Source organism: Achromobacter sp., assembly GCF_050285565.1.
Classification (GTDB): Bacteria; Pseudomonadota; Gammaproteobacteria; order Burkholderiales; family Burkholderiaceae_B; genus Achromobacter.
In genome coordinates, this window is sequence record NZ_JBLZXG010000005.1 from 112,670 (window position 1) to 224,986 (window position 112,317).

Below are 112,317 nucleotides of genomic sequence, written 5' to 3' on the forward strand. Positions count from 1 at the left end.
GCTGAGTCGCGATCGATCTCCCGCGATTGCGCCCGGCGCGCTGCCGGTGTGACGCCCGCCGCCCACGCGGCGCCCGTTGCATCGAACCCGGCGCCCCGGGTTCTCCCCTCTCACCGGGCGCCATCGCGCCGCGCCGGCCCCCCTTGTGGGGCCCCCGCGACGCCCTCCACGACGCAATCTCCATCGCCCCAGTGCGAAGCCGTCCCGAAGCGGGACCGCCTCGAACTGGGGCGATTGGCATTTTTCGGACGGCGCGACAGGCTTTTCTCCCTCTCGGCGTTTACCCTGACGCCAGCCCGGCGCGCATTGACAGCGCGCGAAGCCCCTATCGATAATCGGCCCCTTGCCGTCGTGCCTGGCGCAAAAACACCGCAAGCCCCCCGGCCGACGTTGCGTTTCCCGGTTGGCCCCTGCGCTGTTGCCCACCGCCAGCACGATCCGGTTCGTTCCCCATCCGGAGTTGTCACCATGAAGTTGCGCACCACCCTGGCCCTCGCGGCCGCCGCCATTCCCTTGGCCGCTGCCCAGGCCCAGACGCTGAAGATCGGCCTGTCCGCCGAACCCACCTCGGCCGACCCCCATTACCACAAGATGACGCAGAACGACGCGTTCTCCGCGCACGTCTATAGCTCGCTGGTGGGCCGCAGCGCCGACATGAAGCTGGTGCCGGCGCTGGCCACGTCCTGGAAGAACCTGGACGACCTGACCTGGGAATTCAAGCTGCGCGACGACGTCAAGTTCTCCAACGGCAAGCCGTTCACGTCCGAGGACGTGCTGTTCACGATCTGCCGCACGCTGAACAACGAGACCAACGTGTCGCAGTCCTACATGGACACGACCAAGCTGATCACCGACGTGCAGACGCCGGACGCGCACACCGTCATCATCAAGACCGGCGCCCCCTTCCCGCTGATGCCCGCCGAAATGGCGCGCTCGCTGCCGATCATCTGGAACGGCATCGTCGAGCACGGCAAGCTGACCTTCGACCCGAAAAAGGGTTGCGGCGTGACCGGCCCGTGGCCCACCGTGGCCGACTTCAACAACGGCAAGGACGCCATCGGCACCGGCCCGTACACCCTGAAGTCGTACGTCAAGGGCACCGGCATCGAGCTGGTGCGCAACGAGAACTACTGGGGCCCGAAGCCCTACTGGAAGGAAGTGAAGTTCGTGCCGGTGCCGGCCGCCGGCCCGCGCCTGACCGGCCTGCTGTCGGGCGACTTCGACATGATCGAAAACCCCGCCGCGCGTGACCTGCAACGCCTGAAGGACAACCCCAAGTTCGGTTTCGTGGCCACGCCCTCGACCCGCCTGGTGTTCTTCCAGCCCGACGTGGCGCGCAATCCGAGCCCGTTCGTCAAGAGCGCCGACGGCAAGAACCCGCTGCAGGACCTGCGTGTGCGTAAGGCGATTTCGATGGCCATCGACCGCAAGACCATCACCGCCCGCATCATGGACGGCATGGCCACCCCGGCCTACCAGTACATGCCCGACGGCATGTTCGGCGCGCTGCCCAAGGCCCCGGAAATCAAGTACGACCCGGAAGGCGCCAAGAAACTGCTGGCCGAAGCCGGCTACCCCAATGGCTTCGAGCTGACGCTGTCCTCGACCAACGACCGCTACGTCAATGACGGCCAGGTGGCGCAGGCCGTGGCCCAGTATCTGGCCCGCGTCGGCATCAAGACCAACGTCGACGCCATGACCGCCTCGATCTACTTCCCCAAGCGCGCCAAGCGTGAATTCAGCTTCTCGATGGGCGGCTGGCCGGCGGAAACGGGTGAAGCGTCGGCGCTGTTCCAACTGTGGGTCGCCTCGCTCGATTCGCCCAAGAGCCTGGGCACCAGCAACTACGGCGGTTTCAGCAACGCCGACTTCGACAAGGTCTACACGCAGGCCATCGTCACGGTCGACGCGCCCAAGCGCGAGAAGCTGCTGCAGGAAGCCACCCAGATCGCGCTGGACAACGTGCCGCTGATCCCGCTGCACTTCGAAAGCAGCATCTGGGCCTTCCGCAAGGGCATTACCTACGAAGGCCGCCGCGACCAGTTCACGCTGGCCACCTCGGTCAAGCCCGACGCCAAGTAACCCGGCGCGCGCGACATGAAAACGGCTGCCCTCGGGCAGCCGTTTTTCTTTGGGCGCATGCGGCGCCCCCCCCCCACGAAAAGCCTGGTGGCCCAGCGGCCGCCTCAGGCGCCCGGCCCTTCCTCCAGCAACACGTCCAGCTCGCGCGACAGCAGATCGATGAAGGCCTCCGTCTTGGACGGCAGCCGGCGGCCCTGCATGACGTGCAGTTGCAAGGTGCGCGACTGCAACTGCGCATTGGCGATCGGCACAGCCACCAGTTCGTCGCGCTTCAGGCTCCAGGCCACCGAGATGTAGCCGCTGAGCATGATGGCGTCGGAACCGAACACGAAGCCGTGCAGGGGCGAAGAGTCATTGCAGGTGAAGGTCGGTTCGAGCTGCACCGATTCCAGCAGGCAACCCATTTCGAACAGATGGCGGGTGGTGGTGCCCGGGCCGGTCAGCGCCAGCGGATAACGGCCCAGGTCCTGCAGGGTGACGTGCTTGCGGCCGGCCAGCGGATGGCCCGCGGCCATGACCGCGTGCACCGGCGCGCGCCGCGAGTAGCGCACACTGACGCCGCTGAGCCGCTCGACGTTGAAGGTCATGCCCAGTTCGACGGCGCCTTCGGCGACCCGGCGCGCGACATCGGCCGGCGTGCCCACGTGCAGGTCGAAGCGCACCTCGGGCCAGTCGCGGCGGAACCGCGCCATGGCCGACGGCAGGAAAATGCGCGCCACGCCCTCGACCGCGGCCATGCGGATCTCGTTGCGCGCCATGCCCTTGAGCGCGGCGATCTCCTGCAATACCGAATCCGATTCGAGCAGGGTGCGGCGCGCATGGGCCAGCAGCAATTGGCCGGCTTCGCTCAGCACCATGCCGCGCGCGGCGCGTTCGAACAACGCCGCGCCGGCCTCTTCCTCCAGTTTGGCAATCTGGCGGCTGATGGCCGACACCGCCACATGCAGGCGTTCGGACGCCGCGCTCAGGCTGCCCGCCTGGGCCACCTCGACAAAGTACCGCAGGGCGATGCCGTGCATGTTCGAGCCTCTTTGGGGCATGAAACCATGAAGACAAGCTTTGCCTTTTCTGCAAAGCTTTTGATAAATATTCTAATTGTAGAGAAAGCTCACCTGATCCTAGAATTTGCGCAACGATCCAGCCGGGCGCCTCCTGACGCACCCGGCCAGAAAAGGGGAAGTCCGTGTCAGCAGCAATCCCGAGCGCCACCCGCGCCGCGGCGGTCGCCCGCGCGGCCGCCTGTGCCGAGAGCGGCGCCTTGCAGCGCGACCTGGCCGCGCTGGTCGCCCACCGCACCGAAAGCCAGAATCCCGACCAGCGCCAGGCGCTCTACGACTACCTGCGCACGGCGGTCGCGCCGCGCCTGGCGGCGCTGGGTTGCGCCTGGCGCATCGAAGACAATCCGGTCGCTGGCGCCCCCCCGTTCCTGCTGGCCGAACGCATCGAGGACCCGGCCCTGCCCACCGCGCTGATGTATGCCCATGGCGATGTGGTGCGCGGCTACGACGAGCAGTGGCGCGCCGGCCTGGCGCCGTGGCGGCTGACGGCCGAGGGCGATCGCTGGTATGGCCGCGGCACCGCTGACAACAAAGGACAGTACTGCATCAACATGACCGCGCTGGAACAGGTGCGGGCCGAACGCGGCGGGCGCCTGGGCTTCAACTTGCGCATGCTGGTCGAATGCGGTGAAGAGGTCGGCTCGCCCGGCCTGCACCAGGCCTGCGCCGCCTGGCGCGAGGCGCTGGCGGCCGACGTCTTCATCGCCTCCGACGGGCCGCGGCTGGCGGCCGGCCTGCCGACACTGTTCCTGGGATCGCGCGGCACGTTGCTGTTCGACCTGACGGTCGACCTGCGCGGCCATGCTCACCATTCCGGCAATTGGGGCGGCGTGCTGCCCAACCCCGGCATCATTCTGGCGAACGCGCTGGCCAGCCTGGTGGACGCGCGCGGCCGGCTGCTGGTTGACGGCCTGCGCCCGCCCCCCATCCCGCCGGCCGTGCGCCAGGCGCTGGCGGACATCCAGGTCGGGCAGGACGACGACGCGCCCGACATCGACCCGGACTGGGGCGAGCCCGGCCTGTCGCTGGCCGAACGCCTGTTCGGCTGGAACACGCTGGAAGTGCTGGCCTATAAGACCGGCAATCCCGACAACCCGGTGGGCGCGATTCCGCCGCGCGCCAGCGCCACCTGCAACCTGCGCTTCGTGGTCGGCACCGACTGGCGCCAGACCGAGGCCATCCTGCGCCGGCACCTGGACGCGCGGGGCCTGTCGCAGGTCGCCATCCGCGTGCGGCGCGGCACCCCGGCCACCCGGCTGGATCCGGACGATCCATGGGCGCGCTGGGCCGTGGCCTCGCTGGCCACCACCACCGGCAAGCCCCCGGCGCTGCTGCCCAACCTGGGCGGCACGGTGCCCAACGACGCCTTCTCCGAAGTGCTGGGACTGCCCACGATCTGGGTGCCGCATTCCTATCCCGCCTGTTGCCAGCATGGCCCGGACGAACATCTGCTCGCCTCCGTGGCGCGCGAGGCCGCGGCGGTGATGGCCGGCCTGTTCTGGGACCTTGGCGAACAGGGCGCGGCCGTGGCCGCGCAGCGCCGGCGAACGGCCGCCCGTTGAACGCCGCCAGACCGTCGTCCCGCGCCATCCCCTATACAATCCCCTTCGCTTGATCGGAGTTCCCATGTCCTCGTCCCCTACCGCGTCCCGTCCGCGTCCCTTTTTGCTCGCCTGTCCGGATCTGGCGGCCGAGCGCGTGGGCAACACGGATACCCCCGGCGTCTGGCATTTCGACTCCGGCATGCCGGGCAAGCGCGTGATGCTCAGCGCCCTGATCCACGGCAATGAGCTGTGCGGCGCCTGGGCCCTGAAGGACGCGCTGGCCGCCGGCCTGCGACCGCGTCGCGGCTCGCTGACGCTGGCGTTCTGCAACCTGGCCGCGTTCGACCGCTTCGATCCGGCCAACTACGCGCCAGCGCGCTTTGTCGACGAAGACATGAACCGGGTCTGGAGCGACGACAAGCTGACCCAGCCCATCAGCCAGGAGCGCCGCCGCGCCGCCGCCCTGCGTCCGTGGGTGGCGCAGGCCGACTGGCTGCTGGACTTCCACTCGATGAGCAATTCCGACGTGCCGCTGCAATTGACCGGCATGGAACAGCGCAACATCGACCTGGCCCTGTCGCTGGGTAACCCCGCCACCATCATCGCCGACGCCGGCCACGCCGCCGGCGTGCGCATGCGCGACTACGGCCGCTTCGGCGAAGCCGGCGACAATGGCACCCGTTCGCTGCTGATCGAATGCGGCTTCCATGGCGCGCCCGAGGCGCGCGGCGTGGCGGCCGACCAGATGGCGCGTTTCCTGGTGGCCGCCGGCACGGTCGACCAGGCCGACCTGCCCGCCGCCTGGTTCGCGCCGCGGGCCGGCGCGCAGCGCGCGCTGCGCGTGACCCATGCCATCGCCGCCAAGAGCGCCGACTTCCGTTTCGCCGAGCCCTGGAAGGGCCTGGAAACGCTGGCGCGCGCCGGCACCGTCATCGGCTGGTCCGAGGGCGAAGCCGTGACCACCCCCTACGATGACTGCGTGCTGATCATGCCCTCGACCGCCAACCTGCGGGCCGGCGTCACCGTGGTGCGGCTGGCGCAACCCATCGTCTGAGGCACCGCGCGGCGCGCCCCCGATGGCGCGCCGCCTCATAAAAAACCACCAAGGGAAGCAGCATGTCCGCAAACGTTTTCATTCGCCGCGCGTTATCGACCTGTACGCTGGCGGCCGCCATGGCCGCCGGCGCGTCCGCCGTCATGGCCCAGTCGGCCCCGCAGACGCTGCGGATCGGCCTGTCGTCCGAACCCACGGCGATGGACCCGCACTACCATCAGGTCACGCCCAACGACGCGATGACCTCGCACGTCTTCGAGACGCTGGTCGGCCAGGACGCCAAGATGAACCTGGTGCCGCGGCTGGCGACCGCCTGGAAGGCGGTGGACGACACCACCTGGGAATTCACCCTGCGCGAGGGCGTGAAGTTCTCCAACGGCCAGCCGTTCACGCCCGAGGACGTGATCTTCACGCTGTGCCGCGCGCTGCACAATGAACAATCGATCGGCGGTTCGTACGCCGGCGTGGTGCAGAAGCTCGCCGCTATCGACGTGCGCGATGGCAACGTGCTGGTCATCAAGACCCACCAGCCCTATCCGCTGCTGCCCAACGACCTGACCCGCAACGCCATGCTGTGGAGCGGCATCGTCGAGCACGGCCCGATCCGCTTCGAGCCCAAGACCGGCTGCGGCGTGACCGGCCCCTGGCCGACCATCAGCGATTTCAACAGCGGCAAGTCCGCCATCGGCACCGGCCCATACACGCTCAAGTCGTACGTCAAGGGCAGCGCCATCGAGCTGGCGCGCAACGACGCCTATTGGGGCGACAAGCCGGCCTGGCCGAACGTGCGGCTGATTCCGGTGCCGGCCGCCGGCCCGCGCCTGACGGGTCTCTTGGCCGGCGATTTCGACCTGATCGAGAACCCCGCCGCGCGCGACGTCAAGCGCATCTCGGAAACGCCGGGCTTCGGCTACGTCATCACGCCGTCGGTGCGGGTGGTGTACTTCCAGTTCGACGTGGCGCGCAGCCCCAGCCCGATGGTGCGCGCCGCCGACGGCAAGAACCCGCTGCAGGATGTGCGCGTGCGCCGCGCGATCTCGATGGCGATCGACCGCAAGGCCATCACCGCCCGCATCATGGACGGCGCCGCCACCCCGGCCAACCAGTTCCTGCCCGACGGCATGTTCGGCACCCTGCAGCCGCCGCCCGAGCTCAAGTACGACCCGGCCGCCGCCAGGAAGCTGCTGGCCGAGGCCGGCTACCCCGACGGCTTCGAGCTGACCATCTCGTCCACCAACGACCGCTACATCAACGACGCGCAGATCTCGCAGGCGGTGGCCCAGTACCTGTCGCGCGTGGGCATCAAGACGACCGTGGACGCCATGACGCGCTCGGTCTACTTCCCCAAGCGCGCCAAACGCGAGTTCAGCTTCGCCATGGGCGGCTGGTCGTCGGAGACCGGCGAGGCCTCGTCGTTCCTGCAATATTGGGTCAGCGCCTTCGACAAGGAGCACGGCCTGGGCACCAGCAACTACGGCGGCTATGACAATCCGGCCTTCGACAAGGTCTTCAAGCGCGCCCTGACCACCGTCGATCCGGCGGTGCGCGAAAAGCTGCTGCAAGAATCCCTGACCCTGGCGCTGGCCGACCTGCCCAGCATTCCGCTGCACTTCGAAAGCAGCATCTGGGCGTTCCGCAAGGGCCTGACCTACGAAGGCCGCGCCGACCAATACACCCTGGCCATGTCGGCCAGGCCCGCCAATTAAGATCGCCGTTTGCGGCGCCTGCAACCCCGAGCCCACCAAGGAAATATCACGTGGCCCTTTTCATCCTACGCAGACTGATTCAGAGTCTGTTCGTGCTGCTGGCCGTCTCGGTCGTGGTCTTCTTCGCGGTGTATGCCGTGGGCGACCCGATCGAGCTGCTGGTCAGCCCCGAAGCCAGCCAGGCGGCGCGCGAGGCGATGATCGCCCGCCTCGGCCTGGATCTGCCCGTGTGGCAGCAATACACCGGGTTCCTGTGGCGCGCGCTGCACGGCGACCTGGGCACCTCGTTCGTGCACGGCATCCCGGCCATCGAGCTGATCGTGCAGCGCATCCCCGCCACCTTCGAACTGGTGATCGTGGCCATCGGCCTGACCTGTGTGATCGGCATTCCGCTCGGCCTGGTCGCGGGCCTGTACCGCGATGAACCGCTGGGCCGCGGCATCATGGCGTCGTCGGTGCTGGGCTTTTCGCTGCCCAACTTCTGGCAGGGCATGATGCTGATCCTGCTGTTCGCGGTGTGGCTCGGCTGGCTGCCCGCCACCGGGCGCGGCGAGACCGTGACGGTGCTGGGCGTGCGCCTGTCGATCCTGACGGCCAACGGCTGGTCGCACCTGATCATGCCGGCCATCAACCTGGCGCTGGCCAATATCGCGCTGGTGCTGCGCCTGACCGCCTCCGGCGTGGTCGAGGCCCGCAGCCAGGACTACGTGAAATTCGCGCGCGCCAAGGGCATCAAGCCCGGCCGCATCGTGCGCCGCCACATCCTGCGCAACATCCTGATCCCGGTGGTCACCGTCATCGGCATGGAATTCGGCAGCCTGATCGCCTATTCCACCATCACCGAGACCGTGTTCGCCTGGCCCGGCATGGGCAAGCTGCTGATCGACAGCGTCTACCAGCTCGACCGGCCCGTGGTGGTCGCGTACGTGATGCTGGTCACCCTGATCTTCGTGGTCATCAACCTGGTCGTGGACATCCTGTACGCCGCGCTCGACCCGCGCGTGCAACTCGTGACCCCCGCTCAATAATCGCCATGGCTCAATCTCCCAATACCGGCCGCACCCGTACCGTCCAGCCCCTGGCCGATACGCCCAAGCGCGCCTCGATCCTGAAGAAACTGCGGGCCCGCCCGACCGTGCGCGGCTCGGTCATCGCGCTGGCCATCCTGGTGGTGCTGGTGGTGTTCGCGCCCTACTTCGCGCCGCAGAACCCCTACGACCTGGCCAACCTGTCGCTGCTGGACGGCCGGCTGGCGCCGCGCCAGGCGCTGATGGACGGCAGCATCGCCTGGCTCGGCACCGACGACCAGGGTCGCGACATGCTCAGCGCCATTCTCTACGGCCTGCGCATCAGCCTGATGGTGGGCCTGTCGGCCGTGATGCTGGCCACCGCCGTGGGCGGCGCGGTCGGCCTGGTGGCGGCCTATGTCGGCGGCCTGGTCGACACGGTGCTGATGCGCATCGTCGACTTCATCCTGGGCTTTCCGACCATTCTGGTGGCGCTGGTGCTGCTGGTGGTGCTGGGGCGCGGGGTGGACAAGGTGATCCTGGCGCTGGTGCTGGTGCAGTGGGGCCACTATGCCCGCATCATGCGCAGCCGCGCGCTGCAGGAGCGGCGCAAGGAATACGTCGAAGCCGCCGCCAACCTGGGCTTTCCGGCCTGGCGCATCATGGTGTTCCACCTGCTGCCCAACTGCCTGGGCCCCGTCATGGTGTTCGCCACCATCCAGATCGCCACCGCCATCGCGCTGGAAGCGACGCTGTCGTTCCTGGGCGTCGGCGTGCCGATCACCGAACCGTCGCTGGGCCTGCTGATCTCGAACGGCTTCCAGTACCTGCTGTCGGGCGATTACTGGATCAGCCTGTTCCCGGGCATTGCGCTGTTGTTGCTCATTCTTTCAATCAATATCGTCGGCGACCGCCTCCGCGAAAGCCTGGACCCCAAGCGATGAGTGAAGTCCTTCTTGATGTGCGCGGCCTGCGCACCGCATTCCATACCGAGGCCGGCGCCTGGCTGGCGGTCGACGGCGTCGACCTGACCGTGCGCCGCGGCGAAATCGTGGGCCTGGTCGGCGAATCCGGCTCGGGCAAGTCGGTCACCGGATTTTCGCTGCTGGGGTTGATCGATCCGCCCGGGGAAGTCGTCGACGGCGAAGTGAAGTTCAAGGGCTCCGACCTGCGCAAGCTGTCCGAAGAACAGATGCGCCAGTTGCGCGGCAACCGCATCGCCATGATCTTCCAGGACCCGCTGATGACGCTGAACCCGGTGCTGCGCATCGGCGAGCAGATGATGGAAGCGATCCTGACGCACGAGGACGTGCCGCGCGCCCAGGCCGAGGAGCGCTGCCGCGAGGCGCTGGCCATGGTCGGCATCCCCTCGCCGGAAAAGCGCCTGAAGAGCTACCCGCACGAGTTCTCGGGCGGCATGCGCCAGCGCGTGGCGATCGCCATCGCCATGCTCAACAAGCCCGACCTGATCATCTGCGACGAACCGACCACGGCGCTGGACGTGACCATCCAGGGCCAGATCCTGTACCGCATGCAGGAGATCTGCCGCGAGCACAACACGGCGCTGATCTGGATCACCCACGACCTGGGCGTGGTAGCCGAGCTGGCCGACCGCGTCGCGGTCATGTACGCCGGCCGCATCGTCGAGAGCGGCCCGGTCGAACAGGTGCTGGACGCGCCGCGCCACCCCTACACCCGCGGCCTGCTGGACTCGATGCCCGGCGCCACCACGCCGGGCGCGCGCCTGCACCAGATCAACGGCATGGCGCCCAGCCTGGCCGGCCGCCCGTCGGGCTGTGCCTTCCGGCCGCGCTGCACCCACGCGGTCACGCGCTGCACCGAGCAAGCCCCCACTGTCACCACCGAAGGTTCGCGCAGCTATCGCTGTTACGTCCCGATCGCCCGCGAGGCCGAACAAGCATGAGTCAAGCCGATACCCCTGTCATCGAGCTCAGGAACGTCCACAAGCGCTTTGAACAGCGTCCCGACCTGGCCCAGCGCATCCTGGCCCTGGGCGGCCGCCCGATCGACCGTCGCACCGTGTATGCCGTCAACGGCGTCGACCTGCGCATCGGCCGCGGCGAAGTCGTCGGCCTGGTGGGCGAGTCCGGCTGCGGCAAATCCACGCTAGGCCGCGTCGTCGCCGGTCTGCACCGTCAGACCGAAGGCGACCTGCTCTATCAGGGCCAGGACGCCCGCCGCCTGCGCGGCGCCGACAAGCTGGCCTACACGCTGGGCGTGCAGATGATCTTCCAGGATCCGCAGGCCTCGCTCAATCCGCGCCAGCGGCTGCGCCAGATCCTGGGCGAATCGCTCAAGGTGCACAAGCTGGCGCCGCCGGCCGAGATTCCCGCGCGCATCGACCAGGCGCTGAAGGAAGTGGGCCTGGACACCGAGTACCGCGACCGCTTTCCGCACCAGATCTCGGGCGGCCAGCGTCAGCGCATCGGCATCGCCCGCGCGCTGATGGTGGCGCCCAAGTTCCTGGTGTGCGACGAGCCGGTGGCGGCGCTGGACGTGTCGATCCAGGCCCAGGTCATCAACCTGTTCATGGATCTGCGCGAACAGCACGGCTTCACTTACCTGTTCATCAGCCACGACCTGGGCGTGGTGCGCCACATCTCCGATCGCGTGGCCATCATGTACCTGGGCAAGATCGTCGAGATCTCGACCTCGACCGAGATTTTCGCGCGCGCCAACCATCCGTACACTCAGGCCCTGATGGCCGAGGTGCCGGACGTGGCGCGCCGCGGCCGCAAGTTCACGCCGATCAAGGGCGAAATCCCGTCGCCGCTGAACCCGCCGTCGGGCTGTACCTTCAACCCGCGCTGCCCGCACGCCATGCCGCGCTGCCGCGAGCAGGCGCCGGCGTTGAAAGAAATCTCTCCAGGCCACTGGTCGGCCTGCCATCTGAACGAAGCCAACGCCTGAACGCCATGAAACCCTCTGACATGTCCAACGTGGACCGCATCGCCATCGAACTGGGCCATGCCGGCCGCAACGCCATCGCCTATATCGACGAGGATCGCAATTCCGATCGCCCATTCAAGCTGCAGACCTACCGCCCCTACGGCTACACCCCGGACCGCCCGGTGGTGATCGTGCAGCATGGCGTGCTGCGCAACGGCGACGAATACCGCGACTTCTGGGTCGAGGCCGCCGACAAGCACAAGCTGCTGATCGTGGCGCCGACCTTCTCCAACGAAATCTGGCCGGGCGTCGAAAGCTACAACAACGGCCGCGTGTTCTCGGCCGGCGGCAATCCGCGCCACATCGACGGCTGGACCTACGCGCTGGTGGGCAACGTGATCCGCGACCTGATCGCCGGCGAGATCACCGACGGCCAGAACGTCTATCTGTTCGGCCACTCGGCTGGCGGCCAGTTCGTGCACCGGCTGATGAGCAGCCAGTCGCACGCGCCGTTCAAGGCGGTGGCGGCCGGCAACCCGGGCTGGTACACCCTGCCGACCTTCGACCACCCGTTCCCCGAAGGCATGGACGGCGTCGGCCTGACCGAGGATCACCTGGTCAAGCTGTTGGCCTACCCCATGATGATCCTGGCCGGCGACCAGGACATCGCCACCGACGACCCCAACCTGCCGTCGGAACCGGCCGCCATGCGCCAGGGGCCGCACCGCTTCGCCCGCGCCCACAACTACTTCGAGGCCGGCCGCAAGGAGGCCGAGCGCCGCGGCGTGCCGTTCAACTGGACGCTGCAAGTGGTGCCCGGCATCGGCCACGACGGCCGCGCCATGTCCGCGGTCTGCGCCAGCCTGTGGTTCGAGGGCGGCATGCCGAGCGACGCCGAGCTGGCCCGCCTGGCCGGCCAGCAGGTCGCCTGAACCTCCCCTTTCCTTCCCGATAGCTGAATCGCCATGTCCTCCCCTTCCCGCACTGAACAACTCGTCGCCGGCATCCAGAGCTGGCTGCAATGCGAATCGCCCTCGAACTTCCCCGAGGGCATCGCCGCCATGGCCCGCATCATCGCCGACTACGCGGCCGCGGCCGGCCTGACGGTGGAACTGTCGTCGCTCGGCCCCGCCACCGGCCCGCTGCTGTACGCCACCAACCGCGCCCCCGGCGACACCCGCCCCGGCATCCTGATCCTGGCGCACATGGACACGGTGCACCCGGTGGGCACGCTGCTGGAGAACCCGGTGCGCATCGAGGGCGACCGCCTCTACGGCCCCGGCAGCTATGACATGAAGGCGGGCATCTACCTGGCGCTGACGGCGCTGACGGGCGTGGCCCGCCCCGGCGCGACGCAACTGCCGGTGGACTTCCTGGTGGTGCCGGACGAGGAAACCGGCAGCCACGCCTCGCGCGCGCACATCGAGCGCTTCGCCGCCAACGCCAAGTACGCGCTGGTGTGCGAACCGGCCCGCCCCAACGGCGGCAAGTGCGTGACGGCGCGCAAGGGCACCGGCATGCTGAACCTGAACGTCAAGGGCCGGCCGGCCCACGCCGGCATGCAGCACGAGAAAGGCCGCAGCGCCATCCGCGAGATGGCGCACCAGGTGCTGGCGCTGGAGGCGATGACGGACTACGAGCGCGGCATCACCGTGAGCGTGGGCACCATCGCCGGCGGCACCGTGACCAACACCGTGCCGGCGCTGTGCCGCTGCGTGGTGGACTTCCGCGTGCCCGACATGGGCGCGGCCGAGGACGTGCTGCGCCGCATGCGCGAATTGTGCGCGGTGGGCCCGGACGTGGAGCTGGACATCGACGTCGAACTGAACCGCCCGCCGATGGTGAAGACCGAGGAAGCCGCCGCGTTGCTGGCGCTGGTGCAGGGCTATGCCGAACGCGCCGGCTTCCTGCTGGAAGACGCGCCGATGACCGGCGGCGGCAGCGATGCCAACTTCACTTCGGCCATGGGGATTCCGACGCTGGACGGCCTTGGGGCGGATGGGGATGGGGCGCATACGTTGAATGAGTACATATTGGTTTCTACGTTGGAGCAGCGGTTGAAGTTTTGGGAGTTGTTGTTGAAGGAACTTGCTTAAGGTAATTTTTGCGGCGGGTTGGGTTCTTTAGGCGCGGGTGACGGGGCAATCGTGGGCGCCCGCCGCCAGGGCCGCCTGCCCGAGGGGCGACCTACGAAAGCTCCCCGGCCTCACGGCAGAAACCCACCATCGCCTAGAATATTCCCAAGAGAAGCCCCACAAAAAAAAGCCCATGCAAGAAGCCTCCTCCCGCAGCGCCATCGCCTACGGCCTGGCCACGATCGCCGTCGATGGCACCATCCTCGATACCTGGTATCCGCGCCCGTCCCTGACGGACACGACGCCCGCGGGCGGCACCCGGCACCTCACGCCGGAAGAAGCCCGCGCCGCCCTGGGCGAGCACGTTTCCACTTCGCTGGGACGCGACACCCGCCGCAAGGTCGACATCGTCGCCGTGCGCACCGCCATCGCCTCGCTCGACGCCCCGCCCGCGGACGCGCATGACGCCTACCTGCGGCTGCACCTGCTCAGCCATCGTCTGATCCGGCCGCACGGCGCCAACCTGGACGGACTGTTCAACGTGCTGGCCAATGTCGCCTGGACCTCCGCCGGCCCCTGCGCCGTCGATCAGGTCGAGGCGCTGCGCTGGCAACTGCGCGCCACCGGGCAGATCCTCGAAATCCGCGGCGTCGACAAGATCCCGCGCATGACCGACTACGTCGTGCCCGCCGGCGTGCGCATCGCCGACACCGCCCGCGTGCGGCTCGGCGCGCACCTGGCGGCCGGCACCACCGTGCTGCACGAAGGCTTCTGCAACTTCAACGCCGGCACCCTGGGCGCGTCGATGGTCGAAGGCCGCATCAGCGCCGGCGTCATCGTCGATGACGGCACCGACGTCGGCGGTGGCGCCTCCATCATGGGCACCATGTCCGGCGGTGGCAAGCAGGTGGTGGCGATCGGCAAGCGCTGCCTGCTGGGCGCCAATTCCGGCATCGGCATCTCGCTGGGCGATGACTGCGTGGTGGAGGCAGGCTGCTACATCACCGCCGGCACGCGCGTGCTGACGCCGGAGGGCGCGGTGGTCAAGGCCGTGGAACTGGCCGGCCAGCACGGCCTGCTGTTCCGCCGCAACTCGCAGACCGGCGCGGTCGAGACGCTGGTGCGCACGGCCGCCTGGGGCACCTTGAACCCGGCGCTGCATACCGGGCACTGACGCCGCGGCAACGCGCGGGGCTTCAGGCGCCCGGCGGCACCGGCGCGAACGGATAATGCTCGACCCGGCCACGGCCGGCGATGATGGCCGTGGCTTCGGGCACTTCTTCCCACGCGCCCGGCATCTCGCTCAGCGGCTCGGACAGCAGCAAGAAGGCATCGTCATCGAGCGCCGCGACCTTCGGGTCGTCGGGATAGAGTTCGCGCAAGTGGCGCACGCAGGTGTTGTGGAACAGCGTGCGCGAATCGCGCTCGCTGGAATAGCGCACCGCGATCAGGCGCTCGCCGTCCAGGGCGCAGACCGTCATGTTGATCGGCCGCGCCACGCCATGGCGCCGGCCGGTTTCCTCGACCACGCCGACCATGCGCGCCAACGCCGGCAGCGGGTCTGCCTCCAGGCCGAAGGTCAGGGCCAGCAGAAACATCACCTCGGAATCCGTCGACCCTTCCAGCGAGCCGAAGTACGCCGGCGCGATCATCAGCATCAGGTCGCGCCGCAGCAGGGGATAGTCGCGGATGACGCCGTTGTGCACGAACAGCCAGTTGCCGTGGCGAAACGGATGGCAATTGGTTTCCTGGGCCGGCGTGTCGGTGGCGGCGCGGATGTGGGCCACGAACAGCGGCGAATGGATGGCGCGCGCGGCCTCGCGCAGGTTGCGGTCGTTCCAGGCCGGATGCACGCTGCGGTAGCGGAACGGCGGCTCGCATGGCGGGCCGTACCAGCCCAGGCCGAAACCGTCGCCGTTGGTGGTGGTGGCGCCCATGCGCGCATGCAGGCTCTGGTCGATCAGCGAGTGCGTGGCCTTGAACAGCACGCTCTCCATTTGCAGGGGACTGCCGGTGTAAGCCAGCCAGCGGCACATGATGGGCTCCTTGAAAGCCGGCCCGGCGCGGGACACGCGGACCGCCCCCAGTGTAGGAGCGCGGCGCAATTTTCTACAAGTGCGCGCCAGCGCCGCCGGGCATAGTGCAGGCCTGTCAGTCGACTCTGGAGTCTTACCCTTGGACACACCCGTCTCCTCTTCGCCCCAATTGGGTTTCGCCAGCGACAACACCGCCGGCGCCAGCCCGCAGATCCTGACCGCGCTGCTGCGAGCCAATGAGGGGCAGGCCGCCGCCTATGGCGCCGATGCCCTCACCCTGCGGGTCGAACGGCGCCTGGCCGAGATCTTCGAGCGCGAGGTCGACGTATTGCTGGTGCCCACCGGCACCGCCGCCAACTCGCTGGCGCTGGCGGCATTGACGCCGCCGTGGGGCAGCGTGCTGTGTCACGCGCACAGCCACATCGCCAACGACGAATGCGGCGCGCCCCAGTTCTACAGCGGCGGCGCGCGCCTGGCGCTGCTCGATGGCGCCGCGTCCAAGCTCGACCCGGCCCGGCTTGCGGCGCAGGCGCGCGGCAGGGCCGGCGACGTGCATTCGATGCCGCCCGCCTGCGTCAGCATCACCCAGGCCACCGAGACCGGCAGCCTATACACCCTGGACGAGATCGGCGCCATCGGCGCCGTCTGCCGCGATGCCGGGCTGCCCCTGCACATGGATGGCGCGCGCTTCGCCAATGCCCTGGTCAGCCTGGGCTGCACTCCGGCCGAAATGACCTGGAAGGCCGGGGTCGCGGCGCTGTCTTTCGGCGCCACCAAGAACGGCGCGCTGGGCGCGGAAGCCATCGTGCTGTTCGAACCCGGGCACGCCACCGAGTTGGCCTACCGGCGCAAGCGCGGCGGCCACCTGTTCTCGAAGATGCGGCTGCTGTCGGCACAGATGGACGCCTATCTGGCCGACGACCTGTGGCTGCGCAACGCGCGCCAGGCCAACGCCATGGCGGCGCGGCTGGCCGCCGGCATGGCGAGCCTGCCAGGGGTCGAACTGCAGGGGCCGGCCGAGGCCAATATCCTGTTCTGCCGCTTGCCCGCCGCCGCCATCGATGGCCTGCTGGCGCAGGGCTTCCGCTTCTATCACGACCGCTGGGAGCCGGGCGTGGCGCGGCTGGTCACGGCGTTCACCACCCGCGAACAGGACGTCGATCACTTCCTGGCGGCGTTGCGGGCGCTGCTGCGCCAAGCCCGCTAGCGGCGCAGTTGCGATGGGGCGGCGCGGGTGGCGCGGCGGGGCCTGCGCGCTCAGGCCGCGCGCCGGTAGGCCGACGGCGCCACGCCGTAGGCCGAGCGAAAAGCGCGGTTGAAATGGCTCTGATCGTAGAAGCCGACCTCGGCGGCGACCTGCGCGATCGAGGCCGGCGCCCGCGCCAGGGTGGCGCAGGCCCGCTCCAGCCGCAGCCGCGTCAGCCAGGCGTGGGGCGTCAGGCCCACCGACAGCGCGAAGCGGCGCAGGAACTGATAGCGGCTCAGCCCGCACAGGCGCGCCAGATCCGCCAACCCGATCTTCTCGCCCAAGTGCGCCTGGCAATAGTCCAGCACCCCCCGCAGATGGGACGCCGACAGGCCTCCGCGCACCTGCTGCGGCTTCACCACGCCGGTACGGGCGAACAACGCGCCCATCAAGGCCAGCGACGCAGCCTCGTGCGCCAGCGGCCCGGCGGCGCCGTCCGCCATCCATGACGCGTGCAGGGCCACGAAGCGGGCGGCCAGGCCGGCGTCTTCGATCAGGGTGCCCAGGAAACGTTCGCCGGGCGCGCCGTCCGCGACCTCGGCGATGAAGCCGCGCATCAGTTCTGGCGCGATGCGGAACGTCTTGAGGGTATGGGAATGACCATAGTCGGCCACGCCGGCGCCGTCATGCACCTCGCCCGGCGGCATCAGGGCGACGCCACCCGGGCCCAGCAGCGTGCTGCGACCGCGGAAGGTCTGGCGCTGCACGCCCTGGGTCACCAGGCCGATGTGGTAGTCGACGTGGTAATGCCGCTCGAAGCGGAAATCGACCAGCCGCGCCACGCCCAGCACCAGGCCCGGCGTGCCGGGCACCGGTCGATAACGCACGTCGTCTTTCATCGTCAGCGCCATGGTGCAAAACGGCAGGTATAGCCCCGCGCGCGCCTGCCGGTCTTGTAATTTATTGCGGCATCACTTCTTCAGCAAGGCCTTGAGCATGGCCATGCGCTCCTTGGGATTCATGGCGGCGGTGGTCTCGTCTTCCTGGATGCCCGGGGCGTCCAGGCCCATTTCCTCAATGAAGCGCGAGGGCTCGCGCACCAGGTCCTCGCGCGCCCGGCGGCGGCGCTTGCACCAGCTCAAATGCAGGCTGCGCTGGGCGCGGGTGATGCCCACATACATCAGCCGCCGTTCTTCCTGGATGCGCGTGGCCAGGTTCTCGGCGGCGCGCGCGGGGTCGCCAACCTCGTCGTCCTTGCCCAGGTGCGGCAGCAGGCCTTCCTCGACACCGGCCAGGTAGACGTGCGGATACTCCAGGCCCTTGGAAGCGTGCAGCGTCGACATCTTGACCGCGTCCGGCTCCTCTTCCTCGCCGCGTTCGAGCATGGTCACCAGCGCCACGTGCTGCACCAGCTCGAACAGGGACATGTTGTCCTCCTCGGCCTTGCGCTTGAGCCAGCCGGTCAGCTCCAGCACGTTCTGCCAGCGGGTCTGCGCCGGGCGTTCGTCGAACAGCTCGAACAGGTGGCGCTCGTACTGGATCGCCTGCACCAGGTCGTCCAGGATGACGCCGGCCGGCTCGGCCGGCGCGCCATCGGTGCCGGCGGTGGCGCCACGGCCGGCGCGCCACTGCATGCGGCGGATGAACTCGGTGAAGGTGCGCAGCGGCTCGAGCTGGCGCGGCGCCAGCAGGCTTTCCAGTCCGGTTTCGGCGACCGCGGCCAACAGCGACAGCTCGCGGCTGGCCGCGTACTGGCCCAGCGTCTGCAAGGTGGACTGGCCGATGCCGCGCTTGGGCGTGGTGGCGGCGCGGATGAAGGCCGGATCATCGTCATCGTTGGCCAGCAGCCGCAGATAGGCCAGGATGTCGCGCACCTCGGCCTTGTCGAAGAAGCTCTGGCCGCCCGCGATCGTGTACGGGATCTTCAGGTTGCGCAGCGCCTGCTCCAGGATGCGCGACTGGTGGTTGCCGCGATACAGGATGGCGAAGTCCTTCCACTGCGCCTGGCGCTCGAAGCGCGCGGCGGAGATCTTCATGGCGATGGATTCGGCCTCGTGTTCCTCGCCATCCATGGCGCACACCACGATCGGCTCGCCCACGCCCAGGTCCGACCACAGCTTCTTTTCGAACAGCTTGGGGTTCTTCTCGATCACCTGGTTGGCCGCCGCCAGGATACGCTGCACCGACCGGTAGTTCTGCTCCAGCTTGATGAGCTTGAGATTGGGGTAGTCGGTGGTGAGCTTGGCCAGGTTCTCGATGGTCGCGCCACGCCAGGCGTAGATGGCCTGGTCGTCGTCGCCCACGGCGGTGAACATGGCGCGCGAGCCGGTCAGCAACTGCACCAGGCGGTACTGACAGACGTTGGTGTCCTGGTACTCATCGACCAACAGGTAGCGCACGCGGTTCTGCCAGCGCGTGCGCACTTCTTCGTTGTTGGCCAGCAGGATCGCCGGAATGCGGATCAGGTCGTCGAAGTCCACCGCCTGGTACGCGGCCAGCGTGGCGGCGTAGCTGCGATAGACATTGGCCGCCTCGACGTCGCCCGGCGTGATGGCCTCGCGCGCGGCGTCGTCGGGCTCCATCAGCGCGTTCTTCCACAACGAGATGATGCCCTGCACGTGGCGCAGGCGGGCCTTGTCGGTGGTGGCCAGCAGTTCCTGGATGATGGCCATGGCGTCATCGGCATCGAGGATCGAGAAGGTCGGCTTGAGGCCGGCATTGCGCGCCTCTTCGCGCAGCAGCTTCACGCCCAGCGAATGGAACGTGCTGATGGTCAATCCCTTGCCCAGCTTGCGGTCCACCAGCGTCTTGACGCGCTCGTCCATTTCGCGCGCGGCCTTGTTGGTGAAGGTCAGCGCCACCACGTTGCGGCCCATGTAGCCGCATTCGCGCAGCAGGTAGGCGATCTTCTGCGTGATGACGCGCGTCTTGCCGCTGCCGGCGCCGGCCAGCACCAGGCAGGGACCGTCCAGGTACAACACCGCCTCTTTCTGCGCGGGGTTCAGGCCGTGGCCGATGGGTTCGTGTGCGGACATGGGATTCGGGAAAAGGGGAACGACATAGAGTAATCGGACGGGCGCCGAACCCGGCTCAGATTTCCAGCGGGTCGACCTCCAACTGCCAGCGTACCCGCGCGTCGTTGGCCAGGTACGGCAGGTGGTGCGACCAGGACGCCAGGAAGGCTTGCAACGCCGGCCGGCTGGTGCTTTCCACCAGCAGTTGGGCGCGCTCGATATTGGCCACCCGCACCACGCGCAGCGGCACCGGGTCGTACAGCATGATCGCGTCCAGCCCCGGGAAATCGGCGGCCCACTCGCCCTCGGGCAGGGCGCGCGCCCGTTGCAGGAAGGCTTGGGCCACCGCCAGCTCGCGCGCCTCGGCCGTCAGCAGCGCCTGGTAGGCGAACGGCGGCAAGCCAGTGCTTTCGCGCTCCCGCAAGGCATGGCGCGCGAAGCCCGCGTAGTCGTGGCGCAGCAAGGCCTGGTACACCGGCTGTTCGGGATAACCGGTCTGGATGATGACCTGGCCGTTGCCCTGGTGGCGGCCGGCGCGGCCGGCCACCTGCATCAGTTGCGCGAACAGGCGCTCGGGCGCGCGAAAGTCGTGCGCGAACAGCGCCGAATCGGGATTGAGCACGCCCACCAGTCCGAGCCGCGCGAAGTCATGGCCCTTGGCCACCATCTGTGTGCCCACCAGGATGTCGACCTCGCCCGCGTGCACCGAGGCGAACAGCGCCTCGGCGCTGCCCTTCTTGCGGGTGCTGTCGGCGTCGATGCGCAGGATGCGCGCGTCGGGAAACAGCTCGGCCAGATGCTCCTCGACCCGCTGCGTGCCGCGCCCCATGGGCGCGAGATCCTGGTCGCCGCATTCGGGGCAGGCATGCGGCACCGGCGCCTGGTAGCCGCAATGGTGGCACTGCAGCCGGTGGCCACGGCCGGGCGTGCGGTGCAGCACGGTGAAAGCGGTGCAGCGCGGGCAATTGCTGACCCAGCCGCAAGACTGGCAGTGCAGCACCGGCGCGAAGCCGCGCCGGTTCAGGAAGATCAATGACTGTTCCTTGCGCGCGAGCCGCTCGCCGACGGCCTCCAGCAGCTGCGGCGACATGCCGTGCTTCATCGGCAGGCGGCGCGTGTCCACCAGTTTCATGGTCGGCAGCGAACTGGCGCGGGCGCGCGCCGGCAGGGCCAGCCGCAGGTAGCGGCCGCGCTCGGCGTGCAGCCAGGTTTCCAGCGACGGCGTGGCCGAGCCCAGCACCACCGGGATATCCAGATCGTGGGCGCGCCATACCGCCAGATCGCGCGCGGAATAGCGCAGGCCGTCCTGCTGCTTGTACGACGCGTCGTGTTCTTCGTCGACCACGATCAGGCCCAGTTCGCTCATGGGCGCAAAGATCGCCATGCGCGTGCCCAGCAGCATGCGCGCCTGGCCGCGCTGCGCGCGCGCCCAGGCCTGCAACCGCTCGCCGTCGGACAGGCCGCTGTGCATCACCGCCAGACCGTCCGGCCCCAGCAAGCCTTCCAGCCGCGCGCGCAGGGCGCCTTCCAGCTGCGGCGTCAGGTTGATTTCCGGCACCATCAGCAGCACCTGGCGGCCGGCCGCCAGCACTTTCTCGGCGGCGCGCAGGTAGACCTCGGTCTTGCCGCTGCCGGTCACGCCGTACAGCAGCACCGGCTTGAACGCAGTGAGCGCGGCGATGGTGTCCACCGCCTCGCGCTGGGCGTCGTTCAATGCGGGCGGCTGGTCGGCCGCGACAGGATTGCGGGCGGTCTTGCGCTTGCGCCCGTCCAGCCGCGCCACCGGACCGCCCGCCGAGCGCTTGCCCTGATAGGCGGTCGGCTTGCGCAGCGGCGGCGGCAGCGTCGGCAGCATCACCTCGCCCAAGGGCCGCTGGTAGTACTCGGCGGCAAAGCGTGCCAGGCGCAGCCAGCCCTCATCGAACGGCGGCAGGTCATGCAGCACCTGCTCGATCGGCTTGATCTGCTTCGGCTCGTAGGACGGCTCGGCCGGATTGTCCACCACCACCCCGATCAGCTTGCGGCGGCCGAACGGCACGATCACCCGCAGGCCGGCGGCGATCGGCTCGTGATGACGGTAATCGAACGGGCCAGGCAGCGGCACGTCCAGCGCGACGCGCACCCAGCAGACTGCAGCGGGCGCGGCCGGCGTGGATTCGACCAGCGCGAAGACTTCAGACATGGATCGGGGAACACAACATGGACAGGGCGGGGCCAGGCCGGGGATCGGCAAACGGGATCAGAATGGACAGGCCGGGCCGATGCCCGGGCCAGGCAGGATTGTCGCCGCAACGCGGTCCTCAACACCAGGCCCAGCCTGTGGATAACTTTGGGGAAAAGGCGAGAGCAACGTCAGGATTTGGAATAAGGCAAGATTGCATCAACTCTTGCAACCTTGTTGAAAACCCATTTAATTCCAACAAAAACAATAGCTTAAACAAACTTCCAAGATTGTAAACCAGCTTCTAAAGGGTTTTCCCCGAGCGCAATCTTGCTGTGCACAACTGCGCTCGCGGGCCCTCGACACCCGGCCCTCGGGGCCGAAGCGTTCACTCACTTACCCCCTGAGCGAGCGGCTGTGACGGTGGACTTCATCGACCAATTCGGCTACCGCCTCGGGGGGGGTGAAGCGCGAAATGCCATGGCCCAGGTTGAACACATGGCCGCCCTTGCCCACCGGGCCGAACGCATCCAGCACCCGCCGCGCCTCGGCGCGGATGGCCGGCCCACCGCCGAACAGGGCCATCGGATCGAGGTTACCCTGGAACGCCACCGAATCGCCGGTACGGCGCCGCGCCGCCGCCAGATCGACGGTCCAGTCCAGTCCGACGGCGTCGCAGCCGCAGGCGGCAATCTCTTCCAGCCATTGGCCCCCGCCCTTGGTGAAGACGATGGCCGGCACGCGGCGGCCTTCGTGTTCGCGCGTCAGGCCGGCCACCACCTTGCGGGTGTAGGCCAGCGAGAACTGCTGGAACAGGCCGTCGGCCAGCACCCCGCCCCAGCTGTCGAACAGCATGACGGCCTGGGCCCCGGCGGCGATCTGCGCGTTCAGGTATTGCAGCGTGGCCTCGGCGTTGATCTCGAGGATGCGATGCAGCAGGTCCGGGCGCGAATACAGCATGGTCTTGACCAGGCGGTAGTCGTCGCTGCCCTTGCCTTCGACCATGTAGCAGGCGATGGTCCACGGACTGCCGGCGAAGCCGATCAGCGGCACCTTGCCATCCAGGTTGCGGCGGATGGTGCTGACGGCGTCGAACACATAGCGCAGCTTGTCCATGTCGGGCACGGCCAGACGCGCCACGTCTTCCTCGTGGCGTACCGGGTGGGCGAAGCGCGGCCCCTCGCCCTCGGCGAAGTCCAGTCCCAGGCCCATGGCATGCGGCACGGTCAGGATGTCGGAGAAGAGGATGGCCGCATCGAGATCGTAGCGCTCGAGCGGCTGCAAGGTGACTTCCGAGGCGTAGTCCGGGTTCTGAGCCAGGCCCATGAAGGAACCGGCCCGGGCCCGCGTCTCGCGGTATTCGGGCAGGTAGCGGCCCGCCTGGCGCATCAGCCAGATCGGGGTGTAAGGCACGGGCTCGCGCAGCAGCGCGCGCAAGAACACGTCGTTCTTCAAGACGGAAGCGGACACGGCTATCCTCGATGATCGGAAGCCGTGATTTTACTGCCCCAAGCTGACAGGGCGCGGCGCGCATCCGATGCGGGCTTGCCACGCCGCAAACCGCGCGGCTTTTACCGCGCCGCGACTCGTGGCGCCACGGGTCGCGTACCCCGCTCATGGCCGCGCCCCGCCAACGCGCCCGCCCCGCCGCTAGGGCCGCTCCTGCTCGGCCTGCCGCCGGTACGGCGACGCGTCAATGCCGTGTTTGCGCATCAGCGCCCAGAACGCCCGCCGATGTTTGCAGGAGGCACGCGCGGCCCGCGCCACGTTGCCCTGGTGACGGGACAACGCCAGGCGGATGTAGTCGGATTCGAAGCCATCGACCACGCGCGCCTTGGCCTGCCGGAAAGGTTCCGGCATGTCGCGGGCCGGCTGGTAGCGCAAACCCGCCAGCCCCTGTTGCAGGACTTGCCGCGGCACCCGCGGCCGGGCGCCCGCCCCGCCCGCGGGCCGCGCCGCGGCGGCGTATACGGCGCCGGGCTCTTCCAGCCGTTCGCCCAGCAACGGCGCGCGCCGCGCCAACCGCTCCAGGCGCACGCGCAGGCTTTCGAGGCAATACGGCGCGGCAATGAAATCGGCGGCGCCCAGCCGCAACAGGTCTTCGATGGCGGGCGCCGTCATGTCGTGCACCAGCAGCAGGACCGGCGTGGCCAGCGCGGCGCGCGCCTGCTGCAAGGACATGCGGGTCCAGGCCAGCGATGCCGGCGCGACCGGCAGGACGCAGTGATCGTATCGGCGCAGGCCTACCGCCAGGCCCGCCAGCGCATGGGTATCCGGGCCGCCCGGACCAGTGCCCGGCTGGCGCAAGGGCACCAGATGCAGCCGTACCCGCGCCAGCCGCGGCTGGTCGCGCGCCACCCAGTCGCCCATGGCGGCTTCGTGGCCCGGGGTCAGCAGCACCGCGCAATCCATGGTTTCTCGCACGCTATTCCTCCAGGTTCGAATTGCAATCCCTGAAGACTACCGGCGTCCCGTCCCCCTCGCTATTCGTAGTGCACGCAAGCCGGCCCGCGGTTAACCGAGGGGAGCCGCGCGCGCCAATGAAAAAAGCGGCCAGGGGCCGCTTTTTCCGGATCCGGGGCGAACCCCGGCGGGTGACGCGCTCAGTGCGAGCGGCCGCCTTGACGCAGCTTGCGCGCGGCGATGGCTTGCGCCGCCAGCATCGCCAGCTCGGCTTCGACAACCGCGATGTCGGCCTTGTCCTTGGCGTTGGCCAGGGCCTCTTCGGCGCGCTTGCGCGCTTCCAGGGCACGGGCCTCGTCCAGGTCGGCGGCACGGATGGCGGTGTCGGCCAGGACCGTCACGCTGCCCGGCTGCACTTCCAGAATGCCCCCGGCGACGAAGATGTTTTCCTCGCCTTGGTCGGCACGGACGATCTTGACCGTCCCGGGGCGTATGCGCGAGATCAGCGGGGTGTGACCGGGCAGAATGCCCAGCTCACCCGCTTCGCCAGGCAGCACCACGAACTTCGCCTCACCGGAGAAGATCGCTTCCTCTGCGCTGACGACATCCACATGCAGGGTAGCCATATCGGTTCCTTATTGCAGTTTCTTGGCCTTCTCGAAGGCCTCGTCGATCGAGCCGACCATGTAGAAGGCCTGTTCCGGCAGCGCATCGCACTCGCCGTTCACGATCATCTTGAAACCACGGATGGTTTCGGCCAGCGGCACGTACTTGCCGGGCGAACCGGTGAACACTTCGGCCACGTGGAACGGCTGCGACAGGAAACGCTGGATCTTACGGGCGCGGGCCACGGCCTGCTTGTCTTCCGGCGACAGTTCGTCCATGCCCAGAATCGCGATGATGTCGCGCAGTTCCTTGTAGCGCTGCAGCGTCTGCTGCACGCCACGGGCCACGGCGTAGTGCTCTTCGCCGACGACTTGCGGGTCGAGCTGGCGGCTGGACGAGTCCAGCGGGTCCACGGCCGGGTAGATACCCAGGGCGGCGATGTCACGCGACAGCACGACGGTCGAGTCCAAGTGCTGGAAGGTGGTGGCGGGCGACGGGTCGGTCAAGTCGTCAGCGGGCACGTACACGGCCTGGATCGAGGTGATCGAGCCGGTCTTGGTGGACGTGATGCGCTCTTGCAGCTTGCCCATTTCCTCGGCCAGCGTGGGCTGGTAGCCCACCGCCGACGGCATACGGCCCAGCAGCGCCGACACTTCGGTACCGGCCAGGGTGTAGCGGTAGATGTTGTCGACGAAGAACAGAATGTCGCGGCCTTCGTCGCGGAACTTCTCGGCCATGGTCAGGCCGGTCAGCGCCACGCGCAGACGGTTACCGGGGGGTTCGTTCATCTGACCGAACACCATGGCGACCTTGTCCAGAACGTTCGACTCTTCCATTTCGTGGTAGAAGTCGTTGCCTTCGCGGGTACGCTCACCCACGCCGGCGAACACCGACAAGCCGCTGTGCTGCTTGGCGATGTTGTTGATCAGTTCCATCATGTTGACGGTCTTGCCCACGCCGGCGCCGCCGAACAGGCCGACCTTGCCGCCCTTGGCGAACGGGCACACCAGGTCGATAACCTTGATGCCGGTTTCCAGCAGTTCCACCGACGGCGACAGCTCGTCGAAACGGGGGGCCGGTTGGTGGATGCCACGCTTTTCTTCGTGCTGGATCGGGCCGGCTTCGTCGATGGGACGACCCAGCACGTCCATGATGCGGCCGAGCGTGCCGGTGCCGACGGGCACCGAGATCGGGGCGCCGGTGCCGGCGACCTTCATGCCGCGGCGCAGGCCGTCGCTGGAGCCCAGGGCGATGGTACGCACCACGCCGTCACCCAGCTGTTGCTGCACTTCCAGCGTCAGACCCTTTTCGGCGAACGAGGAACCCTCGTCGACCAGAGTAAGCGCTTCGTAGATCTTGGGCATGTGATCGCGGGGGAACTGAATATCCACCACGGCGCCGATGCACTGAACGATGGTTCCGTTGCTCATGTCGATTCCTTGATATTTTGACGGGATACTGCCCGGTTTACACCGCGGCAGCGCCCCCTACGATTTCCGAAATTTCCTTGGTGATCGCGGCCTGACGGGTCTTGTTGTAGACCAGCTGCAGATCGCCGATGACCTTCTTGGCGTTGTCCGACGCCGCCTTCATGGCGACCATCCGGGCCGACTGCTCCGAAGCCATGTTCTCGGCCACGGCTTGGTACAGCAGGCCTTCAACGTAACGCTGCAGCAGGTCGTCGATCACGCTACGGGCGTCGGGTTCGTAGATGTAATCCCAGCTGTATTCCGACTTCACTTCCGAGGTCTTGGCCAGGCTTTCGGCGCCCGTCTGGTACGGATCTTCCAAACCGCTGGCCAGCGGCAGCAGACGCAGGAACAGGGGCTCTTGCTTCATCGTGTTGACGAAGCGGGTCGAGGCCACGTACAGCGCGTCGATACGGCCTTCCAGGTAGGCGTCCAGCTGCACCTTGATCGCGCCCAGCAGGCGGTCCAGTTGCGGCTTGTCGCCCAGTTGCACTTCCTGGGAAACCAGTTTGGCGCCGATACGGGTCAGCACACCCACGCCCTTGTTGCCGAAAGCGGTCGCTTGCACGGCGATGCCGTTTTTCTCGAACTCTTTCAGCTTGGCCAACGTCACGCGGGTGATGTTGGTGTTCAAGCCGCCGCACAAACCCTTGTCGGTCGTCACCATGACCACGCCGACCGCCTTGATTTCGCGTTCGACCAGGTACGGGTGGCTGTACTCGGGATTGGCCTGCATCAGGTGCGCAGCAATCTCGCGCACCTTGGTGGCGTACGGACGGCCAGCACGCATCCGTTCCTGCGCCTTGCGCATCTTGGATGCGGCGACCATTTCCATCGCCTTGGTGATCTTGCGCGTGTTTTGCACGCTCTTGATCTTGGTTCGGATTTCCTTAATTCCGGGCATTGCGCTTTCCTGTGAAGACTGGCCGATGGGTTGGCGCTTGCGCCTCAACCATCCGATAAGGATGGGTGAGGCGCCGCTGACGCCTAACCCATCACTTTCTTAAAAAGCACCGTGCTTCTTGAATTCCTGGATGGCGGCGGCGAGTTCGCTTTCGTCGTCCTTGGACAGTTCCTTGGTGTCTTCGACGCGCTGGATCAGGGCGGCGTGCTTGGCCTTGAGCTGGTCCTTGAGCGACTTCTCGAACGACAGCACCTGGGCCACGTCCACGTCGTCGAGGTAGCCGTTGTTGACCGTGTACAGCGTGACGGCCAGTTCCCACACTTGCAGCGGCTGGTATTGCGGCTGCTTGAGCAGTTCGACCACGCGCTTGCCGCGCTCGAGCTGGCGACGGGTGGCGTCGTCCAGGTCGGAGGCGAACTGCGCGAAGGCGGCCAGTTCACGGTACTGCGCCAGGTCGGTACGGATACCGCCGGACAGCTTCTTGACGACCTTGGTCTGGGCGGCGCCGCCCACGCGCGACACCGAGATACCGGCGTTGATGGCGGGACGCACACCGGCGTTGAACAGGTCGGTTTCCAGGAAGATCTGGCCGTCCGTGATCGAGATCACGTTGGTCGGAACGAAGGCCGACACGTCGCCCGCCTGGGTTTCGATGATCGGCAGCGCGGTCAGCGAGCCGGTCTTGCCCTTGACGGCGCCACCGGTGAACTTCTCGACGTAGTCTTCGTTCACGCGGGCGGCACGTTCCAGCAGGCGCGAGTGCAGGTAGAACACGTCGCCCGGGTAGGCTTCGCGGCCCGGCGGACGGCGCAGCAGCAGCGAGACCTGGCGGTAGGCCCAGGCTTGCTTGGTCAGGTCGTCATAGACGATCAGGGCGTCTTCGCCGCGATCGCGGAAGTATTCGCCCATCGTGCAGCCGGCGTAGGCGGCCAGGTACTGCATGGCGGCGGAGTCGGAAGCCGAGGCGGCCACGACGATGGTGTATTCCATCGCGCCGTGCTCTTCGAGCTTGCGGACCACGTTGTTGATCGTCGACGCCTTCTGGCCGATAGCGACGTACACGCAGGTGACGCCCTTGCCCTTCTGGCTGATGATCGTGTCGACGGCCACGGCGGTCTTGCCGGTCTGGCGGTCGCCAATGATCAGTTCGCGCTGGCCACGGCCGATGGGAACCATCGAGTCGATAGCCTTGATGCCGGTTTGCAGCGGCTGCGACACCGAGCGGCGGGCGATAACGCCGGGGGCCACTTTTTCGATGATGTCGGTGGCCTTGGCGTTGACCGGGCCCTTGCCGTCGATCGGCTCGCCCAGCGTGTTGACCACGCGGCCTTTCAGTTCCGGACCGACCGGAACTTCCAGAATGCGGCCGGTCGTCTTGACCTGGTCGCCTTCGGAAACGCCGGTGTAGTCGCCGAGAATAACGGCGCCGACGGAATCACGCTCGAGGTTGAGCGCCAGACCGAAAACGTTGTTGGGGAATTCGAGCATTTCGCCCTGCATCACGTCCGACAGGCCGTGGATGCGGGTAATACCGTCGGTCACGGACACGACGGTGCCCTGAGTACGGACATCAGCCGAAGCGCCCAGGCCCTCGATGCGGCTCTTGAGCAGTTCGCTGATCTCGGAGGGATTGAGTTGCATATTGACTCCTGGAATCCTGTTAGTGCTGCCTTTAAGCGGCGAGCGTATCGCGCATGCGGGCCAATTGGGCTTGTACGGAAGTATCGAGCACCTGGTCCCCGACGGCCACGCGCACGCCGCCGATCAACGACTGGTCGACGGTGACGACGGGCTTGAGCTTCAGGCCGAATTTCTTTTCGAGGGCAACGACCAGTTCTTGAACCTGGGCGTCGCTCAGCTCGAACGCGCTGGTGATTTCCGCCTGCGCCGTGCCGTCGTGACGGTTCCGCAGCACCACGAATTGCGTGGCGATTTCGGGCAGCAGCAGCAACCGGTCGTTTTCGACCAGCAGCTCGATGAAATTGCGGGCGGCCTGGGGCAGTTCGGCCTTCACCAGGCCGGAAAACAGCTCGACGCGCTGCTTGTCGCCCAGACGCGGATCGGCCATGGCCTCGCGCACGTCGGGGTTGGAGGCGACCTGCGACAGCTCGCTGACCAGGTCGGCCCAAGCCTGCAGGCCGGCCTTGTCGTCACACGCGGCGGCGAACAAGGCTTCGGCGTAGGGCCTGGCAACAGTGGAAAGTTCAGCCATGACGGTCCCGGATTAAAGCTGCGCGCGGAGCTGGTTCAGCAGCTCGGCGTGGGCGCGGGCGTCAACCTCGCGCTTGAGGATCTGTTCAGCACCCTTGACGGCCAGCGCGGCGACATCGTCGCGCAGCGAGTCACGGGCGCGCTGGACTTCCTGCGCGGCATCCTGTGCAGCTTGCGCCACGATGCGGGCACGCTCGGCTTCCGCTTCACGGCGGGCCTGCTCGATCAGGGAGGCGGCTTGCTTTTCGGCCTCGATGATGCGGGCGTGGTTTTCGGACTTGGCAGAAGCCTCGATCAGACTGACACGCGCCTGGGCCTGGGCCAGATCGGCCTTGCCCTTCTCCGCGGCGGCAAGGCCGTCGGCGATTTTTTGGCGGCGCTCGTCCATCGCCTTCGTCAGAGGAGGCCACACGAATTTCATCGTGAACCAGCCCAGAACGAAGAACACGAGCATCTGGAAAATGATCGTCGCGTTCAGATTCACGGTCGTTCCTTTAACACCTTGCGGCTCCGACGGCGCCCGGGACGGGCAACGCGGAGCACTCGATACTTTGCCGGCCGGCGACGGGGCTCAGGCCCACATCGCCGCCAGCGTCATGACCCGCCTTTTCGCCGGCGGGCGTGCCTTAGCCGACGAACGGGTTGGCGAAGGCGAACAGCATGGCGATACCCACGCCGATCAGGAATGCCGCGTCGATCAGGCCAGCCAGCAGGAACATCTTGGTTTGCAGAGCGTTCATCAGTTCAGGCTGACGAGCCGAAGCTTCCAGGTATTTGCCGCCCATCAGTGCGATGCCGATGCAAGCGCCGATAGCGCCCAGACCGATGATAAGACCGCAAGCGAGAGCAACGAAAGCGACGTTGGTCATGACAACTCCTTGGTTAGAAATCTGAAGTCAAAAAATAAAAAGATTGGGGTACTGCTCAATGCAAGAGGATCTTGCTATCCAGCGCCGGCCGGGTGGCCGGCGCCGGAAATTCGGGGGATCAGTGGCCTTCGTGCGCCTGGCCGAGATACACCAGGGTCAGCATCATGAAGATGAAGGCCTGGAGCAACACGATCAGGATGTGGAAGATGGCCCAGATCGAGCCGGCCAGCACGTGGCCGATTCCCAAGCCGATGCTGGCGCCGTTCAAGCCGGTCCAGGCTCCGCCCAGGAGGGCGATCAGCATGAAAATCAATTCGCCGGCGAACATGTTGCCGAACAACCGCATGCCCAGGGAGACGGACTTGGCGGCGTATTCGATCAGGTTCAGCAGCAGATTGAACGGAGCCAGGACGACGGCGCCCAGGCCATGCGCATGGAACGGCGCGGTGAACAGTTCCTTGACGAAGCCGCCCGGGTGCTTGATCTTGATGCCGTAGTAGAACATCAGCAGCAGCACGCCCAGCGACATGCCCATCGGCACGTTCAGGTCGGCGGTCGGCAGCACGCGGTGGTAGTAGAGGGGGTCGCCATGGTGCACGCCCAGGCCGGTCCAGCGCCAGATCGACGGCAACAGGTCGACGGGCAGCAGATCCAGCGCGTTCATCAGGATGATCCAGAGGAACACGGTGAGGGCGAGCGGAGCGATGAAGAGGCGGCTCTTGGCATTGTGGACGATGCCCTTGGCCTGATCGTCGACCATGTCGACGATCATTTCCACGAAGGCCTGGAAGCGGCCCGGGACGCCGGCGGTCGCGCGGCGGGCGGCGCGCCACAGGAAGAAGATGACGATCAGACCCGTCAGGCCGGACCAGAACAACGAGTCGTAATTGATGATGTCGAACTGAGCAATTGCGCTCTGTTTCTCACCCGTATTGTTCAGATGCACCAGGTGGTGCTGAATATACGCGGACTGAGGCGACACGTCGCTGGCAGCAGCCATTTGAATCCTACCCTATTTGCTGTATGCCCGAGCCCTTGCGAGCCGGACGATTCCACGATTCCGTTTGCCGTTAACCTACCCGGCGCGCTATGACAACTTGCGGAACATCAAAAGCAGGAGATATCCCTTCAGGGTGAGTATCAGACCCAGCAGCGCGGCAGGCCAGACCAGAGTGTCCTGCGCCGCACGCGAAAGCAGCCACAACAGCAACGCCGTTGCAAACAGCTTGATCAACTCACCAGAGAGAAAGGTAAAGGGACTGGCCTTACCGGCCCGCACGCTGACAGCCAGGCGCAATGCGAACAACGCATTGGGTATGAAATACGCTCCTGCCCCCGCCAGCGCCGACCAACCTGCCGCCGCCCCTCCGACAACCCCCGCTATCACTGCTGCTGCGAGCCCCATGGCGCCTTGCGCCACCAGTGCCAACAGGAGACCGCGGCCAGCCTGTGCATTCAGCGCCGCGCGATCCGCGTCGCTCAGAACCAGCACCCGGTCCACCGGATCCTGGCCCGCCAGAACCTGGCGTGCCGCGCCCTGTTGCGCCAAGCGAAGCCCCTGATTCAACAGGTTCCCCGACCTATCCTGGCGCGCAGGTTCGTGCCGCACTATGTTCTGCTGCATCAAACTTCCCCGCTTAAAGCCAACACCTAGCCTTAGCCTTCTAGCCAACTTTCAGCCACGTTCCGGCCACAACTCCTGGCTACGCACTGGCTATGCCCCGTCAGAACCGGCGAAAACATCGCCCTGTGTTCTTATCCCGCAAGCGTCAAACCCGCAGAGTATAGCGTGATTCTTTTTACCCGAGCAAATGAACTTTCGGCCGTTTGTAAGGCGGCAACAAGCCTCGCCAGCGGGGCGCGCCGGGATGGAAATTGGGGACGCGAATGGCGCCGGCAGGCGCGGCGAACGCCACGCGTCCGGGACAAAAAAGCGGCTCCCGCAGGAGCCGCGCCAAGCCTGCCGGCCGCTGGCGCCCACGCGCCCCGGCCGTGCGTCAGTCTTCCTGCACCGGCGGCGGTGCCCACAGTCCGTCCAGCGCCACGTCCTGCGGCCAATACAGGCGCATGCTGAGCAGGAACCGGCCGTCGGCGGCCGGCGTGGCCAGCCAGTTGGGCCGCTTGCGTTCACCCGGATCGCGGCGCTGGATGTAGATATCGAGCGAGCCGTCGGCGTTGTACTTCAGGCCGTCGGTGCTGCGCAGCACGTAGCGGTTGGCGGGATTGTCGGGAAAGCCGTGCTTGTCGTTATAGACATGCAACGACCAGAACGCGTTGGCCGGCGGCAACTGGCCCTTGTCGAAGTGCAGCACGTAGTCTTCGTTCGCGTTGAGCGGGCGGCCCTTGCTGTCGGCCACCGTGACCGGATAGAGCACGTCTTCCGGCGTCGGCGCGCCCAGGCCGGCATAGGCGATGGCGGCGCGACGGGTGTAGTCGGTGCCATACGTGCCGATGCCGGTAAGCACGGTGTTCCAGCCGTTGATCGGCGTGGCCAGGCGCGACACGCTGTCGGCAATGCGGCGGCCGGCCAGGGGCTGCGCCTGGGCCAGGGCCTGCTGCACGGCCGGGCTCAGGCGGCCGTACGAGAACGGCTGGCGGCCGTCCAGGCCGATGCGGCGCATGCGGTCGAGCATCGGTGTGTCATTGGCATGCGGGGGGTTGTTGCGCAGCACGTCGAAGAACAGCGTGAAGAACGCGGCGGCGTCCATGCTGGCGGCCTGCTCGGCCGGCGTGCCGTCGGGCACGGTCACGGGCATCGGCATGGGCACATCGCTGCCGATCGGCGCGGCCCCCACGCCCGGGCCGGTCTGCGGATACGGCGTAGTGCTGCCGGCGCCCCGGTGGCGGCCCGGCACCGGCGCCACCGGCGGCACCATCGGGCTGGCCGACATGTTGGCCTGGATCTGGTTGACCGCGGCATAGTCCTGCGGGCCGCCGGTCTGGGTCCAGCCGATCAGCCAACCGGTCGAGGTCGGGCTGTGGATCACGTCCATGCCCGGCGGCAACGCGCCCTGCCAGTTCGGGCCGACGATGGCGAACGACTGGGCGCCCGGGCCGTTGGTGCGCGTGCCACGCGAGGCGAACACATCGCTCCACATGTCCAGCGCCGACAACACGCTGTAGCGGTTGCCGGTATCCGGCAGGCGCACGATCAGGGGCGCGCGCGACACATCGAACCACAGGCTGGAATACAGCGCGTCGGCGCTGGGCCAGGGGGTGTCGGTGGCGCGCGGGTCGGGGAAGGCGGCCTTGTGGCCGAACTGGTTGACCGGCGCCTTGCCGTCCAGCGGCGACTGCACCGCGGTGGCCTGGCGGCGCGCCAACTCCATCAGCACCATGGGATAGGCATAGACATAGGCGTCGATGGCGATCTCGCGCATTTCCTGCGCGCTCACCTGCGGCGCGGGCGCGGCGGCGCCGGGATACGGCGTTTCGGACACCAGCCGCAGCGTCGGCCGCGGCGATTGGGCTTGCGTAGCGGTCATGAAGCAGACGCTCAGCGCGCCCGCGAGCGCGGCGGCGGACCACCGGCGATTAAAAGGGGAAGTACGCATGCAAGGCTCCTTGTTGCTATTGTTTGCATACGAGCCGCCGCGCGGGGGACTTACCAGTTCGGGCAAGCCTCTCTGGCGCGGCACCTCGTTTTCAGAGTGACGCCTTTTCAGGATAGGGCCGATCACTGCAACAAGGTGCTGTCCAGACGTTTCAAGGCGCAACGCGGGCGGCGGGCCGCCGGCGCATGAAAAAACGCGCCCAGGCGGGCGCGTGATGCGAAAACCGCGTCCGCCCGGGCGATCGCGAGTGGGGCGCACGACGCGCCCCGCCAGGCGGGACGAACGTAACAGGGCTTAACGGTGTTTGAAGTCCGGTTTGCGCTTTTCGGTGAAGGCGGCCATGCCTTCCTTCTGGTCCTCGGTGGCGAACAGCGAATGGAACACGCGGCGCTCGAACAGCAGGCCTTCGTTGAGCGAACCTTCAAAGGCGCGGTTGACGCATTCCTTGGCCATCATGACCGACGGCAGCGACATCGAGGCGATCACGGTGGCGGCTTCCATGGCTTCGTCCATGAGCTTGTCGGCCGGCACCACGCGCGACACCAGGCCGGCGCGCTCGGCTTCCTCGGCGCCCATCATGCGGGCGGTCAGGGCCATGTCCATGGCCTTGGCCTTGCCGACCGCGCGCGGCAGGCGCTGCGTGCCGCCAGCGCCGGGGATGACGCCCAGCTTGATCTCGGGCTGGCCGAACTTGGCCGTATCGGCGGCGATGATGATGTCGCACATCATGGCCAGTTCGCAGCCGCCGCCGAGCGCGTAGCCGGCGACCGCGGCGATCACGGGCTTGCGGATGCGCTTGAGCGTTTCCCAGTTGCGCGTGATGTATTCGCTGCCATACACATCCATGTACGACCAGTCTTTCATGGCGCCGATGTCGGCGCCCGCGGCAAAGGCTTTTTCGCTGCCGGTGATGACCACGGCGCCGATGTCCGCGTCCGCCTCGAAAGCCAGCAGCGCCGCCCCGAGTTCGTTCATCAGTTGATCGTTGAGCGCATTGAGCGCCTTGGGGCGGTTCAGCGTCAGCAGACCAACGCGGCCGCGGGTTTCGACCAGCACAAACGACTCGCTCATTACCTGTCTCCAGAGGATGGGATGAAATAAGATATACGCATGGAAAAAACCAATGCTTTCCCCATACTTTACCGCCTCGCGCCCCACGACCCCGCGGGACACCGCTACCGGATAACCCTAACCATCCAGACCCCCGCGCCCGACGGCCAGCGGCTGTCGCTGCCGGCCTGGATTCCGGGCAGCTACCTGATCCGGGATTTCTCGCGCCAGATCGAATCGCTGACGGCCCATTCGGGCGCGCGCCGCGTGGCTGTCGACAAAATAGACAATCACACTTGGCAGGCCGCGCCCTGCGACGGCCCGCTGCGGGTCGAATATACGGTGTACGCCTGGGACCTGTCGGTGCGCGGCGCGCATCTGGATGAAACCCACGGTTTCTTCAACGGCACCAGCGTGTTCCTGCGGGTGCATGGCGGGGATCATCTGCCCTGCCTGGTGGATTTGGCGCCGCCGCGCGGCATCGACGGCTGGAAGGTCTACACCAGCCTGCCCGAGGCCCGCGGCCACCAGGGCGCGGCCCGCCGGCACGGCTTCGGCCTGTATCTGGCGCCGGACTACGACGCGCTGATCGACCATCCGGTCGAGATGGGCACGCCGCAGGTGGCCCGCTTCACGGCCCATGGCGCCGAGCACGAACTGGTGTTCACGGGCGTGGCGCCCAACCTGGACCTGGCCCGCATCACCGCCGACGTGCGCAGGATCTGCGAAACCCAGATCGCTTTCTTCGAGCCGCGCGGCAAGCGCGCGCCGTTCCTGGACAGCAGTGACCGTTATGTCTTCATGACGATGGTGACGGGCGACGGCTACGGCGGCCTGGAGCACCGCGCCAGCACCGCGCTGATGACGGCGCGCAAGGACCTGCCGGTGCTGGGCCAGCAGGGCCAGGGCGAAGGCTATCGCGGTTTCCTGGGGCTGGTGAGCCACGAGTATTTCCACACCTGGAACGTCAAGCGCATCAAGCCGCAGGCGTTCGTGCCGTACGACCTGGCGCAGCCGGATCTGACGCGGTTGCTGTGGGTGTTCGAGGGGTTCACGTCCTACTACGACGATCTGCTGCTGCTACGTTCCAACGTCATCACGCAGAACGATTACCTGCGCCTGCTGGCCAAGACCATCACCAGCGTGGCGCGCACCCCGGGGCGGCACAAGCAGTCGGTGGCGGAAAGCTCGTTCGATGCCTGGACGCGTTATTACAAGCAGGACGAGAACTCACCCAATGCGCTGGTCAGCTATTACACCAAGGGCGCGCTGGTGGCGTTGGGGCTGGACCTGCTGATCCGCCAGGCGTCGGCGGGCGCGCATTCGCTGGATGATGTGATGCGCTTGTTGTGGCAGCGCCATGGGCGTGATTTCTATCGCGGCAAGGCCCAGGGCCTGCCGGAGGATGGGCTGCCGGCGCTGATCAAGGAAGCGACCGGGGTGGATGCGCGGCGCTTCATTGCGCGGTATGCCTATGGCACGGCGGATGTGCCGCTGGCGGAGCTGCTGGCGCCGCAGGGCGTCAAGCTGCAATGGAAGGCTTCGGTCAATATTCCTTCGCTGGACGTGCGCACGCGCAAGCAGGGCGAGTCGCTGGTGTTGGCGACGGTGCTGGAGGGCGGCGCGGGGCACAAGGGCGGGTTGTCGGCGGGCGACGTGCTGGTGGCGATCGATGGGTTGAAGGTCGAGGGGGCTGCCGGCGTGGAGGTGCTGCTGGGGCAGTACCGAGCGGGGGATCGCGTCGACGTGCATGTGTTCAGGCGGGATGAGTTGCGGGTGTTCCAGGTGCGTTTGAGTGAGCCTGAGGCGTTGGATTGTTTGTTGTCGTTTGGGTGAGTTCTTTTTGTAGGGCCTTCTCTCGTTGGAAGGCCCTTTTTGTATTGAGGCGGTGGGGTTCTTTAGACGCGTGTGGCGGGGCAGGCGGGGGAGGGCGGGGCTACGATTGCGGTCCGGAGCGTTCGCTCCGGACTGCCCCGTCCTCAACCTCGTACGCCTTCGGCTCCCTACGGTTTCCGTCGGGCGCATCTACACGCCCCGCCCTCCCCCGCCTGCCCCGCCACACGCTCACGATGAGACTTGGCCTCGGACTTTGGGGCGGACTGTGTGCTTGGCATGTTGGCGCACATCGGAGCTGGGTGGGGAGGGTCTTGCGGGGCCCGCCGCAAGGCGGCCGCGCGGGCGGCCTTTTCGCGACTTACGCGGTGTCTTGCGATTTGGGATGACGCGGTCGCGTGTGCGTCAGTTCAGTTTGGCGCCGGAGACGTCGACGGCTTGTTTCCAGGTGTCGAGTTCCTTGTTGATGTGGTCGGCGAAGGCGGCGGGGGTGGAGCCTACGGTTTCGTAGCCGTAGCTGTTCAGTTGGGCCTTCAGGTCGGGGGTGCTGATGGCGGCGGCGATGGCGGTGCTCAGGGCGTCGAGAATGGCGGGTGGCGTGGCGGCGGGAGCCAGGATGCCGTACCAGCCGTTGACGATGAAGCCGGGGACGGCTTCGGCGACGGTGGGGACGTTGGGCAGCAGGGGCGAGCGCTGATCGCCGGTGACGGCCAGGGCCTTGAGTTTGCCGGACTGCACCTGGGGCAGCGAGGTGGAGATGCTGTCGAACATGAGGGAGACTTCGCCACCCAGCAGCGCGACGACGGCGGGGCCGCTGCCTTTGTAGGGGACGTGCAGCATGTCGGTGCCGGTGCGGTGCTTGAACATTTCGGCGGCCAGGTGGCTGGTGTTGCCGTTGCCGGCGGAGGCGAAGCTGAGCTTGCCTGGATGGTTTCTGGCGTAGGCGATGAGTTCGGGGATGTTGTTCGCCGGCGTGGACAGCGGGGCCGAGACCAGCATGGGCAGGGTCGCGACCAGCGAGACCGGGGCGAAGTCGCGGCGCGTGTCGTAGGGCAGCGAGGGGTAGAGGCTGGGGTTGATGGCGTGAGCCGCCAGAACCATCAACAGGGTGTAGCCGTCGGGCCGGGCGCGGGCCAGTTGGGCGGAGGCGATGGCGCCGCCGGCGCCCGGCTTGTATTCCAGCACCACCGGCTGGTTCCACTTCTTCTGCAGGGCCGCGCCGAGCGGGCGCGCCAGCATGTCGGCGCTGCCGCCGGGCGGGTACGGGATCAGCAGCGTGATGGGCTTGTCGGGGTAGCCGCCGGCGGCGGGGCCGCCCGTCTTCGATGGCTCGGCGGCCTGGGTCGGCGTGGCGCACAGCAGGCCGGCGGTGGCGGCGAACGCGGCCAGGAAGAGACGGTGCATGGAGGGCTCCCGGAAGGTCAGGCGTAGCGCGGCACGCCGGCGGCGTCCAGCGTGATGAGGCGCGGCGCGGCGTCGAACCGCAAGGGCGCTTCGGTGGCGGCCTGCAGGGCTTCGGCGCTGACGCCTTGCAACAAGGCGTGCACGCGCAGGCCGTCGGGCGTGACGTCGATCACGGCCAGGTCGCTGTAGATGCGTGTGACCACGCCGGCGCCGGTGAGCGGGTAGCGGCATTGGCGCAGGATCTTGGGCGCGCCGTCGCGGCCGCGGTGTTCCATCATGACCAGCACCTGGCGCGCGCCGACCGCCAGGTCCATGGCGCCGCCCACGGCGGGGATGGCGTCGGCGGCGTCTGTCTTCCAGTTGGCCAGGTCGCCGCGCTCCGAGACCTGGAAGGCGCCGAGCACGGCGTAGTCGAGGTGCCCGCCGCGCATCATGGCGAACGACACGGTGTGCTCGGTGATGGACGCGCCCGGCAGCAGCGTGATGGGCTGGCGGCTGGCGTTGATGAGATCGGGATCGACCGCGTCGCCCGCCGCCGCGGGGCCCATGCCGGTGATGCCGTTCTCGCTGTGCAGCAGAATGTCCTTGTCCGGCGGCAGGTAGTCGCCGACCAGGGTCGGCATGCCGATGCCGAGATTGACCACCGAACCATCCGGGATGTCGCCGGCCAGCAATTGCGCGACCTGCTGGCGGGTCATGGGCGTGATCGTCGGCATCTCAGGTCTCCAGCCGCACTACGGTTTTGACGAACAGGCCGGGCGTCATGATGTGTTCGGGCACGAAGGCGCCCAGCGGCACGACCTCGTCGACCTGGGCGATGGCGTGGCCGGCGGCCATGCACATCACGGGGTTGAAATTGCGCGCGGCGTGGCGGTACATCAGGTTGCCCCAGCGGTCGCCCTGGTGCGCGCGGATCAGCGCGTAGTCGCCGCGCAGCGGCTGTTCGAGCACGTAGCCGACGCCGTCGATGACCTCCTGGCGGCGGCCCTGCGCCAACTCGGTGCCGTAGCCGGTGGGCGTGTAGAACGGCCCCAGGCCGGCGCCGGCCGCGCGCAGGCGTTCGGCCAGGGTGCCTTGCGGCACGCATTCCAGCTCCACCTCGCCGGCGCGGAAGGCGCGGGCAAAGGCCTCCGAATTGGGCGGGCGCGGATGCGAGCAGATGATCTTGCGCACCTGGCGGCGATCGAGCAGCGCGGCGATGCCGCGGTCGTGGGTGCCGGCGTTGTTGGCGATGATGGTCAGGTCGCGCCGGCCCAGCTCGGCCAGGCAGTGCAGCAGCTCGTACGGCACGCCGGCTTCGCCGAAGCCGCCCACCAGCACGCTGGCGCCGTCGGGGATGATGGCCACGGCATCCCGCATGCAGGCCTGTATCTTGTCGATCACTTATTGCTCCTGTGCGAGGCCGGCGGCATCCACGATCCGCTTCCAGCGAGCGCGTTCCTGGTCGATGAAGGCGGCGAACTCGGCGGGCGTGTCGCCGCCGGCCTGTCCGCCCATGGCGCGAAAGCGCGCGGCGATGTCGGGGCTGCGCACCACGTCGCGGGTGGCGGCGTGGAGCGTGTCGATGACGGTGGCGGGCGTGCCCGCCGGCGCCATCAGGCCGAACCAGGCGGTGACCACCATGTCGGGCACGCCGGCCTCGGCCATGGTGGGCACATCGGGCAACTCCGCCAGGCGCCGCGCGCTGGTGACGGCCAGCGCGCGCAGCTTGCCCGACTGGATGTACGGCATGGAACTGGGCAGGTTGTCGATCATGAAGGTGAACTGCTGGCCAAGCAGCGCGGCGACGGCGGGGCCCGCGCCCTTGTAGGGCACGTGGGTGCCGCCGATGCCGGCGCGCTGCTTGAACAGCTCGGCCGACAGATGCGGCGACTGTCCGCTGCCCGAACTGCCGAACGACACCTTGGCCGGGTCTTTGCGGGCCAGCGCCAGCAGATCCGCCACGCTGCGCGCGGGCGAGGCCTCGTTGACCACCAGCACGTTAGGCACGGAAATCACCCGCGTCACGGGCGCGAAGTCGGCCGGCGCATAGGGCAGCGTCTTGTACAGCGCATAGTTGATGGCGTTGGGGCCGATGTTGCCCATCAGCACCGTATAGCCGTCAGGCTTGGCGCGCGCCAGGGTCTGCGCGCCGATGATGCCGGCGGCGCCGGCGCGGTTCTCGACGATGACCTGCTGACCCAGTTTCACGGCCAGCTTGTCGGCGATCAGGCGCGCCGCGATATCGGTGGTGCCGCCCGGCGAAGCCGGCACGATGAGGGTGATGGGCCGCTCGGGCCATGCCGCCACGGCGGAACCCGCCATCGCGAGCCACAGCGCGCCGGCGGCCAGCCAGCGTTGCGAGTGCAGCATGCTTGTCTCCCTGCGTGATCCTGGTGCGGATCAACTTGTGCGAAGGAGTGTGGCCGCGATGCCGCCAAATGCCTATTCCGGAATCTGGAGGAGCGGCTTCACCTGCGCAAAAGAGCGCGGCGCGCCAGCCATGTCAGCGCGCCGCCATCTGCGCCGCCGTGCGCAGGAACGCCTGCAACGCGCGGTTGCCGTCATCGCGCCGCGTGACCGCGTAGACCGTGCCACTGCCCACGCTGGCCGGCAGCGCGCACACGGCGATGCGCGCGCCGAAATGGCCGCATGCCGACTTCGGCACCAGCGCCACGCCCAGGCCGGCCGCCACCAGCGCCAACTGCGCCGGCACTTCGGCCACGCGCTGCGCCACCGCTTGCGCCAAGCCGGCGCGGGCGCAGGTGTCGGCCAGTTCGCGGGCAAAGGCCGAGGTATCGGTGCGCAGCATCACGAACGCATCGCGCGCCAGGTCGGACAACGCCAGGCGCTTGCGGCCGGCCAAGCGGTGGCCGGCGGGCAGCGCCGCCACCACCGGATCGGGCCACAGCGCCAGCGATTGCAATTCGTCGTCATCGACCGCCGTGCGCGAGATGCTGACATCGATGCGATGGCCGCGCAGCGCTTCCAACTGCGCCGCCGGGTTCATTTCGTTGAGCAGCACCGAGACCTGCGGATGGCTGGCGGCATGGCGCGCGATCAGCGCCGGCACCGGCCCCATGAAATGCGAGCCGGACAGGCCGATCTCGACCCGCCCCGCCCTGCCCTGATCCACCGCGCGCACGCGCACCGTGGCGTCCTTCAGGCCGGCGAGCGTGGCGCGCACGTCGTTCAGGAAGGCCGCGCCGGCCTCGGTCAGCGCCACCCGGCGGTTGGTGCGGTCGAACAGCCTGACCTCCAGTTCGCGTTCGAGCTGAGCGATCTGCAGGCTCAGCGGCGGCTGCGAAATATGCAGCCGGGCGGCCGCGCGGGTGAAATTGAGTTCTTCGGCCAGCACGGCGAAATAGCGGAGTTGGCGGATTTCCATGGCGGCGAATGATTTGTGAAAGATATGAAATCAAACAAAAACTATATTGGAAACTATCGTTCGCGACGAGCAGAATTGCTTGCGCGCCGCCTTGGGCGCAGACAACGCCTACCGGAGACCCGCCATGACCCAGTCGCCCCGCGTCCTGCGCATCGGCCAGATCGTTCCCAGTTCCAACACCACCATGGAAACGGAAATCCCCGCCATGCTGCGCCGGCGCGAGACCATCGCGCCCGAGCGCTTCACCTTCCATTCCAGCCGCATGCGCATGAAGCAGGTGACGGCGGCCGAGCTGGCCTCGATGGACCGCGAATCCGACCGCTGCGCGCAGGAACTGTCGGATGCCCGCGTCGACGTGCTGGGCTACGCCTGCCTGGTGGCCATCATGGCGCAGGGCCTGGGCTACCACCGCGCCTCGCAGGAACGGCTGCACCAGGCCACCGTGGACAACGGCGCGCCCGCGCCCATCGTCTCCAGCGCCGGCGCGCTGATCGAAGGCCTGCACGCCATCGGCGCGCGCAAGGTCGCGATCCTGACGCCCTACATGAAGCCGTTGACCAAGCTGGTGGTGGACTACATCGAACACGAAGGCATCGAGGTGCACGACAGCCTGTCGCTGGAGATCGCCGACAACCTGAAAGTGGGCGCGCAGGACCCGCTGGCGCCCGCCAGCCACGTCGCGCGCCTGGACACGCGCGGCGTCGACGCCGTGGTGCTGTCGGCCTGCGTGCAGATGCCATCGCTGGCGTCGATCCAGCCGGTGCAGGACCGCCTGGGCCTGCCGGTGGTGACGGCGGCCGCGGCCACCGTCTATCGCATGCTCAAGGTGCTGGATCTGCAGACGCGCGTGCCGGACGCCGGTGAATTGCTGACCGGCAAATATTGAGCGCCGCTACGGCATGCGGCGGATCACGCTGTTGGCATACATCGGCCCCTGCACGCGGTGGCCGGTGACGACGTTGGTCTGGTAGCGCTGCACCACCCCTTCGAGCGATTGCGGATCGAGCAGCGCGCGCATCGTGGCAAAGCCCGCCGAGTCCACCCGCGCGGGCGCCTTGCCCTTGGGATAGAGGCGGCGCTTGCCCTCGTCCATCGGCGCCTGCAACACACCGCCGCTGGCGATCAGGTCCAGCACCAGCCTGCCATCGCGCAGCCGCGCCGAGCCATGGGCGCCGAGCTCGGCATCGTCCAGCAGCAGGCTGCCGGTCAGCGCGTAGTCGCCCGACGGCAACGGCTGCACGTACAGCCGCAAGGTGTAAGGCGGCTCGCCGTTGCGGTCGTCGACGGTCCAGCGGTATTCACCGGCGGCCCAGGCGGACGTGGCTTGCGCGGGCGCCGGGGCGGCAGGCGCGGCGGACTGCGCCACGGCGCCCGCGCACAGCGCCAGCCCAAGAATGGCGGCGCGTAACGGTTGTGCCAGGAAGGCGTGCATGATGTGCTCCTTGTGATGCGTGCAATGAATGCACTCGGGTGATGCGTTGCAGGCCGGCGTCAGTACTTCACGCGCATGCTCAGCATGACGCTGCGCGGCTCGCCATAGGCGTTGCCCATGTCGGCGTTGCCCAGGCGCTGGTAATAGACCTTGTCGAACAGGTTGTTGACGTTCAGCCCCAGCGAGACGTGCTCGTTGACGCGATAGCCGACGCGCGCGTTCCAGATCGCGTAGCCGCCCTGCGACACGCGCACCGAACTGCCGCTGACCGGCCCCTGCGCCGCGCTTTCTGTGTAGATGCCGCTTTTGATGTTGACGCCGCCGCCCACGCTCCAGCGGTTCCATTGGCCCGGCAACTGGTAGGTGGTCCACAGTTGGAAGATGTGCCTGGGCGTGAAGGTGCGGAAGGTGGCGCCGCCGTTGGTGTTGTCCTTCAGGTAGCGGGTGGTGTTGAAGGTGTAGCCGCCCGCCACTTCCCAGCCGGGCGCGAGCCGGCCGGATATCTCGGTTTCGATGCCCTGGCTGCGCACCTGGCCGCTGGCCTCGTAGCAGCAGTCACCGACCTCGGGGTAGTTTGGGTCGCGCTGCGCGCGGTTGCGCTCGATGATGCGGAACAGCGCGAACGAGGCATTCAGTCTCCCGTCGAGCCATTCGCTCTTCAGGCCCGCCTCGTAATTGGTGCCGACCACCGGCGGCAGCGTTCCGCCGCCGGCCGAGCGCAGGTCGCTTTGCACGCGAAAGATATCGGCGTAGCTGGCGTAGGCGGTCCAGTGGCTGTCGATGTCGGCCACCAGCCCGGCGTATGGCGTCATGCGGCCGTGCTCGCTGCTGGCCGGATCGCCACGGCCGCTGATCAGGTTGGTGCTCTGCGTGCGCCACCAGCTCATGCGCGAGCCCAGCACCAGCGTCAGCGGGTCGGCCACTTTCAGGCGCGCCATCGCGTAGACGCCCGACTGGCGCGTCTTGACGTCGCTCTTGCCGTCCCATTGCGGATCGGCGGGTTCGGGATAGTCGTGGACGTCGTAGCGGAAAACGTCCACCGGCCGCGTCGCCAGGCCCGGCAGCGAACGGGCGCTGTAGGCGCGCGCGCTGCGGTCGTACCAATTGCCGCCGAACACCAGTTCGTGGCGGCGCCCGAGCGCCTCGAACGCACCCGTCACCATCAGGTCCACCCCCAGCTGTTCATTGCGGTACTGGTTGCCGCCGCCATACAGGCGCGGCCCCTGGCGGGTGCGGCGGTCGACGGCGCCGCGCACGTAGGCATACTTGAGCGTGCTGGTTTCCTCGGCCTGGTTGACGTTGAGCTTGACGCTCCAGTCCGGCGAAAACCGATGCGCCAGCTCGGCGAACACCTGCGTGTTGGCGAAATCCCAGCGGTTCCAGTCGGCCCCCAGGTAGGTGCCGCGCGTCAGCCCGAGGTCGCCGCCGTCCTTGTAGCGCGGCAGCTGCATCATGTAAGGCAGCCAATCGCGCTTCTGATAGCTGCCGCCCAAGGTCAACAGCGTGCGTTCGCCCAGGTCGGCCTCCACGATGCCGTAGTAGGCCTGCTTGCGCGAGTTGGCCACGTCGTAGAAATACCTGCGGTCCTCCTGCGCGGTGGCGATGCGGCCGCGCACCGAGCCCGACGCGTTCAGCGGCACCGACAGGTCGAGTTCGCCGCGATAGTTGTCCCACGAACCGGCGCTGGCCGATCCGGCGAACTGCAACTCGCGCATGGGCCGCTTGCGCACCAGGTTGATGACGCCGCCCGGCTGGCCCGCGCCGTTGAACAGGCCAGCCGCGCCGCGCAGCAACTCGACGTGATCGAACATGAACAGGTCCGGCTGCGCCCACGACGCGCCGCCGGTTTGCAGCGGCACGCCGTCATACTGGAAGTACTCTATCGGGAAGCCGCGCGAATAGAACTGCGGAATGGCGGCGGTGCCCATCAGGTCAATGGTGATGCCGGGGGCCTGCGCCATGGCGTCCTCCAGCGACGCCAGGTTCTGATCCTCGATGCGCTGGCGCGTGATGACCGACACCGACTGCGGAATCTCGCGCATCGACAGCGGCAGCTTGCCCCCGATGGTGACGCTGGGCGCGGTGTAGGATGCGCTGCCTTCGGTAACACCGATCCGCTCACCCTGCACCGTCACCGGCGCCAGCGTGGCCGCGCCGGCCGGATCAGTTGTTTGCGCAGCGGCGTGCGCGCCCGCCGCCAAGCCCATCATCATGGCGCCGCGCCGCAGCCATGCCGCGCCGTTGTGGGAGGATACCCGCCCGCGCGCCGATCCTCGTCTCGCGCCCATCCCACGTGTCTTGATACCCACCGTTCCCTCCGCTTCCAGCCCGTTAAACAAGATTGATAATCATCTTCAACGGCGTGGCGGCGGGCAATGCAAAAGGCTTTCGATTCCTGGATTAAGGCTTTCGTTTTTCCACCGGCGACGCGGGTTCGCGGACCGCGCCGCGGTGACGCTCCCGGCGTCTTTAGCGCAAGCTGCTGGGCGCGGCCCCGAAGCGGCGCCGGAAAGCCACCGAGAAATGCGCCGGCGCGTAACCCACGTGCCAGGCCGCCTCGGACACGCTCAGGCCGCCATTCAGGATCAGCTCACGCCCGCGCGTCAGGCGCGTTTCCTGCAGGTGGCGCGCCATGCTGACGCCGAAGGCACGCTTGAATGCCAGGTCCAACTGGCGCGCGCTGACCCCGAGGTCGCGCGCCAGCGCCGCCGCCGACGGCGCTTCGCGCAGGTCGGCCGCAAGGCGGCGATGGGCCTCGTGCGCCGCGTCCAGTTCGCGCGCGGCGGCCACCGGCGACACGGCATGGACGGCCGGCAGCGCCTGCCCGGCCTGGGCCAGGGCCACCGCCGCCAGCTCCAGGCTCTTGGCCGCCAGGTACAGCGCGCGCGCCGCGCCCTCGTAGCGGCAGACCCGCACTTGGGCCGCGATGCGCCGCGCTTCTCGGCCCGCCGCGCCATGCCACACCGCCGGGCCGTCGGCGCCGGCGGCAGGATCCAGGCCCCGCAGGAAATCCGGATCGATACCCAGTTCGTCGCGCAGCTGCGACGCCGGCAGCGTGGCCAGGGTGAAATGCTGGTCGACGCCGGCCTCGAACGCGTCCGCGCCGCGCGCCTGCCCCGGCGTCCAGGCCAGGCATAGCACCGGGCCACGCAAGACCAGCGGCTGGCGGTCTTCGACCCGGCTGCTGACGCGCCCGTCGAGCAGAATGACCTTCAAGCCGGGATACAGGGCCTCTTCGCGCCATTCGGTGCGGCCGCGGCGAAACACGCCAGCGCGCAGGCCGCGGCCGTTGGCCTGATCGAAAGCCGCGTCGACACGGTGATAGTCGGCGGCGGCCGTGGCGCGGCCGGCGCGGGGATGGAACATGGGAAACGATCCGGCGGGCGCCAGACAGATTATTTGAGAATAATTATTATTAACTGCCCGGCAGCGGAACTCAAACCGGAAATGCCCCCGCCCGGCGCTCCCTCATGCAAACCGGAGCCGGGCTAGTCCCCCGCCCGCTCCCAACGCCGCTGGATCGCCTTGGCGGCCACCACGCCATCGGCCAGCGACGTGACCACGCAGGGATGCATGCGATGAGCCACCTCGCCGATGGCATAGATGTCCGGGACGCTGGTCTCGGCGGTGGCGAAATCGGTGCGGATGTAGCCGCGCTCGTCGCGCGCCAGTTGCAGGCCGTCGGCGAAGGCGGCCTGCGGTTCCCAGCCGTAGAACACCAGGATCAGGTCATAGCGCTGGCCGTCGACGCTGCGCGTGGCCGGATCCACCCGGTAGGGGCCGATGCGCACGCCTTCCTTGCCGGCGCGCAGCACCCATTGCTGCTGCGCCCGCACGCTGCGGGCGTACAGGTGCACGGCGCGGGCGCCGCGGTTGCGCACGTAGACGTAGTTCTCAAAAGCGTTGTCGCCGCCGCCCAGCACCGCCACCGACAGGCCGGCGTAGTCCTGCGCCACGATGGGCGAGCCCGGCCCGATCAGCACGCCAGGCCAGCTCGACCCCGGCGGGTGTTCCGGCAAGCCCTTGGCGCGCACGCCCGAGGCGATCACCAGGGTGCGGCCGCGCACCGATGATGCGTCCCCATTGATGTCGACCAGGGTCGCCTCGATGCCGCCCTTGCAGGGCCGCACCGCCGTCACCCGCGTGTCCAGGCGCAGCGGCACGCCGGCGGCGCGCACGCTGGTGTCGATGTTGGCGGCCACCTGCTCGCCGGTCATGCCCGGCAGCACCGCGATCCAGTCGTCGGTGAACGGGTTGTCCGCGCTCAGGCCGCCCAGGCGGCCGCCGGCCTCGACCAGCAGCGGCGCCAGGCCCAGCCGGGCCAGCCAGAGGGCGCAGGAGGCGCCGGCCGGGCCGCCCCCTACAATGACCGCATCGTGCATCTGTTGCATTTCATCCCTTGTTCGCCAGCGCCGCCCCCTCGCGCGCGCCCGGCCATGGCCGGATTGTAGCCAGCGGACCCGGCCCGGTCCGCCGCCGCCTTACAATTCCGGGATTCCACCCAGGTTTTCATCATGCCCACACGCCGCATCATCCTTTCCGGGCTCGCGCTCGACGCCCGCATCGGCATCCTCGAACACGAACGCCGCGCCACCCAGCCGCTGCACGTCGATGCCGAATTCGACGTCGACATCCAGCGCGCGGTCGATGACCACGATATCCACAGCGTGCTGGACTACCGCCGCCTGCGCGAGGCCATCGTCGAGGAATGCACCCAGGCGCACGTGAACCTGATCGAAACCCTGGTCGAACAAGTCGCCGCGCGCCTGTTGGCCGACTTCCATGAAATCCGCTCGCTGCGCCTGCGCATCAGCAAGCCCATGGCCTTTTCCGACTGTGCGGCGGTGGGCGTGGAAATCCAGATCTCGCGTTGACCATGAACGATATCGCCTCTCCCGACATCCGCGCCGTGGCGGACCACACCGCTGCGGCCGGCCCCGACGACAAGAAGGCCCGCCACGAAGGCAACAAGCTGACCAAGCGCCTGGCGCGCGAGACCACCCGCGCCCTCTCCGACTACAACATGATCGAGTCGGGCGACCGCGTGATGGTGTGCCTGTCGGGCGGCAAGGACTCGTATGCCATGCTGGACATCCTGCTCCAGCTGCAAAAGCGCGCGCCGTTCCCGTTCGAGCTGGTCGCGGTCAACCTCGATCAGAAGCAGCCCGGCTTTCCCGCCGACATCCTGCCGCGCTACCTGACCGAACTGGGCGTGAAGTTCCACATCGAAACGCAGGACACCTACTCCATCGTCACGCGCGTGCTCGAAGAGGGCAAGACGATGTGCTCGCTCTGTTCGCGCCTGCGCCGCGGCATCCTGTACCGCGTGGCCTCGGAGCTGGGCGCCACCAAGATCGCGCTCGGCCATCACCGCGACGACATCCTGGCCACCTTCTTCCTGAACCTGTTCTACGGCGGCAAGGCCAAGGGCATGCCGCCCAAGCTGGTCTCCGACGACGGCCGCCACACGGTCATCCGGCCGCTGGCCTACGTGCCGGAAACCGACCTGATCGCCTACGCCGAACTCAAGCAGTTCCCGATCATTCCCTGCAACCTGTGCGGTTCCCAGGAAAACCTGAAGCGCAAGGAAGTCGGCCGCATGATCAAGGAATGGGACCGGCAGCATCCGGGCCGTTCGTGGAACGTCTTCAACGCGCTGTCGCGGGTGGTGCCGTCGCACTTGATGGACCGCGACCTGTTCGACTTCGTCGGCCTCAAGCCGACCGGCGTGCCGGACGCCAACGGCGACACGGCGTTCGACGCGGTCGATCCGTCGAGCGACGCGGACGAAGCCTGTGGCGACACGCCCGCCAAGCCCGACGCCGCCGGCATCGTCGAAAAGAAAGTGACCTTCACCCGCGGCTGAACGCCGCTCCGTCGGCGCGCCGCCCGGACGGCTAAAGGCCCCGAAACCCCACCCGGCGGTGGATCTTTCGGGGCCTTTTCCGTTGAACCGTTTCAGGCGTTCAACACCCGCACCGGCTGGCCATCACGCCAGGCCTTCACGGCCGCCAGCGCATTGCGATAGAAGGCTTCGAAGTTCTCGCGGCTGACGTAGCCCAGGTGCGGCGTCAGGATGACGTTGTCCAGGTCGCGCACGCTGTCGGTCGGCGACAGCGGCTCTTCCGGATAGACGTCCAGCCCGGCGCCAGCGATGCGGAATTTCACCAGCGCGTCCATCAGCGCAGCCTGATCCACCAGGCCGGCGCGTGACGTGTTCACCAGGTAGGCGGTCGGCTTCATCGCGGCCAACGCGGCGGCGTCGACGATGTGGCGGCTGCGTTCGGACAGGATCAGGTGCAGGCTGACGACGTCGGAGGTCGAGAACAGCTCGTGCTTGTCGACCCGCGTGACGCCCGCCTCGGCGGCGCGTTCGTCGGTCAGGTTGGGGCTCCAGGCCACCACGTCCATGCCGAAGGCCAGGCCGACCTTGGCCACCGCCGCGCCCAGCTTGCCCAGCCCCAGCACGCCCAGCCGCTTGCCGGCCAGGGGTTCGGGCATGCCGGTCTGCCACATGCCACGGCGCATGGCGGCGTCTTCGGCGGGCAGGTGCTTGAACAGGCCGAGGATGTGGGCCCAGGCCAGTTCGGCGGTGGCGGTGCTGGCGTCGGCGCTGCCTGGCGCGCCGCTGACCACGATGCCCCGCGCGGCGCAGGCCTGCATGTCGATGGCGTTGTTGCGCATGCCGGTGGTGACCAGCAGACGCAGTTGCGGCAGCGCGCGGATGCGTTCGGCCGGGAACGGCGTGCGTTCGCGCATGGCCACGATCACGTCGAAGGGCGCGAGCGTGGCTTCGACCTGATCGTCGGGGATGAAGTTGTTGAAGATCCGGACTTCGGCGTCTCCGCCCAGGGATCCCCAGTCCGCGTAGCGCTTGGCGACGTCGTGGTAATCGTCGAGTATTGCGATTTTCAAGTCTGTCTCCGGGTGGCGTGGCGCGCCTGGCGCCAGCCTGCCCGGCCGGCACCCTGCGCGCCGGTCAGTTCAATCGTGCCTTGAGCTGATCCAGGGGCAGCGCGCCGCTGATGCGCGAGCCGTCGGCAAAGAACAAGGTGGGGGTGCCGCGCACCATCAGCTGCTTGCCCAGCGCCAGCAGTTTGTCTTCGGGCACGCTGCAATTGGCGACGGCCGGCTTCTTGCCGCGCAGCATCCAGTCATCCCAGGCCTGGCCCGGGTTCGAGGCGCACCAGACATCGCGCACCTTGGCGTTGGAGTCCGGCGACAGGATCGGGTACAGGAAGGTGTAGATGGTGATGTTGTCCACGCCTTCGAGGGTCTTGCGCAACTGCTTGCAGTAGCCGCAGTTGGGATCCTCGAAAATCGCGACCTTGCGCGAGCCGTCGCCCTTGACCTGCTTGAGGGCCAGATCCAGCGGCAACTGGTCGAACGGGATCGAACCGAGTTTTTCCTGCGCCTCGCGGGTGACGTCGCGCCGCGTCATGGCGTCGATCAGCGGCCCTTCCATGACCCAGGTCACTTTTTCATCGGTGTAGATCAGGTCCATGCCCACCTGCACCTCGAACAGCCCGTAGGGCGTGCGCCGCACCGCGGTCACGTCCATGCCGGTGAAGCGCTGCTTGAAACGTTCCTTGACCGCGTCCGCCTGGGGATCGACCGGCGCCACCTGGGTGGTGGAATAGCGCTTGCTGTCCTTGTCCGCCTGACCGAGCGAGGTGGTGGAAATGGATTTGTCGCCGGCGGCGTGCGCCACGGCGCCGGACAGGCCCAGGCCCGCGGCCACGAAGCTGGCGGCCAGCGCGGCGGGAAGACGGAAATTCATGCAGACTCCTGTATTGATCGTGACATATCGCGGTCGTTGGCCAAAAGCGTAACCGATGCGCTCCCCTGCTCAGGGCCCCGGCGCGCCGGGGCGAGCCGGAATCAGACCTGCCGACCGCTGCCGGGTTCCCTGCCGGCGGCGCCGGCTCAGTTGCGCGAGGCCCCCGCGATCAGGCGCCGCTTGATCGACGGCGCACGCTCGACCCAATGCATGCCGGCGTTGCGCAGCCAAGCCAGCGGCATGGCGCGCGAACCGAACAGCTTGTGCAGGCCATCGGTGGCCAGCCGCAGGGCCAGCACCGGCTCGGCGCGGGCGCGCTGATAGCGATGCAGCACCCGCAGATCGCCCGCCTGGCGGTAGGGTTCGCGGCCGGCCACGGTGCGCGCCAGCGCTTCGACGTCGCCCAGGCCCAGGTTCAGGCCCTGCCCCGCCAACGGATGCAGGCGGTGGGCGGCGTCGCCGGCCAGCGCGATGCCGGGCGCCACCATCTGGGCGCGCTCCAGCGTCAGCGGAAAGCCATGCAGTTTGCTGCGCACCTTCAGGCGTCCCAGGCGGCCCTGCGCCGCGTGTTCCAGCAGCGACTCCAGCCGGGCGGCCTGGGCTGGGGCGGGCAGCGCCAGCAATTCCTGGGCCTGCGCATCGCGCATCGACCAGACCATCGACACCTGGGAGCCATCGGCCGTATCCGGCAGCGGCAGCAACGCCAGCACGCCGTCGTCGCGGAACCACTGGAAGGCGGTGCCCTGGTGGGCGCGCTCGGCGTCCAGGTTCACCACCAGCCCGGTGTCGTTGTAGGAAACGGCGTCATGCTTGAGACCGGCGGCGGTGCGCAGCGGCGAGGCCGCGCCGTCGGCGCCGACAAACAATTCGGCCTGGATGCGCGCGCCGCTCTCGGTTTCCACCGTGCCGGCCTGGTAGCCGGTGCAACGGTCTTCCAGCCAGGGGATGCCGAACATGCGCACCGCCTGGATCAGCACCCGCTCGATCTCGCCGGACTCGACGATCCAGGCCAGTTGCGGCAGGGCCGCCTGCCAGGCGTTCAGGTGCACCAGGCCGTCGGCGTCGCCATGGATCTCCATGGCCTGCACCGGCGTCAGGCGGGCCGACGGCAACGCGTCCCACACGCCCAGCTCGGCCAGGAAACGCTGGCTGGCGGGCGAAATGGCGTAGACGCGCGCATGGTAATGATTGGGGTCGGCCGGCGGCACGGTCACGCGCGGCGCCAGCAGAGCCACGCGCTGGCCGCGACGGGCCAGCGCCAGGGCCGAAGACAGGCCGACGATGCCGGCCCCGCAAACCACGATCTGGTGTGTCATCTTGCGCTCGGCTCCCCGGCCTGCTTGGGCCACAGCAACCACATCTGGCCACGCTGCTTCATGCGCCCGGCCTGCTGGCCGGCCTCGTCGCCGTAGCCCCAGTAAAAGTCGGCGCGCGCCGCGCCGCGGATCGCGGTGCCGGTGTCCTGCGCGAACACCAGGCGCTGCAACGGCCGGTCGGAGGCCGGGTAAGTGGTGGCCAGGAACACCGGCGTGCCCAGCGGCACGAAACCGGCATCCACCGCGATCGCGCGCTTGGGCGCCAGGTTGACGCCGTAGGCGCCCTTGGGGCCGAGTTCGGGGTCGATCACCGGCTCTTCGCGGAAAAACACCACGGCCGGGTTGGCGTTGAGCATCTCGGGCACACGCTTGGGGTTGCGCTGCGCCCAGGCGCGGATGTTCTGCATGGAGGCCTGGTCGGCCGACAGCTCGCCGCGATCCGCCAGCCAGCGGCCGATGGAAACGTAGGGCTGGCCGTTGTGGTCGGCGTAGGCCACGCGGATCGTCTTGCCGCTGTCCGGGCCGTCGGTCAGCAGCACCCGGCCCGAGCCCTGCACCTGCAGGAAGAAATTATCGACCGGATCGTCCACCCACACCACCACCGGCGGGCGGCGGCCGGAGGCCTCGATGGCGGCGCGGGTGTCATAGGGCACCACGCGCTTGCCGTCGAGCTTGCCGCGCACGCGCTTGCCGGCCAGATCCGGGTAGACCGAACCCAGGTCGATGGTCAGCAGGTCGGCCGGCACCGCGTACAGCGGCCATTGGTAGTTGCCGCCCTGGCGGCGCGAGCCGCGCACCAGCGGCTCGTAATAGCCGGTGACGGTGTTGGTGGCCGGCTTGCCGTCGGCCGCGTTCAGGCGCCAGGGTTGCAGGTAGGTCTGCAGGAAACGGCGCACGCCCTCGGGGTCGTTGGCGGCCGGCGCCCGCGACGGGTCGGCCGCGGCGGCACAGACCGGCTGCCAGGCGCGCGGCGTGGCGCGCGCGGGCGCGGCCAGGTTGCCGCTGGTGGGACGCATCAGCCCCTTGCAGTTGCGCAGGAACAGGGGCCAGAACTGGCTCAGGTCGTCGTTGCTCCAACCGGGCATCTCGGCCCAGGTGCCGGCCTTGAACTTGCCGGCCAGCGCGCGCGGCGGCGTATCGGGCAGGGCCGACAGCGGCGGCACCACTAGCGGGCCGTCGGCGGCCGTGGGGCGGGTACCGGGCGCGCCGGGCTCGCCGGATTCGGGCGGGATCTCAGAGGGGGTGGTACATGCCGCCAGCAGAACCGACAGCACGGACAGGCTAAGAATGCGCTTCATGAGCAGATGGAAAACCGTACAACGTAGGGCCGCGCCCCGTCAGTGCAGGGTGCGCGGCATGGCCAGGACGAATTCGGGGATCGGCACTTCGAACGGAATGCCGTTCTCGCCGACGCAATGATAGGTGCCGCGCATCGTGCCGACCGGCGTGGGCAGAGGGCAGCCGCTGGTGTACTCGAAGGTTTCCCCGGGCGCCAGCAAGGGCTGCTGGCCCACGACGCCCAGCCCGCGCACTTCCTGCACCCGCTGGTTGCCATCGGTGATAATCCAGTGGCGGCTGATCACCTGGGCCGGGTGTTCCCCGGTGTTGGTGATGCGCACCGTATAGGCGAACACGAATTGCTGCTCGCCGGGATCGGACTGTTCAGGCACGAAGCGCGGAGTGACGGAGACGCTCAGGTCGTAGGGTTTCACAGTCCTTTCCTGTGTGGCACGAGCAAGCTGCAATAATGGCACATTATGCCCTCACCCACCCCGAACACCATGGCTACCACCACCCGCATCACCCCCAGTATCCTGTCCGCCGACTTCGCCCGCCTGGGCGAGGAAGTGCGTGACGTCGTCGCCGCCGGCGCCGACTGGATCCACTTCGATGTGATGGACAACCACTACGTGCCCAACCTGACCATCGGCCCGATGGTCTGCGCGGCGATCCGTCCCCATGTTTCCGTGCCGATCGACGTGCACCTCATGGTCGAGCCGGTGGACGCCCTGGTGCCGATGTTCGCCAAGGCCGGCGCCAACTACATCAGCTTCCACCCCGAAGCCAGCCGCCACGTCGACCGCACCCTGTCGCTGATCCGCGAGAACGGCTGTAAGGCCGGCCTGGTGTTCAACCCCGCCACGCCCCTGTCGTACCTGGACCACGTCATGGACAAGGTCGATCTGGTGCTGATCATGTCGGTCAACCCCGGCTTCGGCGGCCAGAGCTTCATCCCCGGCGCCCTGGCCAAGCTGCGCGAGGCCCGCGCCCGCATCGACGCCTGGACCCAGGCCGGCGGCCAGGAAATCGTGCTGCAGGTGGACGGCGGCGTGAAGATCGACAACATCGCCGAGATCCGCCGCGCCGGCGCCGACACCTTCGTGGCGGGCTCGGCCATCTTCGGCAAGCCCGACTACCCCGGCATCATCAAGTCCATGCGCGAGCAGATCGCCATCGGCGAAACCACCGCCGTCTGAGGAACCCCGCCATGACTCCCTTTCGCGCCGCGCTGCTGGATCTGGACGGCACCCTGCTCGACTCCATCCCCGACCTGGCCTTCGCCGCCAACGCCATGCGCGTGGAACTCGGCCTGATCGCGCTGCGCGAGGATGTCGTGGCCACCTTCGTCGGCAAGGGGGTGGACAACCTGGTGCGCCGCAGCCTGGCCGGCAGCCTGGACGCGGCCGACCCCTCGCCCGAGGACTTCGCCCAGGCGCGCGAGGCCTTCTACCGCCACTATCACCTGGTCAACGGCGAACGCGCCCAGGTCTACCCGGGCGTCATCGAAGGCCTCAAGCACATGCGCGAGCAGGGCCTGAAGCTGGCCGTGGTCACCAACAAGCCCACCGAATTCACCCTGCCGCTGCTGCAACGCACCGGCCTGGCCGGGTTTTTCGACGCGGTGGTGTGCGGCGACACCTGCGCGCGCCGCAAGCCCGACCCGGACCAGGTGCTGCACGCCTGCGAACTGCTGGGCGTGACGGTGGCCGAGGCCGTCACCATCGGCGATTCCATCAACGACGCCCAGGCCGGCCGCAGCGCCGGCACCCAGGTGCTGGTGGTGCCTTACGGTTACAACGAAGGCCGTGACGTGCGCGAGCTCGATGTCGATGGTATAGTTGACACGCTCGTCAACGCCGCCCAGTGGGTGGCGCTCTGGAATCAGAACCAGAACGCCGCCAAAGCCCAGGCCTGAAGCCGGGGCCGGGTTGCCTGCCGATACTTTTGAATACCGAACCGCTATCACCCAGATGAACGTTTCCATCCAGAACCAGATGCTCGGCGCCTCGTGGCGCTGGTGGCGTTTGTCTTCCGGGTGGCGATGATTCCCTTCCCGGCCCTGGACGCGTCCCAGCCTCCCAGCGCCGATACTGTGTAGAACACAGAGCCAAGCCCGGAACCAGTCACCTGGACCGGGCTTTTTGTTGTGTGCCCGGTCCGCCAGCAGATACCCATCGCCCACGAGACCCGCCATGACCGAAATCGAATTCAAAGCCCTCGCCGCCCAAGGCTACAACCGCATCCCGCTGGTGGCCGAGACCTACGCCGACCTGGACACCCCGCTGGGCATCTACCTGAAGCTGGCCCACGCCGGCCCGCAGGCCGGCCGCATGACCTGCCTGATGGAATCGGTGGTGGGCGGCGAACGCTTCGGCCGCTATTCCTTCATCGGCCTGCCGGCCCGTACCGTGATCCGCGCCAGCGGCACCCGCACCGAGGTGCTGCACGACGGCAAGGTGGTGGAAACCCATGACGGCGACCCGCTGGCCTTCATCGAGCAGTACCAGGCCCGTTTCAAGGTGGCCCTGCGCCCCGGCATGCCGCGCTTCTGCGGCGGCCTGGCCGGCTATTTCGGCTACGACACCGTGCGCCACATCGAGCCGTGCCTGGGCCCCGCCGTCAAACCGTTCCCGGCCGGCATGGAAGGCGGCACGCCCGACCTGATGCTGATGCACGTGGACGAACTGGTCATCGTCGACAACCTGGCCGGCCGCATCTACCTGATGGTCTACGCCGACCCGGGCCAGCCCGAGAGCTACAGCCGCGCCCAGCAGCGCCTGCACGACCTGCGCGCGCGCCTGCGACGCCCGGTCGAAATCCCCTACAGCCACGCCAGCATGCAGACCGAAGAGCGGCGCGACTTCAAGAAGGAAGACTACCTGGCGGCCGTGCGCCGCGCCAAGGAACACATCGCCGCCGGCGACCTGATGCAAGTGCAGATCGGCCAGGTCATCGCCAAGCCGTTCCGCGATTCCCCCCTCTCCCTGTACCGCGCGCTGCGCTCACTCAACCCCTCCCCCTACATGTACTTCTGGAACTTCGGTGATTTCCAGGTGGTGGGCGCGTCGCCCGAGATCCTGGTGCGCCAGGAGCGCGTGATGGTGGACGGCGCGCCGAAGTCGCAGGTCACCATCCGCCCGCTGGCCGGCACCCGCAAGCGCGGCGCCACGCCCGAGGAAGACGCCGCCCTGGCCGCCGAGCTCAAGGCCGACCCGAAGGAAGTGGCCGAGCACGTGATGCTGATCGACCTGGCCCGCAACGACGTCGGCCGCGTCGCCGAAGTGGGGTCGGTCAAGGTCAGCGACACCATGGTGATCGAGCGCTATTCGCACGTGATGCACCTGGTGTCCAACGTCACCGGCAACCTGAATCCCGGCATGAGCAGCATGGACGTGCTGCGCGCCTCGTTCCCGGCCGGCACCTTGACCGGCGCGCCCAAGGTAGAGGCCATGAAGATCATCGACGAACTCGAACCCGTGCGCCGCGGCATCTACGGCGGCGCGGCCGGCTACCTCAGCTACGGCGGCGAAATGGACGTGGCCATCGCCATCCGCACCGGCGTCATCAAGGACGGCACGCTGTACGTGCAGGCCGCCGCCGGCATCGTCGCCGACTCCAACCCCGAAGCCGAATGGGCCGAGACCGAGGCCAAGGCCCGCGCCGTGCTGCGCGCCGCCGAACAGGTCCAGCACGGCCTGGACGAGCCCATCTGAGACGCCCGCCGCCCCCAATGACCGCCCCGGGCCGCTTGCCGGCCCGCCTGGAGAAAAAAATGCTGTTGATGATCGACAACTACGACTCGTTTACCTACAACCTGGTCCAGTACTTCGGTGAACTGGGCGAGGACGTGCGCGTGGCGCGCAACGACCAGATCACCCTGGAAGAGATCGCCGCGCTCAACCCCGACCGCATCTGCGTGTCGCCCGGCCCCTGCTCGCCGGCCGAGGCCGGGATCTCGGTGCCGGTGATCCAGGCCTTCGCCGGCAAGAAGCCGATCCTGGGCGTGTGCCTGGGCCACCAGGCCATTGGCGCCGCCTATGGCGGCAACATCATCCGCGCCCAGCAGATCATGCACGGCAAGACCGTGCAGATCTCGCATACCGGGACGGACATCTTCACCGGCCTGCCGACGCCTTACACTGTCATCCGCTACAACTCGCTGACCATCGACCCGGCGACGCTGCCCGAGTGCCTGGCCGTGACCGCCACGGCGCCGGACGGCGACATCATGGGGGTGCGCCACAAGACGCTGCCCCTGTACGGAGTACAGTTCCACCCCGAATCCGTGCTCAGCGAACACGGCCACGCCCTGCTGCGCAATTTCCTGAACCTCGCCTAAGAAGGACGCACCGTGACGATCTCCCCCTCCGAAGCGCTGACGCGCTGTATCGAACACCGCGAAATTTTCCACGACGAAATGCTGCACCTGATGCGCATGCTGATGCGCGGCGAGATGTCGCCGCAGATCGCCAGCGCCTTGCTGATGGGCCTGCGCGTGAAAAAGGAAACGATCGGTGAAATCACCGCGGCCGCGCAGGTCATGCGCGAATTCGCCACGCCGGTGGTCACGCCCCACCCCGAAGACCTGCTGGACATGTGCGGCACCGGCGGCGACGGCAGCCACACCTTCAACATTTCCACCACCGCCATGTTCGTGGCGGCGGCGGCCGGCGTGCCCATCGCCAAGCATGGCAACCGCAGCGCCTCGTCCTCCTGCGGCAGCGCCGACGTGCTCGAAGCGCTGGGCGCCAACCTGGTGCTCACGCCCGAGCAGGTGGCCGAGTGCATCCAGGCCACCGGCATCGGCTTCATGTTCGCGCCGGCGCACCATGGCGCCATGAAGAACGTGGCCGCGGTGCGCAAGGAACTGGGCGTGCGCACCATCTTCAACATCCTCGGCCCGCTGACCAATCCGGCCGGCGCCGCCAACCAGTTGATGGGCGTGTTCCACCCCGACCTGGTCGGCATCCAGGTGCGCGTGCTGGAACGCCTGGGCTCGCGCCACGTGCTGGTGGTGCACGGCAAGGACGGCATGGACGAGGCCTCGCTGGGCGGCGCCACCATGGTGGGCGAGCTCAAGGACGGCAAGGTCAGCGAGTACGAAATCCACCCCGAGGACTACGGGCTATCCATGATGTCCAACCGCGGCATCAAGGTGTCCAATCGCGAGCAGTCGCGCGAGCTTGTCATCGAAGCGCTGGACAATGTCGAGGGCACCGCCCGCGACATCGTCGCGCTCAATGCAGGCCTGGCCATTTACGCCGGCAACAAAGCCGATTCCATTCCCGCAGCGTTAGCGCTAGCATTCGAACTGATTTCCACCGGCGCGGCGCGAGCCAAGCTGGAAGATTTCTGCGCATATACCCGGAAATTCCAGAAATGAACGATATTCTCGCGAAGATCCTCGCCGTCAAGGCCGAGGAAGTCGCCGCCGCGCGCCAGATGCGCAGCGAGGCCGAAGTCCTGCGCGAGGCGCAGGCGCGCCAGGACGTGCGCGGCTTCGCCCAGGCCATCGAAGACAAGATCTCGCAGGGCAAGGCCGGCGTCATCGCCGAAATCAAGAAAGCGTCGCCCTCCAAGGGCGTATTGCGCGAGACCTTTCAGCCCGCTGAAATCGCGGCCTCGTACGCCGTGCACGGCGCGGCCTGCCTGTCGGTGCTGACCGACGTGCAGTTCTTCCAGGGTTCGCACGACCACCTGCGCCAGGCGCGCGCGGCCTGCTCGCTGCCGGTGCTGCGCAAGGACTTCGTGATCGATCCCTACCAGATCATCGCCGCCCGCGCGATGGGCGCCGACTGCGTGCTGCTGATCGTGGCCGCGCTCACGCCCACGCAATTGCGCGAGATGGAAACGCTGGCCATGGAACTGGGCATGGACGTGCTGGTGGAAGTGCATGACGCCCAGGAACTGGACGTGGCGCTAACGCTCAAGACGCCGCTGCTGGGCATCAACAACCGCAACCTGCGCACCTTCGAGACCAGTCTGCAGAACACGCTGGATCTGTTGCCGCGCATTCCGGCCGGCAAGCGCGTGGTGACGGAAAGCGGCATCCTCAAGCCGGAAGACGTGAAACTGATGCGCGCGCACAAGGTCGACGCCTTCCTGGTGGGCGAGGCCTTCATGCGCGCCCAGGACCCGGGCGCCGAACTGGCCCGCGTGGTCGGCTGAGCCGGCCCGCTTGCCCACGCGCGGCGCGGCCGGGGCGGCATCGCATGCGCCGCCTCGGCCGCGCGCGCGTTCGCCTTCATGCCGGGCGCATCCGCGCCAGCCCCAACGCCGCCGCCCGCCGGTACAAGGTGCTGCGATGCACGCCCAGCGCGCGCGCCGCGGCGCTGACGTTGCCTGCGTGCGCCGCCAGCGCCGCGCGGATCGCCTCGTCGGCGATGGCCTGCAGGCTGGCCGCGCCCGCGACCGTGGCCGGCGCCTGCGCCATCGGCACGCCACGGATCTCCGCCGGCAGCATTTCCTCATCGACCCTGCCCGACGCGCCCGCCAGCACATGCAGCGTGCGCAGCACCGCCACCATCTGGCGGTAGTTGCCCGGCCAGGCATAGTGCGCCAGCGCGTCCTCGATGCCGCTCGGCAGCGCCGGGCCGCTGCCCTGCGCAGCCCATAGCGTGCGCAGCAGTTCGCGCAGGTCGGGACGGGCGCGCAGCGGCGCCAGCGTCACGGTGTATTCGGCGATGCGGAAGTACAGATCGGGCCGTACCGGGGCATCCGGGCCATCGTGCGCCAGCGCGCGATGGGTCGCGCACACCAGGGCGAAGTCCACCGCCACCGGCCGCGCCCCGCCCAGCGGCGAGACTTCGCGCGATTGCAGCACGCGCAGCAGGCGCGCCTGCAGCGCCAGCGGCATGTCGCCGATCTCATCCAGGAACAGCACGCCGCCATGCGCCTGCCGCAGCAGCCCTTTGCTGCCCTGGCGGCGCGCGCCGGTGAAAGCGCCGTCTTCATAGCCGAACAGCTCGGATTCGATCAGGCTCTCGGGCAGCGCGGCGCAATTGACCGCCACGAACGGGCCGGCGGCGCGGCGGCTGCGCGCGTGCAACTGACGCGCGAAGATTTCCTTGCCCGCGCCCGTTTCGCCCTGCAGCAGAATCGATACCCCCGCGTCCGACAAATGCACCGCGCGCGCCAGCGCGCCCAAGGTGGCGGCGTCGAAGCTGGCGGGGTCGCGGCGCGCCACCGGCCGCGCCGGCGCGGGCGCGGCCGGCAGGCGCAGCGCCGGTTGTGAAGCGGCCTGGGGACGCGCCCGCGGCAGGCGCAGGCGCGCGTGGTAGACCGCGCCACCGCGCGCATGCACGCGTCCGGCCGCGTCGGGAGCCTGTTCCAGATCGCCCTCGAACAGATCCGCGTAGCGATAGACGCCCAGCGCCGTGGCCGCCAGGCCCAGCACCTGCATGGCGCGGCGGTTGGCGCCCACCAACAGGTCGCCTTCAAAGGCCAGCAGCGCCTCGCCGGGCGTGCCCAGGCCGGAACGGTCGGCATGCAGGCGCAGCACGGCGCAGGGCTCATGCGCGCTGTCGAACAGCCGGTGTTCGATCAGGTCGACCGCCGCCCGCACCAGCGCCAGCACGTCCGGACGCACCTCGCGCGCCGGACGGGACAGATCCAGCACGCCCAGCATGCGGCCTTCGCTGTCGGTGATGGGCACCGCGGCGCAAGTCAGGATGCGGTTGGGCTCGAAGTAGTGTTCGGCGCCGTCGACGATGATGGGCCGGCCTTCCACCAGCGCGGTGCCGATGGCGTTGGTGCCGGCGGCCGCCTCGTCCCAAGGGGCGCCGGGCATCAGGGCCACGCGCGAAGCGCGTTGCGCGAAATCGATATCGCCGTCGCTATCGAGCACCAGGCCCTGCGCATCGGACAGGATCACCAACCCGTCGCTGCCGCCCTCGCGCCGCAACAGCGACATGGCCGGCTCCGACATCCGCCGCAAGGCTTCGTTGCGTTGGCGCGCTTCGCGCAATTCGACGGCGGTCATGGGTTCGGCGCGGCGCGCCCCGCGCATGTCGATCCCCAGGTCGGCGCAGCGGCGCCACGAGCGCAGGATGGGTTCGGCGACCAGCCCGCCGGGCACGACGCCTTGCTGGTTGAACAGTTGGCGCGCCTGCGACAGCGACTGCCAACGGGATTGAGTAGCCATGCATGTCTCCTTGAACGGTGTTCTGCGACACCTGTTCCGCGACGGTGTCGCGAAACGCGACACCATGGGGCGGCGATAGACCCTCCACGTGCTGTTGCGGCGCGTGAAAATCTACTTTCGCACGCGGCAAGCGCGCTTGTCCAGCCGCGTCCCCCGACATGGCACGCGCTTTGCTTGAAGTGAAGCAGGCACCCGACTGCCGTTACACCGATCTATACGGAGACAAGCATGGACATCGCGACCCGCGTCACCCCCGAATCCTATGGCACCCGCCTGGACCTCAGGACGCAGTACGACAACTTCATCGACGGCAAATGGCAGGCTCCCGCCGACGGCGAATACTTCGACAACTTCACCCCGGTCACCGGCCAGGTGCTGACCCGCAACGCGCGCTCGAAAGAACGCGATATCGAGCTGGCGCTGGATGCCGCGCACCGCGCCGCGCCCAAATGGGGTGCGACCCCCGCCGCCGAACGCGCGCAGATCCTGATGCGCATCGCGGACGTGATGGAAGCCAATCTGGAACGCCTGGCCACCGCCGAGACCTGGGACAACGGCAAGCCGATCCGCGAAGCCCGCGCCGCCGACATCCCGCTGGCGATCGACCACTTCCGTTACTTCGCCTCGTGCATCCGCAGCCAGGAAGGCGGGCTGTCCGAGATCGACCAGGACACGGTGGCCTATCACTTCAACGAACCGCTGGGCGTGGTCGGCCAGATCATTCCGTGGAACTTCCCGATCCTGATGGCCGCGTGGAAACTGGCGCCGGCGCTGGCCGCGGGCAACTGCGTGGTGCTCAAGCCGGCCGAGCAGACGCCGCTGGGCATCCTGCTGCTGATGGAACTGATCGGCGACCTGCTGCCGCCGGGCGTGTTCAACGTGGTCACCGGCTTCGGCCTGGAAGCCGGCAAACCGCTGGCCTCCAGCAAGCGCATCGCCAAGATCGCCTTTACCGGCGAGACCACCACCGGCCGCCTGATCATGCAGTACGCGTCGCAGAACATCATCCCGGTGACGCTGGAGCTGGGCGGCAAGTCGCCCAACATCTTCTTTGCCGACGTGGCCGCGCAGGACGACGACTTCCTGGACAAGGCCATCGAAGGCTTCGTCATGTTCGCGCTGAACCAGGGCGAGGTCTGCACCTGCCCCAGCCGCGCGCTGATCCAGGAATCGCTCTACGACAAGTTCATGGAACGCGCCCTCAAGCGCGTGGCCGCCATCAAGCAGGGCAACCCGCTGGACGGCGACACCATGCTGGGCGCGCAGGCCTCCACCGAACAACTGGAGAAGATTCTGTCGTACCTGGACATCGGCAAGCAGGAAGGCGCGGAGGTGCTGGCCGGCGGCGCGCGCGCCCAGATGCAGGGCGCGCTCGAAGGCGGCTACTACGTGCAGCCCACCGTCTTCAAGGGCCACAACAAGATGCGCGTGTTCCAGGAAGAAATCTTCGGGCCGGTGGTGGCGGTGACCACGTTCAAGGACGCCGACGACGCGCTGGCGCTGGCCAACGACACGCTCTACGGCCTGGGCGCGGGGGTCTGGTCGCGCGACGCCAACACGTGCTATCGCATGGGCCGCGCCATCAAGGCCGGGCGGGTCTGGACCAACTGCTATCACGCCTATCCCGCGCATGCGGCGTTCGGCGGCTACAAGCAGTCGGGCATCGGCCGCGAGAACCACAAGATGATGCTCAACCACTACCAGCAGACCAAGAACCTGCTGGTGAGCTACTCGCCCAAGAAACTGGGTTTCTTCTGACCCACGGGCGATGCCCGCCGGCGTGTGGCGGACCGACCCATGGCGGGCCGGCCCGCGCCGCGCCGGCGCGGCATCGCGGGAGCCGCATCATGCCAGGACCCACCCCGCGCGTGGTCGCCACCGACGCGGCGCGCGCGCTGATCCAGACCTTGCGCGCCAAGCACGGCCCGCTGATGTTCCACCAATCGGGCGGCTGCTGCGATGGCAGTTCGCCCATGTGCTACGCGCAGGGCGAATTCATGGTCGGCGGCTCGGATGTGCTGCTGGGCGAACTGGAGGGCTGCCCGTTCTACATGGGCGAGGATCAGTTCGCGTATTGGGAACACACCCAGCTCATCATCGACGCCGTGCCCGGGCGCGGCGGCGCGTTCTCGCTCGACAGCGCCGAAGGCAGGCGCTTCCTGCTGCGCTCGCGGCTGTACTCGGACGACGAATGGGCCGGCGTGGCCCCGGTCACGCGCGGTTGAGGCCCACGCCCCGGGGCGTCCAGGGAACGTGGCGCGTCAGGGCCGGCGCGGCCCGCCGTCCTTGCCGGGCGGTTGGGCGCCAGCGGCCTGTTGCTGCCACTGGAACGACACGCGGCGCATGCGCGCGGCGCGGAATTGCGTGAACGAACGGCCACCCGGCATGGGCGCGCCGCGTAGCGGACTGCTGGTGTTTTTCATTGCGGGAAAAGCGTTGGCGGAAAAAAATCTACGGTTGCCTGGCGGCGCCGGTCAGGCCGGCGGCGTTGACGAACGGATGGACGCGCCCACGGACATCAGCCGGCCGCGGCGGCCCAGGCGCTGACGGGCGCGCGGCGGGTCCATTCCAGCGCGTCCTCGAGGCGATCGTTGCCCCAGAACATTTCGCCATCGACCAGGAAGGTCGGGGCGCCGAACAGACCCAGGTGGCGGGCTTCATCGACCCGGCGGCGCAGCGCCTCCTTGGCCGCTTCAGACTTGCCGCGCGCGATCAGCGCATCGGCATCGAGCGCCAGGTCGGTCAGCAGCGAATGCACCACATCCTCGGCCTGGATATCCTGGTCGTGCTGGAAATTGGCGCGGAACACGGCCAGGCAGAAATCGCGGCCCCAGGGCTCGTCCTGGCCCAGCAGCGCGATACGCGCCGGCAGCACGCTCATGCGCGGGAACAGGCGCGGCCGGTTGTAGGGCACACCGTATTTTTCCGCCAGGCGCGCGATGTCGCGCATCATGTAGGCGCCCTTGCCGGGGAACAGGCGAAACGGCGTGTCGTTCCAGCCCTGGGCCTGGAAAATCGGGCCCAGCAGGAACGGCCGCAAGTCGACCCGCACGTCGGCCTGCGCCGCCAGGTCGCCAATGCGCTCGATCGCCAGATAGCTGTAGGGACTGGCGAAATCGAACCACATCTCGAGACTCGGCGTGGCGGACAGGGGCGCATTCATGGCAAGAGCTCCAACGGCTGGGGAACCTGGGAAACCAGGGCGACCTGCGCATCCGGCAGGCCGCCGAGGACGACGTCGCGATCGCTGTCCACGATGATGGACTGGCCGGCTTGCTGCCGCGTCACCCGTCGCCTGAGTCATATTGGACGCCGCAGGCGTTATATTGCACAAGCGAAATTTCCGCCGCATACGCATGAGTTTTACGAATGTCATACCCCCTGGCCAAACTCCCCCCGCTTGACCTGGTTCGAGGCTTCGTGGCCGTGGGCCGCCGCATGAGCATCACGTTGGCGGCGCAGGATCTGCACGTGACGCAGTCGGCGGTCAGCCGCCAGATCCGGGCGCTGGAGGCCCACCTGGGGGTGCCGCTGCTGGTGCGCGGCTTTCGCAGCGTTTCGTTCACGTCCGAGGGCGCGCAACTGTTCCGCATGGCCGACACCTGGCTAAGCCAACTGGGCGACCTGACCGAGCAATTGCGCGCCCCGGAGCGCCGCACGCCGGTCACCGTCACCACCACCATCGGCGTCGCCTCGCTGTGGCTGCTGCCGCGCCTGGGGGATTTCCAGGCCGCGCATCCGCACATCGACGTGCGGGTCGCGGCCGACAACCGGGTCATCGACATCGACCGGGAAAGCGTCGACATCGCCATCCGCTACAGCCTGCGCGACACCGTGCCGGATGGCGCGGTCTGGCTGTTCGGCGAGTCGGTGGTGCCGGTGGCGCACCCCTCGCTGCAGGTGCGCGCCCTGGATGCGCGCGAGTTGCAGCGCCACGTGCTGCTGGAGTTCGACGACCCCACCCGGCCCTGGCTGCAATGGTCGGAATGGCTCAACGCGCGCGGCCTGGGCCGGGTGCGGCCCAAGGGCATGCTGCGCTTTAACCAGTACGACCAGATCGTGCACGCGGCGCTGGCCGGCCACGGCATCGCGCTGGGACGGCTGGCGCTGATCGCGCCGATGCTGGCGGACCGGCGCCTGGCCACCGTCGGCGGCCAGCCGGCCGATGCTACCGAGCACGCCTACTGGCTGGTGCGCAACGCGCGCCGCAGCACCCCGGACGCCGAGATCGTGACGCGCTGGCTGGTGCAGCAAGCGGCGACCACGGCGCGCCTGCTGACCCCGGAAACGAGCTGATAAAGGGCGATGGCGCCAGCCATGCCGACACTTTCAGACCAACGAACCGGCGCGCGACCTTGTGCGAATCGCTACAAGTTGTATACAAACCTTCATAGATTCGCGTCTCCCCTCCTGTACATTCCTGCCTGCATACCAGGCACGGGTCCGAGCTCCCCCTGCGAATAAACCCCGCGCCCCGTCCCGCTGACGGGCGCGCGGGCCCATTACCGCCGCTTTCGCGGCGCGGCGTTCCGCTCTTCTTTCATGGCGCAGATGAGGCTTTTCCGTTCCCCCAATGCCTGGCAAAACTGGTTCCTCAATTTCCAGCGCTCCTTCCTGATCCTGCTGGCGCCGTGGCTGGTGTCGGTGCTGGCGCAAGGCGCCGGCCGCCTCTATCTTCTGACCACCTATGCGCCGCCGGGCACCTATGCGGCCTTGCCGCAGGACATCAACCGCACGCTGGCGGTCGGCCTGCTGTTCGACATGAAAGTCGCGGCGATCGCGTTTTCGGCGCCGCTGCTGGCCGCCCTGGTGCTGGCCGCGCGGCCGGCCGCGCACGCGCGCTGGCTGCGTTGCCTGCCCGGCCTGGGCGCGGTGCTGGCCACGCTGTTCGCGGCCAGCACGGTGGTGAGCGTGTATTACTTCGCGACCTTCTCGCGCTCGATCGATCTCTTCGTGTTCGGCCTGATGGACGACGACACCCAGGCCATCCTGACAACCCTGTGGCACGGCTATCCGGTGCTGCGCACGCTGGCGCTGCTGGCCGCCCTGCTGGGCGCCACCTTCTGGCTGGTGCGCCGCTGGGGCGCCCATGTCCTGCGCGCGCGGCTGGCGCGCCGCGCCCTGGCCCCGAGCGCGCTGCGCCTGGCGCTGATCATCGCCCTCACCGTGCTGGCTTGCCGCGGCTCGCTCGGCACCTTTCCGCTCAACAAGGACGATACCGGCATCTCGTCGCTGCGGTTGCTCAACGACATCACGCCCAACGGCATTTCGGCGTTCTTCTGGGCGCTGTCCGAGCGCGACAACGACAAGCGCTTCACGCCCGTGACGAACGCCGAAGGCGAGGCGCTCTACCAGCGCTTCCTGGGCCGTCCGGGCCATGGCCTGCAACCCTTCATGGCCACCACCGGCGCCAATCCCGAGGCCCGCGCCCGGCCGCCGCACGTGGTGCTGCAAATCATGGAGAGCATGGGCCACCACATGAACCAGTTCGACCGCCCCGGCCGCGACCTGCTCGGCGCCCTGCGGCCGCATTGGCGGCAGGACTGGCGCTTCGACCGCTTCCTGTCCGAAGGCAACGGCACCATCGATTCGCTCAGCCGCCTGCTGGTGCGCAGCCCGGTACTGGCCACCAGCCAGTCGTCCGCCGCCACCGCCACCTTCGCCAGCAATGCCTTCGCGCCGTTCCTGGCGCGCGGCTACCGCGTGGTGTTCGTCACCTCGGGCGCGGCCACCTGGCGCAACCTGGGCCGTTTCGCCACCCACCTGGGCGCGCAGGAATTCGCCGACCAGCTGACCCTGCGGCAACGCTATCCCGAGGCGCAGCCGGGCGCCTGGGGCGTGCCTGACGAATACATGTTCCGCTATATCGCCGATCGCCTGGCGCGGGCGGACCGCGACGGCGAACCCCTGTTCGTCATCGCCCTGTCCACCACCCACCATCCGCCCTTCCTGGTGCCCGAGGGCGGCCTGCGCGGCGGATTGGACCTGATCGACATCGAGCGCCTGCCCTACTACGCCAACTGGACCGGCCTGGCCGACGCCTTCGACACGCTGCGCTACGCCAATGACCAGTTGGGCCGCTTCCTGACCGGCCTGAAAGCCTCGGCCCAGGGCGGGCGCACCATCGTCGCGGTCACCGGCGACCACAACATCCTGGGCGTCGACTATGCGCGCGACAGCGATGCGGTGCTGGCGCGCGCCGTGCCCTTCTATTTGTACGTGCCGCCCGGCTATCGCGGGCAATCGACCTACGATCCGTCACGCCCCGGCAGCCACAAGGACATCCTGCCCACGCTGTACCACCTGAGCTTGCCGGACACGCCCTACTTCCGCAGCGGCTGCGACCTGCTGGCCGCCCGGCCGGATCCGCAATGGTGCTTCGGCTTCAACAATCCGCGATTGCTGATCACGCGCGACGGCGCCTACCAGCACGACCGCCCGGGCCGCATCCAGCCGTGGGCGGGCCCGACCGGCCTGGCGCTGGCGCCCGAGCAGGCCGCGTCGCCGGCACAGGCGGCCGAGCAGGCGCGGCTCGGCGCGTACGGCCCGCTGCTGCAATGGCAGATCAACTACCAGGTGCAGCACCAGGTGGCCCTGCGGGCGGACCGCCCCTGAGGGGGCCGCCCCCGGCTGCCGGGCTCGCTGCGGGCCGTATCGGGCACTAGTCGACCCGCACCAGCGGGTCGCCGGCAACCATCTCGCCGACCACCGCGGCATCCGCGAAACCCTGCGCGCGGAACAGCTCCAGCACCGCCTGCGCCGTTTCCGGCGCGCACGCGACCAACAGGCCGCCGGCGGTCTGCGGGTCGGTCAGCAACGCCCGTTCGACCTCCGTCACGTCCGCGCCCAGCCGCACGGATTCGCCGTACGAGGCCCAGTTGCGGCCCGAGGCGCCGGTAATCACGCCATCGGCGGCGAAGGCTTGCACGCCCGGCAGCCACGGCAGCGCGTCGCGCCGCAGCTTCGCGGTCAACCCCGCGCCGCGCGCCATCTCCAGCGTGTGGCCCAGCAGGCCGAAGCCGGTGACGTCGGTGATGGCATGCACGCCGTCCAGCGCCGCCAGCGCCGGGCCGGGGCGATTCAGGCGAGTGGTGGTTTCGATCATCACCCGGTAGCCCTGCGCATCCAGCCGGTTCTTCTTGAGCGCCGCCGACAGGATGCCCACGCCCAGCCCCTTGCCCAGCACCAGCACGTCGCCAGCGCGGGCATCGGCATTGCGCTTGATGCGGGCGGGGTGCACCAGCCCCATGGCCGCCAGACCGTAGATCGGCTCGACCGAATCGATGCTGTGGCCGCCGGCCACCGGAATGCCGGCGTCCTTGCAGACCGATTCGCCGCCGCGCAGGATGTCGGCGATGACGGCGTGCGGCAAGACGTTGATCGGCATGCCGACGATGGCCAGCGCCATGATCGGCGTGCCGCCCATGGCGTACACGTCCGACAGCGCGTTGGTGGCGGCGATGCGGCCGAAATCGTAGGGATCGTCGACGATGGGCATGAAGAAGTCGGTGGTGGCGATCAGGGCCTGCTCGTCGTTGAGCCGGTAGACCGCCGCGTCGTCGGCCGTCTCGGTGCCCACCAGCAGGTCGGGGTAGCTGGCGGCCGGCCCGAAGCGCGCCAGCAACTGCGACAGCACGCCGGGCGCGATCTTGCAGCCACAGCCGCCGCCGTGCGACAGCGAAGTCAAGCGCGGCACCGCCGCGGACGCTGCATCCTGGGTCATGTCAGTCTCTCCATAAGTGATCGGAAAAGGATAGCATCGCGCCCCCGAATAGCCCTATGATGAACTGGCAGCAACGGACGGCCGCCCCGCCACCGGGCGCACCGACAGCCAAACTTCACCGTGCGTGAGGGCTCCATGGATCGCCGACACTTCCTCCGTTTCTCGGGCGCCCTGTGCGCCGCCCAGGCAGCCTTGCCCCTGGCCGCGCGCGCCGGACAGGCGCCCGTCAGCGCCGACTGGCGCGGCTTCGAACTGACCACCCATATCCAGATCCTCGACCCGGGCGCCCACCCGCGCCTCTGGATCCCGCTGCCCTACGCCAGCGATACGGACTACCAGCGCGGCGCGCACAGCGCCTGGCTGGTCAGCGGCGGGGGTGACGCGCAACGGGTGCAGGCCCCCGGCTATGACGTGCACATGCTCGCCGTGCAGTGGCCCCACGCCCAGGCACCGCGCGAGGTCACGGTGACCAGCCGCTTCCAGACCCGCAACCGGCGCGTGGATTTGACCCAGCCGCCGCAAGGCGCGCCACGCGAAAGCCCCGCCATCCTGCGCGAGTACCTCAAACCCACCGCGTTGCTGCCCACCGACGGCATCGTCAAGACCACCGCCGACCGCATCACCCGGGGCCACTCGGACGCGCTGGCGCGGGCCCGGGCGATTTACGACTGGGTGGTCGACAATACCTGCCGCACCGCCGCCACGCGCGGCTGCGGCATCGGCGACGTGCGCTACATGCTCACCGCCAACGACCTGAACGGCAAATGCGCCGACATCAATGCGCTGTTCGTCGCCCTGGCGCGCGCCGCCGGCATCCCGGCCCGCGACGCCTACGGCCTGCGCGTGGCCGATTCGCAGCTCGGCTTCAAGAGCCTGGGCAAGGCCGGCGACGTCACGAAGGCGCAGCACTGCCGCGCCGAGTTCTACGCCGACGGCTATGGCTGGATCCCGGTCGACCCCGCCGACGTGCGCAAGGTCATGCTCGAAGAGCCGCCCGGCGACCTGCCGGCCACCGACGCCCGCGTGCGCGCCGCCCGTGTCATGCTGTTCGGCGCCTGGGAAATGAACTGGGTCGCCTACAACCATGGCCACGACGTGGCCCTGCCCGGCACCGCGCATGGCCCCGTGCCGTTCCTGATGTACCCCAACGGGGAAACCGCCGACGGCCGCCTCGACAGCCTGGACCCGGACAGTTTCCGCTACACCCTGACCGCGCGCCCGCTGTCCGCCTGAGCCGCCGCCCATGGCCAGCCGCCGGCTGCTGTTGCAATCCGCCCTGTCGCTGGCGGCCCTGCCCGCGTGCGTCCGCGCCGCCGCCAGCGACAGCGCCCTCCAGGCCGCGACCGGCCCCGACTGGGCGCCCTGGAACGCGCCGACCCCGCCGCTGGTCCTGCCCGACCTTTCCGGCCGCGAACAGAAGCTCGCCGCCTGGCGCGGCAATGTCGTCATCGTCAGCTTCTGGGCCACCTGGTGCGCCCCCTGCCGCGACGAGATTCCCCTCATGTCGGCGATGCGAAGAAGGCCTGCGCCTGGTCGCCGTCAACGTCGGCGAGGCGCTCGGCAAGATCACCACCTTTCTGGGCAAATGGCCGGTGGCCGGCGCCGTGCTGCATGACCGCAACAGCAGTGCCGCCAGGAAATGGAATGCGGTCGGCCTGCCCGCCAACTACCTCGTCGACCGCGGCGGCAGCGTCCGCCACTGGCACCTCGGGGCGCTGGACTGGCAGGCCGAGCGCATCACCCGCGCCGTCACCGGCATGCTGCGCGCGTAACCCGCGCCATCCGTCGCAAGCGCCAGTACGCCTTGAGCAGGCGACGCAGGTCGCTCACGCCGCGCGCATGGCGCACCAGCCGCGGCCAGGCGCGCAGGTCGAGCATGGCGCGCGCCAGCGGGGCACGCAGGCGAGGATCGTCGAGGTCCTTGCGCAACAGATCCACAAAGCACAGGAGTTCATGCAGGACGTGGCGGATGATCGAGATGCGCGTGCCGCGCCCCAGATCCCGGCGCAGGGACTGGCGCAGCAGCCCTTCGATGATGCGCACATAGCTGGCGCCGCGCCATTGGCGCACCTCGGGCGAGGGCGACAGGGTGATGGAATCCGGGTTGCGGCGATAGCCATACACGGGCTCGGGCGCGAAGCCGATCCGCTGCGCCACCAGGGCCAGGCGGGTGGTCCAGAGAATATCCTCGTGAAACAGCGAGGGGTCGAACGTCAGCCGGTGCCGGGCAATGAGTTCACGCCTGATCAGTTGCAGGCAGACATAATGCGGCCATTCGCGGGCCGCGACGCAGTGCGTGATCCAGTCGGGCCCCGCCAGGATCCGGGCAACGGGCTGCCTTGACAGGATAGCGGGCCTGGGCACGTTGGGCGGCGCCTGCGTGAAGCGATACGCGTTGCCAATCAGCACATCGAGATCCTGCGCGACGGCCTGCTCGTGCCAGTTGGCGAGCCCCGCGGCGGGCAGCAAGTCATCGGCATCGGCGAAGGCGATCCAGGCGCCGCGCGCGGCCTGCAGGCCGGTGTTGCGCGCGGCGCCCAGCCCGCGATGGGCTTGCGGCATGAGCCGCAGGCGCGCGTCCCGGGCGCCATGGGCCTGCAAGATCGCCAGGCTGCGGTCGGTGGAGCCGTCGTCGACCGCGATTACCTCGAGGTTCATCGCGGCGTCGCCCAACAGCGAGTCCAGTTGTTCGGGCAGGTACCGCTCGCAGTTGTAGACTGGGACGATCACGCTGATCAGGGGCGCGATGGGTTCGACGTGGCGCATATTCGGTGGGGTAAGGCGGCGGGAGGCGCGCGCCTTGAACCCCATCGGTTGCCGCGGGTCTTCGATGAAGGGGGCTCTTGTGCCAGGGACAGGCGCGGGTGGATCGCTAAGCTACGCCGGATTCCCGGGCCCGGGAGCCGAGGCCTGTGAATGCAAGACCCATCCGAATAGCCACGGCCTCGGCGGCAAAGGGCGCCGCCGGAAAGCGTGGCGGAAGGCAGCAGGAGTCGAACCTACCTGGGAACGTCTGACGCCCCCAACCGGGTTTGAAGCCCGGCCGTGCCACCGGACACGGATGCCTTCCTCGAAAACCCGCCTATGATACCGCCTTGTCCGTCCCCAGATACGCGCTGTCGGCGCGCAGCACGTGCGTGTCCCGCACCCGCCGCGTCAGCCCCGTCCGGTCGAAGAACTCCAGGATCTGGATCGCCCGCTTGCGACCCAGGCCGGTCGCATCGCGGAAAGCCGCCGCGTTCAACCCGTCGGGCTTGCCGGCAAGCTCGACCGCCAGCCGCGCCAACTGCGCCACCCGCTCGCGGTGATAGAACAGATCCTTCACCACCTGCGCCACATCGCCGCGCCGCAGCAACTTGCGCAACACCTGGCGCACCCGCTCTTCCGGCTCGCCTTGCGCGCGCGCCAGGTCGCGCACCCAGGGCGGATCGTAAGCGCCGGCGGCCAGCAACGGCAACAGGCGTTGCGCCAGTTGCGCCTCGGCCTCGGCCAGCGCCGCGGTGTGGCCGGGCAAGTGCAGCCAGGGCCCGTTGCGCAGCACCCGGCCATGCTTGTGCAGGTCATCCAGCAGCCCCAGCCACAACGCTTCCGGCGCCGCCGGCAGCGCCATGCGGCGCAGGCGCGAACCATCCGGCCCGGGCTCGTCCGGCGCGCCCTGGTGGAACAGCGCCAACGCCTGCTCCACCCGCGCCCGCAGCGCTTCCCAATGCGCGGCCAGGATCAGCGTGCGCGCGCCCTGCGGCGTCCTCGGCTCGATCCAGATCGCGCCATCCGGCGCCGCCAGGTCACGCACCGGCTTGCCCGCCAGGCGTTGCAGCGCCGTTTCGTCCAGGCCCAGCGTGGCCTGCGCCAGCAGCGGCTGCAAGCCGCCCCCCTCCAGCATGTCCACCACGCCTTGCAGCCATTGCATGCGCGCCGGCGCGCGCCGCTTGCGATCCGGCGCATTGGGGTCGAGCACCCGGCCGCCGCCGACCGTGCGCGTGGCCTGGGCGTTGCGCACAATGTAGCGGTCGCCCGGCATCGCGCATACCGCGTCGTCGAACACCAGTTGCACCCAGCCGGCCTGGCCCGGCGCCAGCGCGTCGGCCGACAGCGGCACCGCGTGCGCCACATGCCGGGCCGCGCCGAGGTGCACGTGCAGCGGGGTCCAGGCCCGCAGGGGCGCGTCGGCCGAGGGCAGCAGCGTCAACGCCACGTCGACATGGCGCGACGGCAGGAAGCAGCGCGCATCGGCGATCCAGTCGCCGCGCGTGATCGCGCTCTTGTCGATGCCCGCCAGGTTCAGCGCGCAGCGCTGGCCGGCCGCGCCGGTCTCGCTGGGCTGGTTCTGCGCGTGGATGCCACGCACCCGCACCCGCGTTCCGGCCGGCATCAGGCGCAGGTCGGCGTCGTCGTCGCCGACGCGGGCGCGCCCGCCATGCACGGTGCCGGTGACCACCGTGCCGTGGCCGGCGAGCGTGAAGACCCGGTCCACCGCCAGCCGGAACAGGCCCGCGCCGTCGCGCGCGCCGAGCGCTTGCGCCGCGTCGTCCAGATGCTGCTTGAGCCGCGCCACGCCCGCGTCGCCGCCGCGGGCCGCGCACAGTTCGAAGACCGGCGCGTCGCGCAGAAAGGTGTCGGCCACCAGTGCCGCGATCTCGGCCCGCGCCGCGGCCAGCCGGGCCGCGTCGGCGCGGTCGGCCTTGGTCAGCGCCACCGCGCCGCGCGCCACGCCCAGCAGTGACAGGATGGCCAGGTGTTCGCGCGTCTGCGGCATCACGCCGTCATCCGCCGCCACCACCAGCAGGCCGAAGTCGATGCCGCTGGCGCCCGCCGCCATGGTGTGCACCAGCTTCTCGTGGCCCGGCACGTCGATGAAGCCCAGCACATCGTCGTTGGGCAACGGCGTATAGGCGTAGCCCAGTTCGATCGAAATGCCGCGCGCCTTCTCTTCCTTGAGACGGTCGGTATCGACCCCCGTCAGCGCCCGCACCAGCGTGGTCTTGCCGTGGTCGATATGGCCGGCGGTGCCGACGATCATGCGCGCGGCTCCGTGGCTTGGGCGGCGAGTCCGGCGAGCTGGTCGGTGAAGGCGGCCTCGTCGCGCGCCTCCAGGCAGCGCAGGTCGAGCCACAGCGCGTCATCGGCGATGCGGCCGATCACCGGCACCGGCAAGCCGCGCAGGCGCGTCTCCAGCCGGTCCAGGTGCCGTCCGGGCCGGCCCTTGCCACGGTAGCGCGCCGCCAGCCCGTAGCTGGGCAGTTGGTCCACCGGCAAGGCGCCGCTGCCGATCTGGCTGAACATCGGCACCGCCTCGACCTCGTAGTCCGCGCCCGCCGCCTGCGCCAGCACGCCGCGCAGACGCTCGGCCAGCGGCTGGATCTCGCGCTGCGGCCGGGTCAGCAGGCGCAGCGTGGTCAGGCGCTGCGCCAGGAATTCCGGCGCCCGGTACAGTTGCAGCACCGGTTCCAGGGCCGCCAGCGTCAGCTTGCCCACGCGCAGCGCGCGCTTGAGCGGATTCTTCTTGATCTTGCGGATCAGGTCGGCGCGTCCCACCAGCAGGCCGGCCTGCGGGCCGCCCAGCAGCTTGTCGCCGCTGAAGGTCACCAGGTCGGCGCCGGCGGCGATGGTCTCGCGCACCGTGTCCTCGCGCGGCAGGCCGAACTGCGTCAGGTCCACCAGCGTGCCGCTGCCCAGGTCCACCGTGGCCGGCAGGCCGCGCGCATGCGCCAGCGCCGCGACCTCGGCCACGCCGACGCTCTTGGTGAAGCCGGTGACGGCGTAGTTGCTGCAATGCACTTTCATCAGCATCGCGGTGCGCGGGCCGATGGCGTTCTCGTAGTCGGCGGCATGGGTGCGGTTGGTGGTGCCGACCTCGACCAGCCTGGCGCCAGCGCGCTTCATGATGTCGGGGATGCGGAAGGCGCCGCCGATCTCGACCAGCTCGCCGCGCGACACCACCACCTCGCGGCGGTCGGCCAGCGCGTTCAGCATCAGCAGCACGGCGGCCGCGTTGTTGTTGACCACCGTGGCGGCTTCCGCCCCGGTCAGTTCGCACAGCAGCTCGTCGATCAGGTCGTCGCGGTCGCCGCGGCCGCCCGTGTCCAGGTCGAATTCGAGGTTGGCGGGCGTGGTCAGCGCGCGCAGCACCGAGGCCACCGCCTCGTCGGGCAACAGGGCGCGCCCCAGATTGGTGTGCAGCACGGTGCCGGTCAGGTTGTAGACGGCGCGCAGGCGCGGCGCGGCGGCGCGCGCCAGGGCGGCGTCGATGGCGGCCGCGACGCTGGTGTCGGCCAGTTCCGCGCGCGGCAGCTCGCCGGCCAGGGCGCGGCGCCGCAATTCGTCCAGGTGGCGGCGCAAGGCGGCCACCACCTGGGTGCGGCCGTGGGTATCCAGCGCCGGGGCCAGGGCCGGCCCGTTCAGCAGCCGGTCCAGCGCGGGAATGTCGGCGGCGGCGGCGAACCCGGTCATGGCTATTCCTCCTCGGCGCCGTGCCAAAGCAGCGGATTGCCGCTGGCGCGCGAATAGCCGGCCTCGCCCACCAGCACGTCCAGCATCAGGCTGGCGAGGTCGTCGGCCACCGGTTCCACGTGCAGATCCTTGTCCTGATAGAAGATCTTGCGGTAGGTGTGGCAACGGTCGCAGGTCTCGGCCTTGATGGCGGGCGCGCGTCCTTCGATGGCCTGGTAGGCCACGGATTCGACATCCTCGCAATGCGAGCACTTGACGCGCACCATATGCCATTGCGTGGCGCACAGGCTGCAACACAGGTAGCGATAGCCTTCGAACTGGCCGCCCACGCGCACCACGCTGGCCACCGGCAGGCTGGCGCAGACCGGGCAGACGCCGAACGGCGAGGCCACCGGCAATTGCTTTTCGTCGAAGCGGCTGGCCAGGTCGGTCCAGTAGACCTGCAAGGCGGCCATCACGAACGGCGCGGCGGCGCCATCGACGCCGCGATGCTGCTCCGACAGCACCGCCTCGGCCAGGTCTTCCAGCGATTCGGTGTCGTCATCGAGCGCGCGGCGCAGCGCGGCGCAGACTTCCAGCGCCTCGGCCGGCACGTCCTGGCCGCCAGCCACCTCGTCGACGAGCTGGCGCAGGATGTCGCGCCACAACGGGTCGCGCGGCCAACCCACGGCCTGCAGCGGCGGCATGCCATGGGCCTGCGCCAGGGCGATGCGGTCTTCCGACGCGGGCGGCGCATTGCAGCCGCGCAGGGCGTTGTGCTGGGCGTCGACCACCCGCGCCATCAGCAGCAGGTAGTCGGCCACCGGACTGTCCACGGCCAATTGCCGCAGGCGCGCCGCGCGCGTCGCGAAAACCGAATCGCGCGCCGGTAGCTGGATGCGGGGAATGGTGTTGTGATCGAGCGCCTCGATCTCGCCACGCGGAAGAATTCGCTGCAATTGCGTCTCCAGATAAACAAACACGGCTGCCGCCCCGCAAAGGGGAGGCAGCCGTGCGGTGGGATCGGGCGGGGCCGGCCCGGCGGGCCGCCACCGCCAGGTGGCGCCCGCCGCGCGAGGCCCGCTTACTTCGTCGTGGACTGCTTGCCGATTTGCTCGCGGAACCAGGCGCGGTGGTGCTTCCACGCCCAGCCCGCGGTCACGTAGCCGCGCAGCATCGCCGTGAGCGAGCCCTTGACCCAGATCGCCGCATAAATATGCACAATGATCGCGCAAATCAGCACCAATGCACAAACGGCATGCAGCACCGAGGCGGCGCGCACCACCCAGATCGGGAAGTAGAAGGCGAAGTACTCGCGCCAGATCACGATGCCGCTGGCGAACAATCCCAGCATGCACAGGATCAGCACGTAGAACAGCAGCTTCTGGCCGGCGTTGTACTTGCCGACTTCGGGCAGCTTGTCCTCGCGGTTCTCGACCACGTCATTGAGCTGGCTCAGCCACTGGCGGTCGGCCTTGGTCATCAGGTTGTGGCGCCACATGTGTCCGGCGAACACCACGAAGCAGAAGAACATCACCAGCCCGATGAACGGGTGCAGGATGCGGGTCCAGGGACCGCCGCCGAACAGGTTGGTGAGCCAGAACATCGACGGGTGGAACAGCGCCAGCCCGGACAACGCCAGCAGGATGAACGTGAGGGCGATGATCCAGTGGTTGGTGCGCTCGCCGGGCGAATAGCGCTTGATCCGGCGGTGATGGCGATCGTCACTCATGGCGCGCCTCCTCTTCGGCACGGCGTTCGTCTTCCTCGTCGACCTCGTTGCGGCCGACGCGGGCGTAGTGGAAGAAGCCGGCCAGCGCCGTCAGCGCCATGGCGGCCACCCCCAGCGGTTTGGCGATGCCCTTCCACAACGACACCATCGGGCTGATCTGCGGGTCCTTCGGCAGGCCGTGGTACAGCCCGGGCTGGTCGGCGTGATGCAGCACGTACATGACGTGGGTGCCGCCCACGCCCTGCGGGTCATACAGGCCAGCCTGCTCGAAGCCGCGCGACTTCAGGTCCTCGATGCGCTCGGCGGCGTGCTGCTTCATGTCGTCCTTGGTGCCGAACACGATGGCGCCGGTGGGGCAGGCCTTGACGCAGGCCGGCTCCTGGCCGACGGCCACGCGGTCGGAACACAGGGTGCACTTGTACGCCTTGTGGTCCTTCTTGCTGATGCGCGGCACGTTGAACGGGCAGCCGGTGATGCAGTAGCCGCAACCGATGCAGTTCTCTTCGTGGAAGTCGACGATGCCGTTGTTGTACTGGATGATGGCGCCTGGCGAGGGACAGGCCTTCAGGCAGCCCGGGTCCTCGCAGTGCATGCAGCCGTCCTTGCGGATCAGCCATTCCAGGTCGCCCTGCGGGTTCTCGTATTCCGAGAAGCGCATGACCGTCCAGGAATGCTCGGTCAGGTCGGCCGGGTTGTCATAGACGCCGACGTTGGTGCCGATCTCGTCGCGCAGGTCGTTCCACTCCATGCACGCGCTCTGGCAGGCCTTGCAGCCGATGCACTTGGAGACGTCGATCAACTTGGCCACGGACCCGGTGACGGGTTCGCGCACGCCGGGCGGCGGCGTGGTGGTGGCCGAGCGCCGTTTGATGTCGAGGGATTGCATAGACATGAGCGCTCTCCTAGATCTTCTCGACCTGCACCAGGAACGACTTGAACTCGGGTGTCTGCGAGTTGCCGTCGCCCACGAATGGCGTCAGGGTGTTGGTCAGGAAGCCCGGTTTCGCAATGCCGACGAAGCCCCAATGGATCGGGATGCCGACGTGATAGACGGTCTTGCCCTCGATGGTCAGCGGCCGCAGGCGCTTGGTGACCAGCGCCACCGCCTTGATATAGCCGCGGTTGGACGACACCTTCACGCGCGAACCGTTGGCGATGCCCAGTTCCTTGGCCATGACCTCGCTGATCTCGACGAACTGCTCGGGTTGCAGGATCGCGTTGATGCGGACGTTCTTGGTCCAATAGTGGAAGTGCTCGGTCAGGCGGTAGGTGGTGGCCACGTAGGGGAACTTGTCCACCGTGCCCATAGCCGCCAGGTCGTCCTTGAACACGCGCGCCGCCGGGTTGCTGGTGACGCCCTTGGCCTTCGGATGCAGCGGGTTGTAGCCCAGCGGCGTCTCGAACGGCTCGTAGTGTTCCGGGAACGGCCCTTCGGCCATGCCGGCGCGCGCGAAGAAGCGCGCCACGCCCTCGGGGTTCATGATGAACGGCCCCATGCCGCCATCGGGATTCTCGTCGCCCTTGAAATCGGGGATGTCGGCGCCGACCCAGGCCTTGCCGTTCCATGAAATCAGGCTGCGGCGCGGGTCGAACGGCTTGCCCGAGACGTCGCAGGAGGCGCGGTTGTACAGGATGCGGCGGTTGGCCGGCCAGGCCCAGGCCCAGTTCAGGGTCTGGCCGATGCCGGTCGGGTCGCTGTTGTCGCGGCGCGCCATCAGGTTGCCGCCGGGGCCCCAGGCGCCAGCGAAGATCCAGCAGCCGCTGGCGGTGGAACCGTCGTCGCGCAGTTCGGCAAAGCCGGCCAACTGCTCGCCGGCCTTGCGCGTGACCTTGGTCGGGTCCTTGGGATCGACCAGGTCGACCAGCGCCTTGCCCGAGTATTCCTTGGCCAGCTCTTCCGCGGTCGGGCTTTGCGGGTTGGCGTAAGGCCAGGACAGGTTGACGATGGGGTCGGGATACTTGCCGCCCTCTTCCTGGTACATCTTGCGCAGGCGCGTGAAGATCAGCGACATGATCTCGATGTCGCTCTTGGCCTCGCCCGGCGGTTCGGCGCCCTTCCAGTGCCATTGCAACCAGCGCCCGGAGTTCACCAGCGCGCCGTCTTCCTCGGCGAAACAGGTGGTGGGCAGGCGGAACACCTCGGTCTGGATCTGCGCGGGATCGACGTCGTTGGCCTCGCCGGCATTGCGCCAGAATTCAGAGGTCTCGGTGACCAGCGGGTCCATGATGACCAGATACTTCAGCTTGGAAAAGCCCTTGGTCAGCTTGGCCTTGTTGGGCGCGGCGGCCAGCGGGTTGAAGCCCTGCGCCAGGTAGCCGTTCATCTTGCCCTGGTTCATCAGCTCGTAGACCTGCAGCATGTCGTAGAGCTTGTCGAGCTTGGGCAGGTAGTCGAACGCCCAGTTGTTCTCGGCGGTCGCGGCCTTGCCCCACCAGGCCTTCATCAGGCTGACGTGGAACTTGCCGTAGTTCTGCCAATAGCTCAACTGGTTCGGCCGCAACGGCTTGAGCGCGCGCGTGGCGATGTACTTGCCGTAGTCCTGCTCGGGCTCGTTGGGCAGCGTCATGTAGCCGGGCAGCAGGTTCGACATCAGGCCCAGGTCGGTCAGGCCCTGGATGTTCGAGTGTCCGCGCAGCGCGTTCATGCCGCCGCCGGCGATGCCGATGTTGCCCAGCAGCAGCTGCACCATGGCGCCGGTGCGGATGATCTGCGAACCGATCGAGTGCTGGGTCCAGCCCAGCGCGTACAGGATGGTGGCGGCGCGGTTGGGGCTGGCGGTGGACGCCAGCATCTCGCAGACCTTCAGGAACTTGTCGCGCGGCGTGCCGCAGACGCGTTCGACCATCTCTTCGGTATAGCGCGAGTAGTGCTTCTTGAGCAGTTGGTAGACCGTACGCGGGTGCTCCAGCGTCGGGTCGGTCTTGACGTAGCCGTCTTCACCGCGCTCGTAGTCCCAACTGGCCTTGTCGTAGCTGCGCTTGTCGGCGTTGTAGCCGGAGTACAGGCCCGCGTCGAACGCGAAGTCCTCGCGCACGATGTAGGAAAAGTCGGTGTAGTTGCGCACGTACTCGTGCTGGATCTTGTCGTGATCCAACAGGTACTTGATGACGCCACCCAGGAAGATGATGTCGGTGCCGGTGCGTATGGGCGCGTAGAAGTCCGCCACGGATGCCGAGCGCGTGAAGCGCGGATCCACGACGATCAGCTTCGCCTTGTTATGGGCCTTCGCTTCCGTGACCCATTTGAACCCGCAGGGGTGGGCCTCGGCGGCATTGCCGCCCATGATCAGTACTACGTCCGCGTTCTTGATGTCGACCCAATGGTTCGTCATCGCTCCACGGCCAAACGTCGGGGCAAGACCTGCCACCGTCGGGCCATGTCAGACACGGGCTTGGTTGTCGAACGCCAGCATCCCCATGCTACGCACGGTCTTGTGCGTGATGTAGCCCACCTCGTTGCTGCTTGCCGAGGCGGCCAGCATGCCGGTGGTCAGCCACCGGTTGACCGTCTTGCCGTCTTCGGTTTTTTCGACGAAGTTGGCGTCGCGGTCGGCCTTCATGAGCTTGGTGATGCGCGTCAGGGCCTCGTCCCACGACATCCGCACCCACTTGTCCGAACCGGGCGCCCGGTATTCCGGGTACTTCAGGCGGTTGGGGCTGTGGATGAAGTCGATCAGCGCCGCGCCCTTGGGACAGAGCGTGCCGCGGTTGACGGGGTGGTCGGGGTCGCCCTCGATGTGCATGATGCTGGCGCGGGCATTCTTGGCGCCGTCGCCCAGGCCGTACATCAGCAGACCACAGGCGACCGAACAGTAGGGACAGGTGTTGCGCGTTTCCGTCATGCGCGCAAGCTTGTACTGGCGCACTTCGGCCATGGCCGTGCCGGGGGCAACCCCCAACAGGGCCAGGCTCGAGCCAGCCAGCGTGGTACCGGTCACCTTGAAGAACTGGCGGCGGTTCATGTTGACCATGAAACACTCCTCTCCGGGTGAATAGGGGGAAGCCGCGGGCCGATCAGGGGAAAAGCCCTACGAATTCCAAGGATATGCAAGCAAGTATAGGCGCAGCGCAGCCGAGTTGCCATGCCTTGCGTCCCCCCGGCCTTGAAATCGGGCGATGAGAACCGATTTACCGCCCGGATCGGGCTTTTTCGCGGATTTTGGATGATCGCGAGACTGTTACCATTGCCGGCGGCGGGTTCCGGCCCGCTTTTCCGCCTGTCCCGCCTGCCCGTTGGAGCGCCGATGCGCCGTTTTGCCCCCCTGGCCCTGTCCCTGTTGCTGGCCACGCCGAGCCTGGCGCCGGCCGCCGCCAAGCCGGCGCCGACCCCGGCGGCGGCGGCCACCGAGGCCGCCCGCGAAGCGGCAATGCAAGGCTATCTCTACTTTTACCCGCTGCTCACCCTGGATCTGACCCGGCGCCAGTTCACGCATCCGTCGCAGGGTGCCCAGGGCGCGCCCGCCAATACCTTCCTGCACGCCCGCGCCCTGCCGCGCCCCGGCGCGGCCACGCCCTGGGCCAACCCCGACATGCTGCGCAGCACCGCCTGGCTCGACCTGAGCGCCGGTCCCGTGGTGCTGTCGGTGCCGGACAGCCAGGGGCGCCTGTATACGTTGACCCTGCTGGATCTGTGGAACGAGGCCTTTGCCACGCTTGGCAAGCGCAGCACCGGCACCGCCCGCGGCAATACCGTGATCGTGCCGCCAGGCTGGACCGGCACCCTGCCCTCGGGCATGCCGCGCATCGACGCCCCCACGGCGCACGTCTGGGCCCGAGCCCTGATCCAGACCGACGGCCCGGCCGACTATCCGGCGGTGCATGCGCTGCAGGACGGCTTTACCCTCACGCCCCTGGCGCAGTGGAACCTGCCGCCGCAATCGCAACGGATCAAGGCCGACCCCTCGCTGGATCTGCAAACGCCGGTACGCGAACAGGTCGAGTCGATGCCGACCGACGCCTTCTTCACCTATGCGGCCGAGCTGCTGCGCCGCAATCCCGCGCACGCCACCGACCAGCCGGTGCTGGCCCAGTTGCGCCGGGTCGGGCTGATCCCGGGGCGTCCGTTCGACTTCGACAAGCTTGACCACCCGGCCAAGCAGGGCCTGCGGCGCGGCCTGCGCGAAGCGCGCGAACGCATGCAGGCCGCCGCTGGCGTCAGCCTGACCCGTGTCAACGGCTGGCAACGGGAGACGGCCAGCGTCGGGGTCTACGGCAACGCCTATCTGCGGCGCGCGCTGTCGACTCAGGCCCAGCCCGGCGCGGGGCTGCCCGAAGACCTGTCGGCGCTGCTGCTGGCCGCCGACAGCCTGGGCCGGCCGCTGGACGGCGCGCATCGCTATACCCTGCATTTCGACGGCGGCCAGTTGCCGCCGGCCGGCGCGCTGTGGTCGCTGGCCGCCTATGACGCGCAGGGCCTGCCGGTGGCCAATCCGATCGAGCGCTACGCGCTGGGCGGACGCGATCCGCTGCAATACAACGCCGACGGTTCGCTCGACCTGCTGATCAGCCACGCCGCCCCCGAGCCCGGCGCCCAGTCCAACTGGCTGCCGGTGGCGGCCAGCGGGCCGGTATACGTGCTGTTGCGCGTCTATGGCCCGGATCCGGCCTTGCTGGATGGGCTGTGGGCGCCGCCGCCAGCGCTGCGCGACGAACCGGCGCCGGAGCCGGAACCGCAGGCCACGCCAGCGCCCGCCGCCGCCACGCCGGCGGCCCGGCCCGCCGAAGCCGCCACGCCCGCCGTCCCCGCGAAGAAACCCTGACAAACCCGCCGCCGACGGCGTCATGACAGGGTTTCGCCACTACCATAGGCGTTTTGTCGCCGAGTAGAACGCCCGCCATGGACGAAGCCTTTAGCCACCAACTGTCGATGACCATCCTGATGACGCCCGATATGGCGAATTTCTCGGGCAATGTGCACGGCGGAACCATCCTCAAATATCTCGACCAGGTCGCCTACGCCTGTGCCAGCCGCTATGCCGGCCAGTACGTCGTGACCCTGTCGGTCGACCAGGTCGTGTTCCGCGAACCGATCCATGTCGGCGAGCTGGTGACCTTCCTGGCGGCGGTGAACTACACCGGCCGCACCTCGATGGAAATCGGCATCAAGGTGGTCACCGAAGATATCCGCAAGAAGCTGGTGCGCCACACCAACAGCTGTTATTTCACGATGGTGGCGGTGGACGACAACGGCGCGCCCACGGCGGTGCCGCCGCTGGCGCCGCGCAACCTGGAGGAAAAGCAGCGCTTCGAGGCCGCCCGCCTGCGCCGCGAGCTGCGCCAGGAGATGGAACGGCGCCATAACGAGATCAAGCGCGAGACCACCCACGAAGGGGCGTGAGCCCCCACGCCTCGCGCGCTAGCTGCCCTCAGAGGAGGCTGCCCGCCTTTGCGGCGGCGCGGCCACGGCCGGCTCGCGGTCGCGGCCGACCATGCGCTTCAGACCCAGCCACTGCTGCGCCCAGAAGCCCTGGCCGTAGTCGCGGCCGCCCAGCTCCGGCAGCTGGTCATGGACGCCGGTGGGGCCGTAGCCGACGCCGAAACGCGCCGAGCGGAACAGCACATCCCAGACTGGAAACAGCGCGGCGAAGTTGTAGCCGCCGACCGGCCCCGGCGTCGAGGCGTCGTAGGCGATGGAATGGTGATGGCGGTGAAAGCGCGGGCTGACCAGCAGGCGTTCGCCGATGGCGCCGAAGTGCAGGCGCAGGTTGGCGTGCGAGAAGCTCTGCGCCAGCTGGGTAATGGCCACGATCGCCACGAACTGCGCGGGCGGCACGCCCACCAGTTGCGACACGAACACCACCAGCACGTCGCGCAGCATGTCGTCCAGCAGGTGGTTGCGGTCGTCGCTCCACATGGTCATCTGGCGCTGGCTGTGGTGCACCGCGTGCAGCGCCCAGAGCCAGCCGAAACGGTGCTGGGCGCGGTGATACAGGTAGTCGACCAGGTCGAACAGCAGCAGGTAGATGATCAGGCTGACCCAGGCCTGGTCGGTGACGCCGGGCCAGTACTGGTCGAGCTGGAACGGCGCAAAGCCCCAGACGTGCAACTGCCCGAAGATGCTGTCCCAGAACGGATCGACGGTGAAGAACAGGGCCAGGCGGAACAGACCCAGACGGTGGATCAGCGTGTAGAGCACGTCGATGCCGATCTGGCGGCGGTCGGTGACCGGCTCCACCGGGCGCAGGCGCTGCAGCGGGCCGAACACCAGCAGCAGCACCGCCACCTGGAGCAGGCCGACCAGCAGCCACATGGTGGCGTTGTAGCCGTCCTCGATGAAATTGCTCATGCCCAGGTGGAACAGCGCCGGCTGCACCAGGGTTTCGAACAGCCATTGCTGGCAGTTCCCGAACCATTGACTAAGCGTATCCATGATCAGTGATGCGTGGCGATCCAGTCGCGGTAGGCAGGATGCGTGTCCAACGTGGCAAAACAATAGCCCTTGCGCTGCAGGCCTTCAATCAGCGGCTCCAGCACGGCCGGGGCCCAGGGATCCTGGCGCGACCAGATGCCCAGGTGCGCCAGCAGGATGTCGCCCGGTTTGACCGTGCGCAGCGCCTGATCCAGCAACTTGGCGTTGGGGTATTTGTCGCTGGGCAGCTCGTCGCCCAGAAAACCGGCGGGCGCCCAGCCCACGTGCTCGTAGCCGCAGGCCTTGGCCGCGCGCAACAGGGCCGGCGAGGTCTTGCCGCCCGGGGCGCGGTACAGCGGCAGCATCTGTTTGCCCGTCATCTGCGTGAAACGGGTGGCGGAACGCTTGATCTCGGCGCAGTACTGCGCGGCCGTCCAGATCTGGCGCTTGCCGGTGTCGGGCCCGGCGCTGGGCTTGACGCGGAATTTGCCGTCGGGCTGGTCGCCCTGCCAGTACACGTGGTCGTAGGTGTGCGAGCCGAACACGTGGCCCTCGGCCGCGCGCGCCTTCCACCATGGCGCCCATTGGTCATCCAGGCTGCTGCCGTCGGTCAGGGTGCGCTCGTTGGCCAGGAAGAAGGTGACCTTGACGTGGTGGCGCGCCAGCACGTCGGCGATCAGCGGCGCCACGCCCATGTGGCCGGTGTCGAAGGTCAGGTAGACCGGCTTGTCACAGGCGGCCGGGGCCGCCGTGACGGCCTGGGCCGTCAGCGCCAGGCAGACGGCAAGCGCCAGCCGTTCAGCGGGTCGGCGCATGGTTCAGCGTCCAGACGCCGTGCGGCGACTTGCCGACGTTGACCTGGTTGACCACTTTTTTCTGTTCCAGATCCACCACCGTGAGCTTGCGGGCCCAGCGCGAGGTGACCAGCAGCGTCTTGCCGTCGGCCAGCACATCCATGCAGTCGGGCCCGCCCGGCACCGGGAAGGTGTCGACCACGGCCAGCGTCTGCAGGTCGATGCGGCTGATGGAATTGGCGGTGCGGTTGCTGACGAACAGGTGGCGCTGGTCGCCCTGGGCGCGGAAGGCGTGCGCGCCGGCGGCGGTCTTGATGCGCGAGATCAGCTTGGCCGGGCCCTTGCTGACGTCATAGGCCTCGACGTAGGAATCGCCGGTCAGCGCCACCAGCAGCGTCTTCTGGTCGGGCGTCAGGAACACGTCGGCAGGGGTCTTGCCCACCGACACTGTCCACTTGGGCGTCTGCGTGGCCAGGTCGATGGCGATGAGCTGGTCGCTGTCCTGCAGCGTGACGTACGCCGTGGTGCTCTTGGCGTCGATCATGATGTGGCTGGGCGTCTTGCCGGCCGGGATGCGCTTGACCAGTTTCAGGTCGAAGCCCTTTTCCAGCGGTTGCCAGGCGTAGATGTCGATGTGGTCGAGGCGGTTGGCGGCCGTGACGAACCACTTCATGTCCGGCGAGAACTGCAGCTGGTAGGGATCGACGATGCCGGTCAGGGTGCGCTGCACCTCGCCGGTCTTGGGATCCAGCAGCGTGATCGAGTCGCCGGTGGCGTTGGCGACCATCAGCGACTTCTTGTCAGGCGTGAGATACAGGTGGTGCGGCTCCTTGCCCGTCGGCACGCGCCGCACTTCGGTGTAGGTGGCCGGATCGACGATGCTGACGTTCGCGTCCAGGGAGTTCAGGACAAAAATCGGGGCCGACGCCGCGGCGGCGCTGAGCGCCATCCCTGCGCCGAAAACGGCGCAGCGGACAAAATGCAAGGGGTTCAATTTCCAGGTCCGACAAAACGGGATCGGGCACCGATCCCAATGCCCGTCATTTTGGCATAGCCAACTGTCAAAAAACCGTAAGCCAGCGGCGCCCCGCGAAAGCTCCGGCCTTGTTGCGGCACCACAACAACGGCTTGCCTCACCGTTCGCAATATTCGCAAAAAGCCGTTGCGCGGCAACGGCTTGCGAGCCGTGGCCGGCCCTGGAACGGCCCCGTTTACAGCTTGGCGACCGAGACCTCGGTGGCCTTGACGAAGGCCAGCACCTCGGTGCCGACCTGCAGGTCCAGTTCCTTGACCGAACGGGTGGTGATGACCGAGGTGACGATGCCGGCGGGGGTGTCGACGTCGACCTCCGAGACCACCGGGCCCAGGATGATTTCCTTGATCTTGCCGCGGAACTGGTTGCGGGCGTTGATGGATTGAATGCTCATGGTTCTGCTCCTGAAAATGGAAAGATTTCCGTTGGATCCCGCTCGCGCCGGAGTGGCGCTTGCCGGGAAAACCGCATCGGCGACCCGGGCCTAGACCGCGAGCCGCAAGTGCCGTATCTGTATGACCGGCGCCAGGGGCCCATCCCCCGCCGCCGGCGCCGCCTGTTTCATGACCACCCGCAGCACGCGCGCCTCCAGCGCCGCGAAGGCGGCCGAACCGCGCTGGCGCGGCCGCGCCAGCGCGACGCGCTCGTCCAGCACCACGCGCCCCTCGTCGATCACCAGGATGCGGTCGGCCAGCGCCACCGCCTCGCCGACATCGTGCGTCACCAGCACCGCCGTGAACCCGTCCCGGCGCCAGAGATCCTCGATCAACTGCTGCATGCCGATGCGGGTCAACGCGTCCAGCGCGCCCAGTGGCTCATCCAACAGCAGCAGGCCCGGCCGGTGCACCAGCGCCCGGGCCAGCGCCACGCGCTGACGCTGGCCGCCCGACAATTGCGCCGGCCAGTCGCCGGCGCGGTCGCCGAGGCCGACCTGACGCAAGACCTCGGCCGCCTGCGCCCGGGCCGGCGCCGGCAGGCCCAGCGCCACGTTGCGCAGCACGCTTTTCCAGGGCAGCAGGCGCGCGTCCTGGAACATCATCCGCACCCGGCTGTCGGCCGACCATTGCGGAAAATTGTCGAACAGCACCGGCGAGCGCGCCGGCACCCCGCCCTGCGCCCCGCTGGGGGTTTCCAGCCCGGCCAACAGGCGTAGCAGCGTGCTCTTGCCGCAACCGCTCTGCCCCACCACCGCCACGAATTCCCCCGGCTCGATGTCCAGGTCCAGCCCCTTGAGCACCAGGCGCTCGCCATAGCGCTTGGACAACTGGCGCAGGGTCACGCGCAACGCGGCCCGGGCCGGCACGGCGTCGAGGGCGGCCGGCTCGCGCTCGCCGCGCCCCGGCACGTCCAGGTGCCGCAACAGTTCGAACTCGTTGGGATGGATGAACATGGTTCGCTCTGCGCGCGCGGCGCGTCCTCAGCGGGACGCCGCCAGCTTCTGCTGATAGTCGGTCTTGACGAAGCCGGCGAACGATTTCTCGGTCACCGCCAGGAATTCGGGCGAGGCGTAGGCCGCGGCGATGTCCTTGACGAAGGGCTTGTCCAGGTCGGCCGTGCGCACCGCCACCAGGTTCTGGTAGGTGGGCGTGGTCTTCTCCAGCGCCAGCGCCTCGGTCAGCTTCAAGCCCGAGGCCAGCGCGAAGTTGCCGTTCACGAACGAGTAATCGGTGTCTTGCAGCGAGCGCGGCAACTGCGCCGCCTCCAGCGGAATCAGCTTGATCTTCTTCAGATTCGCGGCCACATCTTTCTCGGACACCCGCAGCGGGTCATAACCGTCGCGCAGCTTGATCCAGCCCAGTTCCTGCAGCACCACCAGCGCGCGCGCCTGGTTGGTGGGGTCGTTGGGCACGGCCACGCTCGCGCCCTCGGGCGCGGCGTCCACGCTCTTGTACTTGCGGCTGTAAATGGCGATGGGCGCGGTAGGCACCTTGACCAGCTCCGACAACGCCAGCTTGTTCTTGGCGGCGAAGTTCTCCAGGTACACGATGTGCTGGAAGGCGTTGGCGTCGAGCGCGCCCTGCGCCAGCGCGAAGTTAGGCTGCACATAGTCGTTGAACTCGACGATGCGCACGGTATAGCCCTGCTTTTCCAGGATCGGCTTGATGCCCAGCTTGATCTGGTCGCTGTAGGGGCCGGCGGTGGCGCCGAAGACGATTTCCCGCTTGGCCGGGTCGGCGGCGTGCACGGCGGCGGACAGCGAGACGACGGCGGCGGCCAGCGCCAGGCTCGGGAGTTTGCGTTTCATGGATGGATCCTTCCTTGCGGAGTCAACGTTTGTCGATGCGTCGCGCGACGGTATTGCCGGCGAACTGGATGATCTGCACCAGCACCACGAGCAGCGCCACGGTCAGCACCATCACGTCGGTCTGGAAACGGTAATAGCCATAGCGGATGGCCAGGTCGCCGATGCCGCCGCCGCCAACCACGCCGGCCACCGCGGAGTACGACAAAAAGCTCACCGCCAGCACGGTCAAGGCCAGCACCAGCCCGGAGCGCGCCTCCACCAGCAGCACGCGCCGCACGATCTGCAATTCCGAGGCGCCCGCCGCATGCGCCGCCTCGATCACGCCGCGCGGCACTTCGCGCAGACACTGTTCGACCAACCGGGCGAAATACGGGATCGCCGCGAACGACAGCGGCACCGCCGCGGCCACCGGCCCGATGGAGGTGCCGGCGATCGCCCGCGTGAACGGCACCAGCGCCACCAGCAGGATGATGAAAGGGAACGAGCGCACGGTATTGACCGTCCAGCTCAACAGCCGGTGCGCCAGCGGGCGGTCCAGCGACTGGCCCGGGCCGGTCAGGAATACCAGCACGCCCAGCGGTCCGCCCAACAGGATCGACGCGGCCAGCGCGATGCCCAGCATCAGGAAGGTCTGGCCGACCGCCACGCCCAGCTCGGGCAGCAATTGCACAAAGGTATCCCACATCACGCAACCTCTTCGTAAGGATGGGCGGCCTCGCGGATCAGCTCGCGGCCGAGCGCCGAGGTCAGATGCACGCCGGCGCCGGAGATTTCGGCCTGCTCCAGCACCTGGCCGTTTTCCATCACCGCCACGTGGCGGCACAGCGCCCGCACCACCGCCAGCTCGTGCGTGACGATGACGATGGTCACGCCCAGGCGCCGGTTGATGTCGCGCAGCACGCTCAGCACCGAGCGCGTGGTCTCGGGATCGAGCGCCGAGGTCGGTTCGTCGCACAGCAGCACCGCCGGCTCGCTGGCCAGCGCGCGCGCGATCGCCACGCGCTGCTTCTGGCCGCCGGAAAGCTGCGCCGGATGGCTGGCGGTCTTGTCGGTCAGGCCGACGATCTCCAGGCAGTCGCGCACCCGCGCGGCGATCTGCTCGCGGCCGCGGCCGCCGTGCACGCGCAGGGGAAAGGCCACGTTCTCGAACACAGTCTCGTTCTGCAGCAGATTGAACTGCTGGAAGATCATGCCGATGTTCTGCCGCGCCGCCCGCAGGGCGGGCTTGCCGAGCGCGGTCAACTCGGTGCCACCGACCCGCACCGTGCCTTCGTCCGGCCGTTCGAGCAGGTTAATCAGGCGCAACAAGGTCGATTTGCCGGCGCCGCTCTTGCCGATGATGCCGAAGGTGTCGCCGGCGCGGATCGACAGCGACACATTGCGCACCGCGTCGAAGCGGCCGCTGCGCGTGGCGAACGACTTGCTCACCGCGTCCAGCCGGATCAGCGGCTGGGGCAGGGATGCCAGGTCGGGAAGGGAGGAAAGATCGGTCATCGCGGAATCATGGGGAAAGTGCGGCGCATCAGGAATACGCGGTGGCTTCGGGAATCTGGTCGAGCAGCGCGTAGCGGCCCAGGTCGCGGATCTTGTACGCCACGGGATCGTGCAGCGTATGCACGCGCGCGTTGCGCCAGTAGCGGTCGTAGCCATAGGGGGCGGCGGTGGACGAAGCGCCGGTGACATCGAACAACCCATTGCCCACCTCCAGCGCGGCGCGGTGCGCCAGCACCTTGGCCTGGGCGCCGGCCACCGCCACCTCGCCGCGCTCGTCGGCGCTCAGCGATGGGCCGCGTGCCAGCGCCGCGTCGAGCCGCTGGCCGGCCTGGTCCGCCAGCGCCCGGGCCGCCTGCACCCGCAACCAGAACTCGCCGAACCGCTCCTGGACATAGGGATCGTCGGCGTGGCGCTGCACGCCGGACGCGAACCACGGCCTCGCCTCGTCGCGTACGTAGCGGCGCGCCTCCTGCAACGCGCCGCTGGCGATGCCCAGGTAGAGGTTGGTCATGATCAGTTGCGCCACCTGCGAGCGCAGCGTCGCGCGCGGCGCGGGTTCGACGCCGGGAGCCTGCAACACCTGCACCGGATCCAGCCGCACGTGGTCGAAGCGCACCGTGCCGCTGTCGGTCTGGCGCTGGCCGAAGGCATCCCAATCGGGATTGACGGTGATGCCGTCGGTGCGTGTGGGCAGCGCGGCGATCAACGCCGTGTCCGAAGCCTCGTGCCACGCGGAGAAGGTCAACAGGTCAGACCCGACCGAGCCGGAGCTGAAGCGCTTGACGCCGTCGATGCGGTAGCCGTCCCGCTCGACGCGCGCCACCACCCGCCGGTCGAGCGGATTGAGCGCATTGCCCCAGAACAGATCGCGCTCGACCGTGGGCCGCAGGAAGTACTCATGCTGTTCGGGCGTGCCGTATAGCAGCACGCCGGCCACCTGCAGGTGATGGAAACCGAACAGGTGCGCCAGCGCGCTGTCGGCTTCGGCCAAGGTGCGCACGGCGGTCAGCACCGTTGACCAGTTGGCCCCGGTGCCGCCATATTGCGTCGGTACCGACAGGCGCAGCAGGCCGCTGGCGCGGATCCGCTCGCGCTCGGCGGCGGCATGGCCGCCCTGGCGGTCGCGTTCGACGGCGCTGGCGGCCAAGTGCTCGGCCAGGGATTGAACGGCGTGCGCGGTATCGGCCGCGCGCGCCGGCGCGGCACCGTTGGCCGGCGCGTGCTGGGTATCGGGATGGGTCTGGATCTTGGCCATGGCATGTCGTCTCTGGAAAAGCGTTCAGGCGGGCCGGTAAGCCGGGTTCCAACGCAACAGGCGGCGCTCCAGCGCCCGCGCCAGGGTGTCAGCGGCCTTGCCCAGCAGCGCGTACAGCAGAATGCCCAGCAGCACCACGTCGGTCTGCAGGAACTCGCGCGCGTTCATGGTCATGTAGCCGATGCCGGCCTGCGCGGAAATGGTCTCTGTCACGATCAGGATCACCCACACCAGTCCCAACGCGAAACGCAGGCCCACCAGGATCGACGGCAGCGCCCCCGGCAGGATCACGTCGCGATACAACGGCCAGCCCGCCAGGCCATAAGAGCGCCCCATCTCGATCAGCGCCGGATCGACCGAACGGATGCCGTGGAACGTATTCAGGTAGACCGGGAAGAACACCCCCAGGGACAGCAGCGCCAACTTGGCGGTCTCCTCGATGCCGAACCACAGGATGACCAGCGGAATCAGCGCCAGCACCGGAATGTTGCGGATCATTTGCAAGGTGGTGTCCAGCAGGGTTTCGGCGGTGCGCGAGGAACCGTTCAGCAGGCCCAGCGCCAGGCCCAGCCCGCCGCCCAGCAGCAAGCCCCACAGCGCCCGCAGCGCGCTGATGCGCACGTGCTGCCAGAGCTCGCCCGACACCGCCAGCGACCAGGCCGCGGCCGCCACCGCCGACGGCGCCGGCAGGATGCGCGAGGACAGCCAGCCGGCCTGCGCGGCCAGTTGCCACAGGCCCAGAATCAGGAGCGGAACCAGCCAGGGCGCCAGCGCGCCGCGCCAGCCCGGCTTGCGCGCGGCATCCATCAACTGGCCGCCTCCTTGGGCACCAGTTCGGTGGCCATGACTTCGCCAAACGGCCCGGTCAGCACGGTATTGCCGACCTGCTTGCCGCCCTTGCCGGGCAGCAGGGGGAACACCAGCTCGGCAAAGCGGTACGACTCTTCCAGGTGCGGATAGCCAGAGAAGATGAAGGTCTCTATGCCCAGGTCGGCGTATTCCTGGATGCGCGCCGCCACCGTCGCGGGATCGCCCACCAGGGCGGTGCCCGCGCCACCGCGCACCAGGCCCACGCCGGCCCACAGGTTGGGCGCAATCTCTAGGTGCTTGCGGCCGCCCTGCTCGTCGTTGAGCTTGCCGCCGTGCAGCGCCGCCATGCGGCGCTGGCCTTCGGAATCCATCTTCGCGAACGCCGCCTGCGCGGCGCGCACGGCATCCTCGCTCAGGTGGCTGATGAGGGCGTCGGCGGCGGCCCAGGCGGCCGCTTCGGTCTCGCGCACAATGACGTGCAGACGGATGCCGAAGCGCACGGAGCGGCCGTGCCGCGCGGCGCGCGCCTTGATGTCGGCGATCTTCCTGGCCACCGCCGCGGGCGGCTCGCCCCAGGTCAGGTATACGTCGAGCTGTTCGGCGGCCAGTTCGTGCGCGGCCTCCGACGAGCCGCCGAAGTACAGCGGCGGATAGGGCTTCTGCACCGGCGGGTAGATCACCTTGCCGCCCTTGGACACCAGTTGTTGACCTTCGAAGCTGTAGCCCTCGGCGTGGTGACTGTTCTCCAGGATGCCGCGCCAGATGCGCAGGTAGTCGGCGGTGATGGCGTAGCGTTCGTCGTGGCTGACGAAGACGCCGTCGCCCTCCAGTTCGCCCGGGTCTCCGCCGGTCACCACGTTGACCAGCAGCCGCCCCTCGGACAGGCGATCGAAGGTGGCGGCCATGCGCGCCGAGAACTGCGGCGAACTGACGCCGGGACGGATCGCCACCAGAAACTTCAAGCGGCGCGTGGCGCCGATGAGGCTGGAAGCCACCACCCACGCGTCCTCGCAGGAGCGCCCGGTGGGCAGCAGCACGCCGTCGTAACCGAGCGTATCGGCGGCCACGGCCACCTGGCGGAAGTAGTCATAGCCGGCCGCCCGCGCGCCACGGCTGGTGCCGAGGTAGCGCGAATCGCCGTGGGTGGGAATGAACCAGAACACATCCATGGAATGCCTGCCCTTTGCTATTTCAGGCCCGACGGCGCGGCGTCGAACACGTTGAGGGGTTTGGGAATCAGCTTGAGCGCATGGAACGCGTCGGCCACTTGCTGCTGCTCCAGCAGCACCTCCCGGGTGATCGGTTGCACGCCGTAGGCCAGCCGCCCGGCGGCCAACTCAACCACGGCCTGGTCCAGTCCCAGCACCGGCTGCAACAACGCCACGGCCTCGGCGCGGTGATCGCGCGCCCACAGGTCGCCCTTGCGGATTTCGTCCAGCACGATCTGGATCACTTCGGGATGCGCCTGCTGATAGGGCCGCGCAGCCAGGAAGAACTGGTAGTTCTTGACCACGCCGGTGCCATCGGCCAGTACCCGCGCGCCCAACTGCTTCTCGGCCGCCGCCTGGAACGGATCCCAGATCACCCAGGCGTCGACCGAACCGCGCTCGAACGCGGCGCGCGCATCGGCCGGCGTCAGGTAAGCCACGTTCACGTCGGCATAGGCCACGCCGGCCCGCTCCAGCTGCTTGACCAGCAGGTAGTGCACGTTGGAACCCTTGTTCAGCGCGACCTTCTTGCCTTTCAGGTCGGCCACGCTCTTGATCGACGAATCCTTGGGCACCAGGATGGCCTCGCTGGTCGGCGACGGCGGCTCGTTGCCAACGTACACCAGCGCCGCGCCGGCGGCCTGCGCAAACACGGGCGGCGCCTCGCCGACGGTGCCGAAGTCGATCGAGCCGACATTCAGCCCTTCCAGCAGCTGCGGTCCGGCGGGAAACTCGGTCCACTTTACGGTGATTCCCCGCGCCGCCAGGCGCTTGTCCAGGTCGCCCAGGGCGCGCACGATGGTCAGCGTGCCGTACTTCTGGAAACCGATGCGCAGCGTCTTGGCCTCCTGCGCGTGCGCGGCGGGCCACAGCAGCGCCGCGCACAACAGCGCCGCCAGCCAGCGCAAAACGGAAAGACGCGACATCCAGATCATGCTGCGCATGGACACTCCTTTTTCGGGTCAGACACTGAAGCCGCCCGCGAGGGCGAGCCGGCCAAGATCGAAGGCTTCGTTGACGACAACCCCGCGCGGGCGCAACTGCTCGGTCAGGCGTTCCACCGAATCCTCCAGCCGCGCCCGAACGTCATCGTCGATGTGGCTGGCGCCGTCGTCCTCGACCCGCACCTGCTTGTCGGTGGCGTAGACGCCCGCCAGGATGTGGCGCGCGCCCAGTGCCGACAACACCGGCTTGAGGCCATACTCCAGCGCCAGCAGGTGCGCCGGACTGCCGCCGGTGGCGATGGGCAGCACCACTTTGCCCGCCAGCGCCTTCTCGTCCAGCAGATCCAGCACTGCCTTCAGTCCGCCCGAGAACGAGGCTTTGTAGACCGGGGTCGAGATCAGCACCGCATCGGCGGCGGCCACGCGGGCTCGCAAGGCATGCGCGGCGGGCCCGGCGTAATGGCCTTCGACCAGGTCTTCGGCGGGAATGTCGCGCAGGCCCAGTTCACTGATGCCCAGTCCGCGCGCGCGCAGCAAGTGCGCCGCATGGCGCAGCAAGGCGGAAGAACGGGAACGCTGCGACGGACTGCCCGCCAGGGTGAGGATGCTCATATTGAATGGCCGGGGTTGCGTTGGAAAAGTGTGCGTGGCGCCTGGGCGGATCAGAAGGCGGGAATCAGCGAGCCCTTGAACTCGCTCTCGATGAAGCCGCGCACTTCGGGCGACTGGTAGGCGGCCACCAGCTTCTTGACCCAGGGCTGGTCGCGGTCCTTGCCGCGCACCGCGATCACATTCGCATAGGGCCCGTCGGCGGCCTCGCGACCGATGGCGTCGCGCGCCGGCACCAACCCGGCCTGGGTGGCGTAGTCGTTGTTGATGGACGCGGCGGTCAGATCATCGAGCGAGCGTGGCAATTGCGCGGCGTCCAGCGGCACCAGCTTGAGCTTGCGCGGGTTGGACACCACATCCGAGGGCGTGGCGTTGTTCTTTTCCTCGGCCTCGGGTTTGAGGGTAATGAGCTTGTAGGCGGCCAGCAGGCGCAGCGCGCGGTTGCCGTTGGACGGATCGTTCTGGATGCCCACCGAGGCGCCTTCGGGCAGATCGTTGAGCGACTTGATCTTGCGCGAGTAGAACCCCAGCGGCGCGGTCACGGTCAGGCCGACCGGCACGATGTCGAAGCCGCGCGCCTTGATCTGATTGTCGAGGAACGGCTTGTGCTGAAAGGCGTTGGCATCGAGGTCGCCGGCATTCAACGCGGCGTTGGGCAGTTGGTAGTCGTTGAACTTGACCAACTTGATCTCCAGGCCGTCACGAGCGGCGACTTTCTTGACGACGTCGAAGATCTTCTCGGTGGTGCCGACGGAGATGCCGACGGTGATGGTCTTTTTCTCTTGTGTATCGGCGCGGGCCGCACCGATCAGGGTCAGGGCCAGGGTGGTGGCGGTGAGCAGGTGGCGGGTGAAGGACATCGTGTTTTTCCGACCGGATTCGAATGGGATGACAGGATTCTGTCATTGCGAAATCCTGGGGAAAAATACTTAGTGGGTATGAGGATATGTGCGCAAGAACCGCCGCCGAGGCTAAGCTGCCACCCGCCGATACTCCCCGGCGGCATGCTCCCCGGGCAACCGCCCCCGCCCCGCCCCAAAAAGCTTCTCGCGCAGCGTGCCCTGCGCATAAGCCGTCTTGTAGACCCCTCGCTCCTGCAACTGCGGCACCACCAGATCGACGAAATCCGCGTAGCACTCCGGCGTCACCGTCCTCGCCAGGTTGAAGCCATCGATGTCCGTCTCTTCCACCCAGGAGACCAACGCGTCGGCCACCTGCGAGGCGCTGCCCACCAGTGCCGGGTAGCGGCCGCCCAGCGCCATGTCGGCCAGCAGGTCGCGCACCGTGCGGTCGGTGCGCGCCACGGTCAGGTTCTTCACCGCCGATTCGATCGCGTTGTTCTTCACGTAGCGGATCGGTTCGTCCGCGCCATAGCGCGAAAAGTCGATGCCGGTGGAGCTGGCGTAATGGGCCAGGCCGGCTTCGGGGTTGGCATAGCGTAGATACTCCGCATGCTTCTCGCGCGCCTCGGCCTGCGTGCGGCCCACCACCGCCGTCACCCCCATGAAGAACTTGATGTCGCGCGGGTCGCGGCCCGCGCGGGCCACCGACTCGCGCACGTCCGCCACCAGTTTGCGCAGGCCTGCCTTGGTCTGGCTCGACACGAACACGCATTCGGCGTGGCGCGCCGCGAAGGCCTGGCCGCGGCCCGATGAGCCGGCCTGGTACAGCACCGGCGTGCGCTGGCGCGACGGTTCCGACAGGTGGTAGCCCTGAACCTTGTAGTACCTGCCCTGGTGGTCGATGGGCCGCACCGCGGCCGGATCGGCATAGACGCGCGCATGCCGGTCGGCGCGCACGGCGTGGTCGCTCCAACTGCCTTCCCACAGCTTGTAGGCCACCTCCATGAACTCGTCGGCGCGATCGTAGCGTTCATCGTGCGCGATCTGCTCGGACAGGCCCATGGCGCGCGCCGCGCTTTCCAGGTAGCCGGTGACAATGTTCCAGCCGATGCGGCCGTCGGTCAGGTGATCCAGGGTCGAGAAACGACGCGCCAAGAGATACGGCGCCTCGTAGGTCAGGTTCACCGTTACGCCGAAGCCCAGGTGCCGGGTAGCGGCCGCCATGGCCGAAACCGTCAGCAGCGGGTCGTTGACCGGCAACTGGATCGATTCGCGCAACGTCAGGTCGGCCGAGTCCTGATAGACGTCGTAGACGCCGACGATGTCGGCCAGGAACAGGCCATCGAACAGGCCGCGTTCCAACAGGCGGGCCAGGTCTGTCCAGTAAGCGAGCGTCTTGTACTGCGTCGAGGTATCGCGTGGATGCGTCCACAGGCCGTGGTTGATGTGGCCGACGCAGTTCATGTTGAACGCGTTCAGGAGGATCTGCTTCTTCGCCATGGCATGCCGTTGCGTTGGGATCAGGGGGGGCCGCCGCGCCCGGGCGCGGCGTCGTTCGGGTAAGGGTTGCCGGCCGCGCGGCGCGTGCAGCGCACCGGGTCATGCGGGCTATGAGTGCGGGCGGCGGGCGCGACGCGGGCAAACTCGTCTTGTCCGGCCAGCACGGGGGAATCGGCGGCTTCAGGCATGGCGCGAGGGCGCAAAAAAGGAAAAAAAAGCAGCCTACCGATACGCCGCGCCGCGCGGAAGGACGGATTTCTCATGCGGATATTTGGAATCGGTATATGCGCCGTGACGGGGCCATCCCTATTTATTGGCGGGGCGCGCGCCGGCATATCCAAATCACGAAAGAGTGTTTGCGGCGCGCTTTGCCGCTTGCTTAGAGTCGAGTTTTTCCTCGACCGCGCGCGCGCCTTCATGCCCGAACTGTGCGCAATGCCAGGCGGCGCGCACTGCTCGCCACCCTGCCGCGCATCGCGCCCGAGGACCTGCCTGCCCTGACCAGCCTGGCCTTATGACGCGGCCGCTCCCCTTACAACCAAAGGAATCCGCATGACCCAGCCCTTGCCCCCGGCGCCCGCCACCGACGCGCCGCTGGATGCCGTCAACCCCCTGCGCCGCTGGCTGATGAGCGCCGGCGCGCTGATGGGCGTCGGCGCCCTGTTCCCCAACGTGATCATGGCGCCCGCCCATGCCGACACGCAAAGCCTGCCGAACACGCTGGATGGCGCAATCAAGGGCGGCGTGCTGAACGCGGTGGTGCATCCCGAGCCGCCCACGCTGGCCTTCTACCTGAACTCGTCCACGCCCACCGGCGCCGTGGTCAGCAAGATCTTCGACGGCCTGGTGGAGTACGGCCCCGACCTGAAACCGCGCCCCCTGCTGGCGGAAAGCTGGCGGGTCGCGGACGACGGCAAGACCATCACCTTCAAGCTGCGCCAGGGCGTGCTGTGGCACGACGGCAAGCCGTTCACCGCCGCCGACGTCAAGTGGTCGGCCGAGGAAGTCTGGCTCAAACACGCTCCCAGCGCGCGGCGCGTGTTCCAGTACCTGCGGCGGGTCGAGACGCCCGACGACCATACCGTGGTGCTGCACCTGTCGCAGCCCACGCCGGTGGCGCTGAACGCCATCGACTCGCTGGGCGCGCCGATCCTGCCGCGCCACCTGTTCGAAGGCACCGACATCCAGAACAACCCGTACAACAACAAGCCGGTGGGCACGGGGCCATTCGTCTTCAAGGAATGGAACCGCGGCAACTACATCGTGCTCGAGCGCAACGAGCATTACTGGCAGCCCGAACGGCCGTTCCTGGACCGCATCGTCTGGAAGATCGTGCCCGACGTCTCCGGCCGCGCCACCGCGCTGGAGACAGGCGCGGTTTCGTACGGCGAACGCAATCCGGTCGCCTTCACCGACGCCACCCGCTTGTCCAAGCTGCCCAAGCTGGCCGTGGATACGGCCGGCTACAACGGCTTCGCCGCCTGGCTGTGGCTGGAAGCCAACCTGCGCGACCCGATCCTGTCGAACCTCAAGGTGCGCCAGGCCATCGCCCACGCCGTCAACAAGCAGGCGCTGGTCAAGACCGTGTGGAATGGCTACGCCGAACCCTTCGTCAGCCCGGTGCCGTCGCTGGTCAAGCCCTACCACAACCCCGACGTGCAACAGTATCCCTACGACCCGGCGCTGGCCGAGAAACTGCTGGACGAGGCCGGCTACCCGCGCGGCGCCGGCGGCTGGCGCTTCGCGTTGACGCACGACTACATCCCGTTCGGCGACGACTACCGCCGCACCGGCGAATTCGTGCGGCAGGCGTTGCGCAAGATCGGCATCGACGTGACGCTGCGCGGTCTGGACCTGGCCACCTGGACCCGCAACGTTTTCACCGACTACAACTTCCAGCTAATCAGTTCGTGGGGCACGGTGCTGATCGACCCGCAGTTGGGCGTGGAGACGCGCTACTGGAGCAAGGCCGAGGCCCGCGGCACGCCCTGGTACAACGTGTCGGGCTACAACAATCCGGAGATGGACCGCGTGATCGAAGCGGCCCAGGTCGAGACCGATCCCAAGAAGCGCATCGAACAGTACAACGAACTGCAACGGCTGGCGCAGCGCGACCTGCCGCTGATCGGGCTATTCGAGTTCCGCTGGTTCGGCGTGTGGGACAAGCAATTGCGCAACGTGACCGATGCCTCGTCGCACTCGCGCAACAACTTCGCCCACGTCTGGCTCGGCAAGGCCTGAAGGACTCCGCGACATGCTTGCGCGCCTGCCCCGCCCCGTCCGTTCCCTGCTGCAAATCCTGTTCGTGGTGGCCGCCACCGGGGTGGCCAACTTCTTCCTGCTCAAGCTGGTGCCGGGCGACCTGGTGGACGTGATCGCCGCCGAAAACAGCGGCATCACGCCCGCCCACGTGGCCGAGCTGCGGCAGGCCTATGGCCTGGATCAGGGCCTGCTGGCGCAGTTGGGCTATTACCTCAAGAGCCTGGCGGCGCTCGACCTGGGCTATTCGTTCCGCTACGGCGAGCCCGTGGCCAGCCTGATCTTTGGCCGCCTGCCGGCCACGCTGGCGCTGATCGGCACCGGCCTGGCGCTGTCGGTGGCGCTGGGCGTGCTGCTCGGCGTGCTGGCCGCGCGACGGCCGCACGGCCTGCTGGACACGCTGCTGTCGGGCCTGGCCACGGCGGGCTATTCGGCGCCGATGTTCTGGACCGCGCTGATGCTGATCGTCGGCTTCGGCGTGCACCTGGACTGGCTGCCGGTCGGCGGCATCCGCGATGTCGGCGCCGCCCACACCGGCTGGGCCTTATGGCTGGACTACGCCCGGCACCTGGCGCTGCCGGTGGCCACGGTGGCCATCTATTACGTCGCCATCTATGCTCGGCTGTCGCGCGCCGCCATGATCGAGACGCTGCAGGAAGACTACATCCGCACCGCCCGCGCGCGCGGCAACGGCGAGGCCCGCGTGATCTGGCGCCACGCGCTGCGCAACGCCATCCTGCCGGTGGTCACCATGCTCGGCCTGCAGAGCAGCGCCTTGCTGGGCGGCAGCATCGTGGTCGAAACCGTGTTCGCCTGGCCCGGCCTGGGCCAGTTGTCGTTCGAGGCCATCGCCAGCCGCGACGTCAACCTGCTGCTGGGCATCCTGCTGATGAGCGCGGCGCTGGTGGCGGTCATGAACATCGCCGTGGACGCCTGCTACGGCCTGCTCGACCCCCGTGTGAGGAAAGCATGAAACGCGCCCTGCTCGCCCTGGCGCGCCTGCTGCGCGCGCCCTCCGCCGCCCTGGGCGCCGCCGTCCTGCTGCTGCTGGCGGGCGCCGCCGCCACGGCCGGCTGGCTGTATCCGGGCGACCCGCTGGAAATGGTGGGCGCGCCCTTCACCTGGCCAGGGACCGACGCGGAATTTCCCGCCGGCACCGACCTGATGGGCCGCGACATCCTGGCCGGCCTGTTCCACGGCGCCCGCGTCTCGCTACTGGTGGGCGGCGCCTCCGCCGCCATCGCGCTAGCGCTGGGGCTGCTGGTGGGCGCCATCGCCGGCTACGCCGGCCCCCGCGTGGACGCCGTGCTGATGCGCCTGACCGAACTGTTCCAGACCGTACCGTCGTTCCTGCTGGCGATCGTGCTGGTGGCGATCCTGGGGCCGTCGCTGTCGACCATCATCTTCGCGCTGGGCGTGACCTCCTGGACCGGCATCGCGCGCCTGACGCGCGGCGAGTTCATCACCCTGCGCGAACGCGAGTTCGTGCGCGCCGCGCAAGCGCTGGGCGCCGGCCATGCGCGCATCATCTTCCGCGAGATCCTGCCCAACGCGCTGCCGCCCATCATCGTCACCACCGCCGTGCTGGTGGCCAACGCCATCCTGTCCGAGGCCGGCCTGTCATTCCTGGGGCTGGGCGACCCGAATGTGGTCAGCTGGGGCAGCATGGTCGGCGCCGGCCGCGAAGCGCTGCGCACCGCCTGGTACATGACCGCCCTGCCCGGCCTGACCATCATGGCCGCGGTGCTGGCGCTGAACCTGCTGAGCGACGCCATCAATGACGCGCTCAATCCCAAGCTGCGGCGGCGCGGCGCCGTGGCGCCCGCCGCTCCGCTACCGACACCCACCACATGAGCACACTGATCGATATCCAAGGCCTGAACGTGGCCTTCCCCGGCCACCAGGCCGTGCGCGGGCTGGACCTGCGCATCGCCGCCGGCCAGACGCTGGCGCTGGTGGGCGAATCCGGCTGCGGCAAATCGACCACGGCGCTGGCGCTGCTGGGCCTGCTGCCGCGCCACGCCCGCGCCAGCGGCCGCATCCTGTTCGAGGGCCGCGACTTGCTGGCACTGTCCGAACGCCAGCGCTGCGCCCTGCGCGGCGACCGCATCGCCATGATTTTCCAGGAACCGATGACCAGCCTGAACCCGGTGCTGACGCTGGGCCAGCAGATCGGCGAGGCGCTGCGCCTGCACCGCGGCGCCTCGGCTCGCGCCGCGCGCCAGCGCGCGATCGAACTGCTGGACCTGGTGCGCGTGCCCGAGCCGCAGCGTCGCGTCGACGACTATCCGCACCTGCTCTCGGGCGGCCAGCGCCAGCGCGCCATGATCGCCGCCGCCATCGCCTGCGAACCCGCGCTGCTGGTGGCCGATGAACCCACCACCGCGCTCGACGTGACCGTACAGGCGCAGATCCTGCGGCTGCTGGACGAGCTGCGCTCGGAACTGGGCATGGCCCTGCTGCTGATCACCCACGACCTGGCGGTGGTCGGCGACTGGGCCGACCGGGTCGCGGTGATGGTGGCCGGCGAGAAGGTCGAGGAAGGCGCCGCCGCCACGCTGCTGGCGCGGCCCCGCCACCCCTACACCCAGGGCCTGCTGGGCGCCTCGCTGCGGCTGGACGATGCCACCCACTACCGCCAGCGGCGCCTGCCGGAGATCCGCACCCGGCTCGACCCGGCATCGGGCCGGCCGGTGTTCGGCCTGGTGACGCCGCCGCGCGTGGCGGCGGCCAACGACGCGGCCGCGGGCGACCCCCACCCTCTGCCCCTGATGCAGGTGCGCGACCTGCGGGTCGACTACGTGACGCGCCAGGGCACCCAGCACGCGGTCGACGGCGTATCGTTCCAGATCGCGCCCGGCGAAACGCTGGGCCTGGTGGGCGAATCCGGCTGCGGCAAATCGACCCTGTCGCGCACCCTGGTGCGGCTGCTGGCGCCGGCCGCCGGACAGATCCTGCTGCGCGGGCAGGACACCTCGCGCCTGGACCGGCGCGGCCTGGCGGCCTACCGCCAGAACGTGCAGATGATCTTCCAGGATCCCTACGCCTCGCTCAACCCGCGCCATACGGTCAACGACATCCTGGAATCGGCGCTGCGCATCCACCACGTGGCCGACCGCCAGGAGCGGCGCCGCCGCATCGGCCACATGCTGGATGCCGTCGGCCTGCCGCGCGGCGCCCTGGCGCGCTACCCCAGCGAATTCTCGGGCGGCCAGCGCCAGCGCATCGGCATCGCGCGCGCCCTGGTGCTGCGGCCGTCGCTGGTGATCTGCGACGAACCGGTGTCGGCGCTGGACGTGTCGGTGCAGGCGCAGATCCTGAACCTGCTGGTCGATCTGAAGGCCGAGTTCAACCTGTCGTACCTGTTCATCTCGCACGACCTGTCCGTGGTGCACTACCTGGCCGACCGGGTGCTGGTGATGCATGCCGGCCGCATCGTCGAGGAGGGCGCCAACGCCACGCTCTGGCGCGCGCCCCGCCACCCCTATACGCGCAGCCTGATCGCGGCGTTGCCGCGCGGCCTGGACGGGGAAGGGGAAACCCTGCGCCGGCGCGCCTGACACGGTGGACGCGGCCCCGGCGCGGGCCGTGGCCGGGGTTCATCCGAACGCGGTACTGGATTGCGGGCAGGGGCGGGCCTATACTGAATCGGCCCTTGCTGGACGTTCCTTTTCTCAAAGGAGACGCAACATGTACAGGCATCTGCTCATCGCCGTGGACGGCTCGCTGCTGTCCGAGTCGGCCTTCAAGAAGGCGCTCGTTTTCGCCAAGGAAATGAACGCCACCCTTACCCTGCTGCGCGCCATCCCGCAAGACCATCTGACGGTCTACCAGGCGGAAATGCTGGGCACCCACCAGCCCCAGCACACCGATCAGGCGCGCAAGAACGCCACCGCCTATCTGCAAGGCCTGGAGACCGAGGCGCGCCACGCGCTGGTGCCGTGCGAGACCGCCGTGGTGGTCAACGACCATCCACACGAAGCCATCGTCGACACGGCGCAGCAGCGCGGCTGCGACCTGATCGTGATGGGGTCGCACGGCCGCCACGGCATGACCGGCTTCCTGCTCGGCAGCGAGACCCAGCGCGTACTGGCGCGGACCAGGTTGCCGGTGCTGGTGTTCCGTTAGCGCCTGGCCGCGCCTACGGCGCCGCCACCGCCGGCGCGTGCTGGAAGGTGAAGCTGTCGGCGTAAACGTGGTCGAGGCTGGCGCCACGCGCGGCCAGCAGCGTGGTCGCCTCGCCGATCATCGCTGGCGCGCCGCACAGATAGAAGGCGTGTTCGGACAGGTCGCCGTGGTCGGCCAGTACCGCCTGCTGCACGTGGCCGCGCCGCCCCTGCCAATCCGCGCCGGCGCGCGACAGCACCGGCACGAAGTTGAAGTCGTACAGGCGCCCGGCCCAGCCCGCGATCACGTCGCGCAGGTACAGGTCGGCCTCGGTGCGCATGCCCCAGTAGAGCGTCACCGGCGGGCAATCGTCGCTGTCCAGCAGCGATTCCAGGATGGCCTTGATCGGCGCGATGCCGGTCCCTGTGGCCATCATGATGATCGGGCGCCAGTCTTGTTCGTGGTAGCTGAACAGGCCCAGCGGCGCCTCGATCTCGAGCGTGGCGCCGGGACGGGCCTGGCCCAGCCAATGGTCGGTGTAGCGGCCGCCTGGAATGCGGCGCACGTGGAAGTCGATCAGGTTGCCGGCGGGCGCCGAGGCCATCGAAAAGCTGCGGGTGGCGCCGTCGGGCAGCACCACGTTCATGTACTGGCCTGGCACATAGTCCAGCGGCGTGTCCGGCGGCAGCGCCAGCGTCAGGTGGACGACGTCGTCGCACAACGGCGCGATCGCGTGCACGCGGGCGGTCAGCCGCCGCGGTTCGGCGAACGGGCGCGGGCTGGGCACGCTGATGCACAGGTCGCTGCACGGCCGCGCCTGGCAGGCCAGGGCATAGCCCTGGGCGGCCTCTTCGGGCGTGAGCGCCATGGGGAATTCCTCATAGGCCACCGCACCTTCGGCGAGCTTGACGCGACAGGTGCCGCAGCCGCCGAAGGTGCATTCGTGCGGCAGGCGGATCGCGGCGCGCTCGGCCGCCTGCAACACGGATTCATCCGGCGCCACCATGAAGGCCTGTCCGGTTTCGAGGATCTGCACGCGGTATGCCATGACGACTCCGGCCAGCGCTTATTTCTTGATGTCCGCCTGCACCAGCACTTTCATGCCGCGCGGCTCCAGCAATTCGGCCAGCGCGCCCAACGCCGCCAGGCCGGCCTGGGTGTCCTGCTCGCCATTGCCGCCGCTCAGGCCGACGCCGCCGATGACCTCGTCATTGACCACGATGGGAAAGCCGCCCACGAACGCGGCGAACTTGCCCTCGAAGCTCCACTGGATGCCGAAAGCCTCGTTGCCCGGCAGCGCCGGGCCATTGGGCGGCGTCGTGAACAGGTGGGTCGAGCGCTTGTGGCCGGCGGCGGTAAAGGCCTTGTTCCAGGCGATCTGCGGACCGGTGATGCGGGCGCCATCCATGCGCTCCAGCGCTATCGGGTAGCCGCCGTCGTCGACGATGCACACCGATTCCAGCACGCCGATCTGTTCCGAGCGGGCGATGGCCGCGCGCACCATCAGGCGCGCTTCTTCGAGTTCCAGGCGATAGATCTGCTTCATGTTGCATGACTCCAAGTAGGGCCGTCAGCCGGCGCGGTAGACGGTCTTGATCTGGGTGTAGAACTCCAGCCCGACGCGGCCCGATTCGCGGAAGGTCGAGGTGCTGGAGCTTTTCAAGCCGCCGAACGGCGCATTGATGAGATTGCCGGTGGTGGTGCGGTTGATCTTGACGGTGCCGGCCTGGATGTCGCGGGCGAAACGGTGGGCGTAGCGCGCGTCGGTGGTGGCAATGGCGGCGGACAGACCGTATTCGGTGTCGTTGGCGCAAGCGATGGCCTCGTCGTAGCCGTCCACCGCGATCAGCGCCAGCACCGGGCCGAAGATCTCTTCACGCGCGATCCGCATCGATTGCGTCACGTCGGTGAACAGGGCCGGCGTGACGTAGTAACCGCGTTCGAACCCCGGGCCATCCAGGCGCTCGCCGCCGATCAGGTGGGTCGCTTCCTGCTTGCCCACGGCGATGTAGCTGAGCACGGTGTCGAGTTGCTTGCGCGTGGCCAGCGGCCCCAGATCGAAGTTGCCGTCCAGGCCGTTGCCGATGGTCAGCTTGCGCATGCGCGCCAGCAGCTTGTCGGTGAAGGCCGGCAACACCTTGCGGTCGACCAGCAGGCGGCTGGTGCCGGTGCAGGCCTGGCCGCTGAGCGAAAAGCCGCCCTTGACCGCCAGGTCCACGGCGCGCTCCAGATCGGCGTCAGCCAGCACGATCAGCGGATTCTTGCCGCCCAGCTCCATCTGCGTGCGCGTGGTCAGACCGGCGCCGCGATGGATCTGCTCGCCGGCGGCGGTCGAACCGGTGAAGGAGATGGCGCGCACCTGCGGCGCGGTGGTGATGACCTGCCCCACTTTCGAGGCCGGACCCGTCACGAAATTCAGCACGCCGGGCGGCAAGCCGGCCTGGGCGAAGGCCTCGGTCAGGCGGTAGCCGGTCAACGGCGCGTCGGAGGAAGGCTTGAACACCACGGTGTTGCCGGTGATGAGCGCCGGCGCGATCTTGCGCGCCGGGATCGAGATGGGAAAGTTCCACGGCGAGATCACCGTGACCACGCCCAGCGGCTCGCGCTGGCTGTAGACCACCATGTCGGGATCGTCATTGACGAAGGTCTCGCCGGTGAACGACTGGCCTTCCACCGCGTAGAAGCGGATGGTCTGCGCCGAGCGCAGGACTTCGTCGCGCGCCAGCGCCAGGCCCTTGCCTTCCTCGCGGGTCAGTTCGCGCGCCACCTCGTCGGCGTGGTCCTCCAGGTACTGCGCGGCGCGGAACAGGATGGCAGCGCGCTTGGAGATCGGCGTGTCGCGCCAGGCGGCGAAGGCATGCGCGGCGGCCGCGACCGCGCGGGCGGCGTCGGCCGCGTCCGATTGCTGAAAGCGCCCCACCACGTCGGCGGTGTCTGCCGGGTTCAGGTTGGGCGCCGTGGCGCCCGAGGCGCAAGCCACCCATTCGCCGCCAATGTAGTTGAGAAAAACCTGTTGCGAGAGATCGTCCACGGAAGTCGTTCCTCTGCCGGGCTGGCCGGAATGCCCGGAAATCGGCCGTCTTAGGTAATTTCTGAACATTGTATACTTTAAACTGTTTGGCGCGATGCGCGTAAACCCCAGTGCCCACTCAGCGCCAGATCAGCACGGCGCAGATGGTGGAGACGAACAGCGCCAGCACCACCGGCAGCAGCAACGCCCGCACCAGCGACAGCACGTGCACCCGCGCGAACCCGGCCACCGCGATCAGAGAGGACCAGGCGATCAACGTGCCGCCCCCGGTCCAGACCGCGCCCATCTGGCCCACCGCCGCCAGCGTCGCCGGGTCCACCCCCACCACCGGCCCCAGCGCGCCCGACAGCGTGCCGGTCAAGGGCAGGCCGGCAAAGCCCGAGCCGTCGATGCCGGTGATCATCCCGACCAGCAGCACACCGAACGCCACCAGGAAGTGGTTCTCCGGGATCAGGTGCTGGCCCGCCGAGATCACCTCGAACAGCAGGCCCGGGGCCTGGGTCTGCGGCACCCCCAGGATCTGCGCGGCCGTCTCGTTGGCGCCGATGAAGAAAAAGCCGGCAATCGGCAGCACCGAGCCCATCGCCTTGAAGGCGAACACGAAGCCGTCGGTGACGTGCTCGGGGCACACGTCCAGCATCTTGCGCGGCCCTTCCGCGGCCAGCGTCACCAGCATCATCACCACGAACGCCACGCCGCCCACCAGCGCCGCCGCGTCGCCGCCGCGCAGGGCCGGCAACGCCGGGAACAGGCGCGGCAACACCATCACCGCGATCACGCCCAGGAACGCCAGCGGCGTCACCACCGCGAACACGCGCGACCAGCGCACCCGGCGCCGTTCCTCGCCGTCCAGCCCGGGGCCGCGCGGCAGCGCCGGGTTGGCGCCCATGGTGCCGCGCGCCAGCTCGGCCTTGTCGAACGAACCGGAATGCTCGATTTCGGCCAGGCTGCCGTCCTGCGCCCGCGCCTGCCAGGCCGACAGCAATGCCGGATCGGCCGGCACGATGTGCTTGCGGATCAGCAGGTAGGCGGCGGTCAGCGCCACCGCGCCGGTGATCAGCGACAGCACCAGCGCCCGGTCCGCCACCACCGCGGCGCTGACGGCGGCGCCAGCGGCCTTGGCGCTGATGCCGGGCGCCACACCGATCACGTAGTCCGACGACAGCGCCATGCCCTGGCCGGCGATGGCAATCGCCATGGCGCCCGCCAGCGGCGGCAGCCCGGCCGCGATGGCCGCGGGCAGCAGGATCGCCGACACCAGCGGCACCGCCGGCGTCGGCCAGAAGAACAGCGAGATCACGTAGGTACAGAGGGCGATGATGAGAAACGACGAATGCCCGCCGCGCATCACCCGCCGGAACGGCTGCACCATCCGCACGTCCGCCTGCAGCGTCTTGAGCGCGTTGAGCAGCGCGGTCATGAAGGTGATGACCAGGAAGATGTTGAAAAGCTCTTTGGCGGCCACGAAGCTGGCCGAGAAAATGCCGATCAGCGCGCTGATCGGGTTGCCGGTGATGGCCAGCACCACCAGGAAGGTGCCAATCACCGACGGCACCACCACGTTGGCCCGCAGGATCATCGTCAGGATGATCGCGGCGACGCTGATCAGGTACATCCAGTGAGCGGCGTTGAGCACGACGTCCGATTGCATGCGCTATTCCCCTTGTCGACGTGGCTGTTATGTCGCCACTTCGGTATACTATATTTCGTTTAGCGTCATACCAACCAAAATATGCGGCGCCTAGGGAAAGCGATAATTCTGAAATTCCCATGAATATTCGAGGAAAATCAGTGCATTAACTTGGGGCGTGTGCCCAGGATTGGTGCAGCGCCGACACCTGAGTAGACTATCGTATACAAAATAGAGGGGCCGGCGCGATGACCTCCCTTCCCGATCTCTGGCATTACGCCGCCATGGCCGCGGTGGTGTTCGCCGCAGCCCTGGCACAGGGCGTGGGCGGTATCGGCTTTGCCATGTTCGCCGCCCCGGTGGCAGCGCTGTGCTTTCCGCAGCTCGCCCCCGGCCCGCTGCTGACGCTGGGCGGCTTCATCTCGCTGCTGACGGCCCTGCGCGAACGCGCCGCCATCGACTGGCGCGCGGTCGCCTACGCCCTGAGCGGGCGCGCCGCCGGCACCCTGATCGCCATTTACGCCATGGCGCGCTTCGCGCCGCAGACCCTGGGCCTGCTGTTCGCGGCCATGATCCTGGCCGCGGTCGCGCTCAGCGTGGCCGGGCTGCGCTTCGTCGCCACGCCGGGGCGGGTGTCCGGCGCGGGCGTGGCTTCCGGCATCATGGGCACCATGACCTCGGTCGGGGCGCCGCCCATCGCCCTGGTGCTGCAACACAGCGAACCGCCGCGGCTGCGCGCCACGCTGGGCATGGTGCTGTTTCTGGGTTCGATCTTTTCGCTGGCCATGCTGGCCTGGGCGCGGCGCTACACCGGCTACCACGCCGGCCTGGCGCTCAGCCTGGCGCCGTTCCTGCTGGCCGGCTTCGCCGTTTCCGGGCGCCTGCGCCACCGGCTGGCGCCGCGCGCGGTACGCGCCGTGCTGCTCGGCGCCTGCGCCGTGGGCGCGCTGGGCGTGATCGCCAAGGCCCTGTGGGGCGGGTAGCGCCACGTCCGCCCGGTAATACAATGAAGACTGTATCCATTCCACCAGACCTGCTCGCCATGACCACCACGCCCGTCAGCTCGCAAGCCGTAGACACGCCGCAATCTGCCCCGCTGAAGATCGGCGAGCAGCATCCGCAGTTGTTCGCGGTCATCCGCGACAAGCTGCGCGAGCGCATCCTCAGCGGCGAATTCACGCCCGGCGACCGCCTGGTGGAAGGGCGGCTGTCCGAGGAAATGGGTGTGTCGCGCATCCCGGTGCGCGAGGCGCTGCGGGCGCTGGCGGCCGAAGGCCTGGTCACGATCGAGCCGCGCCGCGGCGCCTCGGTGTCGGTGCTGTCGGACGCGGTGGCCTACGACATGGTGGAAGTGCGCGCCACGCTCGAAGGCCTGAACGCCAAGCTGGCGGCGCAACGCCGCGACGACAAGACCGTCGAGCGCCTGCAGGCGTTCCTGCGCGAAGGCACCGAGGCCGCGCGCAGCGAGCAGTTGGACAAGTTCCTGGCCCTGAATTCGCAGTTCCACGAGATGCTGGCCACCATCGGCGGCAACGTGGTGCTGACCGACCTGATGCGTTCGCTACGCGATCGCACCGCGCTGCTGTTCGCGCCCAGCAACATGCACCGCGCCAAGCAGAACTGGGACGAGCACTCGCAGATCCTGAATGCCGTCATCGCCGGCAACGGCGACCTGGCCGCGCTGCTGGCCAGCCAGCACGTGCACAACGCCGCCAAGGCCTACACCGAAACGCGCCAGGCGCATTCGCCAGCCGCCTGAGCGCGCGGCCGGCGGGCCACGCCATCAGGGGGCCGCCGGCGCCGGCTGGCTGGCCTCGTCCACCACCACGCCCTTGCCGTCGCGCGCCACCCACGACACCGCCACATCCCCCAGCACGAAGGTCTGACAGGCCATGCGGTAGCCGGCCTCGAAGTCCTCGGGGCGCAGGTGCTTGCGCTCCTTGGGCTTGATGGCGTCGGTGTTCTCCCGCCCCTGTTCGATGCGGCATTTGCAGGTGCCGCACAGGCCGCCGCCGCACTTGAACGGAATGCCGCCCTGCTCCTTGAGCGACACCCGCAGCAGGTTGCTGTTCTCGGGCGCGCTGGCGACTTTGCCGCCATTCGATAGAAACGTGATCTTGACCATAGACTGCTCAATGCTCCGCGACGGGGCCGGAACGCCGCGTCAAGGTGGTTTGCATGCTGCCGAAACGGCTCAGGTGCGCCAGCTCGCGGCGGGCGGCATCGAGGCAGGCAAACGATTCCAGGAACTTGGACGGCACGCGGTTGACGATGTAGGGCGGGGTTTCCTCGGTGACCACCAGCCGCGCCGGCCCCACCAGCCGGGCGATGCTGAACACGGCCCGCGTCTTGCCGTCGCAGGCGTAGTCGTAGGTCTCGACGATCTCGGCCGGCGCGTCCACCTCGGTGCGATATACGCCGGGCTTGGACGTCAGGATCACGAACACAGCGTCATTCGCAGCGCGGGTCATGCGCGGTTCCTTTGCATTGGATCGGGTTCGAAGGGCCAGAGTCTGATGCCACCGGCAAGCGCTAGCGCTGCTCGACGGCGGCGGCCGGCTCGCGCGCGGCCATCGCGTCGGCGTCCTGCGCCAGCTCGATATCGTGGCCCAGCCACAGCTGGCAGGCCAACCGGTAGCCGGCCTCGACGCGCTCGCCCAGTTGCTTCTTTTCCTTCCAGTTGACCGGCGGCAGGTGCTCCGCCCCGGCCAGCACGCGGCAGGCGCACTTGGCGCACTTGCCCATGCCGCACTCGTAACGCAAATGCGGGAACGGGAACTGCCGGATGCCGGCGCGGACCACCAGGTTGGCGTTGTCCGGCACCTCGCCGGTGTAGGTCTGGCCGCCTTTGTGCAGTACGACGGTAGGCATGGATCGGTATCCGGTGAGGCGCCGCGGCCGCCGCCGGCGCGGACGGCGCGCGGCGGCCGCGAGCGACAGGTGTCAGGCCGCCAGGCCCAGCTCGGGCAGCGTGATTTCCTGCTGCACGTAGTCGGTGTAAAGCGCGGTGGTATACAGCAACCGCATCTGCGCGCCGATCTCGCAGATCTTCAGGCAGCGCTGCTGCAGCTCGACCGTGTTGGCGTGTTCCAGCACGATCTGGTAGCCGCGTTCGCCATGGATCTCATCGGACACGATGTGCAGGTCGAAGAACTCGACTTCTTCGTCGGTAAAGCCGTACTTCTCGCGCAGGGTGGGCGTCTGCTTGCGGTAGATCGACGGCACCTGCGACTCCAGGCCCACGACCAGGCCGGCCACGGCCACGATCGGGTCTTCGCGCATCGCCACGGCATAGCACCAGCTTTGCAGGGCGCGGGTGGTGGGCGACATATTATCGGGATTGGTAACCCGTTCGCGGGTGGTGCCGCAGGCTTCGGCGAAGCGGATCAGCAGGTCGGTATGGCGGTCGCCGCCGATTTCCTCTTCGTACATGTTGGCCAGCAGGAAGTCCTTGGCCTCGGTGTAGGTGTCGGGGGTGCGGGCGTACAGATAGCCCAGGTAGTCGGCGAACGGGCCGACGTAGTGGTAGTGGTTCTCGGCCCAGCGCGCCAGATGCTCCCGGCTGAGCTTGCCGTCGGCCCAGGCAATGGAAAAGGGCGAGGCGTTGGCGCTCTTGCCCTTGATCGCGTTTTCCAACGCGGTGCGGAATTCATCTCGGTTCATCAGTTCTGCCATGACGCGCTCCAGGTCTGTGGGGGAGGGGCCGGCCGAAAACCTCGACCGATGCAGAACATTGTATACCGTCTACCGTTTTGTTCGACTAGGGTATTCCCGTTGGCGGACAGGCAAAGCGGGGGGTTCTCCTGATATCAATGACTTGGCTTGCCCGGGCTGGATTGGAACCTAGGGTTTACCCTGGTACAATGAAT

General features: G+C 68.3%; 104 protein-coding genes and 1 tRNA gene. 38 read left to right on the top strand and 67 right to left on the bottom strand.

Going from position 1 to position 112,317, the window contains the following annotated elements; translation table 11 throughout:
* Nucleotides 1-468: 468 nt before the first annotated feature.
* The gene (locus ACN6O8_RS11810) at nt 469-2,082 is read left to right on the top strand and encodes an ABC transporter substrate-binding protein (protein WP_427991236.1); all 1,614 of its coding nucleotides are present in this window, start codon (nt 469-471) and stop codon (nt 2,080-2,082) included.
* Nucleotides 2,083-2,186: 104 nt separating this feature from the next.
* On the opposite strand, the gene ACN6O8_RS11815 is transcribed toward ACN6O8_RS11810, so the two are convergent.
* Complete coding sequence (locus ACN6O8_RS11815; RefSeq protein WP_427991237.1) at nt 2,187-3,101, bottom strand: LysR family transcriptional regulator; 915 nt, start codon at nt 3,099-3,101, stop codon at nt 2,187-2,189.
* Between the two features lie 164 nt (nt 3,102-3,265).
* On the opposite strand from ACN6O8_RS11815, the gene ACN6O8_RS11820 reads away from it, so the two are divergent.
* The 10 genes from ACN6O8_RS11820 to dapD all read left to right on the top strand — a co-directional run bounded on the left by ACN6O8_RS11820 (nt 3,266) and on the right by dapD (nt 14,610).
* Entirely contained in the window at nt 3,266-4,702 is a 1,437-nt protein-coding gene (locus ACN6O8_RS11820) for a M20 family metallopeptidase (protein ID WP_427991238.1), read from the top strand.
* A 64-nt stretch (nt 4,703-4,766) separates the two neighbouring features.
* Nucleotides 4,767-5,738, top strand: coding sequence for a succinylglutamate desuccinylase (locus ACN6O8_RS11825; RefSeq protein WP_427991239.1), 972 nt, complete (start codon nt 4,767-4,769; stop codon nt 5,736-5,738).
* A gap of 62 nt (nt 5,739-5,800) precedes the next feature.
* Nucleotides 5,801-7,444, top strand: coding sequence for an ABC transporter substrate-binding protein (locus tag ACN6O8_RS11830; protein WP_427991240.1), 1,644 nt, complete (start codon nt 5,801-5,803; stop codon nt 7,442-7,444).
* A 50-nt stretch (nt 7,445-7,494) separates the two neighbouring features.
* Entirely contained in the window at nt 7,495-8,472 is a 978-nt protein-coding gene (locus ACN6O8_RS11835; protein WP_427991241.1) for an ABC transporter permease, read from the top strand.
* A 5-nt stretch (nt 8,473-8,477) separates the two neighbouring features.
* A complete protein-coding gene (locus tag ACN6O8_RS11840; protein WP_427991242.1) occupies nt 8,478-9,395 on the top strand; it encodes an ABC transporter permease in 918 nt (305 codons plus the stop codon).
* Nucleotides 9,392-10,375, top strand: a complete 984-nt coding sequence (locus tag ACN6O8_RS11845; RefSeq protein ID WP_427991243.1) for an ABC transporter ATP-binding protein — start codon at nt 9,392-9,394, stop codon at nt 10,373-10,375. The genes ACN6O8_RS11840 and ACN6O8_RS11845 overlap by 4 nt, the downstream gene beginning before the upstream one ends.
* Entirely contained in the window at nt 10,372-11,382 is a 1,011-nt protein-coding gene (locus tag ACN6O8_RS11850; RefSeq protein WP_427991244.1) for an ABC transporter ATP-binding protein, read from the top strand. Before ACN6O8_RS11845 ends, ACN6O8_RS11850 begins: the two co-directional genes overlap by 4 nt.
* A gap of 5 nt (nt 11,383-11,387) precedes the next feature.
* Nucleotides 11,388-12,293, top strand: coding sequence for a prolyl oligopeptidase family serine peptidase (locus ACN6O8_RS11855; protein WP_427991245.1), 906 nt, complete (start codon nt 11,388-11,390; stop codon nt 12,291-12,293).
* Between the two features lie 33 nt (nt 12,294-12,326).
* Nucleotides 12,327-13,457, top strand: a complete 1,131-nt coding sequence (locus tag ACN6O8_RS11860; RefSeq protein ID WP_427991246.1) for a M20 family metallopeptidase — start codon at nt 12,327-12,329, stop codon at nt 13,455-13,457.
* 172 nt (nt 13,458-13,629) lie between these two features.
* Entirely contained in the window at nt 13,630-14,610 is a 981-nt protein-coding gene (gene dapD, locus ACN6O8_RS11865) for a 2,3,4,5-tetrahydropyridine-2,6-dicarboxylate N-succinyltransferase (RefSeq protein ID WP_427991247.1), read from the top strand.
* A gap of 22 nt (nt 14,611-14,632) precedes the next feature.
* Here dapD and ACN6O8_RS11870 read toward each other — a convergent pair whose 3' ends face one another.
* Nucleotides 14,633-15,472 carry a class II glutamine amidotransferase gene (locus ACN6O8_RS11870; RefSeq protein WP_427991248.1) on the bottom strand — a complete coding sequence of 280 codons (840 nt, stop codon included), beginning with the start codon at nt 15,470-15,472 and terminating at the stop codon, nt 14,633-14,635.
* 139 nt (nt 15,473-15,611) lie between these two features.
* Between ACN6O8_RS11870 and ACN6O8_RS11875 the strand changes: the two genes are divergently transcribed.
* Complete coding sequence (locus tag ACN6O8_RS11875; RefSeq protein ID WP_427991249.1) at nt 15,612-16,679, top strand: threonine aldolase family protein; 1,068 nt, start codon at nt 15,612-15,614, stop codon at nt 16,677-16,679.
* A gap of 50 nt (nt 16,680-16,729) precedes the next feature.
* On the opposite strand, the gene ACN6O8_RS11880 is transcribed toward ACN6O8_RS11875, so the two are convergent.
* The 16 genes from ACN6O8_RS11880 to ACN6O8_RS11955 form a co-directional block, all read right to left on the bottom strand.
* A complete protein-coding gene (locus ACN6O8_RS11880; RefSeq protein ID WP_427991250.1) occupies nt 16,730-17,557 on the bottom strand; it encodes a helix-turn-helix domain-containing protein in 828 nt (275 codons plus the stop codon).
* Nucleotides 17,558-17,629: 72 nt separating this feature from the next.
* Nucleotides 17,630-19,693: a UvrD-helicase domain-containing protein gene (locus ACN6O8_RS11885; protein WP_427991251.1), complete on the bottom strand. Its 2,064-nt coding sequence runs from the start codon at nt 19,691-19,693 to the stop codon at nt 17,630-17,632.
* A gap of 55 nt (nt 19,694-19,748) precedes the next feature.
* Nucleotides 19,749-21,854 (bottom strand): primosomal protein N', encoded by a 2,106-nt coding sequence (locus tag ACN6O8_RS11890; protein ID WP_427991252.1) that lies wholly within the window; start codon nt 21,852-21,854, stop codon nt 19,749-19,751.
* A gap of 375 nt (nt 21,855-22,229) precedes the next feature.
* Nucleotides 22,230-23,303, bottom strand: a complete 1,074-nt coding sequence (gene hemE, locus ACN6O8_RS11895) for a uroporphyrinogen decarboxylase (protein WP_427991253.1) — start codon at nt 23,301-23,303, stop codon at nt 22,230-22,232.
* A gap of 180 nt (nt 23,304-23,483) precedes the next feature.
* Nucleotides 23,484-24,257, bottom strand: coding sequence for a helix-turn-helix domain-containing protein (locus ACN6O8_RS11900; protein ID WP_427991254.1), 774 nt, complete (start codon nt 24,255-24,257; stop codon nt 23,484-23,486).
* A 179-nt stretch (nt 24,258-24,436) separates the two neighbouring features.
* Nucleotides 24,437-24,862, bottom strand: coding sequence for a F0F1 ATP synthase subunit epsilon (locus ACN6O8_RS11905; protein ID WP_006392535.1), 426 nt, complete (start codon nt 24,860-24,862; stop codon nt 24,437-24,439).
* A 9-nt stretch (nt 24,863-24,871) separates the two neighbouring features.
* On the bottom strand, nt 24,872-26,272 hold the full coding sequence (atpD, locus tag ACN6O8_RS11910; RefSeq protein WP_054434844.1) for a F0F1 ATP synthase subunit beta: 1,401 nt from the start codon (nt 26,270-26,272) through the stop codon (nt 24,872-24,874).
* 37 nt (nt 26,273-26,309) lie between these two features.
* Nucleotides 26,310-27,215: a F0F1 ATP synthase subunit gamma gene (atpG, locus tag ACN6O8_RS11915; RefSeq protein ID WP_008167500.1), complete on the bottom strand. Its 906-nt coding sequence runs from the start codon at nt 27,213-27,215 to the stop codon at nt 26,310-26,312.
* A gap of 99 nt (nt 27,216-27,314) precedes the next feature.
* Complete coding sequence (gene atpA, locus ACN6O8_RS11920; protein ID WP_427991255.1) at nt 27,315-28,856, bottom strand: F0F1 ATP synthase subunit alpha; 1,542 nt, start codon at nt 28,854-28,856, stop codon at nt 27,315-27,317.
* A gap of 31 nt (nt 28,857-28,887) precedes the next feature.
* The gene (locus ACN6O8_RS11925; RefSeq protein WP_427991256.1) at nt 28,888-29,427 is read right to left on the bottom strand and encodes a F0F1 ATP synthase subunit delta; all 540 of its coding nucleotides are present in this window, start codon (nt 29,425-29,427) and stop codon (nt 28,888-28,890) included.
* A gap of 12 nt (nt 29,428-29,439) precedes the next feature.
* Nucleotides 29,440-29,910, bottom strand: coding sequence for a F0F1 ATP synthase subunit B (locus tag ACN6O8_RS11930; protein ID WP_006227275.1), 471 nt, complete (start codon nt 29,908-29,910; stop codon nt 29,440-29,442).
* A gap of 142 nt (nt 29,911-30,052) precedes the next feature.
* Entirely contained in the window at nt 30,053-30,295 is a 243-nt protein-coding gene (atpE, locus tag ACN6O8_RS11935) for a F0F1 ATP synthase subunit C (RefSeq protein ID WP_003815363.1), read from the bottom strand.
* Nucleotides 30,296-30,413: 118 nt separating this feature from the next.
* On the bottom strand, nt 30,414-31,295 hold the full coding sequence (atpB, locus tag ACN6O8_RS11940) for a F0F1 ATP synthase subunit A (RefSeq protein WP_427991257.1): 882 nt from the start codon (nt 31,293-31,295) through the stop codon (nt 30,414-30,416).
* An 87-nt stretch (nt 31,296-31,382) separates the two neighbouring features.
* Nucleotides 31,383-31,796, bottom strand: coding sequence for an ATP synthase subunit I (locus tag ACN6O8_RS11945; protein ID WP_427991551.1), 414 nt, complete (start codon nt 31,794-31,796; stop codon nt 31,383-31,385).
* Between the two features lie 496 nt (nt 31,797-32,292).
* A complete protein-coding gene (locus tag ACN6O8_RS11950) occupies nt 32,293-33,849 on the bottom strand; it encodes a DUF1254 domain-containing protein (RefSeq protein ID WP_427991258.1) in 1,557 nt (518 codons plus the stop codon).
* Nucleotides 33,850-34,143: 294 nt separating this feature from the next.
* Nucleotides 34,144-34,920 (bottom strand): enoyl-CoA hydratase, encoded by a 777-nt coding sequence (locus ACN6O8_RS11955; protein ID WP_427991259.1) that lies wholly within the window; start codon nt 34,918-34,920, stop codon nt 34,144-34,146.
* Nucleotides 34,921-34,959: 39 nt separating this feature from the next.
* On the opposite strand from ACN6O8_RS11955, the gene ACN6O8_RS11960 reads away from it, so the two are divergent.
* Nucleotides 34,960-36,735, top strand: a complete 1,776-nt coding sequence (locus ACN6O8_RS11960; RefSeq protein WP_427991260.1) for a M61 family metallopeptidase — start codon at nt 34,960-34,962, stop codon at nt 36,733-36,735.
* Nucleotides 36,736-37,137: 402 nt separating this feature from the next.
* On the opposite strand, the gene ACN6O8_RS11965 is transcribed toward ACN6O8_RS11960, so the two are convergent.
* The 5 genes from ACN6O8_RS11965 to ACN6O8_RS11985 form a co-directional block, all read right to left on the bottom strand.
* Nucleotides 37,138-38,136: a tripartite tricarboxylate transporter substrate binding protein gene (locus ACN6O8_RS11965; RefSeq protein ID WP_427991261.1), complete on the bottom strand. Its 999-nt coding sequence runs from the start codon at nt 38,134-38,136 to the stop codon at nt 37,138-37,140.
* A gap of 17 nt (nt 38,137-38,153) precedes the next feature.
* Entirely contained in the window at nt 38,154-38,852 is a 699-nt protein-coding gene (locus tag ACN6O8_RS11970; protein ID WP_427991262.1) for a 3-oxoacid CoA-transferase subunit B, read from the bottom strand.
* A gap of 1 nt (nt 38,853) precedes the next feature.
* On the bottom strand, nt 38,854-39,519 hold the full coding sequence (locus tag ACN6O8_RS11975) for a 3-oxoacid CoA-transferase subunit A (RefSeq protein ID WP_427991263.1): 666 nt from the start codon (nt 39,517-39,519) through the stop codon (nt 38,854-38,856).
* Nucleotides 39,520-40,488 (bottom strand): Bug family tripartite tricarboxylate transporter substrate binding protein, encoded by a 969-nt coding sequence (locus tag ACN6O8_RS11980; RefSeq protein WP_427991264.1) that lies wholly within the window; start codon nt 40,486-40,488, stop codon nt 39,520-39,522.
* A 133-nt stretch (nt 40,489-40,621) separates the two neighbouring features.
* Nucleotides 40,622-41,503, bottom strand: coding sequence for a LysR substrate-binding domain-containing protein (locus ACN6O8_RS11985; protein ID WP_427991265.1), 882 nt, complete (start codon nt 41,501-41,503; stop codon nt 40,622-40,624).
* Nucleotides 41,504-41,627: 124 nt separating this feature from the next.
* On the opposite strand from ACN6O8_RS11985, the gene ACN6O8_RS11990 reads away from it, so the two are divergent.
* Nucleotides 41,628-42,389, top strand: a complete 762-nt coding sequence (locus ACN6O8_RS11990; protein WP_427991266.1) for a maleate cis-trans isomerase family protein — start codon at nt 41,628-41,630, stop codon at nt 42,387-42,389.
* A gap of 6 nt (nt 42,390-42,395) precedes the next feature.
* Here ACN6O8_RS11990 and ACN6O8_RS11995 read toward each other — a convergent pair whose 3' ends face one another.
* From ACN6O8_RS11995 to ACN6O8_RS12010, 4 genes are all read right to left on the bottom strand, one after another.
* Complete coding sequence (locus ACN6O8_RS11995) at nt 42,396-42,935, bottom strand: hypothetical protein (RefSeq protein ID WP_427991267.1); 540 nt, start codon at nt 42,933-42,935, stop codon at nt 42,396-42,398.
* Between the two features lie 59 nt (nt 42,936-42,994).
* Nucleotides 42,995-45,148, bottom strand: coding sequence for a TonB-dependent siderophore receptor (locus ACN6O8_RS12000; protein WP_427991268.1), 2,154 nt, complete (start codon nt 45,146-45,148; stop codon nt 42,995-42,997).
* A gap of 256 nt (nt 45,149-45,404) precedes the next feature.
* A complete protein-coding gene (locus ACN6O8_RS12005; protein WP_427991269.1) occupies nt 45,405-46,301 on the bottom strand; it encodes a helix-turn-helix transcriptional regulator in 897 nt (298 codons plus the stop codon).
* A 122-nt stretch (nt 46,302-46,423) separates the two neighbouring features.
* A complete protein-coding gene (locus tag ACN6O8_RS12010; RefSeq protein WP_427991270.1) occupies nt 46,424-47,326 on the bottom strand; it encodes an NAD(P)/FAD-dependent oxidoreductase in 903 nt (300 codons plus the stop codon).
* Nucleotides 47,327-47,449: 123 nt separating this feature from the next.
* Between ACN6O8_RS12010 and folB the strand changes: the two genes are divergently transcribed.
* Both folB and ttcA read left to right on the top strand, forming a co-directional pair.
* Nucleotides 47,450-47,809, top strand: a complete 360-nt coding sequence (gene folB, locus ACN6O8_RS12015) for a dihydroneopterin aldolase (protein ID WP_006386740.1) — start codon at nt 47,450-47,452, stop codon at nt 47,807-47,809.
* A 2-nt stretch (nt 47,810-47,811) separates the two neighbouring features.
* Entirely contained in the window at nt 47,812-48,801 is a 990-nt protein-coding gene (gene ttcA, locus ACN6O8_RS12020; protein ID WP_427991271.1) for a tRNA 2-thiocytidine(32) synthetase TtcA, read from the top strand.
* Between the two features lie 92 nt (nt 48,802-48,893).
* On the opposite strand, the gene ACN6O8_RS12025 is transcribed toward ttcA, so the two are convergent.
* From ACN6O8_RS12025 to apaG, 5 genes are all read right to left on the bottom strand, one after another.
* The gene (locus ACN6O8_RS12025; RefSeq protein ID WP_427991272.1) at nt 48,894-49,850 is read right to left on the bottom strand and encodes a D-2-hydroxyacid dehydrogenase family protein; all 957 of its coding nucleotides are present in this window, start codon (nt 49,848-49,850) and stop codon (nt 48,894-48,896) included.
* A 64-nt stretch (nt 49,851-49,914) separates the two neighbouring features.
* Entirely contained in the window at nt 49,915-50,715 is an 801-nt protein-coding gene (locus ACN6O8_RS12030; protein ID WP_427991273.1) for a DsbC family protein, read from the bottom strand.
* A 146-nt stretch (nt 50,716-50,861) separates the two neighbouring features.
* Entirely contained in the window at nt 50,862-52,031 is a 1,170-nt protein-coding gene (locus tag ACN6O8_RS12035; RefSeq protein ID WP_427991274.1) for a UbiH/UbiF family hydroxylase, read from the bottom strand.
* Nucleotides 52,028-53,329, bottom strand: a complete 1,302-nt coding sequence (mltA, locus tag ACN6O8_RS12040) for a murein transglycosylase A (protein WP_427991275.1) — start codon at nt 53,327-53,329, stop codon at nt 52,028-52,030. Before mltA ends, ACN6O8_RS12035 begins: the two co-directional genes overlap by 4 nt.
* Nucleotides 53,330-53,368: 39 nt before the next feature.
* Nucleotides 53,369-53,743, bottom strand: coding sequence for a Co2+/Mg2+ efflux protein ApaG (apaG, locus tag ACN6O8_RS12045; RefSeq protein ID WP_049070807.1), 375 nt, complete (start codon nt 53,741-53,743; stop codon nt 53,369-53,371).
* A gap of 45 nt (nt 53,744-53,788) precedes the next feature.
* On the opposite strand from apaG, the gene rpe reads away from it, so the two are divergent.
* The 6 genes from rpe to trpC all read left to right on the top strand — a co-directional run bounded on the left by rpe (nt 53,789) and on the right by trpC (nt 59,480).
* Nucleotides 53,789-54,508 carry a ribulose-phosphate 3-epimerase gene (rpe, locus tag ACN6O8_RS12050; RefSeq protein WP_427991276.1) on the top strand — a complete coding sequence of 240 codons (720 nt, stop codon included), beginning with the start codon at nt 53,789-53,791 and terminating at the stop codon, nt 54,506-54,508.
* Between the two features lie 11 nt (nt 54,509-54,519).
* Entirely contained in the window at nt 54,520-55,227 is a 708-nt protein-coding gene (locus ACN6O8_RS12055) for a phosphoglycolate phosphatase (RefSeq protein WP_427991277.1), read from the top strand.
* Nucleotides 55,228-55,504: 277 nt separating this feature from the next.
* Nucleotides 55,505-57,025 (top strand): anthranilate synthase component I, encoded by a 1,521-nt coding sequence (gene trpE, locus ACN6O8_RS12060; protein ID WP_427991278.1) that lies wholly within the window; start codon nt 55,505-55,507, stop codon nt 57,023-57,025.
* 59 nt (nt 57,026-57,084) lie between these two features.
* Nucleotides 57,085-57,651, top strand: coding sequence for an aminodeoxychorismate/anthranilate synthase component II (locus tag ACN6O8_RS12065; RefSeq protein WP_427991279.1), 567 nt, complete (start codon nt 57,085-57,087; stop codon nt 57,649-57,651).
* A gap of 12 nt (nt 57,652-57,663) precedes the next feature.
* Complete coding sequence (trpD, locus tag ACN6O8_RS12070) at nt 57,664-58,695, top strand: anthranilate phosphoribosyltransferase (protein WP_427991280.1); 1,032 nt, start codon at nt 57,664-57,666, stop codon at nt 58,693-58,695.
* Nucleotides 58,692-59,480 (top strand): indole-3-glycerol phosphate synthase TrpC, encoded by a 789-nt coding sequence (trpC, locus tag ACN6O8_RS12075; RefSeq protein WP_427991281.1) that lies wholly within the window; start codon nt 58,692-58,694, stop codon nt 59,478-59,480. The genes trpD and trpC overlap by 4 nt, the downstream gene beginning before the upstream one ends.
* 76 nt (nt 59,481-59,556) lie before the next feature.
* On the opposite strand, the gene ACN6O8_RS12080 is transcribed toward trpC, so the two are convergent.
* Nucleotides 59,557-61,455 carry a sigma-54-dependent Fis family transcriptional regulator gene (locus tag ACN6O8_RS12080; protein WP_427991282.1) on the bottom strand — a complete coding sequence of 633 codons (1,899 nt, stop codon included), beginning with the start codon at nt 61,453-61,455 and terminating at the stop codon, nt 59,557-59,559.
* 228 nt (nt 61,456-61,683) lie between these two features.
* Here ACN6O8_RS12080 and adh point away from each other — a divergent pair, with 228 nt between their 5' ends.
* Nucleotides 61,684-63,213: an aldehyde dehydrogenase gene (gene adh / locus ACN6O8_RS12085; RefSeq protein ID WP_427991283.1), complete on the top strand. Its 1,530-nt coding sequence runs from the start codon at nt 61,684-61,686 to the stop codon at nt 63,211-63,213.
* An 89-nt stretch (nt 63,214-63,302) separates the two neighbouring features.
* Nucleotides 63,303-63,680, top strand: a complete 378-nt coding sequence (locus tag ACN6O8_RS12090) for a DUF779 domain-containing protein (protein WP_427991284.1) — start codon at nt 63,303-63,305, stop codon at nt 63,678-63,680.
* Nucleotides 63,681-63,716: 36 nt separating this feature from the next.
* Here ACN6O8_RS12090 and ACN6O8_RS12095 read toward each other — a convergent pair whose 3' ends face one another.
* Together ACN6O8_RS12095 and ACN6O8_RS12100 are read right to left on the bottom strand one after the other, a co-directional pair.
* Complete coding sequence (locus ACN6O8_RS12095) at nt 63,717-63,878, bottom strand: hypothetical protein (RefSeq protein WP_427991285.1); 162 nt, start codon at nt 63,876-63,878, stop codon at nt 63,717-63,719.
* Between the two features lie 95 nt (nt 63,879-63,973).
* A complete protein-coding gene (locus ACN6O8_RS12100) occupies nt 63,974-64,618 on the bottom strand; it encodes a 2-hydroxychromene-2-carboxylate isomerase (RefSeq protein WP_427991286.1) in 645 nt (214 codons plus the stop codon).
* Between the two features lie 206 nt (nt 64,619-64,824).
* On the opposite strand from ACN6O8_RS12100, the gene ACN6O8_RS12105 reads away from it, so the two are divergent.
* Nucleotides 64,825-65,751: a LysR substrate-binding domain-containing protein gene (locus ACN6O8_RS12105; protein WP_427991287.1), complete on the top strand. Its 927-nt coding sequence runs from the start codon at nt 64,825-64,827 to the stop codon at nt 65,749-65,751.
* A gap of 255 nt (nt 65,752-66,006) precedes the next feature.
* The gene (locus tag ACN6O8_RS12110) at nt 66,007-68,070 is read left to right on the top strand and encodes an LTA synthase family protein (protein ID WP_427991288.1); all 2,064 of its coding nucleotides are present in this window, start codon (nt 66,007-66,009) and stop codon (nt 68,068-68,070) included.
* Nucleotides 68,071-68,116: 46 nt separating this feature from the next.
* Here the strand turns inward: ACN6O8_RS12110 and selD are convergent, their stop codons facing one another.
* A complete protein-coding gene (selD, locus tag ACN6O8_RS12115) occupies nt 68,117-69,178 on the bottom strand; it encodes a selenide, water dikinase SelD (protein ID WP_427991289.1) in 1,062 nt (353 codons plus the stop codon).
* A gap of 135 nt (nt 69,179-69,313) precedes the next feature.
* On the opposite strand from selD, the gene ACN6O8_RS12120 reads away from it, so the two are divergent.
* From ACN6O8_RS12120 to ACN6O8_RS12130, 3 genes are read left to right on the top strand one after another with little or no spacing between them, the layout of a single operon-like run.
* Nucleotides 69,314-70,411 (top strand): transglutaminase-like domain-containing protein, encoded by a 1,098-nt coding sequence (locus tag ACN6O8_RS12120; protein ID WP_427991290.1) that lies wholly within the window; start codon nt 69,314-69,316, stop codon nt 70,409-70,411.
* A gap of 10 nt (nt 70,412-70,421) precedes the next feature.
* Complete coding sequence (locus ACN6O8_RS12125; RefSeq protein ID WP_427991291.1) at nt 70,422-70,793, top strand: TlpA family protein disulfide reductase; 372 nt, start codon at nt 70,422-70,424, stop codon at nt 70,791-70,793.
* Entirely contained in the window at nt 70,783-70,950 is a 168-nt protein-coding gene (locus ACN6O8_RS12130; protein ID WP_427991292.1) for a peroxiredoxin family protein, read from the top strand. The genes ACN6O8_RS12125 and ACN6O8_RS12130 overlap by 11 nt, the downstream gene beginning before the upstream one ends.
* Here ACN6O8_RS12130 and ACN6O8_RS12135 read toward each other — a convergent pair.
* The 8 genes from ACN6O8_RS12135 to fdnG form a co-directional block, all read right to left on the bottom strand.
* Entirely contained in the window at nt 70,928-71,944 is a 1,017-nt protein-coding gene (locus ACN6O8_RS12135; RefSeq protein WP_427991293.1) for a glycosyltransferase, read from the bottom strand. The two genes, ACN6O8_RS12130 and ACN6O8_RS12135, sit on opposite strands and share 23 nt — an antisense overlap.
* 208 nt (nt 71,945-72,152) lie before the next feature.
* A tRNA-Sec gene (locus tag ACN6O8_RS12140) sits at nt 72,153-72,248 on the bottom strand.
* A 12-nt stretch (nt 72,249-72,260) separates the two neighbouring features.
* Nucleotides 72,261-74,198, bottom strand: coding sequence for a selenocysteine-specific translation elongation factor (gene selB, locus ACN6O8_RS12145; RefSeq protein ID WP_427991294.1), 1,938 nt, complete (start codon nt 74,196-74,198; stop codon nt 72,261-72,263).
* On the bottom strand, nt 74,195-75,628 hold the full coding sequence (gene selA, locus ACN6O8_RS12150; protein ID WP_427991295.1) for an L-seryl-tRNA(Sec) selenium transferase: 1,434 nt from the start codon (nt 75,626-75,628) through the stop codon (nt 74,195-74,197). Before selA ends, selB begins: the two co-directional genes overlap by 4 nt.
* A 2-nt stretch (nt 75,629-75,630) precedes the next feature.
* Complete coding sequence (gene fdhE, locus ACN6O8_RS12155; protein ID WP_427991296.1) at nt 75,631-76,566, bottom strand: formate dehydrogenase accessory protein FdhE; 936 nt, start codon at nt 76,564-76,566, stop codon at nt 75,631-75,633.
* Between the two features lie 125 nt (nt 76,567-76,691).
* The gene (locus ACN6O8_RS12160; protein WP_427991297.1) at nt 76,692-77,339 is read right to left on the bottom strand and encodes a formate dehydrogenase subunit gamma; all 648 of its coding nucleotides are present in this window, start codon (nt 77,337-77,339) and stop codon (nt 76,692-76,694) included.
* A complete protein-coding gene (gene fdxH / locus ACN6O8_RS12165; protein WP_427991298.1) occupies nt 77,332-78,231 on the bottom strand; it encodes a formate dehydrogenase subunit beta in 900 nt (299 codons plus the stop codon). The genes ACN6O8_RS12160 and fdxH overlap by 8 nt, the downstream gene beginning before the upstream one ends.
* A gap of 10 nt (nt 78,232-78,241) precedes the next feature.
* Nucleotides 78,242-81,310: a formate dehydrogenase-N subunit alpha gene (fdnG, locus tag ACN6O8_RS12170; RefSeq protein WP_427991299.1), complete on the bottom strand. Its 3,069-nt coding sequence runs from the start codon at nt 81,308-81,310 to the stop codon at nt 78,242-78,244.
* Nucleotides 81,311-81,583: 273 nt separating this feature from the next.
* On the opposite strand from fdnG, the gene ACN6O8_RS12175 reads away from it, so the two are divergent.
* Nucleotides 81,584-83,098, top strand: coding sequence for a DUF1254 domain-containing protein (locus ACN6O8_RS12175; protein ID WP_427991300.1), 1,515 nt, complete (start codon nt 81,584-81,586; stop codon nt 83,096-83,098).
* Nucleotides 83,099-83,175: 77 nt separating this feature from the next.
* Nucleotides 83,176-83,676, top strand: a complete 501-nt coding sequence (locus tag ACN6O8_RS12180) for an acyl-CoA thioesterase (protein WP_427991301.1) — start codon at nt 83,176-83,178, stop codon at nt 83,674-83,676.
* Between the two features lie 18 nt (nt 83,677-83,694).
* Here ACN6O8_RS12180 and ACN6O8_RS12185 read toward each other — a convergent pair whose 3' ends face one another.
* The 15 genes from ACN6O8_RS12185 to ACN6O8_RS12255 all read right to left on the bottom strand — a co-directional run bounded on the left by ACN6O8_RS12185 (nt 83,695) and on the right by ACN6O8_RS12255 (nt 97,421).
* The gene (locus ACN6O8_RS12185) at nt 83,695-84,708 is read right to left on the bottom strand and encodes a sterol desaturase family protein (RefSeq protein WP_427991302.1); all 1,014 of its coding nucleotides are present in this window, start codon (nt 84,706-84,708) and stop codon (nt 83,695-83,697) included.
* Between the two features lie 2 nt (nt 84,709-84,710).
* Nucleotides 84,711-85,502 carry a polysaccharide deacetylase family protein gene (locus ACN6O8_RS12190; RefSeq protein ID WP_427991303.1) on the bottom strand — a complete coding sequence of 264 codons (792 nt, stop codon included), beginning with the start codon at nt 85,500-85,502 and terminating at the stop codon, nt 84,711-84,713.
* Nucleotides 85,486-86,430: a YncE family protein gene (locus tag ACN6O8_RS12195; protein ID WP_427991304.1), complete on the bottom strand. Its 945-nt coding sequence runs from the start codon at nt 86,428-86,430 to the stop codon at nt 85,486-85,488. The genes ACN6O8_RS12190 and ACN6O8_RS12195 overlap by 17 nt, the downstream gene beginning before the upstream one ends.
* A 262-nt stretch (nt 86,431-86,692) precedes the next feature.
* Complete coding sequence (locus tag ACN6O8_RS12200) at nt 86,693-86,908, bottom strand: TOBE domain-containing protein (RefSeq protein ID WP_006227327.1); 216 nt, start codon at nt 86,906-86,908, stop codon at nt 86,693-86,695.
* Nucleotides 86,909-86,998: 90 nt separating this feature from the next.
* Nucleotides 86,999-87,904, bottom strand: a complete 906-nt coding sequence (locus tag ACN6O8_RS12205) for an ATP-binding cassette domain-containing protein (RefSeq protein WP_427991305.1) — start codon at nt 87,902-87,904, stop codon at nt 86,999-87,001.
* 27 nt (nt 87,905-87,931) lie between these two features.
* Nucleotides 87,932-88,759 carry a MetQ/NlpA family ABC transporter substrate-binding protein gene (locus ACN6O8_RS12210; RefSeq protein WP_427991306.1) on the bottom strand — a complete coding sequence of 276 codons (828 nt, stop codon included), beginning with the start codon at nt 88,757-88,759 and terminating at the stop codon, nt 87,932-87,934.
* A 22-nt stretch (nt 88,760-88,781) separates the two neighbouring features.
* Complete coding sequence (locus ACN6O8_RS12215) at nt 88,782-89,444, bottom strand: methionine ABC transporter permease (protein ID WP_427991307.1); 663 nt, start codon at nt 89,442-89,444, stop codon at nt 88,782-88,784.
* Nucleotides 89,444-90,253: a methionine ABC transporter ATP-binding protein gene (locus ACN6O8_RS12220; RefSeq protein ID WP_427991308.1), complete on the bottom strand. Its 810-nt coding sequence runs from the start codon at nt 90,251-90,253 to the stop codon at nt 89,444-89,446. Before ACN6O8_RS12220 ends, ACN6O8_RS12215 begins: the two co-directional genes overlap by 1 nt.
* A 28-nt stretch (nt 90,254-90,281) precedes the next feature.
* Entirely contained in the window at nt 90,282-91,508 is a 1,227-nt protein-coding gene (locus ACN6O8_RS12225; protein WP_427991309.1) for an acyl-CoA dehydrogenase family protein, read from the bottom strand.
* Between the two features lie 24 nt (nt 91,509-91,532).
* Nucleotides 91,533-92,315 carry an aliphatic sulfonate ABC transporter permease SsuC gene (ssuC, locus tag ACN6O8_RS12230; protein ID WP_427991310.1) on the bottom strand — a complete coding sequence of 261 codons (783 nt, stop codon included), beginning with the start codon at nt 92,313-92,315 and terminating at the stop codon, nt 91,533-91,535.
* The gene (gene ssuD, locus ACN6O8_RS12235; protein WP_427991311.1) at nt 92,315-93,487 is read right to left on the bottom strand and encodes an FMNH2-dependent alkanesulfonate monooxygenase; all 1,173 of its coding nucleotides are present in this window, start codon (nt 93,485-93,487) and stop codon (nt 92,315-92,317) included. The genes ssuC and ssuD overlap by 1 nt, the downstream gene beginning before the upstream one ends.
* A gap of 17 nt (nt 93,488-93,504) precedes the next feature.
* Nucleotides 93,505-94,470 (bottom strand): sulfonate ABC transporter substrate-binding protein, encoded by a 966-nt coding sequence (locus tag ACN6O8_RS12240; RefSeq protein WP_427991312.1) that lies wholly within the window; start codon nt 94,468-94,470, stop codon nt 93,505-93,507.
* A gap of 18 nt (nt 94,471-94,488) precedes the next feature.
* Nucleotides 94,489-95,082 carry an NADPH-dependent FMN reductase gene (ssuE, locus tag ACN6O8_RS12245; RefSeq protein WP_427991313.1) on the bottom strand — a complete coding sequence of 198 codons (594 nt, stop codon included), beginning with the start codon at nt 95,080-95,082 and terminating at the stop codon, nt 94,489-94,491.
* Nucleotides 95,083-95,132: 50 nt separating this feature from the next.
* A complete protein-coding gene (locus tag ACN6O8_RS12250) occupies nt 95,133-95,939 on the bottom strand; it encodes a MetQ/NlpA family ABC transporter substrate-binding protein (RefSeq protein ID WP_427991314.1) in 807 nt (268 codons plus the stop codon).
* 111 nt (nt 95,940-96,050) lie between these two features.
* Nucleotides 96,051-97,421 (bottom strand): LLM class flavin-dependent oxidoreductase, encoded by a 1,371-nt coding sequence (locus tag ACN6O8_RS12255; RefSeq protein ID WP_427991315.1) that lies wholly within the window; start codon nt 97,419-97,421, stop codon nt 96,051-96,053.
* Nucleotides 97,422-97,973: 552 nt separating this feature from the next.
* Between ACN6O8_RS12255 and ACN6O8_RS12260 the strand changes: the two genes are divergently transcribed.
* From ACN6O8_RS12260 to ACN6O8_RS12280, 5 genes are all read left to right on the top strand, one after another.
* On the top strand, nt 97,974-99,662 hold the full coding sequence (locus ACN6O8_RS12260) for an ABC transporter substrate-binding protein (protein ID WP_427991316.1): 1,689 nt from the start codon (nt 97,974-97,976) through the stop codon (nt 99,660-99,662).
* A 13-nt stretch (nt 99,663-99,675) separates the two neighbouring features.
* Nucleotides 99,676-100,653, top strand: coding sequence for an ABC transporter permease (locus ACN6O8_RS12265; protein WP_427991317.1), 978 nt, complete (start codon nt 99,676-99,678; stop codon nt 100,651-100,653).
* Complete coding sequence (locus ACN6O8_RS12270; RefSeq protein ID WP_427991318.1) at nt 100,650-101,534, top strand: ABC transporter permease; 885 nt, start codon at nt 100,650-100,652, stop codon at nt 101,532-101,534. Before ACN6O8_RS12265 ends, ACN6O8_RS12270 begins: the two co-directional genes overlap by 4 nt.
* The gene (locus ACN6O8_RS12275; protein WP_427991319.1) at nt 101,531-103,240 is read left to right on the top strand and encodes an ABC transporter ATP-binding protein; all 1,710 of its coding nucleotides are present in this window, start codon (nt 101,531-101,533) and stop codon (nt 103,238-103,240) included. Before ACN6O8_RS12270 ends, ACN6O8_RS12275 begins: the two co-directional genes overlap by 4 nt.
* A gap of 130 nt (nt 103,241-103,370) precedes the next feature.
* Entirely contained in the window at nt 103,371-103,808 is a 438-nt protein-coding gene (locus tag ACN6O8_RS12280; RefSeq protein ID WP_427991320.1) for a universal stress protein, read from the top strand.
* Nucleotides 103,809-103,821: 13 nt separating this feature from the next.
* On the opposite strand, the gene ACN6O8_RS12285 is transcribed toward ACN6O8_RS12280, so the two are convergent.
* The 4 genes from ACN6O8_RS12285 to ACN6O8_RS12300 all read right to left on the bottom strand — a co-directional run bounded on the left by ACN6O8_RS12285 (nt 103,822) and on the right by ACN6O8_RS12300 (nt 108,469).
* Nucleotides 103,822-104,835, bottom strand: coding sequence for a 2Fe-2S iron-sulfur cluster-binding protein (locus tag ACN6O8_RS12285; protein WP_427991321.1), 1,014 nt, complete (start codon nt 104,833-104,835; stop codon nt 103,822-103,824).
* Nucleotides 104,836-104,853: 18 nt separating this feature from the next.
* The gene (locus ACN6O8_RS12290; RefSeq protein ID WP_427991322.1) at nt 104,854-105,333 is read right to left on the bottom strand and encodes a GlcG/HbpS family heme-binding protein; all 480 of its coding nucleotides are present in this window, start codon (nt 105,331-105,333) and stop codon (nt 104,854-104,856) included.
* A 24-nt stretch (nt 105,334-105,357) separates the two neighbouring features.
* Nucleotides 105,358-106,818 (bottom strand): aldehyde dehydrogenase family protein, encoded by a 1,461-nt coding sequence (locus tag ACN6O8_RS12295; protein WP_427991323.1) that lies wholly within the window; start codon nt 106,816-106,818, stop codon nt 105,358-105,360.
* A 118-nt stretch (nt 106,819-106,936) separates the two neighbouring features.
* Complete coding sequence (locus ACN6O8_RS12300; protein WP_427991324.1) at nt 106,937-108,469, bottom strand: hypothetical protein; 1,533 nt, start codon at nt 108,467-108,469, stop codon at nt 106,937-106,939.
* A gap of 227 nt (nt 108,470-108,696) precedes the next feature.
* Between ACN6O8_RS12300 and ACN6O8_RS12305 the strand changes: the two genes are divergently transcribed.
* Nucleotides 108,697-109,431 (top strand): sulfite exporter TauE/SafE family protein, encoded by a 735-nt coding sequence (locus tag ACN6O8_RS12305; protein ID WP_427991325.1) that lies wholly within the window; start codon nt 108,697-108,699, stop codon nt 109,429-109,431.
* 59 nt (nt 109,432-109,490) lie between these two features.
* On the top strand, nt 109,491-110,207 hold the full coding sequence (locus ACN6O8_RS12310) for a GntR family transcriptional regulator (protein WP_427991552.1): 717 nt from the start codon (nt 109,491-109,493) through the stop codon (nt 110,205-110,207).
* Between the two features lie 24 nt (nt 110,208-110,231).
* Here ACN6O8_RS12310 and ACN6O8_RS12315 read toward each other — a convergent pair whose 3' ends face one another.
* The 4 genes from ACN6O8_RS12315 to ACN6O8_RS12330 all read right to left on the bottom strand — a co-directional run bounded on the left by ACN6O8_RS12315 (nt 110,232) and on the right by ACN6O8_RS12330 (nt 112,123).
* Nucleotides 110,232-110,573, bottom strand: coding sequence for a 2Fe-2S iron-sulfur cluster-binding protein (locus ACN6O8_RS12315; protein WP_427991326.1), 342 nt, complete (start codon nt 110,571-110,573; stop codon nt 110,232-110,234).
* 7 nt (nt 110,574-110,580) lie between these two features.
* Nucleotides 110,581-110,919 (bottom strand): ferredoxin, encoded by a 339-nt coding sequence (locus ACN6O8_RS12320; RefSeq protein WP_427991327.1) that lies wholly within the window; start codon nt 110,917-110,919, stop codon nt 110,581-110,583.
* 61 nt (nt 110,920-110,980) lie between these two features.
* Nucleotides 110,981-111,319 (bottom strand): 2Fe-2S iron-sulfur cluster-binding protein, encoded by a 339-nt coding sequence (locus ACN6O8_RS12325; RefSeq protein ID WP_427991328.1) that lies wholly within the window; start codon nt 111,317-111,319, stop codon nt 110,981-110,983.
* Between the two features lie 72 nt (nt 111,320-111,391).
* The gene (locus ACN6O8_RS12330) at nt 111,392-112,123 is read right to left on the bottom strand and encodes a TenA family transcriptional regulator (RefSeq protein WP_427991329.1); all 732 of its coding nucleotides are present in this window, start codon (nt 112,121-112,123) and stop codon (nt 111,392-111,394) included.
* Nucleotides 112,124-112,317 lie beyond the last annotated feature (194 nt).

Bases quoted from the DNA above. Each gene is read 5' to 3' on its own strand.
- ACN6O8_RS12080 (WP_427991282.1), bottom strand. From the start codon at position 61,455: ATGGCTACTCAATCCCGTTGGCAGTCGCTGTCGCAGGCGCGCCAACTG.
- ACN6O8_RS12195 (WP_427991304.1), bottom strand. From the start codon at position 86,430: ATGGCGCTCAGCGCCGCCGCGGCGTCGGCCCCGATTTTTGTCCTGAAC.
- ACN6O8_RS12325 (WP_427991328.1), bottom strand. From the start codon at position 111,319: ATGCCTACCGTCGTACTGCACAAAGGCGGCCAGACCTACACCGGCGAG.
- ACN6O8_RS12280 (WP_427991320.1), top strand. From the start codon at position 103,371: ATGTACAGGCATCTGCTCATCGCCGTGGACGGCTCGCTGCTGTCCGAG.
- ACN6O8_RS11955 (WP_427991259.1), bottom strand. From the start codon at position 34,920: ATGAGCGAGTCGTTTGTGCTGGTCGAAACCCGCGGCCGCGTTGGTCTG.
- ACN6O8_RS12330 (WP_427991329.1), bottom strand. From the start codon at position 112,123: ATGGCAGAACTGATGAACCGAGATGAATTCCGCACCGCGTTGGAAAAC.
- ACN6O8_RS12300 (WP_427991324.1), bottom strand. From the start codon at position 108,469: ATGCAATCGGACGTCGTGCTCAACGCCGCTCACTGGATGTACCTGATC.
- mltA (WP_427991275.1), bottom strand. From the start codon at position 53,329: ATGAAGCGCATTCTTAGCCTGTCCGTGCTGTCGGTTCTGCTGGCGGCA.
- ACN6O8_RS11890 (WP_427991252.1), bottom strand. From the start codon at position 21,854: ATGTCTGAAGTCTTCGCGCTGGTCGAATCCACGCCGGCCGCGCCCGCT.
- ACN6O8_RS12275 (WP_427991319.1), top strand. From the start codon at position 101,531: ATGAGCACACTGATCGATATCCAAGGCCTGAACGTGGCCTTCCCCGGC.
- ACN6O8_RS12065 (WP_427991279.1), top strand. From the start codon at position 57,085: ATGCTGTTGATGATCGACAACTACGACTCGTTTACCTACAACCTGGTC.
- ACN6O8_RS11840 (WP_427991242.1), top strand. From the start codon at position 8,478: ATGGCTCAATCTCCCAATACCGGCCGCACCCGTACCGTCCAGCCCCTG.
- ttcA (WP_427991271.1), top strand. From the start codon at position 47,812: ATGAACGATATCGCCTCTCCCGACATCCGCGCCGTGGCGGACCACACC.
- selB (WP_427991294.1), bottom strand. From the start codon at position 74,198: ATGATCGTCGGCACCGCCGGCCATATCGACCACGGCAAGACCACGCTG.
- ACN6O8_RS12200 (WP_006227327.1), bottom strand. From the start codon at position 86,908: ATGAGCATTCAATCCATCAACGCCCGCAACCAGTTCCGCGGCAAGATC.
- ACN6O8_RS11960 (WP_427991260.1), top strand. From the start codon at position 34,960: ATGGAAAAAACCAATGCTTTCCCCATACTTTACCGCCTCGCGCCCCAC.
- ACN6O8_RS11845 (WP_427991243.1), top strand. From the start codon at position 9,392: ATGAGTGAAGTCCTTCTTGATGTGCGCGGCCTGCGCACCGCATTCCAT.
- ACN6O8_RS12250 (WP_427991314.1), bottom strand. From the start codon at position 95,939: ATGTCCTTCACCCGCCACCTGCTCACCGCCACCACCCTGGCCCTGACC.
- ACN6O8_RS11985 (WP_427991265.1), bottom strand. From the start codon at position 41,503: ATGGAAATCCGCCAACTCCGCTATTTCGCCGTGCTGGCCGAAGAACTC.
- ACN6O8_RS11995 (WP_427991267.1), bottom strand. From the start codon at position 42,935: ATGCACGCCTTCCTGGCACAACCGTTACGCGCCGCCATTCTTGGGCTG.
- ACN6O8_RS12305 (WP_427991325.1), top strand. From the start codon at position 108,697: ATGACCTCCCTTCCCGATCTCTGGCATTACGCCGCCATGGCCGCGGTG.
- trpC (WP_427991281.1), top strand. From the start codon at position 58,692: ATGAACGATATTCTCGCGAAGATCCTCGCCGTCAAGGCCGAGGAAGTC.
- ACN6O8_RS12005 (WP_427991269.1), bottom strand. From the start codon at position 46,301: ATGTTCCATCCCCGCGCCGGCCGCGCCACGGCCGCCGCCGACTATCAC.
- ACN6O8_RS11885 (WP_427991251.1), bottom strand. From the start codon at position 19,693: ATGTCCGCACACGAACCCATCGGCCACGGCCTGAACCCCGCGCAGAAA.
- dapD (WP_427991247.1), top strand. From the start codon at position 13,630: ATGCAAGAAGCCTCCTCCCGCAGCGCCATCGCCTACGGCCTGGCCACG.
- ACN6O8_RS12175 (WP_427991300.1), top strand. From the start codon at position 81,584: ATGCGCCGTTTTGCCCCCCTGGCCCTGTCCCTGTTGCTGGCCACGCCG.
- ACN6O8_RS12215 (WP_427991307.1), bottom strand. From the start codon at position 89,444: ATGTGGGATACCTTTGTGCAATTGCTGCCCGAGCTGGGCGTGGCGGTC.
- ACN6O8_RS12095 (WP_427991285.1), bottom strand. From the start codon at position 63,878: ATGAAAAACACCAGCAGTCCGCTACGCGGCGCGCCCATGCCGGGTGGC.
- ACN6O8_RS12100 (WP_427991286.1), bottom strand. From the start codon at position 64,618: ATGAATGCGCCCCTGTCCGCCACGCCGAGTCTCGAGATGTGGTTCGAT.
- ACN6O8_RS11815 (WP_427991237.1), bottom strand. From the start codon at position 3,101: ATGCACGGCATCGCCCTGCGGTACTTTGTCGAGGTGGCCCAGGCGGGC.
- ACN6O8_RS12285 (WP_427991321.1), bottom strand. From the start codon at position 104,835: ATGGCATACCGCGTGCAGATCCTCGAAACCGGACAGGCCTTCATGGTG.
- ACN6O8_RS12205 (WP_427991305.1), bottom strand. From the start codon at position 87,904: ATGTTCATCCATCCCAACGAGTTCGAACTGTTGCGGCACCTGGACGTG.
- ACN6O8_RS12220 (WP_427991308.1), bottom strand. From the start codon at position 90,253: ATGACCGATCTTTCCTCCCTTCCCGACCTGGCATCCCTGCCCCAGCCG.
- ACN6O8_RS12190 (WP_427991303.1), bottom strand. From the start codon at position 85,502: ATGCGCCGACCCGCTGAACGGCTGGCGCTTGCCGTCTGCCTGGCGCTG.
- ACN6O8_RS11905 (WP_006392535.1), bottom strand. From the start codon at position 24,862: ATGGCTACCCTGCATGTGGATGTCGTCAGCGCAGAGGAAGCGATCTTC.
- ACN6O8_RS12315 (WP_427991326.1), bottom strand. From the start codon at position 110,573: ATGGTCAAGATCACGTTTCTATCGAATGGCGGCAAAGTCGCCAGCGCG.
- ACN6O8_RS12270 (WP_427991318.1), top strand. From the start codon at position 100,650: ATGAAACGCGCCCTGCTCGCCCTGGCGCGCCTGCTGCGCGCGCCCTCC.
- trpE (WP_427991278.1), top strand. From the start codon at position 55,505: ATGACCGAAATCGAATTCAAAGCCCTCGCCGCCCAAGGCTACAACCGC.
- ACN6O8_RS12135 (WP_427991293.1), bottom strand. From the start codon at position 71,944: ATGCGCCACGTCGAACCCATCGCGCCCCTGATCAGCGTGATCGTCCCA.
- folB (WP_006386740.1), top strand. From the start codon at position 47,450: ATGCCCACACGCCGCATCATCCTTTCCGGGCTCGCGCTCGACGCCCGC.
- ACN6O8_RS12310 (WP_427991552.1), top strand. From the start codon at position 109,491: ATGACCACCACGCCCGTCAGCTCGCAAGCCGTAGACACGCCGCAATCT.
- ACN6O8_RS12055 (WP_427991277.1), top strand. From the start codon at position 54,520: ATGACTCCCTTTCGCGCCGCGCTGCTGGATCTGGACGGCACCCTGCTC.
- ACN6O8_RS12290 (WP_427991322.1), bottom strand. From the start codon at position 105,333: ATGAAGCAGATCTATCGCCTGGAACTCGAAGAAGCGCGCCTGATGGTG.
- ACN6O8_RS11880 (WP_427991250.1), bottom strand. From the start codon at position 17,557: ATGAAAGACGACGTGCGTTATCGACCGGTGCCCGGCACGCCGGGCCTG.
- ACN6O8_RS11965 (WP_427991261.1), bottom strand. From the start codon at position 38,136: ATGCACCGTCTCTTCCTGGCCGCGTTCGCCGCCACCGCCGGCCTGCTG.
- atpA (WP_427991255.1), bottom strand. From the start codon at position 28,856: ATGCAACTCAATCCCTCCGAGATCAGCGAACTGCTCAAGAGCCGCATC.
- ACN6O8_RS12185 (WP_427991302.1), bottom strand. From the start codon at position 84,708: ATGGATACGCTTAGTCAATGGTTCGGGAACTGCCAGCAATGGCTGTTC.
- atpD (WP_054434844.1), bottom strand. From the start codon at position 26,272: ATGAGCAACGGAACCATCGTTCAGTGCATCGGCGCCGTGGTGGATATT.
- ACN6O8_RS12000 (WP_427991268.1), bottom strand. From the start codon at position 45,148: ATGATGATGGGCTTGGCGGCGGGCGCGCACGCCGCTGCGCAAACAACT.
- ACN6O8_RS12030 (WP_427991273.1), bottom strand. From the start codon at position 50,715: ATGAATTTCCGTCTTCCCGCCGCGCTGGCCGCCAGCTTCGTGGCCGCG.
- ACN6O8_RS11980 (WP_427991264.1), bottom strand. From the start codon at position 40,488: ATGCTGCACTCGCAACGCTGGCTGGCCGCCGGCGCGCTGTGGCTCGCG.
- ACN6O8_RS12010 (WP_427991270.1), bottom strand. From the start codon at position 47,326: ATGCAACAGATGCACGATGCGGTCATTGTAGGGGGCGGCCCGGCCGGC.
- ACN6O8_RS12035 (WP_427991274.1), bottom strand. From the start codon at position 52,031: ATGACACACCAGATCGTGGTTTGCGGGGCCGGCATCGTCGGCCTGTCT.
- ssuE (WP_427991313.1), bottom strand. From the start codon at position 95,082: ATGAGCATCCTCACCCTGGCGGGCAGTCCGTCGCAGCGTTCCCGTTCT.
- rpe (WP_427991276.1), top strand. From the start codon at position 53,789: ATGCCCTCACCCACCCCGAACACCATGGCTACCACCACCCGCATCACC.
- ACN6O8_RS11855 (WP_427991245.1), top strand. From the start codon at position 11,388: ATGAAACCCTCTGACATGTCCAACGTGGACCGCATCGCCATCGAACTG.
- ACN6O8_RS12320 (WP_427991327.1), bottom strand. From the start codon at position 110,919: ATGACCCGCGCTGCGAATGACGCTGTGTTCGTGATCCTGACGTCCAAG.
- ACN6O8_RS12180 (WP_427991301.1), top strand. From the start codon at position 83,176: ATGGACGAAGCCTTTAGCCACCAACTGTCGATGACCATCCTGATGACG.
- ACN6O8_RS12225 (WP_427991309.1), bottom strand. From the start codon at position 91,508: ATGGCCAAGATCCAGACCCATCCCGATACCCAGCACGCGCCGGCCAAC.
- selD (WP_427991289.1), bottom strand. From the start codon at position 69,178: ATGACCCAGGATGCAGCGTCCGCGGCGGTGCCGCGCTTGACTTCGCTG.
- ACN6O8_RS11860 (WP_427991246.1), top strand. From the start codon at position 12,327: ATGTCCTCCCCTTCCCGCACTGAACAACTCGTCGCCGGCATCCAGAGC.
- ACN6O8_RS11990 (WP_427991266.1), top strand. From the start codon at position 41,628: ATGACCCAGTCGCCCCGCGTCCTGCGCATCGGCCAGATCGTTCCCAGT.
- ACN6O8_RS12260 (WP_427991316.1), top strand. From the start codon at position 97,974: ATGACCCAGCCCTTGCCCCCGGCGCCCGCCACCGACGCGCCGCTGGAT.
- ACN6O8_RS12105 (WP_427991287.1), top strand. From the start codon at position 64,825: ATGTCATACCCCCTGGCCAAACTCCCCCCGCTTGACCTGGTTCGAGGC.
- ACN6O8_RS11970 (WP_427991262.1), bottom strand. From the start codon at position 38,852: ATGCCGACGATCACGCCCATGACCCGCCAGCAGGTCGCGCAATTGCTG.
- adh (WP_427991283.1), top strand. From the start codon at position 61,684: ATGGACATCGCGACCCGCGTCACCCCCGAATCCTATGGCACCCGCCTG.
- ACN6O8_RS12255 (WP_427991315.1), bottom strand. From the start codon at position 97,421: ATGGCGAAGAAGCAGATCCTCCTGAACGCGTTCAACATGAACTGCGTC.
- ACN6O8_RS12110 (WP_427991288.1), top strand. From the start codon at position 66,007: ATGAGGCTTTTCCGTTCCCCCAATGCCTGGCAAAACTGGTTCCTCAAT.
- ACN6O8_RS11870 (WP_427991248.1), bottom strand. From the start codon at position 15,472: ATGTGCCGCTGGCTGGCTTACACCGGCAGTCCCCTGCAAATGGAGAGC.
- ACN6O8_RS12265 (WP_427991317.1), top strand. From the start codon at position 99,676: ATGCTTGCGCGCCTGCCCCGCCCCGTCCGTTCCCTGCTGCAAATCCTG.
- ACN6O8_RS12090 (WP_427991284.1), top strand. From the start codon at position 63,303: ATGCCAGGACCCACCCCGCGCGTGGTCGCCACCGACGCGGCGCGCGCG.
- ACN6O8_RS11850 (WP_427991244.1), top strand. From the start codon at position 10,372: ATGAGTCAAGCCGATACCCCTGTCATCGAGCTCAGGAACGTCCACAAG.
- ACN6O8_RS12120 (WP_427991290.1), top strand. From the start codon at position 69,314: ATGGATCGCCGACACTTCCTCCGTTTCTCGGGCGCCCTGTGCGCCGCC.
- atpE (WP_003815363.1), bottom strand. From the start codon at position 30,295: ATGACCAACGTCGCTTTCGTTGCTCTCGCTTGCGGTCTTATCATCGGT.
- ACN6O8_RS12240 (WP_427991312.1), bottom strand. From the start codon at position 94,470: ATGCGCAGCATGATCTGGATGTCGCGTCTTTCCGTTTTGCGCTGGCTG.
- ssuD (WP_427991311.1), bottom strand. From the start codon at position 93,487: ATGGATGTGTTCTGGTTCATTCCCACCCACGGCGATTCGCGCTACCTC.
- ACN6O8_RS11810 (WP_427991236.1), top strand. From the start codon at position 469: ATGAAGTTGCGCACCACCCTGGCCCTCGCGGCCGCCGCCATTCCCTTG.
- ACN6O8_RS12160 (WP_427991297.1), bottom strand. From the start codon at position 77,339: ATGAGTGACGATCGCCATCACCGCCGGATCAAGCGCTATTCGCCCGGC.
- atpB (WP_427991257.1), bottom strand. From the start codon at position 31,295: ATGGCTGCTGCCAGCGACGTGTCGCCTCAGTCCGCGTATATTCAGCAC.
- selA (WP_427991295.1), bottom strand. From the start codon at position 75,628: ATGACCGGGTTCGCCGCCGCCGCCGACATTCCCGCGCTGGACCGGCTG.
- ssuC (WP_427991310.1), bottom strand. From the start codon at position 92,315: ATGGATGCCGCGCGCAAGCCGGGCTGGCGCGGCGCGCTGGCGCCCTGG.
- ACN6O8_RS12125 (WP_427991291.1), top strand. From the start codon at position 70,422: ATGGCCAGCCGCCGGCTGCTGTTGCAATCCGCCCTGTCGCTGGCGGCC.
- atpG (WP_008167500.1), bottom strand. From the start codon at position 27,215: ATGCCCGGAATTAAGGAAATCCGAACCAAGATCAAGAGCGTGCAAAAC.
- ACN6O8_RS11830 (WP_427991240.1), top strand. From the start codon at position 5,801: ATGTCCGCAAACGTTTTCATTCGCCGCGCGTTATCGACCTGTACGCTG.
- fdxH (WP_427991298.1), bottom strand. From the start codon at position 78,231: ATGTCTATGCAATCCCTCGACATCAAACGGCGCTCGGCCACCACCACG.
- ACN6O8_RS11925 (WP_427991256.1), bottom strand. From the start codon at position 29,427: ATGGCTGAACTTTCCACTGTTGCCAGGCCCTACGCCGAAGCCTTGTTC.
- ACN6O8_RS11950 (WP_427991258.1), bottom strand. From the start codon at position 33,849: ATGCGTACTTCCCCTTTTAATCGCCGGTGGTCCGCCGCCGCGCTCGCG.
- ACN6O8_RS12210 (WP_427991306.1), bottom strand. From the start codon at position 88,759: ATGAAACGCAAACTCCCGAGCCTGGCGCTGGCCGCCGCCGTCGTCTCG.
- ACN6O8_RS11825 (WP_427991239.1), top strand. From the start codon at position 4,767: ATGTCCTCGTCCCCTACCGCGTCCCGTCCGCGTCCCTTTTTGCTCGCC.